The organism is Microbacterium galbinum (genome assembly GCF_023101185.1).
Taxonomy (GTDB): Bacteria; Actinomycetota; Actinomycetes; order Actinomycetales; family Microbacteriaceae; genus Microbacterium; species Microbacterium galbinum.
The window spans coordinates 2,005,371-2,120,317 of sequence record NZ_CP078077.1; the positions used below are offsets into that span (position 1 = coordinate 2,005,371).

Annotated in this window: 107 protein-coding genes, 1 tRNA gene and 1 pseudogene (2 of these 109 cut by a window edge); 59 read left to right on the forward strand and 50 right to left on the reverse strand. The window is 68.2% G+C overall.

What is annotated here, in order from left to right; all coding sequences use genetic code 11:
* From glgX to KV396_RS09820, 9 genes are all read left to right on the forward strand, one after another.
* On the forward strand, positions 1-1,214 hold the 3' portion of the coding sequence (gene glgX, locus KV396_RS09780; protein WP_247623399.1) for a glycogen debranching protein GlgX. 1,039 nt of this gene lie to the left of the window's left edge; 1,214 of the gene's 2,253 nt are visible here — the last part of the coding sequence; its start codon lies off the left edge, out of view; its stop codon occupies positions 1,212-1,214.
* Positions 1,211-3,559: a malto-oligosyltrehalose synthase gene (treY, locus tag KV396_RS09785; protein WP_247955590.1), complete on the forward strand. Its 2,349-nt coding sequence runs from the start codon at positions 1,211-1,213 to the stop codon at positions 3,557-3,559. Before glgX ends, treY begins: the two co-directional genes overlap by 4 nt.
* Positions 3,556-5,340, forward strand: coding sequence for a malto-oligosyltrehalose trehalohydrolase (treZ, locus tag KV396_RS09790; RefSeq protein WP_247955591.1), 1,785 nt, complete (start codon positions 3,556-3,558; stop codon positions 5,338-5,340). The genes treY and treZ overlap by 4 nt, the downstream gene beginning before the upstream one ends.
* A 12-nt stretch (positions 5,341-5,352) precedes the next feature.
* Positions 5,353-6,660: a cysteine desulfurase gene (locus tag KV396_RS09795; protein ID WP_247955592.1), complete on the forward strand. Its 1,308-nt coding sequence runs from the start codon at positions 5,353-5,355 to the stop codon at positions 6,658-6,660.
* Positions 6,657-7,115, forward strand: coding sequence for a Fe-S cluster assembly sulfur transfer protein SufU (gene sufU / locus KV396_RS09800; RefSeq protein ID WP_247623395.1), 459 nt, complete (start codon positions 6,657-6,659; stop codon positions 7,113-7,115). Before KV396_RS09795 ends, sufU begins: the two co-directional genes overlap by 4 nt.
* A gap of 63 nt (positions 7,116-7,178) precedes the next feature.
* Positions 7,179-7,817: an NADPH-dependent F420 reductase gene (locus KV396_RS09805; RefSeq protein ID WP_247955593.1), complete on the forward strand. Its 639-nt coding sequence runs from the start codon at positions 7,179-7,181 to the stop codon at positions 7,815-7,817.
* A 166-nt stretch (positions 7,818-7,983) separates the two neighbouring features.
* Positions 7,984-8,598: a GntR family transcriptional regulator gene (locus KV396_RS09810; RefSeq protein WP_247955594.1), complete on the forward strand. Its 615-nt coding sequence runs from the start codon at positions 7,984-7,986 to the stop codon at positions 8,596-8,598.
* A 256-nt stretch (positions 8,599-8,854) separates the two neighbouring features.
* Positions 8,855-9,100, forward strand: coding sequence for a hypothetical protein (locus KV396_RS09815; protein WP_247955595.1), 246 nt, complete (start codon positions 8,855-8,857; stop codon positions 9,098-9,100).
* Complete coding sequence (locus tag KV396_RS09820) at positions 9,097-9,966, forward strand: hypothetical protein (RefSeq protein ID WP_247632881.1); 870 nt, start codon at positions 9,097-9,099, stop codon at positions 9,964-9,966. Before KV396_RS09815 ends, KV396_RS09820 begins: the two co-directional genes overlap by 4 nt.
* Positions 9,967-9,981: 15 nt before the next feature.
* On the opposite strand, the gene KV396_RS09825 is transcribed toward KV396_RS09820, so the two are convergent.
* Positions 9,982-10,839 carry an SDR family NAD(P)-dependent oxidoreductase gene (locus tag KV396_RS09825; protein ID WP_247955596.1) on the reverse strand — a complete coding sequence of 286 codons (858 nt, stop codon included), beginning with the start codon at positions 10,837-10,839 and terminating at the stop codon, positions 9,982-9,984.
* Positions 10,840-10,934: 95 nt separating this feature from the next.
* On the opposite strand from KV396_RS09825, the gene KV396_RS09830 reads away from it, so the two are divergent.
* The 17 genes from KV396_RS09830 (at position 10,935) to KV396_RS09910 (ending at position 28,635) form a co-directional block, all read left to right on the forward strand.
* Positions 10,935-11,528 carry an asparagine synthase gene (locus KV396_RS09830; protein ID WP_247623389.1) on the forward strand — a complete coding sequence of 198 codons (594 nt, stop codon included), beginning with the start codon at positions 10,935-10,937 and terminating at the stop codon, positions 11,526-11,528.
* 65 nt (positions 11,529-11,593) lie between these two features.
* Positions 11,594-11,666, forward strand: a tRNA-Arg gene (locus tag KV396_RS09835).
* 688 nt (positions 11,667-12,354) lie between these two features.
* Positions 12,355-13,149, forward strand: coding sequence for a cytochrome c-type biogenesis protein CcmH (locus KV396_RS09840; RefSeq protein ID WP_247955597.1), 795 nt, complete (start codon positions 12,355-12,357; stop codon positions 13,147-13,149).
* Complete coding sequence (locus KV396_RS09845; RefSeq protein WP_247955598.1) at positions 13,149-19,628, forward strand: RHS repeat-associated core domain-containing protein; 6,480 nt, start codon at positions 13,149-13,151, stop codon at positions 19,626-19,628. The genes KV396_RS09840 and KV396_RS09845 overlap by 1 nt, the downstream gene beginning before the upstream one ends.
* The gene (locus tag KV396_RS09850) at positions 19,625-20,098 is read left to right on the forward strand and encodes a hypothetical protein (RefSeq protein WP_247955599.1); all 474 of its coding nucleotides are present in this window, start codon (positions 19,625-19,627) and stop codon (positions 20,096-20,098) included. Before KV396_RS09845 ends, KV396_RS09850 begins: the two co-directional genes overlap by 4 nt.
* A gap of 43 nt (positions 20,099-20,141) precedes the next feature.
* The gene (locus KV396_RS09855; protein ID WP_247955600.1) at positions 20,142-21,608 is read left to right on the forward strand and encodes an RHS repeat-associated core domain-containing protein; all 1,467 of its coding nucleotides are present in this window, start codon (positions 20,142-20,144) and stop codon (positions 21,606-21,608) included.
* A gap of 15 nt (positions 21,609-21,623) precedes the next feature.
* Positions 21,624-21,923 (forward strand): hypothetical protein, encoded by a 300-nt coding sequence (locus tag KV396_RS09860; RefSeq protein WP_247632876.1) that lies wholly within the window; start codon positions 21,624-21,626, stop codon positions 21,921-21,923.
* 223 nt (positions 21,924-22,146) lie between these two features.
* Complete coding sequence (locus KV396_RS09865) at positions 22,147-22,830, forward strand: GumC domain-containing protein (protein ID WP_247955601.1); 684 nt, start codon at positions 22,147-22,149, stop codon at positions 22,828-22,830.
* A 133-nt stretch (positions 22,831-22,963) separates the two neighbouring features.
* Positions 22,964-23,161 (forward strand): hypothetical protein, encoded by a 198-nt coding sequence (locus tag KV396_RS09870; protein ID WP_247955602.1) that lies wholly within the window; start codon positions 22,964-22,966, stop codon positions 23,159-23,161.
* A 685-nt stretch (positions 23,162-23,846) separates the two neighbouring features.
* Positions 23,847-24,512, forward strand: a complete 666-nt coding sequence (locus KV396_RS09875) for a barstar family protein (RefSeq protein ID WP_247632874.1) — start codon at positions 23,847-23,849, stop codon at positions 24,510-24,512.
* Positions 24,509-24,751: a hypothetical protein gene (locus KV396_RS09880; protein WP_247955603.1), complete on the forward strand. Its 243-nt coding sequence runs from the start codon at positions 24,509-24,511 to the stop codon at positions 24,749-24,751. Before KV396_RS09875 ends, KV396_RS09880 begins: the two co-directional genes overlap by 4 nt.
* A gap of 9 nt (positions 24,752-24,760) precedes the next feature.
* On the forward strand, positions 24,761-25,192 hold the full coding sequence (locus KV396_RS09885; protein ID WP_247624728.1) for a DUF4279 domain-containing protein: 432 nt from the start codon (positions 24,761-24,763) through the stop codon (positions 25,190-25,192).
* Positions 25,189-25,749 (forward strand): hypothetical protein, encoded by a 561-nt coding sequence (locus KV396_RS09890; protein WP_247632872.1) that lies wholly within the window; start codon positions 25,189-25,191, stop codon positions 25,747-25,749. The genes KV396_RS09885 and KV396_RS09890 overlap by 4 nt, the downstream gene beginning before the upstream one ends.
* A gap of 51 nt (positions 25,750-25,800) precedes the next feature.
* Positions 25,801-26,430 (forward strand): hypothetical protein, encoded by a 630-nt coding sequence (locus KV396_RS09895; RefSeq protein WP_247632871.1) that lies wholly within the window; start codon positions 25,801-25,803, stop codon positions 26,428-26,430.
* The gene (locus KV396_RS09900) at positions 26,423-27,133 is read left to right on the forward strand and encodes a hypothetical protein (RefSeq protein WP_247955604.1); all 711 of its coding nucleotides are present in this window, start codon (positions 26,423-26,425) and stop codon (positions 27,131-27,133) included. Before KV396_RS09895 ends, KV396_RS09900 begins: the two co-directional genes overlap by 8 nt.
* Positions 27,067-28,065 (forward strand): hypothetical protein, encoded by a 999-nt coding sequence (locus KV396_RS09905; RefSeq protein ID WP_247955605.1) that lies wholly within the window; start codon positions 27,067-27,069, stop codon positions 28,063-28,065. The genes KV396_RS09900 and KV396_RS09905 overlap by 67 nt, the downstream gene beginning before the upstream one ends.
* Before the next feature lie 48 nt (positions 28,066-28,113).
* Positions 28,114-28,635, forward strand: coding sequence for a DUF2247 family protein (locus KV396_RS09910; RefSeq protein WP_247955606.1), 522 nt, complete (start codon positions 28,114-28,116; stop codon positions 28,633-28,635).
* A 4-nt stretch (positions 28,636-28,639) separates the two neighbouring features.
* Here KV396_RS09910 and KV396_RS09915 read toward each other — a convergent pair whose 3' ends face one another.
* Positions 28,640-29,575, reverse strand: a complete 936-nt coding sequence (locus KV396_RS09915; RefSeq protein WP_247955607.1) for a LysR family transcriptional regulator — start codon at positions 29,573-29,575, stop codon at positions 28,640-28,642.
* 77 nt (positions 29,576-29,652) lie between these two features.
* Between KV396_RS09915 and KV396_RS09920 the strand changes: the two genes are divergently transcribed.
* Entirely contained in the window at positions 29,653-31,383 is a 1,731-nt protein-coding gene (locus KV396_RS09920) for an L-aspartate oxidase (protein WP_247955608.1), read from the forward strand.
* Between the two features lie 130 nt (positions 31,384-31,513).
* On the opposite strand, the gene KV396_RS09925 is transcribed toward KV396_RS09920, so the two are convergent.
* Both KV396_RS09925 and KV396_RS09930 read right to left on the reverse strand, forming a co-directional pair.
* Positions 31,514-31,789, reverse strand: coding sequence for a hypothetical protein (locus tag KV396_RS09925; RefSeq protein ID WP_247955609.1), 276 nt, complete (start codon positions 31,787-31,789; stop codon positions 31,514-31,516).
* 74 nt (positions 31,790-31,863) lie between these two features.
* On the reverse strand, positions 31,864-32,490 hold the full coding sequence (locus tag KV396_RS09930) for a hypothetical protein (protein WP_247955610.1): 627 nt from the start codon (positions 32,488-32,490) through the stop codon (positions 31,864-31,866).
* Positions 32,491-32,561: 71 nt separating this feature from the next.
* Between KV396_RS09930 and KV396_RS09935 the strand changes: the two genes are divergently transcribed.
* Entirely contained in the window at positions 32,562-34,058 is a 1,497-nt protein-coding gene (locus KV396_RS09935; RefSeq protein ID WP_247955611.1) for an L-serine ammonia-lyase, iron-sulfur-dependent, subunit alpha, read from the forward strand.
* A 95-nt stretch (positions 34,059-34,153) separates the two neighbouring features.
* Here the strand turns inward: KV396_RS09935 and hrpB are convergent, their stop codons facing one another.
* The 5 genes from hrpB to KV396_RS09960 form a co-directional block, all read right to left on the reverse strand.
* Entirely contained in the window at positions 34,154-36,706 is a 2,553-nt protein-coding gene (hrpB, locus tag KV396_RS09940) for an ATP-dependent helicase HrpB (protein WP_247955612.1), read from the reverse strand.
* Positions 36,707-36,911: 205 nt separating this feature from the next.
* On the reverse strand, positions 36,912-38,519 hold the full coding sequence (locus KV396_RS09945) for an SPFH domain-containing protein (RefSeq protein WP_247623367.1): 1,608 nt from the start codon (positions 38,517-38,519) through the stop codon (positions 36,912-36,914).
* A gap of 112 nt (positions 38,520-38,631) precedes the next feature.
* On the reverse strand, positions 38,632-39,060 hold the full coding sequence (locus KV396_RS09950) for a MarR family winged helix-turn-helix transcriptional regulator (protein WP_247623366.1): 429 nt from the start codon (positions 39,058-39,060) through the stop codon (positions 38,632-38,634).
* A gap of 620 nt (positions 39,061-39,680) precedes the next feature.
* Positions 39,681-40,844, reverse strand: coding sequence for an amidohydrolase (locus KV396_RS09955; protein WP_247955613.1), 1,164 nt, complete (start codon positions 40,842-40,844; stop codon positions 39,681-39,683).
* A 53-nt stretch (positions 40,845-40,897) separates the two neighbouring features.
* Entirely contained in the window at positions 40,898-42,364 is a 1,467-nt protein-coding gene (locus KV396_RS09960; RefSeq protein WP_247955614.1) for an MFS transporter, read from the reverse strand.
* Positions 42,365-42,442: 78 nt separating this feature from the next.
* Between KV396_RS09960 and KV396_RS09965 the strand changes: the two genes are divergently transcribed.
* The 3 genes from KV396_RS09965 (at position 42,443) to KV396_RS09975 (ending at position 46,178) form a co-directional block, all read left to right on the forward strand.
* Positions 42,443-43,468: an Lrp/AsnC family transcriptional regulator gene (locus KV396_RS09965; RefSeq protein WP_247955615.1), complete on the forward strand. Its 1,026-nt coding sequence runs from the start codon at positions 42,443-42,445 to the stop codon at positions 43,466-43,468.
* Between the two features lie 80 nt (positions 43,469-43,548).
* Positions 43,549-44,952 carry an L-serine ammonia-lyase gene (locus KV396_RS09970; protein ID WP_247955616.1) on the forward strand — a complete coding sequence of 468 codons (1,404 nt, stop codon included), beginning with the start codon at positions 43,549-43,551 and terminating at the stop codon, positions 44,950-44,952.
* An 80-nt stretch (positions 44,953-45,032) separates the two neighbouring features.
* Positions 45,033-46,178 (forward strand): metal-dependent hydrolase family protein, encoded by a 1,146-nt coding sequence (locus tag KV396_RS09975; RefSeq protein WP_247955617.1) that lies wholly within the window; start codon positions 45,033-45,035, stop codon positions 46,176-46,178.
* A gap of 38 nt (positions 46,179-46,216) precedes the next feature.
* On the opposite strand, the gene KV396_RS09980 is transcribed toward KV396_RS09975, so the two are convergent.
* From KV396_RS09980 to KV396_RS09990, 3 genes are all read right to left on the reverse strand, one after another.
* Entirely contained in the window at positions 46,217-47,005 is a 789-nt protein-coding gene (locus tag KV396_RS09980; protein WP_247957579.1) for an alpha/beta fold hydrolase, read from the reverse strand.
* Positions 47,006-47,010: 5 nt separating this feature from the next.
* Entirely contained in the window at positions 47,011-47,865 is an 855-nt protein-coding gene (locus KV396_RS09985; RefSeq protein WP_247955618.1) for an enoyl-CoA hydratase/isomerase family protein, read from the reverse strand.
* Positions 47,866-48,002: 137 nt separating this feature from the next.
* Complete coding sequence (locus KV396_RS09990) at positions 48,003-48,539, reverse strand: TetR/AcrR family transcriptional regulator (RefSeq protein ID WP_247955619.1); 537 nt, start codon at positions 48,537-48,539, stop codon at positions 48,003-48,005.
* Between the two features lie 293 nt (positions 48,540-48,832).
* On the opposite strand from KV396_RS09990, the gene KV396_RS09995 reads away from it, so the two are divergent.
* Positions 48,833-50,281: an MFS transporter gene (locus KV396_RS09995; RefSeq protein WP_247955620.1), complete on the forward strand. Its 1,449-nt coding sequence runs from the start codon at positions 48,833-48,835 to the stop codon at positions 50,279-50,281.
* Positions 50,282-50,554: 273 nt separating this feature from the next.
* On the opposite strand, the gene KV396_RS10000 is transcribed toward KV396_RS09995, so the two are convergent.
* The 7 genes from KV396_RS10000 to KV396_RS16825 all read right to left on the reverse strand — a co-directional run bounded on the left by KV396_RS10000 (position 50,555) and on the right by KV396_RS16825 (position 57,197).
* On the reverse strand, positions 50,555-51,016 hold the full coding sequence (locus KV396_RS10000) for a hypothetical protein (protein WP_247955621.1): 462 nt from the start codon (positions 51,014-51,016) through the stop codon (positions 50,555-50,557).
* Between the two features lie 180 nt (positions 51,017-51,196).
* Complete coding sequence (locus KV396_RS10005) at positions 51,197-51,868, reverse strand: response regulator transcription factor (RefSeq protein WP_247955622.1); 672 nt, start codon at positions 51,866-51,868, stop codon at positions 51,197-51,199.
* Positions 51,849-53,027 (reverse strand): sensor histidine kinase, encoded by a 1,179-nt coding sequence (locus KV396_RS10010; protein ID WP_247955623.1) that lies wholly within the window; start codon positions 53,025-53,027, stop codon positions 51,849-51,851. Before KV396_RS10010 ends, KV396_RS10005 begins: the two co-directional genes overlap by 20 nt.
* A gap of 13 nt (positions 53,028-53,040) precedes the next feature.
* Positions 53,041-53,853 carry an ABC transporter permease gene (locus KV396_RS10015; protein ID WP_247955624.1) on the reverse strand — a complete coding sequence of 271 codons (813 nt, stop codon included), beginning with the start codon at positions 53,851-53,853 and terminating at the stop codon, positions 53,041-53,043.
* The gene (locus KV396_RS10020; RefSeq protein ID WP_247957580.1) at positions 53,850-54,767 is read right to left on the reverse strand and encodes an ATP-binding cassette domain-containing protein; all 918 of its coding nucleotides are present in this window, start codon (positions 54,765-54,767) and stop codon (positions 53,850-53,852) included. Before KV396_RS10020 ends, KV396_RS10015 begins: the two co-directional genes overlap by 4 nt.
* Positions 54,768-54,935: 168 nt before the next feature.
* Positions 54,936-56,198, reverse strand: a complete 1,263-nt coding sequence (locus KV396_RS10025; protein WP_247955625.1) for an MFS transporter — start codon at positions 56,196-56,198, stop codon at positions 54,936-54,938.
* Positions 56,199-56,375: 177 nt separating this feature from the next.
* Positions 56,376-57,197 carry a siderophore-interacting protein gene (locus KV396_RS16825; RefSeq protein WP_407665504.1) on the reverse strand — a complete coding sequence of 274 codons (822 nt, stop codon included), beginning with the start codon at positions 57,195-57,197 and terminating at the stop codon, positions 56,376-56,378.
* Positions 57,198-57,346: 149 nt separating this feature from the next.
* Between KV396_RS16825 and KV396_RS10035 the strand changes: the two genes are divergently transcribed.
* The 4 genes from KV396_RS10035 to KV396_RS10050 all read left to right on the forward strand — a co-directional run bounded on the left by KV396_RS10035 (position 57,347) and on the right by KV396_RS10050 (position 62,406).
* Positions 57,347-57,940, forward strand: coding sequence for a TetR/AcrR family transcriptional regulator C-terminal domain-containing protein (locus KV396_RS10035; protein ID WP_247955627.1), 594 nt, complete (start codon positions 57,347-57,349; stop codon positions 57,938-57,940).
* Between the two features lie 624 nt (positions 57,941-58,564).
* Positions 58,565-61,144, forward strand: coding sequence for a fibronectin type III domain-containing protein (locus KV396_RS10040; RefSeq protein ID WP_247955628.1), 2,580 nt, complete (start codon positions 58,565-58,567; stop codon positions 61,142-61,144).
* Between the two features lie 67 nt (positions 61,145-61,211).
* Positions 61,212-61,847, forward strand: a complete 636-nt coding sequence (locus KV396_RS10045; protein ID WP_247955629.1) for a type 1 periplasmic-binding domain-containing protein — start codon at positions 61,212-61,214, stop codon at positions 61,845-61,847.
* A 55-nt stretch (positions 61,848-61,902) separates the two neighbouring features.
* A complete protein-coding gene (locus KV396_RS10050; protein ID WP_247955630.1) occupies positions 61,903-62,406 on the forward strand; it encodes a hypothetical protein in 504 nt (167 codons plus the stop codon).
* A gap of 19 nt (positions 62,407-62,425) precedes the next feature.
* On the opposite strand, the gene KV396_RS10055 is transcribed toward KV396_RS10050, so the two are convergent.
* The 5 genes and pseudogenes from KV396_RS10055 to KV396_RS16835 form a co-directional block, all read right to left on the reverse strand.
* Positions 62,426-63,241: a suppressor of fused domain protein gene (locus tag KV396_RS10055; RefSeq protein WP_247955631.1), complete on the reverse strand. Its 816-nt coding sequence runs from the start codon at positions 63,239-63,241 to the stop codon at positions 62,426-62,428.
* A 50-nt stretch (positions 63,242-63,291) separates the two neighbouring features.
* A complete protein-coding gene (locus KV396_RS10060; protein ID WP_247955632.1) occupies positions 63,292-63,696 on the reverse strand; it encodes a PIN domain-containing protein in 405 nt (134 codons plus the stop codon).
* Positions 63,693-63,908: a type II toxin-antitoxin system VapB family antitoxin gene (locus tag KV396_RS10065; protein WP_247632855.1), complete on the reverse strand. Its 216-nt coding sequence runs from the start codon at positions 63,906-63,908 to the stop codon at positions 63,693-63,695. Before KV396_RS10065 ends, KV396_RS10060 begins: the two co-directional genes overlap by 4 nt.
* Positions 63,909-63,958: 50 nt before the next feature.
* Positions 63,959-64,546 (reverse strand): fatty acid desaturase family protein, encoded by a 588-nt coding sequence (locus tag KV396_RS16830; RefSeq protein ID WP_407665505.1) that lies wholly within the window; start codon positions 64,544-64,546, stop codon positions 63,959-63,961.
* Positions 64,530-64,868 (reverse strand): annotated as a pseudogene (locus KV396_RS16835) (fatty acid desaturase family protein); the annotation flags it as partial. The gene KV396_RS16830 and the pseudogene KV396_RS16835, both read right to left, overlap by 17 nt.
* Here KV396_RS16835 and KV396_RS10075 point away from each other — a divergent pair.
* The gene (locus tag KV396_RS10075) at positions 64,779-65,087 is read left to right on the forward strand and encodes a hypothetical protein (RefSeq protein ID WP_247957616.1); all 309 of its coding nucleotides are present in this window, start codon (positions 64,779-64,781) and stop codon (positions 65,085-65,087) included. The pseudogene KV396_RS16835 and the gene KV396_RS10075 sit on opposite strands and share 90 nt — an antisense overlap.
* Here KV396_RS10075 and KV396_RS10080 read toward each other — a convergent pair.
* Positions 65,084-65,605, reverse strand: a complete 522-nt coding sequence (locus KV396_RS10080) for a hypothetical protein (protein WP_247623315.1) — start codon at positions 65,603-65,605, stop codon at positions 65,084-65,086. The two genes, KV396_RS10075 and KV396_RS10080, sit on opposite strands and share 4 nt — an antisense overlap.
* Before the next feature lie 85 nt (positions 65,606-65,690).
* Positions 65,691-66,197, reverse strand: a complete 507-nt coding sequence (locus tag KV396_RS10085) for a hypothetical protein (RefSeq protein ID WP_247632852.1) — start codon at positions 66,195-66,197, stop codon at positions 65,691-65,693.
* A gap of 131 nt (positions 66,198-66,328) precedes the next feature.
* Here KV396_RS10085 and KV396_RS10090 point away from each other — a divergent pair, with 131 nt between their 5' ends.
* Genes KV396_RS10090 through KV396_RS10100 form a run of 3 tightly spaced genes read left to right on the forward strand, consistent with a single transcriptional unit; the run spans position 66,329 to position 69,965 of the window.
* Positions 66,329-67,303: an ABC transporter permease gene (locus tag KV396_RS10090; protein ID WP_247632851.1), complete on the forward strand. Its 975-nt coding sequence runs from the start codon at positions 66,329-66,331 to the stop codon at positions 67,301-67,303.
* Complete coding sequence (locus KV396_RS10095; RefSeq protein ID WP_247632850.1) at positions 67,300-68,277, forward strand: carbohydrate ABC transporter permease; 978 nt, start codon at positions 67,300-67,302, stop codon at positions 68,275-68,277. The genes KV396_RS10090 and KV396_RS10095 overlap by 4 nt, the downstream gene beginning before the upstream one ends.
* A 59-nt stretch (positions 68,278-68,336) precedes the next feature.
* The gene (locus KV396_RS10100; protein ID WP_247955633.1) at positions 68,337-69,965 is read left to right on the forward strand and encodes an extracellular solute-binding protein; all 1,629 of its coding nucleotides are present in this window, start codon (positions 68,337-68,339) and stop codon (positions 69,963-69,965) included.
* Positions 69,966-70,263: 298 nt separating this feature from the next.
* On the opposite strand, the gene KV396_RS10105 is transcribed toward KV396_RS10100, so the two are convergent.
* The 3 genes from KV396_RS10105 to KV396_RS10115 are packed head-to-tail and all read right to left on the reverse strand — an operon-like array spanning position 70,264 to position 74,846.
* Positions 70,264-71,430 carry an ROK family transcriptional regulator gene (locus KV396_RS10105; protein WP_247955634.1) on the reverse strand — a complete coding sequence of 389 codons (1,167 nt, stop codon included), beginning with the start codon at positions 71,428-71,430 and terminating at the stop codon, positions 70,264-70,266.
* Between the two features lie 34 nt (positions 71,431-71,464).
* Positions 71,465-72,412, reverse strand: coding sequence for an acetylxylan esterase (locus tag KV396_RS10110; RefSeq protein ID WP_247955635.1), 948 nt, complete (start codon positions 72,410-72,412; stop codon positions 71,465-71,467).
* Positions 72,402-74,846, reverse strand: a complete 2,445-nt coding sequence (locus KV396_RS10115; RefSeq protein WP_247955636.1) for a glycosyl hydrolase family 95 catalytic domain-containing protein — start codon at positions 74,844-74,846, stop codon at positions 72,402-72,404. The genes KV396_RS10110 and KV396_RS10115 overlap by 11 nt, the downstream gene beginning before the upstream one ends.
* A gap of 163 nt (positions 74,847-75,009) precedes the next feature.
* Between KV396_RS10115 and KV396_RS10120 the strand changes: the two genes are divergently transcribed.
* Positions 75,010-77,481: a X2-like carbohydrate binding domain-containing protein gene (locus tag KV396_RS10120; protein WP_247955637.1), complete on the forward strand. Its 2,472-nt coding sequence runs from the start codon at positions 75,010-75,012 to the stop codon at positions 77,479-77,481.
* A gap of 68 nt (positions 77,482-77,549) precedes the next feature.
* On the opposite strand, the gene KV396_RS10125 is transcribed toward KV396_RS10120, so the two are convergent.
* The 3 genes from KV396_RS10125 to KV396_RS10135 form a co-directional block, all read right to left on the reverse strand.
* Positions 77,550-78,455 (reverse strand): VOC family protein, encoded by a 906-nt coding sequence (locus tag KV396_RS10125; RefSeq protein ID WP_247955638.1) that lies wholly within the window; start codon positions 78,453-78,455, stop codon positions 77,550-77,552.
* Complete coding sequence (locus KV396_RS10130) at positions 78,452-78,610, reverse strand: hypothetical protein (protein WP_247955639.1); 159 nt, start codon at positions 78,608-78,610, stop codon at positions 78,452-78,454. Before KV396_RS10130 ends, KV396_RS10125 begins: the two co-directional genes overlap by 4 nt.
* 69 nt (positions 78,611-78,679) lie before the next feature.
* Positions 78,680-79,552, reverse strand: a complete 873-nt coding sequence (locus KV396_RS10135; protein ID WP_247955640.1) for a nucleotidyltransferase domain-containing protein — start codon at positions 79,550-79,552, stop codon at positions 78,680-78,682.
* 20 nt (positions 79,553-79,572) lie between these two features.
* Here KV396_RS10135 and KV396_RS10140 point away from each other — a divergent pair, with 20 nt between their 5' ends.
* The 3 genes from KV396_RS10140 to KV396_RS10150 all read left to right on the forward strand — a co-directional run bounded on the left by KV396_RS10140 (position 79,573) and on the right by KV396_RS10150 (position 82,792).
* A complete protein-coding gene (locus tag KV396_RS10140; protein WP_247955641.1) occupies positions 79,573-80,574 on the forward strand; it encodes a TerC family protein in 1,002 nt (333 codons plus the stop codon).
* Between the two features lie 105 nt (positions 80,575-80,679).
* On the forward strand, positions 80,680-81,969 hold the full coding sequence (locus KV396_RS10145; RefSeq protein ID WP_247632840.1) for a hemolysin family protein: 1,290 nt from the start codon (positions 80,680-80,682) through the stop codon (positions 81,967-81,969).
* A gap of 211 nt (positions 81,970-82,180) precedes the next feature.
* Positions 82,181-82,792 carry a DUF4333 domain-containing protein gene (locus KV396_RS10150; protein WP_247955642.1) on the forward strand — a complete coding sequence of 204 codons (612 nt, stop codon included), beginning with the start codon at positions 82,181-82,183 and terminating at the stop codon, positions 82,790-82,792.
* 38 nt (positions 82,793-82,830) lie between these two features.
* Here KV396_RS10150 and KV396_RS10155 read toward each other — a convergent pair whose 3' ends face one another.
* The 7 genes from KV396_RS10155 to KV396_RS10185 all read right to left on the reverse strand — a co-directional run bounded on the left by KV396_RS10155 (position 82,831) and on the right by KV396_RS10185 (position 89,037).
* Positions 82,831-83,721 (reverse strand): SDR family NAD(P)-dependent oxidoreductase, encoded by an 891-nt coding sequence (locus KV396_RS10155; RefSeq protein ID WP_247955643.1) that lies wholly within the window; start codon positions 83,719-83,721, stop codon positions 82,831-82,833.
* A 55-nt stretch (positions 83,722-83,776) separates the two neighbouring features.
* On the reverse strand, positions 83,777-85,240 hold the full coding sequence (locus KV396_RS10160; protein WP_407665597.1) for a PepSY-associated TM helix domain-containing protein: 1,464 nt from the start codon (positions 85,238-85,240) through the stop codon (positions 83,777-83,779).
* Positions 85,189-86,427, reverse strand: coding sequence for a Dyp-type peroxidase (locus KV396_RS10165; protein WP_247955644.1), 1,239 nt, complete (start codon positions 86,425-86,427; stop codon positions 85,189-85,191). Before KV396_RS10165 ends, KV396_RS10160 begins: the two co-directional genes overlap by 52 nt.
* A complete protein-coding gene (locus KV396_RS10170; RefSeq protein WP_247955645.1) occupies positions 86,427-86,954 on the reverse strand; it encodes a copper chaperone PCu(A)C in 528 nt (175 codons plus the stop codon). Before KV396_RS10170 ends, KV396_RS10165 begins: the two co-directional genes overlap by 1 nt.
* Positions 86,955-86,965: 11 nt before the next feature.
* Positions 86,966-87,589 carry a copper resistance CopC family protein gene (locus KV396_RS10175; protein ID WP_247955646.1) on the reverse strand — a complete coding sequence of 208 codons (624 nt, stop codon included), beginning with the start codon at positions 87,587-87,589 and terminating at the stop codon, positions 86,966-86,968.
* Positions 87,590-87,709: 120 nt separating this feature from the next.
* A complete protein-coding gene (locus KV396_RS10180; RefSeq protein WP_247623296.1) occupies positions 87,710-88,315 on the reverse strand; it encodes a hypothetical protein in 606 nt (201 codons plus the stop codon).
* A gap of 194 nt (positions 88,316-88,509) precedes the next feature.
* Entirely contained in the window at positions 88,510-89,037 is a 528-nt protein-coding gene (locus tag KV396_RS10185; RefSeq protein ID WP_247623295.1) for a small multidrug efflux protein, read from the reverse strand.
* A 154-nt stretch (positions 89,038-89,191) separates the two neighbouring features.
* On the opposite strand from KV396_RS10185, the gene KV396_RS10190 reads away from it, so the two are divergent.
* The 5 genes from KV396_RS10190 (at position 89,192) to thrC (ending at position 93,419) form a co-directional block, all read left to right on the forward strand.
* Positions 89,192-90,355, forward strand: coding sequence for a sensor histidine kinase (locus tag KV396_RS10190; RefSeq protein ID WP_247955647.1), 1,164 nt, complete (start codon positions 89,192-89,194; stop codon positions 90,353-90,355).
* A complete protein-coding gene (locus KV396_RS10195; protein WP_247955648.1) occupies positions 90,352-90,954 on the forward strand; it encodes a response regulator transcription factor in 603 nt (200 codons plus the stop codon). Before KV396_RS10190 ends, KV396_RS10195 begins: the two co-directional genes overlap by 4 nt.
* A gap of 18 nt (positions 90,955-90,972) precedes the next feature.
* On the forward strand, positions 90,973-91,380 hold the full coding sequence (locus KV396_RS10200) for an arsenate reductase ArsC (protein ID WP_247955649.1): 408 nt from the start codon (positions 90,973-90,975) through the stop codon (positions 91,378-91,380).
* A 35-nt stretch (positions 91,381-91,415) separates the two neighbouring features.
* A complete protein-coding gene (locus KV396_RS10205) occupies positions 91,416-91,910 on the forward strand; it encodes a methylated-DNA--[protein]-cysteine S-methyltransferase (protein WP_247955650.1) in 495 nt (164 codons plus the stop codon).
* A gap of 105 nt (positions 91,911-92,015) precedes the next feature.
* The gene (gene thrC / locus KV396_RS10210; RefSeq protein WP_247955651.1) at positions 92,016-93,419 is read left to right on the forward strand and encodes a threonine synthase; all 1,404 of its coding nucleotides are present in this window, start codon (positions 92,016-92,018) and stop codon (positions 93,417-93,419) included.
* 6 nt (positions 93,420-93,425) lie between these two features.
* Here thrC and KV396_RS10215 read toward each other — a convergent pair whose 3' ends face one another.
* From KV396_RS10215 to KV396_RS10230, 5 genes are all read right to left on the reverse strand, one after another.
* The gene (locus KV396_RS10215) at positions 93,426-93,839 is read right to left on the reverse strand and encodes a VOC family protein (RefSeq protein WP_247955652.1); all 414 of its coding nucleotides are present in this window, start codon (positions 93,837-93,839) and stop codon (positions 93,426-93,428) included.
* Between the two features lie 98 nt (positions 93,840-93,937).
* On the reverse strand, positions 93,938-94,204 hold the full coding sequence (locus KV396_RS10220; RefSeq protein WP_247623288.1) for a glutaredoxin family protein: 267 nt from the start codon (positions 94,202-94,204) through the stop codon (positions 93,938-93,940).
* Between the two features lie 91 nt (positions 94,205-94,295).
* On the reverse strand, positions 94,296-94,427 hold the full coding sequence (locus tag KV396_RS16820) for a hypothetical protein (RefSeq protein ID WP_282185337.1): 132 nt from the start codon (positions 94,425-94,427) through the stop codon (positions 94,296-94,298).
* A gap of 54 nt (positions 94,428-94,481) precedes the next feature.
* Positions 94,482-94,781 (reverse strand): hypothetical protein, encoded by a 300-nt coding sequence (locus KV396_RS10225; protein WP_247632827.1) that lies wholly within the window; start codon positions 94,779-94,781, stop codon positions 94,482-94,484.
* Positions 94,782-94,832: 51 nt separating this feature from the next.
* Positions 94,833-95,843 carry an FUSC family protein gene (locus tag KV396_RS10230; protein WP_247955653.1) on the reverse strand — a complete coding sequence of 337 codons (1,011 nt, stop codon included), beginning with the start codon at positions 95,841-95,843 and terminating at the stop codon, positions 94,833-94,835.
* 48 nt (positions 95,844-95,891) lie between these two features.
* Between KV396_RS10230 and KV396_RS10235 the strand changes: the two genes are divergently transcribed.
* Positions 95,892-97,238 carry a M20/M25/M40 family metallo-hydrolase gene (locus KV396_RS10235; RefSeq protein ID WP_247955654.1) on the forward strand — a complete coding sequence of 449 codons (1,347 nt, stop codon included), beginning with the start codon at positions 95,892-95,894 and terminating at the stop codon, positions 97,236-97,238.
* A 52-nt stretch (positions 97,239-97,290) separates the two neighbouring features.
* Positions 97,291-98,754 (forward strand): MFS transporter, encoded by a 1,464-nt coding sequence (locus KV396_RS10240; RefSeq protein WP_247955655.1) that lies wholly within the window; start codon positions 97,291-97,293, stop codon positions 98,752-98,754.
* A gap of 9 nt (positions 98,755-98,763) precedes the next feature.
* Here the strand turns inward: KV396_RS10240 and KV396_RS10245 are convergent, their stop codons facing one another.
* The 4 genes from KV396_RS10245 to KV396_RS10260 are packed head-to-tail and all read right to left on the reverse strand — an operon-like array spanning position 98,764 to position 101,103.
* Positions 98,764-99,168 carry a VOC family protein gene (locus KV396_RS10245; protein ID WP_247955656.1) on the reverse strand — a complete coding sequence of 135 codons (405 nt, stop codon included), beginning with the start codon at positions 99,166-99,168 and terminating at the stop codon, positions 98,764-98,766.
* Entirely contained in the window at positions 99,168-99,377 is a 210-nt protein-coding gene (locus KV396_RS10250) for a hypothetical protein (RefSeq protein ID WP_247955657.1), read from the reverse strand. Before KV396_RS10250 ends, KV396_RS10245 begins: the two co-directional genes overlap by 1 nt.
* A gap of 15 nt (positions 99,378-99,392) precedes the next feature.
* On the reverse strand, positions 99,393-100,346 hold the full coding sequence (locus KV396_RS10255; RefSeq protein ID WP_247955658.1) for a DNA-3-methyladenine glycosylase family protein: 954 nt from the start codon (positions 100,344-100,346) through the stop codon (positions 99,393-99,395).
* 46 nt (positions 100,347-100,392) lie between these two features.
* Positions 100,393-101,103 (reverse strand): winged helix-turn-helix domain-containing protein, encoded by a 711-nt coding sequence (locus KV396_RS10260; protein WP_247623280.1) that lies wholly within the window; start codon positions 101,101-101,103, stop codon positions 100,393-100,395.
* 326 nt (positions 101,104-101,429) lie between these two features.
* Between KV396_RS10260 and KV396_RS10265 the strand changes: the two genes are divergently transcribed.
* From KV396_RS10265 to KV396_RS10285, 5 genes are all read left to right on the forward strand, one after another.
* Positions 101,430-101,738, forward strand: a complete 309-nt coding sequence (locus tag KV396_RS10265; RefSeq protein ID WP_247623279.1) for a GNAT family N-acetyltransferase — start codon at positions 101,430-101,432, stop codon at positions 101,736-101,738.
* 52 nt (positions 101,739-101,790) lie between these two features.
* Positions 101,791-102,255: a DIP1984 family protein gene (locus KV396_RS10270; RefSeq protein WP_247955659.1), complete on the forward strand. Its 465-nt coding sequence runs from the start codon at positions 101,791-101,793 to the stop codon at positions 102,253-102,255.
* A 325-nt stretch (positions 102,256-102,580) separates the two neighbouring features.
* The gene (locus KV396_RS10275) at positions 102,581-104,026 is read left to right on the forward strand and encodes an MFS transporter (RefSeq protein ID WP_247955660.1); all 1,446 of its coding nucleotides are present in this window, start codon (positions 102,581-102,583) and stop codon (positions 104,024-104,026) included.
* Positions 104,027-104,146: 120 nt separating this feature from the next.
* Positions 104,147-105,316, forward strand: a complete 1,170-nt coding sequence (locus tag KV396_RS10280) for an exonuclease SbcCD subunit D (RefSeq protein WP_247955661.1) — start codon at positions 104,147-104,149, stop codon at positions 105,314-105,316.
* The gene (locus KV396_RS10285) at positions 105,317-108,430 is read left to right on the forward strand and encodes an AAA family ATPase (RefSeq protein ID WP_247955662.1); all 3,114 of its coding nucleotides are present in this window, start codon (positions 105,317-105,319) and stop codon (positions 108,428-108,430) included. It abuts the gene before it with no gap.
* Between the two features lie 62 nt (positions 108,431-108,492).
* On the opposite strand, the gene KV396_RS10290 is transcribed toward KV396_RS10285, so the two are convergent.
* Complete coding sequence (locus KV396_RS10290) at positions 108,493-109,050, reverse strand: phosphorylase family protein (protein WP_247632818.1); 558 nt, start codon at positions 109,048-109,050, stop codon at positions 108,493-108,495.
* 114 nt (positions 109,051-109,164) lie between these two features.
* Between KV396_RS10290 and nadE the strand changes: the two genes are divergently transcribed.
* From nadE to KV396_RS10305, 3 genes are all read left to right on the forward strand, one after another.
* On the forward strand, positions 109,165-109,983 hold the full coding sequence (gene nadE / locus KV396_RS10295) for an ammonia-dependent NAD(+) synthetase (protein ID WP_247632817.1): 819 nt from the start codon (positions 109,165-109,167) through the stop codon (positions 109,981-109,983).
* Positions 109,984-110,053: 70 nt separating this feature from the next.
* Positions 110,054-113,563: a TM0106 family RecB-like putative nuclease gene (locus KV396_RS10300; RefSeq protein ID WP_247955663.1), complete on the forward strand. Its 3,510-nt coding sequence runs from the start codon at positions 110,054-110,056 to the stop codon at positions 113,561-113,563.
* A gap of 148 nt (positions 113,564-113,711) precedes the next feature.
* Positions 113,712-114,353, forward strand: a complete 642-nt coding sequence (locus tag KV396_RS10305; protein WP_247632815.1) for a GNAT family N-acetyltransferase — start codon at positions 113,712-113,714, stop codon at positions 114,351-114,353.
* A 15-nt stretch (positions 114,354-114,368) separates the two neighbouring features.
* Here the strand turns inward: KV396_RS10305 and upp are convergent, their stop codons facing one another.
* A protein-coding gene (upp, locus tag KV396_RS10310) for a uracil phosphoribosyltransferase (RefSeq protein ID WP_247623271.1) crosses the window boundary here: on the reverse strand, positions 114,369-114,947 show its 3' portion. 54 nt of this gene lie beyond the right edge of the window; the window shows 579 of its 633 coding nt (coding positions 55-633); its start codon lies beyond the right edge, outside the window; it ends in the stop codon at positions 114,369-114,371.

Genomic DNA, 114,947 nt, shown 5'->3' on the forward strand with positions numbered 1-114,947 from the left:
CGACCCTTGCTCGCGAGTTCTACGACGTCGACCGGCTGGCGGCGTTCTTCGAGCTCGTGCAACAGGATCCGATCGTCTCGCAGGTGAAGCTGATCGCCGAGCCGTGGGACGTCGGCCCCGGCGGCTACCAGGTGGGCAACTTCCCGCCCCAGTGGACCGAGTGGAACGGCAAGTACCGCGACACGGTCCGCGACTTCTGGCGCGGAGAGCCGCAGGCGCTCGGCGAGTTCGCGTCGCGCCTGACCGGCTCGGCCGACCTCTACGAGCACTCCGGCCGCCGCCCCGTGGCGTCGATCAACTTCGTCACCGCGCACGACGGCTTCACCCTCCGCGACCTCGTGTCGTACGACGAGAAGCACAACGAGGCCAACGGCGAAGACAACAACGACGGCGAGTCTCACAACCGCTCCGACAACAACGGGGTGGAGGGGCCGACCGACGACGCCGATGTCAACCGCCGCCGGGCGCGCCAGCAGCGCAACTTCCTGGCCACGCTGCTGCTCTCGCAGGGCGTGCCGATGATCGCGCACGGTGACGAGTTGGGCCGCACGCAGGGCGGCAACAACAACGGCTACGCGCAGGACAATGAGATCACCTGGGTCGATTGGGATGCCGCCGACCGGCCCCTGATCGAGTTCACCGCATCCGTCGCCCGACTGCGGCACGAGCATCCGACGTTCCGACGCAGCCGCTTCTTCGACGGGCGCCCCGTGCGCGACGAAGACGGCGAGCGCGTGCCCGACGTCGTCTGGCTGCGGCCGGACGGACGCCCGATGAAGCCCGAGGACTGGGACTCCGGATTCGGACTCTCGGTCGGCATGTTCCTCAACGGCTACGGCATCCGCGAGAAGGACGTGCGCGGGCGCCCCGTCACCGACGTGAACTTCCTCGTCTACTTCAACAGCGGGGATGCCGCGGTCGACGCCGTTCTGCCGCCGGCCCGGCTCGCGAAGGGCTGGGAGATCGTCGTCGACACGGCGGGTCAGTCGATCGAGGGAGCGACCCTGCGTCCGCGCGACGACCTCATCCTCGAGGCCCAGTCGCTGCTCGTGCTGCGCGAGCGCCCCGAGGCGGAGATCGACACCGACGACTCCGTCGAGGCATCTCTGCGCGCGCAGACCGAGCACGTCGAGGCGGTCGAGGCGGCTGCGGCTGCATCCGCCGCCGAGGCCGATGACGCTCCGACCGAGGCACCGGACGAGGAGAACCCGTGACCCGTCGCCCTCTCTCGACGTACCGCCTGCAGATCACCTCGCGCCTCACGCTCGACGAGGCGGCGCGCGTCGCGCCGTACCTCGCCGCGCTCGGTGCAGACTGGGCGTATCTCTCGCCGTTGCTCGCCGCGACTCCGGGATCCGACCATGGCTACGACGTCGTCGATCACTCTCTGGTCGATCCGAGCCGCGGGGGAGCGCAAGGACTCGAGCGCTTCGCGGCCGCGGCGCACGGTGCGGGCCTCGGCATCCTGATCGACACGGTCCCGAACCACATGGGGGTCGGTGTTCCGCGCGCGAACCCGTGGTGGTGGGACGTGCTGCGCCTCGGTCGATCGTCGTCGCACGCGGTCGCGTTCGACATCGACTGGCGACGGAGCTCCGACCGGGTGCGCCTCCCGATCCTCGGCGCGGCGCCCGCCGACGTGGTGGCGTCGGGCGACCTCGTGGTCGATACGACTCCGCAGACGGATGCTCCGGACGGCACCCTCTCCTACTTCGAGCACGTTCTCCCGCTGGCCCCCGGCACGGCCGCGCTCGCCGACGATCTGCCCGCACTGCTCGCCGCGCAGCACTACGAGCTGCGGTTCTGGGAGGACCAGAACACCGAGCTCAACTACCGGCGGTTCTTCGCGGTACCCGAGCTCGCCGGCATCCGTGTCGAGCTCCCCGACGTCTTCGCGGCGTCGCACCGCGAGATCGTCCGGTGGATCACCGACGGCCTCGCCGACGGCCTCCGGGTCGACCACCCCGACGGCCTGTCGGATCCGGGCGGCTATCTCGAGAGCCTGGCGGATGCCACGGGCGGGGCGTACGTGCTCGTCGAGAAGATCCTCGAACCGGGCGAGGCGCTGCCCGACTGGTGGCGCACCGACGGCACCACGGGGTACGACGCACTGGGTGAGATCGACCGCGTGCTCATCGACCCGGCCGGTGTCGCGGCGCTCGACGCGCTCGACTCCCGTCTGCGTGCCGACACCGGCCTGCCCGAGGCGGAGTCGTGGCACGACCTGACGCACACGACGAAGCGGATGATCGCCGAGACGATCCTGCAGTCCGAGGTGCGACGCCTCGTGCGCAGCCTGCCGTTCGGCATCGTCGACGCGGATGACGCGCTCACCGAGATCGTGGCGTGCTTCCCGCTGTATCGCCCGTATCTGCCCGCGGGGCGCGAGCACCTGGACCGGGCGCTCGCCGAGGCCTCCCGGCGCCGACCGGATCTCGCGGGGCCGATCGCCGAACTCGCCCCGCTCCTCGCCGACACGGCGCTCGAGATCGCCGACCGCTTCCCGCAGCTGAGCGGCGCGGTGATGGCGAAGGGCGTGGAGGACACGGCGTTCTACCGCTACACCCGCCTCGGTACCCTGACCGAGGTCGGCGGCGACCCGTCGATCGCGGCGCTGACCCCGGCCGAGTTCCACGCGGCTCAGCAGGACCGCCTCGCCGCCTGGCCGCACTCGATGACGACGCTCTCGACGCACGACACCAAGCGCTCGGAAGACGTGCGGGCGCGGCTGTCGGTCCTCGCCGAGATCCCGCAGCGCTGGGCCGATGTGCTCGCCGATCTGCGCGCGATCGCCTCGACCGGTCACGGCCCTCTCGACTCGCTGCTGTGGCAGGCGGCGGTCGGCGCCTGGCCGATCACCTCCGAACGTCTGCGCGACTACGGCCTCAAGGCCGCGCGCGAGGCGGCCGAGTCGACGACCTGGCAGCACCCCGACGAGGACTTCGAGCGGGGCGTGATCGCCATCGCGGATGCCGCGAACGGAGCCGCCCGCGAGACGCTCGAGGGGTTCGTCGCCGAGATCACCGGCTTCGGTCGGTCGAACTCGCTGTCGGCCAAGCTGCTCCAGCTCACCGGTCCCGGCGTGCCCGACGTCTATCAGGGCAGCGAGCTGTGGGATCTGTCGCTCGTCGACCCCGACAACCGACGCCCGGTCGACTTCGCCGCGCACGCGCAGCTGCTCGGCGCGCTCGACACCGACGTGGCGCACGGGCTCCTCCCGGCGGTCGACGGCACGGGTCTCGCCAAGATGCTGGTCACCTCGCGCGCCCTCCGGCTGCGCCGCGACCACTCCGAGCTGTTCACCCGCTACCGTCCGGCCGAGGTCGTGGGCGAGGCATCTGCCCATGCCGTCGCGGTCGACCGCGGCCGCGTCACCGTCGTCGCGACCCGATTGCCCGTAGGGCTCGCGGCCCGTGGCGGCTGGGGCGACACGCTCCTGATGCGCCCCGACAGTGCGGCCACCGATGTGCTCACCGGCCGCCGCATCGATCCGGGCCCCGTGCGCCTGGCCGAGCTGCTCGACACCTATCCCGTCGCCCTGCTGATGGAGGCACGATGATCGAGGTCTGGGCGCCGCGGGCGCAGCGACTGCGGCTGCGCCGCTGGACGGATGCCGCGGCATCCCCCCACGACACCGAGCTGGCCCCGGCATCCGACGGCTGGTGGCGCGCCGACGTGGCGCTCGCCGAGGGCGACCGCTACGGCTTCGTGATCGATGACGCCGACGAAGCCCGCCCCGACCCGAGCTCGCGTCGTCAGCCCGACGGCGTGCACGGCCCGTCGGCGGCATTCGACGCGTCGACCTTCGCCTGGACGGATGCCGCGTGGACCGGCCGCCCCCTCGCGGGCGGCGTGATCTACGAGCTGCACGTCGGCACGATGACGCCCGAGGGCACGCTCGACGCGCTGATCGAGCGGCTCGACCACCTCGTGGATCTCGGCGTCACGCACATCGAGCTGCTGCCGGTGAACGCCTTCAACGGCCTCTGGAACTGGGGCTACGACGGCGTGCTCTGGTATGCGGTGCACGAGCAGTACGGCGGCCCGCGCGCCTACCAGCGGTTGGTGGATGCCGCGCACGCCCGCGGTCTCGCCGTCATTCAGGACGTCGTGTACAACCACCTCGGTCCGAGCGGCAACTACCTGCCCGAGTTCGGTCCGTATCTGCGCGACGGTCAGCGCAACACGTGGGGCGACTCGATCGACCTCGATGAGCCGGCGGTGCGCGAGTACATCATCGAGAACGCGCTGATGTGGCTGCGCGACTTCCACGTCGACGGGCTCCGCCTCGACGCGGTGCACGCGCTGCACGACGAGCAGCCCGTGCACATCCTGCAGGAGCTGGCCGAGCGAGTCGATGCGCTGTCGGCGCATCAGCAGCGGCCGCTCACTCTGATCGCCGAGTCGGACCTCAACGACCCCACGCTCATCCTCCCGCGCGAGGCGGGCGGCTACGGGCTCACGGCGCAGTGGTCCGACGACTGGCATCACGCCGTGCACGTGGCCCTGACCGGTGAGACGGCGGGCTACTACGAGGACTTCGCCGCGGCGGATGCCGTCGCCAAGGTCACCCGCGGAGGGTTCTTCCACGACGGCACGTTCTCGTCGTTCCGCGGGCGTCCGCACGGCCGACCGGTCCCCGACACGGTCCCCGCCTGGCGACTGGTGACCTTCGCCCAGGACCACGACCAGATCGGCAACCGTGCGGCGGGCGACCGGCTCTCGCAGACGCTGTCGCCGGGGAGGCTCGCGGTCGCGGCCGTGCTCACCCTCACCGCTCCCGGAACCCCCATGCTCTTCATGGGAGAGGAGTGGGGAGCCTCCACGCCCTGGCAGTTCTTCACCTCGCACCCCGAGCCCGAGCTCGGTCGCGCGACCGCCGAGGGCCGCATCGCCGAGTTCGCCCGCATGGGCTGGGACCCCGATCAGGTGCCCGACCCGCAGGACCCGGAGACCTTCGAGCGCTCGCACCTCGACTGGGCCGAACTCGACCGGCCCTCGCATGCAGGGCTGTACGCGCTGTACCGCGATCTGATCGCGCTGCGCCGCGCCCGACCCGAACTCACCGACCCCGATTCGTCGCGCAACCGCGTCACGGTCGAGGTGAGCGCGGACTCGGCAGGCAACGCGCCCGACGCCCGTGTCTACCGGATCGACCGCGGTGCGCTGGCGGTGCTGGTGAACCTGTCGCCCGAGCCCGCGTCCTTCGCGGTCGGCGCCGGTGACGAGGTGCTCCTGGCGACGGGCGAGGCGCTCATCGTCGACGGGCTGATCACGGTCCCGTCCGAATCGGCGGCCGTCGTCGCTCCCCCCGAGGGCCCGGAGGCCGTCTCGGGGTGAGAAGCTAGAAGGATGAGCACGTCGTCCCTCACCGCCCCGGCCACCCCGCTGAGCGACGACGAGGTGCGTCGGCTGCGCGAGGACTTCCCGATCCTCGCGAGCACGGTGAATGGGCATCCGCTCGCCTATCTCGACTCGGGCGCGACCTCGCAGCGGCCCTTCGCGGTGCTCGACGCCGAGCGCGAGTTCGCGACCACCTTCAACTCCGCCGTGCACCGCGGAGCGCACACCCTCGCCGCCGAGGCCACCGAGCTCTTCGAGGACGCCCGGGCCACGGTCGCCCGCTTCATCGGGGCCGACGACGACGAGATCGTCTGGACCTCGAACGCCACCGAGGCGCTGAACCTCGTCGCCTACTCTCTCTCGAACGCTTCGATCGGGCGCGGAGGAGCGGCGGCCGAGCCCCTGCGACTGCGGGCGGGCGACGAGATCGTCACGACCGAGATGGAGCACCACGCCAACCTCATCCCGTGGCAGGAACTCGCCGCGCGCACCGGTGCGACCCTGCGCGTGATCCCGCTCGACGACGACGGGGCGCTGCGCCTCGACACCCTCGCCGAGCACATCACCGACCGCGCGAAGCTCGTCGCCGTCACCCACGTCTCGAACGTGCTCGGCGTGATCAACCCCGTCGAGCGGGTGATCGCCCGCGCCCGCGAAGTCGGTGCGCTCGTGATGCTCGACGCCTGCCAGTCGGCTCCGCACCTGCCGCTCGACGTGCGCGCCCTCGACGTCGACTTCGCCGTGCTCTCCGGCCACAAGATGCTCGGACCCACCGGTGTCGGCGCGCTCTACGGCCGCCGCGAACTGCTCGAGATCATGCCGCCGTTCCTCACCGGAGGCTCGATGATCACCACCGTCACCACCACCGAGGCCGAGTACATGGCTCCGCCCCAGCGCTTCGAGGCCGGCACGCAGCGGGTCTCGCAGGCGATCGCGCTCGCCGCGGCGGTCGACTACCTGACCGAGATCGGGATGCCGCGGATCGCCGCCCACGAAGCCCAGCTCGGTGCGCGCCTGCTCGACGGACTCGGCGCGATCGATGGTGTGCGAGTGCTCGGCGCGGGCATCGCTCTGCCGCGCGTGGGGCTCGCGAGCTTCGACGTCGCCGGCATCCATTCGCACGACGTCGGCCAGTTCCTCGACGACCGCGGCATCGCCGTGCGCGTCGGCCACCACTGCGCCCAGCCGCTGCATCGCCGTCTGGGCGTGACCTCGTCGACGCGGGCCAGCACCTACCTCTACACGACCGACGCCGAGGTGGATGCCGTGATCGACGGCGTCGCCGCGGCCATCGACTTCTTCGGAGCACGCTCATGACGTCCGGCGACCTGCAGAACCTCTACCAGGAGCTCATCCTCGACCACTCGCGCACGCCGCACGGCTTCGGCCTGCGGGGCGAGATCCTGGCGCAGTCGCACCAGGTCAATCCGACCTGCGGCGACGAGGTCACCGTGCAGGTGCACCGCGCGGCTGACGGATCGATCGAGGCGATCGCCTGGGAGGGGCACGGCTGCGCGATCTCGCAGGCGTCCGCGTCGCTGCTCGCCGAGCTCGCCGAAGGGCTCTCGGTCGACGATCTCGACGTGCGCATCGCGGCGTTCCGCGAGGCGATGCGCTCGCGCGGCAAGATCGAGCCCGACGAGGAGCTGCTCGGCGATGCCGCGGCTCTCGGCGGGGTGTCGAAGTACGTGGCGCGCGTGAAGTGCGCGATGCTCGCGTGGGTCGCCGCGGAGGACGCCCTGCAGAAGTCGACGCTGTCGCCCTCGGCCTAGGGCGCGCCGACGTCATCCGGGGACTTCTCGGAATACCGGCGGGCGGTGGGCGTTGGCCCCTGCATGACCACTATCGGAATCATCGGTGCAGGACACATCGGCGCTCAGGTCGCTCGCGCGGCCGTCGCCACCGGCTACGACGTCGTGATCGCGAACTCGCGCGGACCCGAGACCCTCACGGATCTCATCGACGAGCTGGGCCCGAAGGCGAAGGCGGCGACCGCGGTCGACGCGGGCGCGGAGGGCGATGTCGTCGTGGTGACGGTGCCGCTCAGGGCGATCGGTGACGTGCCGGTCGAACCGCTCGCCGGCAAGATCGTGCTCGACACGAACAACTACTACTTCGAGCGCGACGGCCACATCGACGCACTCGACAAGGGCGAGACCACGACCTCCGAGATCGTGCAGGCGCACCTGCCCACCTCGCGCATCGCCAAGGCGTTCAACCACATCATGGCCGCCGACATCACGTCGGACGGAACCCCGGCCGGTACGCCGGACCGCCGCGCGCTCGCGACCGCGGGCGACGACGAGGCCGTCGCGTTCGTCACGAAGTTCTACGACGAGATCGGATTCGACACCGTGAACATCGGACCCCTCAGCGAGTCGTGGCGGGTCGAGCGCGATCGCCCGGCGTACGTCGTGCGGCAGAACGCGGCCGAGCTCGAGGCGAACCTGGCGAAGGCGAATCGCCTGCCCTGAGTCGAGATCGATTTCACGACGGGGGGACGGATGCCGCGGCATCCGTCCCCCGTCTCATTCAGGTGAATATTCTCGCCCTGGGATACCAAAGTTGGCGATTTCGCTCTGCGAGTGCAAGACTGCCGGAATGACGGGGGCGGGGGCTACCGAACTGGAGTCGGTGCGAGTGACGCGCATACTGCGCGATGACATCGTGCTGGGTCGGCGCGCCCCGGGTTCGCGACTCGTCGAGCGTGACATCGCCGCCGAGCTGCACGTCTCGCGGCTGCCGGTGCGCGAGGCCATCCGCGTTCTCGTGTCGGAGGGCGTCGTCGTCGCACGGCCGCGCACGTGGGCCGTGGTGCGCGAGTTCACGCACCAGGACATCCAGGACTTCGCCGAGGTGCGCGAGGCGATCGAGACCCTGATCTTCGTGTTCGCCGCCGAGCGCCACGACGAGGACGGCATCGAGCGCATCCGCCTCGCCTACGAGCGTGAGATGGCGGCGGCCCTCGCGGGCGATGCCGAAGGTGCGCGGATCGCGGCGGGCGAGTTCCACGAGATCGCCGCGCGCCTCGCCGGCAACGACATGCTCAACGAGCTGATCACCGTCTTCCTCACGCGGCTGCAGTGGTTGTTCGGTCAGCACGACGACCTCCTGGCGATGGCCGAGGAGCACCGCATCATTCTCGAGGCGATCGAGGCCCGCGATTCCGACGCCCTGCGCACGCTGATCCCGCAGCACCTCGCGAGCGGGCGGCTCGCGGCCGAGCGGCGCTTGGCGCGCGGCGTCGAGGTCTGAGGGGCGGCGGCTGCGCTCGTGCGTGGCAGCGGCTGCGCTCGTGCGTGGCAGCGGCTGCGCTCGTGCGTGGCGGCGGCCCGGCGTTCGTAACTCCGGAAGAACGAGGGTTTGCATCGCGGGACGACCGCTTCGGGCCAGTTCGAGCTGAAACCTCCGGAGTTGTGAACGGCTGGTCCGCCGCACTTCGCCCTCACGTTGCCCCGGCACACCGCTATATTGGGCCTGTTGGGTGTGTTCGCGTTCTCTGGGGAGCGGTATGCGAGGCGTAGCCGTCGTCGTCGGGGGTCTGTTGTTGATCGGGGGAGCGACGATCGTCGTGCTCGCCGACCAGCAGCGCGCGGCCGAGGTCGCCCAGCTCCACGAGCGCGTCGAGCAGACCACCGAGCGTCTCGACGAGATCGGTGACGACAACCTCGGCCTCGCCGCACGGCTCACGGCCCTGCGCTCGCAGATCGCCGAGCAGGATGCCGAGCTCACCGACACCACGGGATTCATGCAGTGATCCGGCGCGCGATGGCGGTGACGATCGCTGCGGCGATCCTGGTGGGCGGCGCCGTGGTCGATCGGGCCACCGCTCTCGAGGCGGAGCGCGCCGAGACGGTCGCCGAACTGATCGCCGTGACCGAGCAGGCGAACACCTCTGCCGCGCGCACCGTCTATCTCGAAGGGGCCGTCGAACGCGCCGAAGAGGATGCCGCCGACCGCGACGCGGTGCTCGAGGTGCGCCCCGCCTTCGTCGATGAGATCGCCGCTCTCTCCACGGCGTTGGAGGGCGCGGACGGCAAGGTCGACACGGCGGCGCACCGGGCATCCGCTCTGAATGCGCAGCAGACGGTGCTCGCCGAGCGGTCGGATCCCGCAGTGGTCGTCGCGGCCACCGCCACTGTTCACGCGCTCACCGAGAAGGTGGGCGAGGAGGTCTCCGACTGGCAGGCGGCGCAGATCGTCACCGCGGGTCCTGCCGGGCCGGCCTGGAGCACGAGCGGACCCGACGGGTACGCGCGCGTGCGCGCCGCCCTCGACCAGGTGGGCGGGGCGGGCGTGGGCCTGTACGAGTCGTCGTCGTGCGCGGGCGGCACGGCCCCGGCCTGCGCGAACAGCGGCGGCTACATCAAGTACCGCGCCGACATCGCGAACTGGAGCACCGGGCGCCTGCAGTGGGCCATGGCGCACGAGCTCGCGCATATCTACCAATTCCAGGTGTGGGGTGCGCTCAACGCCTCGGGCTCGTACCAGTCGATGTTCGGGGGAGACCCCGAGTTCCTGGCCAACTGCATGGCCGTCGTGCGCGGGTACCCGGGCGATGTCGGGTGCAACGGCGATCAGCAGGCGTGGGCATCGGGCATCTGGGTCGGCGCGGTGGGCTGACGGCCGGTCGCTGGCTCAGTCGATGGGTGTCGTCGTGTCGATGGCCTCGCGCAGCGGCCCGCGCATGACGCGCCAGTACCCGGCAGGGGAGAGGCGCGTGAGCACGTCGATGAGCCGGGCCTCGCGGCCGATCATGGTGCGCGCCCGGCGATGGACGGTCGCGCGCACGATGCGCGCCGCGGCATCCGCGGGTTCGGTGTGGTACATCGCGGCCTGTGCGGCGGCGGCCCGATCGGCGATGGCCGGCGGGATCGCGGCGGCGTACCGACCGTGCAGGATGATGCCCGTGCGCACGCCCGCCGGATACACTGCGCCGACCGACACCGTGCTGCCCTGGAGCTCGTGCCGCAGGGCCTCGGAGAACCCGCGCACGGCGTACTTGCTCAGCGCGTACGGGATGCGACCGGCGGGTGCGGCGAGGGCGTAGACGCTCGCGAGGTGCGTGATGTGGGCGGCGGGGGCGCGGCGCAGCGCGGGCAGGAGCGCCTTCGTGATCGACACCGTGCCCCAGAGGTTCACGTCGGTGAGCCAGCGCATCTCCTCCATCGTGAGCTGGTCGATGTCGCCGAGCATCGACGACCCCGCGCAGGTGATGAGCGCGGTGATCCGAGGATGGGCGGCGGTGATGTCGGATGCCGTCGCGAACACCGCGTCGTCGTCGCGAAGGTCGACCACGTGGATGGTGACGGGCGGCGCGCTCGGGTTGCGCGGACCGGCGAGTTCGGTCGAGAGGGCCTGCAGCGCCTCGGCGTTGTGGTCGATGAGGGCGAGGTGCGCGCCGGCGGCCGCGAGCTGGCGGGCGACCTCGGCCCCCATGCCGCTGGCCGCGCCGGTGATGACGGTCGTGCTTCCGGGCAATGTCAGTGGCCGCATGCATACTCCTCGAGGGCGAGCCGAGCGGGCTCTTGCCCATTCTGGCCGAGGCTGCGCGCGGGCGATACGGGTACGCTCGAAGGGAGGAGGTTCCGGTGGGACGAACAGCGGATGCCATCGCCGAAGGCGTCGCGATCGCGACCGCTGCGGCGCGCCTCGCGATCAAGAACCACATCCTCGTCGGGACGATCGCCGAGGACGGGATCTTCGACACCGAGAAGTACATCGCCGACGCCCGTGAGGCGTTGCGAGCGATGGCCGAGGAGTCCGAGGCGGCGGCTGCGAACGTCACCGCCCTGCGCAAGCGGGCGCGTGGTCGGCACTCCGATCCGCGCGGCACGCACGACTACCGCGACCGCGATGTGCGCAACCTGCGGCGACGGGCGAAGCAGTCGAGCGGCGTCGCGGCGAAGCTGCGCGAGATGATGGACGACCCCGAGCAGCTCGGCGCGATGGTCGAAGAGGCGCGCGAGGGTGCGTGGTCCGACGTGCGGCACAACCTCGACCGTCGACTGCGTGTCGAGGGCATGCGTCCCGATCAGGATCCTGACTACTCCCGCATGCGCGAGGCGCGGATGCAGGCGCTGCGGCTCGTCGATCTGCAGGCGCTGTCGTCGTTGCAGCGCGCCAAGGCGAAGCGCAAGAAGAAGGAGAAGGACGCCGAGAAGGAGTCCGCCGAGACCGCCTGAGGGGCTCGTTTCGCTTTCGCGTCGAGTCTCATGTAGGCTATTCCACGGCCCGCTGAGCGGGCTGGGCGCCCGTAGCTCAATGGATAGAGCATCTGACTACGGATCAGAAGGTTAGGGGTTCGAGTCCCTTCGGGCGCACATCACCTGAAACCCCCGTCGCGAGAGTGGCGGGGGTTTTCTCGTACCCGGGGAGTGTCTCGCGGGGACCCTTCGACAGGCTCAGGGACCCAGTCTCTTCGCGGGGTCGCTCCGCCTCTGAACTGGGTCGCTGAGCCTGTCGAAGCGCCCCGCCCCCGCACAACTTCGGAGTTCTGGCGCGACGCGCCGGTGACGGCATCCGTTCGTGCGGTGTGTCGGATCGGATCTCCGAAGTTGTGCCGGGGGAGGAGTGTCTTGTGGGGGACCCTTCGACAAGCTCAGGGACCCAGCCTCACCGCGTCGCTCCGTCGCGGCGCTGGGGCGCTAAGAAGCCTGTCGAAGGATTCCGCCCCGCACGAATTCGGAATTCGCGACGGATAAACGCCCGCACCCGATATACCAAAATGCCAAAAGAGGCGACCCGGGAAAGTGCTCGTGCTATCGCCTAGACGAGGAACTCCGCGTTTTATGACGCGAAAACGGAATCTTTTTTCTGGGCTCGGCGTGTCGCGCAATTCGGCTTGCAATTGCGCGAAGACATAGGCCACTGTGAATCCCCAGAGCGGCGCATATGAGGCGCCTGTGAACATCCGGGGGGATGACTTTGCCCAAGTACATGGTGCGACGTGTTGTCGCGCGCGCAATCGTCGGAGCAGTCGCACTGGTGTCGTTGATGTCGACACCGGTCATGGCACAGGCGGTCGAACCCGCCTCCACCGACACGGTGATCGCGAGCGTCGCGGCCGCTCCGGTGGTGTTCGCCTCGGCGGACGAGAAGGACTCCGACGGCGACAGCATCCCCGACGTCGTCGAGCGCGAGGTCTGCGGCACCGCGACCTGTGCGATCGGCACCGAAGACCGCGACGCCGACGGCATCCCCGACTGGACCGAAGTGCTCTCGTGCGGCAGCACCACGTGCGCCTCGCCCACGGCCGACCGCGACAAGGACGGCATCCCCGACTTCGCCGAGCGCCTCGTCTGCGGCACCGACACCTGCTCGAACTCGCTCGAAGACGCCGACGGCGACCGCATCGGCGACTGGGTCGAGTTCGTGATCTGCGGCACGCGCACCTGCGCGGACGGCTCGGAGGACTACGACGGCAACGGCGTCTCCGATGCTGCGGAGCTCGCCGCCTGCGTCGTGCGCGTCGACGACCTCGCCATCACCGGTGGCACGATCGCCCTCTGGATCATCATCCTCGCCGTCGTGCTGATCGGCGGCGGCCTCGGACTCTGGATCTGGCAGCGCCGCCGCAACGCCGCCGCCACGGCGGACATCGACTCGGGTGATGACGCGGATGCCGACACCGACACGGATACCGATACGGATGCCGCTGCGCCGACCGAGACCGACTCGGATGCCGACGCGGACTCCGACCTCGACGTCTTCGACGAACCCGCCGCAGAAGCCGACACCTCCCCGGATGCCGAAGGCACCGACCCGACCCCCGACACCGACGACTCCACCGAGGCTGGTCGCTGATGTGGTCGAGGTCCGTCGCGGTCAGTGCGATCGCGGCGCTGGTTCTCGGTGTCGGCGCCGTGGCACCCGCACCGTTCACGCCCCAAGAGCTCATGGAGCAGGCCCGCTCCGAAGTGCTGCAGAAGGTCTACGCGGCCGCCGGCCTGAACGCCGACGGTGAGCTCGACGACACCGACGACACCACCGGCACCGCCACCGAGACCCCCGCCCCGGCGGCCCCGCCCGTCCAAGGCGGAATCTCCACGACCACCAGCGCCACCACCCACACCTCCAACGGCACCTCGAAGCCGATCGAGACCTCGGCCGCGGCATCCGATCTCGCCCCCGGCGAGCCGACCGACATCGCCTCCGACGCGCTCGGCGTGCAGGCGACGTTCTCGGGCCATGACCTCGAGGCTCGCGTCTCGCTCAGCCTCACCGAGGCGCCGTCCGAGGCGCAGGCGCGTCGCTCGGCCGTGGTCGACACCTCGGGTGTGGTGGTGAGCGATCCGGTCGAGATCGTCGCGCTGAACGATGCCGGCGAGAAGGTCACGAGCTTCCCCGCCGAGCTGATCGATCTGCCCAGCGACGACCCCGAGCACGGCCCGGTCGTCAAGGACGTGATTCCGGGCATCACGCTCGAGTTCGACGTCGACATGGCGCGCGTCGAAGAGGCCGAGGTCGAGACCTCGACCCTGCGCATCTACACGCGATCGACGCCCGACGAGCCGTGGACCGAGCTGCCGTCGTACTTCGACGCCGAGACGCAGACGGTCAAGGGCGAGTCCGATCACCTGTCGCAGTTCGTCGTGATCGGCACCCCGTTCCCGGTTCCGCCGGGACCGGTGGTGGTGCTCGACCCCGACAACGACGAGGGCGTCGTGCAGACGCCGGCTCCGGCGACCGAGTTCCCGTACAACTGGAACCTCGTGCAGGGGCTCAAGAGCTACCTCGAACTGCAGTGCAAGGCCCGAGTCGTGGTCACGAACGCGGCCGGCATCCCGTTCGTCTCCCGCGATACCCGCGCCGGCGTCGCGGCATCCGCCAACCCCGTCGCCACCGTGAGCTTCGGCTTCGCGACGTGGAACGGGTACGCGTGGGGCAACGAGGCCGAGGGCGGCACGATGGCCTACTCGCGCGGCTCGGGTGCCGACAACCAACTGCGCGACTCGTTCGTCACGCACATGCCGACCTACACGGGGCGTCCGTCGAACATCGAGCCGTCGAACGCGAACTTCCCGTTCGCGCAGTTCGGCGGGGTGCCGGGGGCGTACGCGCACGTCGAGACGCTGTTCCTCGATCACAACTACGACCGTGCGGTCATCGATCAGGGCTTCGGCAGCATCGTCGACGGCACGTTCCGCAGCCTCGGCGGGTACCTCGAGTCGATCGGCTTCGACTGCACCGACCCCGTGCTGGGCGGCTGGCCTTCGCCGCCGTCGCAGGCCGAGCTCGCCCGCTGGCGCCACCTGGGCTACCAGAACTACCAGACCTACGGCGCCGATCCGGTGTCGTTCTCGACCGGAAACCTGGTCGAGTCGTTCCCGCTGTTCGACCTGGCGGGCCCCGGCGCGCAGTCGATCGCGGCGAACCTCGTCTACAACGCGCAGGACGGCCGGCTCTCGCGGGTCGGCGCGGGCTGGACGTTCGGGCTGGGAGCCCGGGCGCAGCGCTTCGACGACAACTCCGTCATGGTCGTGCGTGGCGACGGTGCGTCGTTCGTCTTCGCGAGCGACGGCGCCGGTGGCTACACGGGTGAGGAGGGGCTCGGCCTCACCCTCACCGAGGGCGGCGCGGGCCAGCTGAACCTCACGAGTGACGAGGGTGAGACCTGGGTCTTCGACGCCGCCGACATCTGGGGCATCGGCGAGCTCACCCGGCACGTCGACCGCCAGGGCAACGCCACGACCCTCACGTACGGGGCATCCGACCCCGACGTGCACCAGTTCACGCCGCTGACCTCGATCACCGACGCCGCCGGGCAGACCGTGCAGGTCGCGAGCGACGGCGTCGGCCGCATCACGGGCTTCACGCTGCCCGACGGTCGCACCTGGTCGCTGGCCTACAACGACGCCGGCGATCTGATGTCGATCACGAGCGCCGACGGCACCGTGCAGTCGTTCACGTACGACGCCGAGCACCGGATGCTCACGGCCACCGACGGCAACGGCGTCACGTATCTCGTGAACGAGTACGACGCGGCGGGCCGCGTGGTGCGGCAGCTGGATGCCGAGAGCAACGTGCGCACCTTCGCGTACGCCGACGGCAAGACGACCTACACCGACAACGAGGGCGGCGTGGCCGTGTTCGAGTACGACGACAAGGCCCGCATCACGGGCATCGTCGACACCGCCGGTGAGAAGGCGACGTGGGAGTTCGACGACGTCGGCAACGTGTCGTCGCACACCGACGAGGCCGGTCGCACGTGGGAGTACACCTACGACGACGACGGCAACCTGATCGAAGAGGTCGACCCGTCGGGCACCGTCACGAGCTACACGTACACCGATGGCGGCGACGTCGAGACGGCGACCGATCTCGACGGCGACCGCACCGAGACCAACGTCTACAACGCGCAGGGCCTGATCACCGAGGTGCAGCAGGCCGACGGCACGAGCGTGCGGTTCGAGTACAACGCGGCGGGCGACCTGACACGCAGCATCCTGCCGTCGGGAGCCGCCACGACCTATGCGTACGACGCGCGGGGCAACCTGGTGTCGTCGACCGATGCGATCGGCCGGGTCACGACCTATGCCTACGATGCGAGCAACCGCCTCACCGCGGTGACCGATGCGGCCGGCGGCGTCTCGTCGTTCGCCTGGGATGCGGGCGACCGCCTCGCATCGACGACGGATGCCGAGGGCGGGGTCACCACCTACGCCTACGACGGCAACGGGCAGCTGACGGCGGCGACCGACCCGATGGGCGCGGTCACCGGATACACGTGGGATGCGCTGGCGCGCCTGGTCACAGTGACCGATCCCGAGGGCGGCGCATCGACGTTCGCTTACGACGGTGAAGACAACCTGACGGCGTCATCGGATGCCGAGGGCGGAACCACCGCGTTCGTGCTCGACGAGGCCTACCGCACGGTGGGTGTCATCGACCCGAACGGCGGGGAGTGGGAGCGCCGGTACGACGAGACCGGGGTGCAGACGGCATCCGTCGATCCTCTCGGTGCCGAGACGACCTCGACGATCGACGATCTCGGTCGCCCGGTCACGACCACCGACGCCACGGGTGCCGCGTCGTCGGTGGAGTACGACGCCGCCGGACGCGTGGTGTCGCAGACCGACGCCGCGGGCGGCGTCACGACCTACGAGTACGACCCGATGGATCGGGTGACGCTCGTCATCGACCCGGCCGGGTTCGAGACCGAGTACCTGTACGACATCGACGGCAACCTCATCGGGATCGTCGACCGCAACGGCAATCCGACGCTCTACGAGGTGGATGCCGCCGGCCAGGTGCTGCGTGAGACCGATGCCACCGGTGCGGTCACCGAATTCTCGTACGACGCCGTGGGGCGGATCACGAGCATCCTCGATGCCGACGGTCGCACGACCGCGATCGAGTACGACCGCAACGGGCAGCAGACGGCGATCGTCGCGCCCGGTGGGGCGCGCACGACCTACGCCTACGATGCCGCGGGGCGCCTGGTGTCGCAGACCGATGCGCTCGGCGGGGTCACGACCTACGCCTACGACAAGGCATCGCGCCTGGTGACGGCGACGGATGCCGCGGGCGGCGTGAGCACGTACGCCTACGACAAGGCCGGCCGGCAGACGCAGGCCGTCGATCCGGTCGGCGAGGCGACGGCCTTCTCGTACGACGAGGCGGGTCAGCTCGTCGGGGTCATCGAGGGTTACGAGCCCGGGGCGGATGCCGCCGCCGATGTGAACGTGAAGACCGCGTACGCGTACACCGCCACCGGTCTTCTCGAGAAGATCACGAACCCGCTGGGGGCGGAGACGACCTTCGCGTACGACGCGGCGGGGCGTCAGACGACCGAGACCGGTCCGACGGGCATCGAGACGAAGACGGCGTACGACGACGCCGGTCGCGTCGAGCGGGTGTCGAACCCGGCTGGACTCGTGGCGGCGTACACGTACGACGTGCGCAGTGATGTCGAGACGCTGGTGCGGTCGGACGGCGAGGTGTCGTTCGAGTACAGCGGCGAGCAGCAGCCGATCGTGATGGACGACCCGACCGGCACGACCGGGTGGGTCTACGACGAGGTGGGTCGTCTGCTCGAGCAGACCGACACCCGGGGTGACACGCTCACCTCGACGTACACGCCGGCGGGTCTGCGCGAGTCGCTGACGTATCCGGATGGCACCGAGACGGCCTACACGTTCGACGCCGCGGGTGATGTGGCGACGCAGTCGACGCCCGAGGGAGTCGTCGAATATGCGTGGGATGCCGAGAGCCGGTTGACGGGCATCACCCGCCCGAACCAGGTGACGAGCTCGTTCGAGTACGACCCGCTGGGTCAGGTCACGCGGGTGCTGCACGAGACGCCGGAGCCGGAGTCGGTGCCTGCCGACCCCGAGCCGGAGCCGTTGAAGACGGATGCCGTGGAGTGCCGTGCCGTGGGCACGTATCTCGCCGAGCGGCAGGCGCCGACCGCGGGTGGGCAGAAGCCGTGTGTGAAGACGTGGGACTATCTCGAGCGGCGCACGCTGCCCGAGGTGGAGTCTCCGGTTCCCGCCGGTGCGTCGCTCGAGTACACGTACGAGTACGACGCCGCGGGCAGTGTGACGGACTCCGTCCGAACGATTACGGGTCCCGAGATCGCGGAACCGTCGGTCCCTGACGCGCCGTCGGTCCCTGAGCCTGTCGAAGGGCCCGACACCCCGTCCACACCGTCGGTCCCTGACGCGCCGTCGGTCCCTGAGCCTGTCGAAGGGCCCGACACCACGCAATCGGTCGACACTCTCTCTCACACCTTCACGTACGACAACCTCGGCCGCCTGACGCAGTCGGAGGCATCCGATGGTGAGACGAACGCGTACGGCTATGACGAGGCGGGTAATCGCACGTCGTGGGATGTCACGGGCGCTGAGGCGGGGGATTCTCATCTGACGGCACAGTTCAACGCTGCCGGGCAGCTCACGTCGACCAAGACGACGGGTGTGAATGCGGGTTCTGCGTCGTACTCGTTCGATGGTGCGGGTAATCGGTCGTCTCAGACGGTGAATGGTGTTCCGACGTCGTTTGGTCATGATGCGGCGGGGCGGTTGTTGTCGACGCAGACGGAGGGGCGGTCGACGTCGTATGCGTATGACGGGTTGGATCGTCGGACGTCGGTGACGGATGAGACCCGGTTTGGGTCGGATACGACCGGGACGACGTGGGATGGTCTTGATCCGGTTGCGACGGATAGCGGGTTGCACGGGTCGACGGAGTTGTTGCGGGATCCGACGGGTGAGGTCGTGTTCCAGGCGGGTGCGTTCGACGATGCGTGGGTGTTGGGTGATGCGCGCAATGCGACGGCGACGGCGGATGCCGGGGGCCGGATCACGGATCTCGTGGACTATGCGGACTTCGGTGCTGCCGGGTTCGAGTCCACCGGGTGGGCGTCGTTGGTCGGTAACGACGGGCAGCCGGGCGATGCGACTCTCGGGCTGGATCACTACTACGCCCGTGACTACGACACCGCGACCGGGTCGTGGGTGCAGCCGGACGAGTGGCGCGGGTTGTTGGTGCGCCCGCAGTCGTTGAACCGGTTCGCGTATGTCGAGAACTCGCCGGTCGCGTTCAGTGACCACCTCGGGTTCCTGCCGATCGGTGGCGGGCTCAAAGGTGGCGTCGCGAAGGCGTATGCGAAGCACGCCGTGAAGAAGGGCGGGATCGCTGCGGCGATCAGCAAGGCAAACGGCCCGAAACTCCCGCGACATTCGATGGGAACGAGCGGCGGTGAACGTCCGGGCACGCTGTCACGGGGTGGCGGTGGCCCAGGCGGCGCGATCGTCCCAATGAGTCGCTCCAACGTGTATACGTCCGCAACACATGATGACGATCCCTGCGCCTCTTGCCTGCCGATCAAATCTCGCTTCTCGGGTCAGTCGGACGGAGCGCTGGACCTGTGGGGAACGCTGTTGTTCTTCGGCGCCATCATCGGCATCGCGGCACTCGCGGTGTGCGTTGTGGCAACCGTGGGAATCTGCGCCGCTGCGTCGGCCGCAATTGCAACTGCATCAGTCAAGGTTGGGGCGAAGGTCGGCGTTAATGCCGCAATTAGGGAAATCTCGAAGAGGTACATTCTTTCGTTCAATAATCATAAATGGTCACACATCATCCGAGAAGGGCACTATTGGGATAGGCTTGCCAAGACGCGAGCGGAGGTGGCTGACCTGATGGCGAGGGCTAGAGCGTACGGCACTGCACGGCCTGACCCAAGGGGTCATGTCGATTACCACTGGTTTTACAAGGGGGAAGAGATTGTTGTTCGAGTCGGGCCGGGTGGTCAAATTGGGAACGGTTGGATTGTGAAATGAAACCCGTAAGACTTGTTGATCTCGTATATCAAGGCAATATTACGAAAGCAATTAAGGTTGCTACACCTTTTTCGCCGCAGGCGATATTCGATCAACTCTTCATAGATGACAAACGTCATCTGGAGGATGAGGGGCCCTGTGATGAGTTTCTGCGAGCGTGGTTTGCTTCGCTTAAATTCCCTTTCTTGCGCGCCGAAGCGGCGGATTGTTTCACGAAGGTGTATACTACAGAACTTGCTCCGGTGCCAAATGCGGAATACATCGGCGCATATATGCGAACTCAGGCGTTGCGTGAAGCCATCGAAAGGGTGGTGGAGATAATCCTTGGGCCGGAGCTGAGAGATCTGGAGGAGACTCCCGATCATCCGCTCTCCGCTGAATCTGCCAGGCGATGGCGTGTAATCGGCGCGGTCCTTGCTGAGCTCGATCTCCCTCCCGCAGTATCGGCAATCGCTCCGGACCGCTCCTAGCGCCATTATTGGCTCGACGCCGACTTTGAGGTCGTCTCAGACGGTGAACGGCATCCCGACGTCGTTTGGTCATGATGCGGCGGGGCGGTTGTTGTCGACGCAGACGGAGGGGCGGTCGACGTCGTATGCGTATGACGGTTTGGATCGTCGTACGTCGGTGACGGATGAGACGGTGTTCGGGTCGGATACGACCGGGACGACGTGGGATGGTCTTGATCCGGTTGCGACGGATAGCGGGTTGCACGGGTCGACGGAGTTGTTGCGGGATCCGACGGGTGAGGTCGTGTTCCAGGCGGGTGCGTTCGACGACGCGTGGGTGTTGGGTGATGCGCGCAATGCGACGGCGACGGCGGATGCCGGGGGCCGGATCACGGATCTCGTGGACTATGCGGACTTCGGTGCTGCCGGGTTCGAGTCCACCGGGTGGGCGTCGTTGGTCGGTAACGACGGGCAGCCGGGCGATGCGACTCTCGGGCTGGATCACTACTACGCCCGTGACTACGACACCGCGACCGGGTCGTGGGTGCAGCCGGACGAGTGGCGCGGGCTGCTGGTGCGCCCGCAGTCATTGAACCGGTTCGCGTACGTCGAGAACTCCCCGGTCGCGTTCAGCGACCACCTTGGGTATGCCTCGAAGAAGGGTGGGCTCGCCGCAGGGTTCGGCAAAGCGGTGGCGATAAAATCATGGTCGAAGGCTGGTGTCGCGGCTGCTGTAGGTGTGGCGAACGGGCGGGGGATTGGTAAGACCCTCGGGAAGTCGGGTCCCAGCACCTCGCCGCGCACAGATGTCCGTAATCCATGGAAGATCAGTCAGTACTTCCTCACGAGCATGCATCTGCTGACGGCAACAGGCTGTGACCACATGGATAAGGACTGCCGCGGAGGGAGCGGCAACTTGTTCGGATGGAGCGACGACACCTGGCGCACCATCGGCGGAATCGCAATCGGTGTCACGATCGGGATCGTTGCGACTCTCGCGCTCGTGGGGACTGCAGCATGCGGCGTCCTTACGCTGGGCGCGTGTGCGCTAGTTGTTGGCATAATCGCGGGTGCAGTTGGTGGCGCCGCCGCCTACGGGATGACAACGGAACCTCAATACCGCACACCTGCGGGGTATGGGGGAGCCGCCGCCGCAGGAGGGGCCGCCGGCTTCGTGGGCGGTGTGGTCGGGGCGATTGCAGGGAAGGTAGTGTCTGGCATTGCTGGCGCTGTCGGCAAGGGAGGGACGTCTACCGTTCCGAAGGTGGCGCCTGGCGCTGCGAACGGGTTGACTAGCTCGCAGCAGAAGGCGCTAATCTCCTTGCAGCAACGGCTTGACGAGCATGTCGATAAGTTGAACGCATACCGAGCCAATCCAGATCTTTACGATAACAAGGGGTTTCTCGCTGGTGCGAGCTCTCCAGAAATACGCCAAAGCATCATCGACGGGCGGATTAGGCATCTTGAACAAGAGATTCGGAATTTCAGGCAACAGATCGACGCTTTACGCGGTAATCGGATGCCGCAATGAGAAAGGTGTATGTAAGTGAGCTACGAACTCAATATACCCATTGACGTCCTCAGGCGGTCCGCAGAAATCTTGTTCGATCATCTCGAAGAGAAGAGGGGAATGACGGTTCGAGTGGGAGAAGACTACTTCTGGTCGATACCTGCAGATCAACTTTACGACGTAACTGCGGCCCCCTCGGGGCTAACAATTGGGCAACTTAGTGAAAGCTTCGACAATATCCGGGAGCTCGATACGAGCCCTGACCGCGCAATTTCGTACGGCCTCGTATGGCTGTCAGATTTGCTTCGCGCTATCGGGCAAAGTGAAGTCTCCTGACTGAAACTTAACTACCTTGGTCCTCAAGGAGGGTTCTAGGCCCTTTAAAATCTGGGCTAATTGACGTCAATCGCTATTTTGCGTTACAGGCGGAGTTGTTGCGGGGTCCGGCCGGGGTTGTGTTCCAGGCGGAAGTAGTATTCGTTACGTGAGCCCCGGAGACAACCGCGGGGCGGGAGCCTCCAAGAGCGTCGCGTTGACGCCAACGGGTAAGAATGAACTCATGGGTGAAGAGAACTCGATCGTCATCACCAAAGGCGATCGGCGGGCGGTCGTGCGGGCCGCTCTCGCCGCAGGCTGGAGATTGATCACAGCGGCCGCAGCGATCATCGGTGTCGTGCTCGGAGTGTTCCTGGCTCTGATCTATGGCTTCATCGACCAGCCCGCTTGGCTGGTCGTGGCGATCGGCGGGGTGACCCTTCTCGTTCTCGCGCCCTTGGTCATCGACAACCGTCGGCGCCTTCGTGCGTCGATTCCTGTCGGGTCGACGAGCGCGATTTCGCTCAGCCCTGAGAGCTTGAGCCTCGAAGGGCATGGCGGCGCTTCTCAGTTCTCGTGGGGACAGGTCTCGGAGCTGAGGCGCTCGGGAAGTGCCGTCGTTTTCACAGTGTCGGGAACACGTTTGGTGATCCCCGGTCGAATGGTGACCGCCGAAGCGTTCGCGACGATGCTGTCTCGCATCGAAGAACACGCCACGCGTGGCACCGACTCGCACGCGGCAGCCGTCGACGAGCCGATTCGCGATGGTGACCTCGGTGACGTGACTGCTCGAACGATCACCCTCACGGCGGACGACCGCCGAGCCATCCGAAACGGAGTCTGGGGGGCAGTCCGCGATCGTCGTGGTTGTCGTTGCTGTTATCGGTGCGACGTTGATCGTGGGGGGAGTCGCAGACCTGTTCACTGATGCCGGGCGTTCCGGCGCGGTTCTACTCGCCTGCGGGATTCTGTTCTGGGCGCTGTGCGCCGGCCTGCTCTACACGAACGCCCGCCGCGTCCGTTCGGCGTGGCCGCTCGGCTCTCGATACAGCGTTCGGTTATTGGATGACGCGATCGAGTTCGGGGATGCCGCTGCGACGTCTCAGACGCGGTGGGCTCAGGTCTCGCAGGTGCGGCGGCGCAAGGGCGTCGTGCTGATGACGATGAACGGAACCCCGCAGACGATTCCTGCGCGGCTGATCTCGCCCGAGATCTTCGCTTCGATCGAGAAGCGCGTGGCTGAGGCGAGCGCTCGCTGAAGACTCGTGATGTCCATCGATGAGCTCTTCGGTACGGCTTCATGGGCACCGGAGGGGATACCTCCCGACGCTGGCCCCCGATCCCCTCGCAGACCTGAGCACGGGCTCGCCGCATCGGTGACGGTGTCGGGCGTGGTGAACTTGGCGTCTGAGTTTCGGCCGTCGGCCGTGTCGCAATTGGCTCCCCCGGCGGTCGAGCGCCAATGAACCGGACGCCGATCGCAGGTCGATCCCGACGAGTCCTGGGCCTCGTGCCGACGTTGGCAGTCGTGCTGCTGCTCAGCGGTTGCGCCTGAAGTCGCGTCATATTCCGGGCTTTCGGTCGTCTCTTCAATGGGGCGTGGCTTTTGGGGTGATTCCACGAAGGCTCCTAAGCGACAGCGACTACCGGAGGAACTGAGTGACGATCGAAAACTATCTTGCGATTGCTGCAGGGCTGGTCGCTGTCGTCTGCGGTCGGTTGATGGTGGGGCACCGGGTGAAGGTGTTCGGATTCTCCTCCGGCGCTCAGCGAGCGCTCGGGGGTGCGGTCGGGAGGAGATCAGTCGTCGGCTCCCGAAGATGCGGTTCGTTGTGCTCATCGGCATTGGTGCTCTCATCGTCGCTGCGATTGCGTTCAGCGCAGCATGGGCGGGTGCGACCCAATGCGCAGACGTGACCGCATGCTGAGGGGCGGTAGTCGAGAATGACCGCTTTCGATATCGAGGACGAGTTCAACGACAACCTCGGCTATCGCCTGTTGATGAACAGCCCGGTGACGCTGTTCTATCGCCACGAGGTGCTCGACTCGACAGTTGCGAGCCTTGCCGCACTCGGATATCAGATCAGGTCATTCGACGCGGGGTCGTGGCGCGATGAGCAGGATTTGCACCAAGAGGTGGCCGCGAAGCTCGACTTTCCGAAGTACTACGGTCGCAACTACGCGGCGCTCAACGACTGCCTTCGTGACCTCGTTCTGCAGGAGTACGGCTGGGATCCCGAGTCGACCGGACTGGTGCTGGTATTTACCGGCTTCGATGCGTTCGCCCACCGGCTTCCGGAAATCGCGCATGGCGTCCTGCATCTCGCAGCGCATCATTCGAGAGCAGCCTCGCTCATCGGTTCCCGATTGATCTGCCTGGTGCAAAGTAGCGATCCCTGGATTCGGTTCGACGATGTCGGCGCCGAGCCGGTCGTGTGGAACGCCGCTGAGTGGCTGAACTCGGCACGAGAACCTGAACGGCGTGGCGGTGGAGAGTTGCGAAGTAGAGGCTTACTCAGTGCATTCGGTCGTCTCTTCGGAAGACGTGGCCATGCTGCCCGGCGGGAGCACCGAGCGCGAGACCGTGAACGTCGATCGGAGGATGAGTGAGCAGCGCATGGAGGCGGAACACGTACCGGTGGCTGAATCTCCTCCTGTTCTTCGCAGGGGTGGCGCTACTCGCGCTGGCGTACTGGTTGGACGTCCGCGACGGAGTTCCGACGTTGAGGAAGGGCGATCAGCCGTTCGAGGTCGTCCTGACCGGAGGGCTCGGTTTCGCTGCGCTGGGAAGCGGACTCTACAGATTCTGGAAGAGCTTCAAGAGCGATGATGAACAAAGGAAACGGTGAGTGGCGCGCATGATTCAATCCGGGCTGGCATCCTTCGTCGTGCGATCGATGGAGACGCCACTGGCATCCATCACGGAGGTGCTCGGCATCCAGCCCACCGGGGTCATCCCCAGAGGCACAGTTCTGCGCTCGGGTCGTGTGCAGGAGTGCAACGTCTGGTGCATCGACTCCGACCGGATGGACAACACCGAAGACGACCGAACCGGCACTGTCGCGCTGCGCTGGTTGCTCGATGCCTGCCGTCCCGTAGCGGGGAGGGTGCCTCTGCTTCCGGCGGACTGTGAGACCTGCATCTGGTGGACGGCCGACTCCGACTCCGCCCAGGGCGGATTCGTGCTGCCGGCCGAGCTGATGGCGCAGGTCGCGGCGCTCGGCGTCGACCTCTACACGACGGTGAACCTCGATGACCGAACGGATGCCGAACGCGAGGCTAACGCATGATCGTGCCTCCGGCGCAGAGCCTTCCGCCGGCAAGCTCGCGCACCGTCTGGAACTGGCTCATCGTCGCCCTGCCGATCTTGACGTCGATTCTGGCGTTCGGCTACCTCGCTGATTGGCAGCGGATCTTCCCGCAAATCGTCCAACTGATGGTCGATGATGTCGCGCGTGTAGACCAGCCGACATACGACTCCGCGGGAGTCGCGAGCGAGCTCATGTCGCTGTTCTTCGAACTCTTTTTCAGCCCGTGGCTGTGGACGTCGTTCATTCTGGGATGGGGCGCGTACGCGGCATCCGTTCGATTCGCCGTGCTTGATGTGCGCGCGCTGACGGGTCGCGGGTTCCTCCAGCCGTTTCCCTGGGCGTGGACCTTCCTGTCGCCCCTGGTCTACGTGATCGGGCGACACGTCGTCGTCCGGCGGCAGGGCAGCACCGAGCGTGCGCCGCTGATGGTGTCGGTGATCTCGCAGTCGCTGGCCTTCGTGGCGATGACGTACTGGACCGTCGTTCTCACCATGCAGGCGCTGGAGCTGATGCTCCCGATGGTGTTCGCACGCTGAAGAACTCGAGGTTTCTCGTCTCGTTCGCGTAACAGGTGGCGTAGCGCCGTCATGTTCGACGCAGCAGGTCGTCTTATTCATGAGGGGGTGATTCTGGTGCGACCAGAAGCAGGCATAGGTGGCGCGTCGGTAATGTCGCTGCGCACGCGTGCGGTCTGGCAGACGATCATCGCGGCGTTCGCATATCTCGGGCTCGCGGCGCTCGCGCTGGCGATCTCCGTCGGGTCGTGGACACCGTCCTTCACCGCCGCCTGGGAGCTTCTCGCACAAGAGCGCCGCGACGCCCTCGCGCGCAACATTGCTGCTCTTCCCGTGGCGTTCACCGTCGCAGTGGTGGTCTGCGTGCTGGTGCGGCTGATGATTCGCGAGACGGGCGTTCCGTGGCACCTCTCCGTCAGCGGGGCGATCGCCGCATCGTGCGGGCCAGTCACATTCTGGCTCGGGTTCGTCGTCGACGAGGTGCAGGTCGAGGGCTGGGCCCGCGCCGTGCCGATGTGGATGGTGCTGGGGAGCGCGCTGTTCGTGGGCGTTGGCCTGATCTGGATGTTCGTCCGGCGTGTGATCGCGGTCGAGGCGGTGCCGTCGGTGTCTTCTGGAGTGGAAGAAGGAGCATTGGCTGCGATGGTGAAGTCATGTGGGGTCGCTGATGCGGTGGGGAACAGGAGGTCCCTCAATGACTGAAACCCCCGAACTCCGATTCTTCGACGCGATCGTCCGCGCGGTGCACGCGAGGGGCGAAGATTGGAGCCTCCGCGTCATCGATGCCGCGGTGGCCGCCCTCGTCGACGACCTCGACAGCCCGAGCCTGCGGATTCTCGCCGGGCAGCCGGCCAACGACGAGGTCGCCACCGAGCGGCTTCTCCTCGCTACGTGCGAAGAGCTCGGCATTCCCCACCCGCCCAGACGAGAACGATGGGTGTCGCGCGTGATTGACGGGCGTCGCTGGGAGCGCATCGCGAGTGACAGCATCCGCTTCGCGATCGAGCCGTCGGAGGCGAGCAGCACGGGAGTGGAGCTGTGCATCTACATCAATGATGTCTCGGTCGCCGCCAGCCTCTCCTCCGGCCTCCACCCCGTCGACATCGACCACTTCACGGTCGAGGTCGACGAGCGGCGTGCGCTGATCTCATCGTGCCCGGGATGTGGGGATTCCGAGTGTGGCTGGGTCGACATCGACATCTCGCCCGATGGCAAGGCCGTTCACTGGGATTGGGTGAGCGGCGTGCCGAACGGTGTTGACGCGGTGTCTCCTTCCCTGTTGGCGCATACGAAAAGGAGGTCGAGCGCGTCCGGGCCGATCGCTCGTGGGAGACTCCGATGGATGCCGCACGGCGCCTGGTGTTCGGTCGGGTGGATCACGAGCTCCTCAGCGAGCGCGGGGTGAAGCTCGACTGGGTCGGTCCCGACCATGATGATCCTGCACGGATCAGAGTGTGGCTTTCATCTCTCATCGACCGGGATCCCGAGCATCCGTTCCAGGTCTTCTTGCGATTCCCCGGAGACGGGTCACCTGCCGAAGCCAGCGCCGCCGAGATCGTTCGAACACTTTCGCGACCGCCTGAAGAGTGGCGCGCGACCTACCTCATGAACAACTCGCGAGACGAACACCTGGCGCCGTCGATCGCAGGTCCGCTCTGGCGGCGGCGGTCGAACCCGGGTGAGCCGCCCGCTGTGGAGGCGCGCGAACTCGGGCCGATCGCCAGCGAACCCCGCTGGTCGGAATGGCTCGCCACCTACGTCTTCGACCCGCGCACGTGCGACAAGACCCTCCGCGAGATCGAGAACATCGACACTCGTGCGGATAACGCCAAGATCGTCACGCGCGGGATCGCTGCGGGGTTGATCGTGTTGCTCGGCGCGGGCGTACTCGTCGGCACGACCGTTCTGGCGGACGGCATGCACGATCCGCCCTTGTGGATGCGACTTCTGCTCCTCACGTTCGGCCTCCTCACGGTCCTCGGGCTCGGCCTCTCGATTTGGCGCATCGGCGGCGGGAGCGTTGCGCGCACGGAGGCCGCGCGGACGCGCGCGATCGAGGCGCTGGAGAACGACAGCCGACGGATGCTCCCGCGCACAGTTCTCCGCGACTTCTACGTCTCCGATCGCGTGAGCGACAGCGATGTGTGGGATGCAGCGCAGCAGCTGCACGCGCTCGACGCCGCGTGGGCCGGCTACGCCGAGTTACGCGAGCGCCGCAACCTCACTCTGGGTCAGGAACTGGAGATACTGGAGGCCGAGGCGTCTGCCCGCATCGTGCTGGATGCTGTCGGCGAGCTGCTGAACCCCGGGTCCGCGCCGGCGGAGGAACAGTGGTGAGTGGGCGGTTCGTGCCGATCCCGAAGGACGTGAACGAGTGGTGAGTCGATGAGGCTTGAACTCGACATTCGGTTTCTCAGTCGCTCCGGAGTTGATCTCACGGTTGACGACCTGCGACTCGGGCTATCGCTTGGCATCGTGAAGCCGACGACTGTCGTCGCTCTGGCGAAGCGCGCTGATCTCGAATCGCCTGTCGACCCGGTCATCCAGCAGCTCTCGGAGCTCGATGGCAGCGCGATCGCGGATATTCGGGAGATCCTCGGTGTGGGAGAACAGGCGACGCTCGAGCTGGAGCTGTCTGTCCGAAAGTGGCTCTATCTCGAGCTGCTCGCGACGTACGAACTCAGGGAGAATCTGAGAGATCCTTTCGAGTTCGTCGAACTGATCTACGCCGACTTCGGCTACCCGGAGTCGGTGGCACCGTTCGTGAGATACATGCCGCTGGAGGAAGGCGCCCCCTCTGGCTTGGCGGTCATGACGGAGAGCTGGCGACAGTACTTGATGAGTGAAGCGGAGGATCTCGTGTGCTCGCGTGAAGATCAGCCGGGCGACCCGGTTGAGGAGCGCTAGACCCCTACCCCTCCACCAGGCTCGTGATCGCCGGATCCCGCCGCGCGACCTCCACCGCGGTCGCGACGATCACTTTCCGCATGGCCGACACCGCGATCGCCGGCCGTACGTCCGAGCGGTGCGCGAGGCTGACCGTGCGGGTCATCATGGGGTGCGACAGGCGCATCGAGCGCAGTTCGGGTCGGTCGAGCAGAACCATCGCGGGCACGACGGCGACGCCGAGGCCGCGTTCGACGAAGCGCAGCACGGCGTCCATCTCGGCGCCGGCGAGCACGGGCACGGGTTCGAGGCCCTCGCTGCGGAACGCGGCATCCGTCGTCGCGCGCAGTTCGTACGTCTCGTCGAAGACGATGAGCGGCAGGGTGGCGAGTTCGTCGAGGCCGATGGCGGATGCCGTCGACACGGGCGGCTGAGACGCCGACGACACGACGACGAGCTCTTCGGCGAGCAGCGGCATCCGCGTCAGGCTCACGCCCGCGGGCGGCGGGCCGGCCGATTCGGTGATGAGCGCCATGTCGACCGCGCCGACCGCGACCTGCTCGACCAGCGCGCGCGAGCCGGCCTCGGCGAGCTGCAGCTCGACGCCGGGGTGAGCGACGTGGAAGGCCGCGAGCGCCTCGGCGACGAGGCTCATGCACAGGGTGGGCGGGGCACCCAGGCGCACGCGTCCACGACGGATGCCGGCGAGTTCACCCATCTCCTCCTTGATCGCTTCGGCCTCGGCGAGCATGCGCTGGGCGCGGGGGAGCAGCGTCTCGCCGGCGGAGGTGAGGGCGATGTGGCCGCGCGCGCGGTGGAAGAGTTCGGCGCCGAGTTCGCGTTCGAGCGTCGAGATCTGCCGACTGAGCGACGGCTGCGCGAGGTGCAGCGATTCGGACGCCCGCGTGAAGTGCCCGAGGCGGGCGACCTCGACGAAACCGCGCAACTGCTCGAGGTTCATGTCCATAGGCTACCAACATGGTTCGAAGAGGAACTATGCATTGGAGTTATTAGGGTGACCTAACTAGCGTCGAGAGCATGAGTACTCGCGAACGTCAGATCTCCACCACGATCCTCGTCATCGGCACCGGCGGATCCGGGCTGCGCGCGGCGATCGAGGTCGCCGAACACGGCATCGACGTCCTCGCCGTCGGCAAACGCCCCCGACAGGATGCCCACACCTCCCTCGCCGCCGGTGGCATCAACGCCGCCCTCGGCACCATGGACGCCGACGACAGCTGGCAGCAGCACGCCGCCGACACCATCAAGGAGAGCTACCTGCTCGCCAACCCCCACACCGTCGAGATCGTCACGCAGGGCGCCGAACGCGGCATCCGCGACCTCGAACGCTGGGGCATGGACTTCGCCCGCGAAGACGACGGACGCATCTCGCAGCGCTTCTTCGGCGCGCACACCTTCCGCCGCACCGCCTTCTCGGGCGACTACACCGGCCTCGAGATCCAGCGCACCCTCGTGCGCAAGGCCGAGCAGCTCGAGGTGCCCATCCTCGACAACGTCTACATCACCCGCCTGCTCGTGCGCGACAACGTCGTCTTCGGCGCCTACGGCTTCGACCAGGCCGACGGCACCCGCTACCTGATCCACGCGGATGCCGTCATCCTCGCCGCCGGTGGACACAACCGCATCTGGCGCCGCACCTCCTCGCGCCGCGACGAGAACACCGGCGACTCCTTCCGCCTCGCCGTCGACGCCGGCGCCCGCCTGCGCGACCCCGAGCTCGTGCAGTTCCACCCGTCCGGCATCATCGAGCCCGAGAACGCCGCCGGCACCCTCATCTCCGAGGCGGCGCGCGGTGAGGGCGGCATCCTGCGCAACGCCCTCGGCGAGCGCTTCATGTCGAACTACGATCCCGAGCGCATGGAGCTGTCGACCCGCGACCGCGTCGCGCTCGCCGCGTACACCGAGATCAAAGAGGGGCGCGGCACCGAGAACGGCGGCGTCTGGCTCGACGTCTCGCACCTGCCGCGCGAGACGATCATGACCCGCCTGCCCCGCGTCTACCAGACGATGATGGAGCTGCAGATGCTCGACATCACCACCGACCCGATCGAGATCGCGCCGACCGCGCACTACTCGATGGGCGGCGTGTGGGTGCGGCCCGAAGACCACCAGACCGACGTCGACGGCCTCTACGCCATCGGCGAGGCCTCGAGCGGACTCCACGGCGCCAACCGCCTCGGTGGCAACTCGCTCATCGAACTGCTCGTCTACGGACGCATCGTCGGCCAGGCCGCGATGGATCACGCGGCCTCCCTCGAGGCTCAGAAACGATCAGCGGATGCCGTCGCCGGCGCACGAGCCGAGATCGACGACCTCCTGGCCGCCGACGGACGCGAGAACGTGCGCGCCCTGCAGCGCGCGATCCGCAACACCATGACCGAGCACGCCGGCGTCGTGCGCTCGGAGGAGGGGCTGCGTCAGGGTCTCGCCGAACTCGACCTCATCGATGGGCGTATGGAAGACATCGGCATCCACCCCGACATCGCCGGGTTCCAGGACCTCGCGCACGCCTTCGACCTCAAGGCCTCGGCGCTTGCGGCGCGGGCGACGATGGAGGCGGCGCTCGAGCGTCGTGAGACCCGCGGATGCCACAACCGCAGCGACTTCCCCGACACCGACCCGACGCTGCAGGTGAACCTCGTCTGGTCGCCGCGCGACGGCGTGAGGCGCGAGGCGATCCCCGAGATCCCCGAGGAGATCGCCGAGCTCATGCGCGAGGTCGACACGGCGGGCAAGCTCGTCGAGTAGGGGTTTCCCATGGCGGGGCGCTTCGACAGGCTCAGCGACCCAGTTTCGGTCCGCGACCCAGTTCTGGTCCGCGACCGAGCCGCGCTAGTGGGTCCCTGAGCCTGTCGAAGGGCCCACACCCCGCGGAAACTCAGTCCTCGGTGTCGACGACCCCGATGCCGACCGCCTCATGGTCGGGTTCGGGCTCGTCGCGCTTCGGGGCCTTGGGCTCCTCGCCCGGGTCCTTCTCGGTGCTCGGCTCCTGCAGGTCTTCGGTGCTCGGCACCTCGCTCGGATCAGCGTCTTCGGGTGACTCGGCCGCATCCGGCGTGGTCACTTCGCCCTCGGCATCCGATGCCGGAGTCGGCGTGGGCGTCTGCGCCTCGGCGGAGAGGTCGTCGGTGGGTTCGGGGGTGCTGTTCGTCATGATCGCTCCCTTCGCGATGTCTGACGTTCAGGATGCCGTCGCAGCTGCCCCGCTTGAAGGGGCTTGACGCGCGCTCAGAAGTGCATCTGCTGGAGCGTGCCGTACTTGATGACGATCTCCTCGACCTCGGGCTGGGCATCCGCCGGCTGCAGGCGCACGGTCTTGCCGGCGCCGTCGAGCAGTACCAGGTCGGGTCCGTTCGAGAACCGCAGCGCCGGCCACGGCGAGGTCCAGACGATCGAACTGTTCGCATCGAGGGCCGTCACGCCCGCGGCATCCATCGTGACCGCCGTGGTTCCATGGTCGCCGCGCACGGGGAAGCGCGCGGGGAACTCGCTGTTCTCCCACTCGCGGAAGTACACCGACAGGCCGATCTTCGCCTGCGGGAATCCGGCGCGCAGGCTGCGGCCGATCCGCGAGATGTGCACGGTGCGGTCGTCGGGCTCGTCGTCCGAGGGGAGCTGCAGCGAGCCGCCGATCTCGTAGGTGAGGCGGAAGAGCTCCTCCTGGCGCGTGTCGTCGAGGGCGAGGTCGCTGCTCTCGAGGAACGGCTGCGTGCCGATGCGGCCGGAGCGCACGCTGAACGTGCGGGTGGTGGCGTTCTTCTTGCGGCGCGAGCTCAGCACGCCGAAGACGACGATGCCGATCACGACGAGAACGCCGACGGCGAGGAAGATCAGGATTCCGGTGTCATCACTCACACGCCCACAGTAGTGAGTCAGCGGGTTAATGAAGGTGAACCGACATCGACGATCCGGCGTAGCCTGGAGGGGTGACAGCGTACGTCTCGGCTTTCGACCTCTTCTCCATCGGAGTGGGGCCGTCGAGCTCCCACACGGTCGGACCGATGCGGGCGGCTCTCGACTTCGCGCAGCGGCTCGCCGCCACAGGCTCGCTCGATCGCGTCGCACGCGTGGAGTGCACGCTCTTCGGCTCGCTGGGCGCGACCGGCATCGGCCATGGAACCCCGGATGCCGTCGTCGCCGGCCTCCGCGGACTCTCACCCGAGACCTGCGATCCCGCCGCCGTGCGATCGGCCTGGAGCGACTACCCCGCGGGCGCGTCCCTCGTCATCGCCGGCGCGCACGAGGTCTCCTTCGCGAAGGAAGATATCGTCTTCGCCCCGCGCACGCGCCTGCCCGGGCATCCGAACGCCATGACGCTCACGGCGTGGGCGAGCGACGGCGAGGCGGTGGTGGAGGAGACCTACTACTCCGTCGGCGGTGGGTTCATCCGCCGCGAGGGCGAGGAAGCCGCGCTCGCGACCTCCGGGTTCCCCTATTCCTACGCGGATGCCGCATCATTGCTCGCGCTCTGCGACGAGCACGGCCTCTCGATCGCCGAGGTCGCGCGCCTCAACGAGACCTCCCTGCGCAGCGAAGAAGAGGTCGCCGCGGGGCTCGACGCGATCTGGGACGCGATGGCCGGATGCGTCGACGCCGGCCTGCACTCCGACGGTGTGCTGCCTGGCATCCTCAAGGTGAAGCGACGTGCCGGGGTCATCCGCGGGCAGCTCGACGCCTCGGAGGCCGACGGCCACCGCGAACTCCCGGGCGAATGGCTCGGCGCCTTCGCGCTCGCCGTCAACGAGGAGAACGCCGCGGGCGGACGCGTCGTCACCGCCCCGACGAACGGTGCCGCCGGCATCCTTCCTGCCGTCGCGATGTACTGGTGGCGGTTCCTCGCCGACTCCGGCCTCGGGGCGGGCAACGCCGTCACCCCGTACGGCGAGCTGGTCGGCAGCGCGCTGCTGGGATTCGAATCGGATGCTCGGGCGCTCGCCGCCTCCGACGCGTTGGACGAGGAGCAGACCGCCGAGGCGAACCGCCGCCGCGGCATCCGTCGTTTCCTGCTGACGGCCACGGCTCTCGGGTCGCTCTTCAAGGCCAACGCCTCGATCTCGGGGGCCGAGGGCGGATGCCAGGCCGAGGTCGGATCGGCCTGCGCGATGGCCGCCGGCGGACTCACCGCCGTGATGGGCGGCACCAACCGCCAGATCGAGAACGCCGCCGAGATCGCGATGGAGCACCACCTCGGGCTCACGTGCGACCCGATCGGGGGCCTCGTGCAGATCCCCTGCATCGAGCGCAACGCGATCGCCGCCTCGACCGCCGTCACCGCCGCCCGCCTCGCCCTGCGCGGCGACGGCAGCCACTACGTCTCGCTCGACGCGGTCGTCGAGACCATGCGCCAGACCGGACTCGACATGTCGACCAAGTACAAGGAGACGAGCGAGGGCGGCCTCGCGGTCAACGTCATCGAGTGCTGAGGGGTGGCTCTCTTCCGGCTTTCGAATCGCTCACTCGGTGGAACATCCGGCGTCGAAACCGCAAAGTGAGCGATTCGAAAGCGCGGCGGCCGGCCTCAGCGCGCGGCGCGGTTCTTCGTGTGTCGGGTCGGGGCGGCCGCCCAGGGATCCTCGGGCCACGGATGCTTCGGGTAGCGGCCGCGCATCTCGGCGCGCACCTGCGCATAGGGCCCCGACCAGAACGAGGTCAGGTCGTCGGTGACGGCGAGCGGTCGCCCGGCGGGGGAGAGCAGGTGGAAGAGCACCGGCACGCGGCCGTCGACCAACCGGGGAGTCTCGGCCCAGCCGAAGCACTCCTGCAGCTTCACGGCGACGACCGGTCGGGCATCCGGATCGTCGAGGGTCGGATACACGATGCGGACGCGAGAGCCGCTCGGCACCTCGAGCCGCTCCGGTACGAGCTCGTCGAGACGTCCGGCTTCGGGCCACGGGAGCAGGCGCCGCAGTGCCGAGGTGAGGTCGAGCCGGGCCGCGGGGGTACCGCTGGCCAGAGCGTCGAGCTCGGGTGCGAGCCAGGAATCGAGGGCCGAGAGGAGTCCGGCATCCGAGACGTCCGGCCACGGCGCGCCCAGCTCCCGGTGCAGCAACGCCAGGCGGCCCCGCAGCTCGACGGCGGATGCCGACCAGGCGAACATGCTCAGCCCGTCGCGCTGCAGCGTGCGGCGCACGGCATCCCGCCCCTCGTCAGCAGACGCGCGCACCGGAGCCGAAGAGCGCAGGATGGCGCCCACCCGGCGCTCGCGACGCGCCTGGATGCGACCGCCGACGAACTCCGCCTCGACGCGGTCGGTGAGCAGGTGGCTCGCCGCCCGCTCCATCTGCTCCTCGGTGAGCATCGCAGCCGATCGCACGACCGCCCCCGAACCGGCTGCCGCGCGCCCGGACGCCCGCGTGACGTCGGCGATGGCCAGCCACTCGACGGCCGCGAGCGAACCGCTCACTCCCGCGCGGGTGCCGGAGGCCAGCAGGAACGTCGCCCCGCTCGCCGTGCTGTCGACGCGGCGGGCGATGCGCTCGGGGAACGCCAGGGCGATCACCAGGCCGACACCGTCGAGATCGGAGCGCACACCCGGCGCAGATGCGGTCATGCGCTCGAGGCGATCCACGTCGCTGCGCCACCGGCGAGAGTCCGGAGTTCGTCCGCCCCGCAGGGCGATGAGCGCCTGCGCGACGTCGGAGTCCGCCGTGCGCACGTCGCCGCCCAGCAGCGCGACGACCTCGGCGGCGAGGCGAGAGCCCACGACCGGGCTGCCGTCACGCAGAGCGCGGGCGAGCCGCGGATCGGTCGGGATGCGTGCCAGGGCTCGGCCCTCCGGCGTCGCGCGACCGTCGTCGTCGATCGCGCCCAGGCCGTGCAGCACCGTGAGGGCATCGGCGAGGCTCTCGGAGGGGAGCGGGTCGATCAGTCGCAGACCCTTGCCTTCCGGTGCGCCCCAGCAGGCGAGCAGCAGAGCGGCATCGGCGAGATCGGTCGAGGCGATCTCGGGAGTCGGACGCGCGGGCGCCGTGGCATAGGTGCGTTCGTCGACGCAGCGAACGACCGTGCCCGCTCCCTGGCGGGTCGCGCGGCCGGCGCGTTGCACGCTCGACGAACGCGAGGCCACGGTGGTGACGAGCCCCGTCATCCCGCGCCCGGCGTCGCGCTGCGGAGTGCGGGCCAGGCAGGTGTCGACCACCAGTCGCACGCCCGGCACGGTCAGCGAGGACTCCGCGAGTGATGTCGTGACGATGATGCGGGGTTCTTCGGCAGGGCGCCGCCCGCGGATCACGGCATCCTGTTCGGCCGCCGGCATCCGACCGTGCAGCTCCCGCACGTCGAACACGTCGGTCGTGTCGCGGATGCGGCGAGCGATCTCCGACACCTCGCGCGCGCCCGGTGCGAAGACCAGCACATCGGCCGTGGGATCGTCGCGGTGCAGATCGAGAGCAGCGGATGCCGCGGTGCGCGCGACGTGATCGAGGAACGCCCAGGTCACCCCGCGTTCGTCGAGGCGCGGAGCGGGACTCGGCGCCCAACGTTCGGTGAGCGGGTAGGCGGGAACCCGATGGTCGACGATCGGAGCGGGCTCGTCGTCGGTGCCGATCACGGCGGCGATGCGCTCGGCATCCAGCGTTGCCGACATGGCGATGAGTACGAGGTCGTCGCGCAGCTCGCGCACCTCCGAGAGCAGGCCGATCAACAGGTCGGTCTCGAGTGCGCGCTCGTGGACCTCGTCGATGATCACGGCATCCACACCCGCGAGGTCCGGATCGTCGAGCAGGCGGCGCAGCAGCACGCCGGCCGTGACGAATTCGACCTGCGTCTCCCGGGAGACCACGCGCTCGCCGCGGACGGTGAACCCGACGCGCGTGCCAAGCGGCGATCCGTCGAGCTGAGCGAGCCGGCGCGCGGCGGCCCGGGCAGCCACGCGGCGCGGCTGGGTGACGATCACGCGGCGCGGCGATCGCGTTGCGAGCAGCGGCGGCACGAGCGTGGTCTTGCCCGTGCCGGGAGGGGCGCTCACGACCACCGACGCACTCGTGTCGAGCGCCGCCTGGAGCTCGTCGATCGCGGAGGCGAACGAGAGCCCCGCGCCGATCGCGGCGAGGTCGAAGGCGGCGGAGGTCATGGGTCCAGTCTGCCTGTGTCGCGAAGGGCGAGTAGACGTGGTGCGGGCCGCGGCGGGCGTACTTAACTCAGGAAAACCGGCCGCGATCGGCCTGGATCGGGGTGGAAACAGACTGCGCGGCCGAGTTCTTCCTGAGTTGGGTACGGCGGAAACGACGGATGCCGCGACCGAATCGGCCGCGGCATCCGCTGGGTGCTGCTGGGGACTACTCCGCGTCGTCGGCGGGCGGCGGGGGAGTCGTCGGGTTCGGCACGCGCTGCGTCGGTGCGGCGGCGGCGGGGGCGGCGGCGGATGCTTCGGCCACTCCTGCTCCGAATCCGCGGCCCACGGCCTGGCCCTGGATGATGCCGGCGAGGTCGAGACCGGTCGCCGACTGCACGCTGTCGAACACCGAGCGCAGTGCCTTCGCGCTGTCGGCGCCGACGACGTGCGAGGCGCCGTCCTCGCCGGAACCGCCGATGATCGACACGTTGCCGATCGCCGAGTAGCCCTTGGCGAACTCGGCCATGATCGACGGCAGCACGTCGAGCACGCGCTGCGAGAGGAAGGCGTCCTGGTTGGAGGCGATGGCCTTGGCCTCTGCCTCGACGGCGGCGGCACGGGCTTCACCCTCGGCGCGGATCGCGTCGGCCTCGGCGATGGCGCGCAGGCGACGAGCCTCGGCCTCGGCTTCTGCCTTCGAGCGCAGTGCCTCGGCCTCACCGGTCGCGCTGGCGACCGCGGCTGCGGCCTCACCGTCGGCACGGGCCTTGTCGGCCTGCGCCTGCTGCTCGGCGATACGGGTGCGGGCCTCGGCCTGCTTGACCTGCTCGATCGCGGCGGCCTCGGCGGCGCGCTCACGCGTGTAGAGCTCGGCCTGGGCGCGGGTCTCGGCTTCGTACCGCTGCGCGTCGGCGACGCGCTTGACGTCGGCGTCGAGCTGGGCCTGCTTGTTCTCGGCCTGCTGCTGCAGAACGGCCTGCTGCGCCTGCTCGCGGGCGAGGTTCTCGGCCTGCTCCGCCTCGGCGCGCGCCCGACCGATGCCGGCGTTCGCGTTGGCGGTGTTGGTGTCGAGGGCAGTCTGCTCGACCAGGTTGGCTTCCTGGTTGGCGATGAACTTCTGGTTGATCGCACGGTCGGCGTTCGTCTGCGAGATCTCGGCCGACTGGCGCTTCGCCTGGATCTCGGGAGCACCCAGCGACTGGATGTAGCCGACCTTGTCGGTGATGCCCTTGATCTGGAACGAGTCGAGGATCAGGCCCTGCTCGGCGAGCTCCTGCGAGACATCGGCGGCGATCTGGTCGGAGAACTTCTTGCGCTCGCGCATGAGCTCGACGACCGAGAGGGTCGCCACGATGCCGCGCAGGGCGCCCTCGAGCTGCTCGGTGGTGAACTGCTCGATGGCCTTGTCCTGCGAGGCGAAACGCTCGGCGGCGCGGCGTACGAGGATGGGGTCGGAGCCGATCTTGACGATCGCGACGCCGTCGACGTTGAGCGTGACGCTGTCGAGCGACTGCGCCTCGGCGTTGAGCGACACCTGACGCGAGCGCAGAGAGATGATCTCGTGGCGCTGCGTGATCGGGTTGACGAGCGACTTGCCGTTCACGATGACCGTGACCGGCGACTCCGACATCTCGGGGCGGCTGGTGCCGTCGGCGCCGACCACGGCGCGTTGCACCTTCTGCTTGCGTCCCGAGATGACCAGCGCCTCATCGGCGCGGGCGACCTTGATCCAGCTGCGTGCGAACAGCAGCAGGATGAGCAGGACGACGACGACGATGACGACGGCGATGCCGACGATGACGAGGATGCCGACGATTCCGGCGAGCTCCATGGGTGACCTCCCTGATCCCCCGAAGGGGAAGTCTGCGTTCCCGCGGCGTGCGGGACTCAGCTCCCACCCTGCCAGATCACAGGAACGGATGCCGAGGGGAGAACTCCCCGTGTCAGGAGCGGCGCAGTTTGTCGGAGAGCGCGCGGAGCGTGCGCAGCTCGTCGTCGTCGAGGGCCGACATGCGTTCGGCGATGGATCGCCCGTGCACGGTGGCGACCGCGCGGAACGCGCGCGCACCGGCATCCGTCGCGGTGATGAGCGATCCGCGACCGTCGTCGGGGTCGGCGCACTTGGTGACGAGGCCGTTCGTGACCATGCGGTCGACGAGGCGCGAGACGCTCGGCTGACTGATCAGCATGTTGGCCGTGATGTCGCGCAGACGGGCGGTCATGTCGGGGGATCGGGTCACCGTGAGCATGACGTCGTACTCGGCCTGACTGATGTCGGTGCCATCGAAGTCGGCGAGCATGTCGTGGAAGACCTCGTGCTGCGCGCGGAACAGGCTCTCCCAGGCGGCGAGGGCGAGCTTGCGATCGGTCATCCCTAAAGGATACCGGCCTCGGGGGCAGCAGTAAGGGCCGATCGGAGAGGCTCCCGACCGGCCCTTGTCCCTTGCACCAAGAGTGTCCTGCAATCACATTCGGTGAGTGCCACAGCAAACATTCACCGTGTGATCACTGTATAACGGCGAGATAACGAATGCAACGGTTTGATTACGGAAAGTCGGTGGAGAATTGTCCTGTCTCGCCGGATCTGCCGAGATCTCACCTACCTGCAGATCGTCTCACCGGAGTTGCAGATTCTCATCGGAGTTGTCGCTAAGCGGCGGGTGTCGGTGCCGCGCCCGACAGCGGAGTAGCTTTCACGTCAAGTTGGCACCCACGCCACGGAAGACCTCCGCGGACACCGTTCGGACACCGGCGTCCGAACGGTGTCCGCGATGACGCTGACGGACTTGGGGGAACAAACGCGAGGGCGGGATGCCGAGACCACTCAGCCATGGGTTTGTCTCTAGCTCCCGCCCTCGCGGGTCGTGAGTCGTCCGGGGACGAAGGTTGGGTTCTCTCTCCCGGTCCTAGCTGCCAGCGGCACCGCGGTGTCTACAGACAGCCGCGCAGCCCGTCTGCCGGCCGCGCCGTCTCGCGAGCTTGTGGCTGCGGATCATCGGTTCGATGCCGCAGCGGACGCGTCGGCGCTGGTCAGCTGATGCCCCGCCCGTAGGAGCGCTACGACGTCGACAGCGGTGAGTGCCATCGCGAGTGCCCCATCAACGACCGCGGCGTCGGCTGCATGGCCGATCGCGTCACCGGCGAACTCAGGTGTGTGCGGAGCAGAGGAGCATCCCTCGATCGCGATGAGCGGATGGATGGATGGAACGACGTGCGACACATTGCCCATGTCGGTCGACCCTCCCGGCGACGCCGCGTAGGGGTGCGGCGTGCGCCCGAGCGAGGCGATATTGCGGTCCCAGGCCTCGGCCAGCACCGGGTTCTGCACCAGTTCGGCATAGGTGGGTTCGGCAGGCTCCCACGCCCATGAGCACCCAGTCGCGGTCGCCCCACCCTCGAAACAGGCAAGGATCCTGCGCTGCGTGCTCTCGAGCGCGTCGAGTGTGTCCGCGCGCACCTCGGCTCGCACTCGCGTCGACAACGGGATGATGTTCGTTGCCTCACCGCCGTGGTCAATGAAAGCATTAGCACGGACTCCGTCGGGGAGGTGCTGGCGGAGAAGGCCCAGCGCGACGAGTCCGATTGTCGCTGCATTCGCCGCGTTCACCCCATCGGGGCTCGGCCCCCCCGCATGACCGGCCTGCCCCCGGAAGGACACGTCGAATCGGGCCACCGCCTGCGTGCGCAAGTCGGCACAGCGCAGATCGTCGCCGGGCCCACCGTGCACCATAAGGGAGAAGTCGACGTCATCCCACGCACCAGCCTCCAGCATGAGGATCTTTCCCCCGCCGTGCTCCTCTGCCGGCGTTCCGAGCAGCTTCACGCGGATGCCGAGGTCGTCAGCGACCTCGGCCAGCGCGATGGCCGCACCGACGCCGGCGGCGGCGATGATGTTGTGACCACAGGCGTGGCCCATGCCGGGGAGCGCGTCGTACTCTGCGCAGATCGCGACGGTGATATCTCCCTGTCCGATCGTGGCCTCTACGGCGGTGTCGAGACCGAACGCGCCCTCCCAAACCTCGAACCCGGCTGCACGCATCGTCTCAGCCACCCACGAGGCCGCCCGGTGTTCAGCGAAAGCGAGCTCCGGATGCGTATGGATCTGCGCACTCAGCGCCAGGACGTCTGCTTCCCAACTCGTGCGGGAGGCGATCACCGCCCCCCGCACATCGGAAGTCGCGGCTGGCAAAGGGAGAAATGGGAGAGCTGTCATCGTTCCTCAATCGGTTCGGGGGCATCTGAGTGGGAAGCGTCGTCGATCGGGCCTGCGGAGCGGGCGACCCGGACACGCAGCCCGATAACGGCAAGAGCGAGCGAGATCACCAGGCAGATCGCCCAAACCGCGACGAAGGATGTGGGGGTGGAGCGGGAGACGGTCGCCCCACTATCGGAAGCTGTAGCAACGAATAGCGTCATAACGAGCGCGAACACCGCCCCGGCAGCTGCTCCTGCCGCAGTGCGCGCGGTGTTGAAGAGTGCGGAGGCGATTCCCACGGAGTCCGCAGGAGCGTTGCGAACCACAACCGCGGGAAGAACCGCAAGTAGGACACCGGCGGAGACGCCCCCGAGCGCCATTGACGCGATAAACAGCGCGGCCGCCCCGGCGAAGACGATCATGAGAGCGAAACTCACGGCAGCGGTCGCTCCAGCGAGAGCGATCGCGCGGTGAGCGGAGATCCGTCGCACGAGCCGATCCCCGAGGAGCGTGCCAACAAAGGCGGCCAGCGCATAGAGCACGATGATCGCACCGGCGGCGGCGGGTGGGATACCGAGGCCGTAGCCGTCGCGCTCGCTGTCGCCGAGGAGCCAGAGGAAGCTCGCTGTTTGACCGCCGTAGGTCTGAGCGCCGAAGAGCAGCGAGGCGATGATCGGCAGTCCGATGCCCCCGCGTGTGAGCATCGTGAGATCGACCAGCGGATCGGTGATCCGGCGTTCCACGACGACCCAAATCGCCAGTACCGCCGCGCCGCCGAGGGCCAGGGCGAGGGTACGCGCGTCTCCCCATCCCCAGGTGCTGGCGTTCGACACTCCTGTCAGTATCGCGAGCAGCCCAATTGTCAGCAGGACGGCTCCGACGATGTCGACGCGCCCGCGCTTTCGCACCGTGGTCTCGGGCACGAGCAACACAACAACAGGTACGCACAGGGCGATGAACACCGCGGGAACCAACAATACGATCGTGAGTTCGCCGGTCGCACCGAAGAGCAGGCCGGACATGAGGGAGCCGATCGCGGCGCCGAGGGTGAGCGCGCCGACGAGCACTCCGATACTTCGGCTCGCTGATCGCTCGTCTCTGGCGCGGACGATCGCGAACTCCAGGGGTAGGAACGCCGCCAGCGGTGCCTGTAGCGCTCGCCCGAGGAGGAATACCTCGAATGTGGGTGCGAAGGCAACGACGATAGATCCCACGGCGACGAGCCCCGTCGCAATGACCAGCAACCGCTTATGCCCGAACATATCGCCGAGTTTGGCCAGGATGGGAACGCAGGCGACGGTCATGAGCATGTACATCGCGCTCACCCAGTTCAGTGCACCGGCGCCGACCCCGAACTGCTGGCCGATCGCAGCGAGCAAGGGCGAGAACCAACCCTGCAGCGCGCCGCTGCCAAATTCCATGACGACGAGAAACCCGACGACACCTATTGCCGGGCGCCCACGAACGAGACTCTGCGACACGAATTGCTCCTTTGTCGATCCGATGCGATGGGTTATGTTCACCCACGAGGACGAGGAAGGCACGTAGAATGCAGCTTTATGAACAAGGTTGACCGTTCTACGCAGTTAGCGAGTCTCGACGAGACCGATAAGAGACTGATCCAAGCACTGCAGATCAACCCCCGCGCCCGATGGGCTTCCCTCGCGCCCATCATCGGCGTCGACTCGGTAACGTTGGCCCGCCGCTGGGAACGACTGTCCGACCACGGACTCGCCTGGGTGGCCGGCCATCCAGGCCCCGGAACACGGGGGCCGTCAGCGATCCTCGAAATTGAAGCCGAACCCGGCGCCACTCTCGAGATCGCACACTCCCTCGCCGCCGACCGCGAGGCCTTCACGATCGACCACACCGCAGGAGGGCGAGACCTGCTGGCCATCGTGGGCGCGAGCGATCTCGACTCGCTGAGCGAATACATCATGGGGAGGATGCGTCGGCTCTCGGGCGTGCGCGCGACACGCACATTGCTCCTGTCCTCCCCGTTCACAGACGCCGGGCAATGGCGGCTGCGTTCCTTGTCAACCGATGAGACGTCTGCCGTCGAGCGCACCCTCGATGTGCCGACCGCCGCGCGAGGCGAGGTCGACCCGCAACTGGAAAACGCCCTCCTGCACGCGCTCGGGCAGGACGGGCGCGCCACAGTGACGAACATTGCTAGAGAGCTAGGGGTCGGGCAACGACGCGTACGCGAAGCGCTCACTACCCTCAGCGCACAGGGGCGCCTGGTGGTTCGCACCGAAGTTGCTCGCGCTCACTCCGGCTGGCCGGTGCACGCGTGGTACTTCCTACGGGTCCCGGCGGGCGTCGCCGAGCGCGTGGGCTCTGCCATGACGAGGCTCGGAGAAGTACGCATGGCGGCATCGACGATCGGCCCGTACAACCTGGTGCTGTCGGTGTGGATGCGCGCACTCGCCGACGTTCAACGACTCGAGGTGGCAATCGAGGAAGGGGTGCCTGGTGTGTCGATCGCCGACCGATCGGTGGTCTTGCAGAGCCTCAAGAAAGAGGGCCGCTACCTCGGTACCGGCGGGCTTGCAACTGACACCATGATTCCCATGCTGATCTAGATTCTGCGTGAGAATCATCGGTTTCGCAGGGAAGCCTCTAATCAAGGCGGCTGCCGTACCAGCTGCCTAGCGTATGTCGTATGACGCATACGCAGCCGACTGTCGGAGTCTTCGACCTCTTCACGGTCGGGATCGGGCCCTCGAGTTCACACACCGTCGGCCCGATGAAGGCCGCCGCCGACTTCGCCGCGTCGCTCGAGGTCCGGGACCTGCTCCCGCGCGTGTCGACAGTGCGCGTCGATATCTTTGGCTCACTTGCCGCGACTGGCGCCGGGCACGGCACCTTCACCGCCGTGCTGCTGGGGCTGACGGGAGCGCGCTCCGACGAGATCACCCCCGACGAGGTCGCGGCACGGCTCGACGAAATTACACGTACCGGAACTGTCGCGCTCGGCGGACAGCATCCCGTTCCTTGCGCAGTCGAAGACTTCGTCCTCCGCCCCTTGACTGTTCACCCCCGCCACACCAATGCGTTGTCGTTCACCGCGGTCGATGCGACCGGTACCGCGCTCGCGACAGAAACCTACTTCTCGGTGGGTGGCGGGTTCATCGTCCGCGAAGGCGAGGAACCGGGCTCGGCGTCGACTGCGGGAGACGTCCTCCCGTTGCCGTTTTCTTCCGGGGCAGAACTCCTGGCCAGGTGCGAGGAGACAGGACTCGCCGTAAGCGAGGTGATGCGTGAGAACGAGCGCGCTCGGCGGCCTGACGATGAAATCCATGCGGGCCTGCGTCACATCTGGGACGTGATGGAGTCGAGCGTGCGGTCATCGATCGGGCGCGACGGCGTGCTCCCCGGCGGCCTGAAGGTTCGGCGGCGGGCGGGTGCGTGGGCGGCGCGTCTGGCCGCGGAGGATCCCGATCACGGTCACGAACACTGGCAGCAGCGTGTGAACCTCATCGCACTCGCCGTCAACGAGGAAAACGCGAGCGGTGGGCGCGTGGTGACGGCACCGACGAACGGCGCGGCAGGCATTGTTCCGGCGGTGCTGTACTACGCCCTGCACTACACCCCCGCCGCGGCGTCCGACGGCGAAGGGGTGCGCGAGGACGTTATCGAGAGATTCCTGCTCACTGCGGCCGCGGTCGGCTCGCTCTATAAGACGAACGCCTCGATCTCCGGCGCCGAGGTCGGATGCCAAGGCGAGGTCGGGTCGGCGTCGTCGATGGCCGCGGCGGGGCTGGCCGAGATTCTCGGCGGCACGCCACGCCAGGTGGAGAATGCCGCCGAGATCGCCATGGAGCACAACCTCGGCCTCACCTGCGACCCAATCGGCGGGCTGGTGCAGGTTCCCTGCATCGAACGCAATGCGATCGCGGCATCGAAGGCCATCAATGCCGCACGGATGGCGCTGTGGGGCGACGGAGAGCACCGCGTTTCGCTCGACCAGGTGATCGCGACGATGCGCGACACCGGCGCGGACATGAGCGACAAATACAAAGAGACTGCGCTGGGCGGCCTCGCCGTCAACGTTGTCGAGTGTTGAGAGGAACAGCAGTCATGCACACACGTACCGTCTTCACCGGAGGGCGCGTCTTCGACGGCGTCACGACCGCGCAGGCCGATGTGGCCATTCACGGGGACCGCATCGTGGATGTCGGGATAGGGCTTGACGGCGATGAGGCGGTCGACTGCACGGGAGCCTTCATCGTCCCCGGACTCTTCGACTGCCATGTCCACATCATGGCGAGCGACTTTGACGTGGCCCGGAGCGAACAGGAGCCCTTCTCCCTCCCCTATTACGAGGCGGTACGCAACCTTTCGCTCCTCCTCGATCAGGGCATCACCTCAGCGCGCGACGCGGCCGGAGCTGATGCCGGCGTGAAGCGCGCGATCGCGAAGAACCTCATCGAAGGACCACGACTGCAGACCGCAATCGTGATGCTCTCTCAGACCGGCGGTCACGGCGACCTGCATCTCCCCTCCGGCGGCAGCCGCTCGATGGCGATGATGATGCCACACCCGGGACGACCGCGCTCGGTCCGCGATGGAGTGGATGACGTGCGCCGCGGCGTGCGGGAAATCCTGCGCGCAGGTGCCGACGCAATCAAGGTGGCGACCACCGGTGGAGTCATGTCGACGGGCGACGATCCCCGCCACGCACACTTCCGCGATGACGAGCTCGCCGTGATTGCGGAAGAGGTCGCCGCGGCGGGAACATACTTCTTCGCCCACGCCCAGGGCACGGAGGGGATCAAGGCCGCCTTGCGACATGGAGCACGGTCGATCGAACATGGGTATCACCTCGATGACGAGGCGATCGACCTCCTGCTCCGCACCGGGGCGTGGCTCGTACCGACGCTGTCCGCCACCCAAGCGATCGTGGACGCCGCCGACCGCGGCGTGCCGATCCCCGCCGAAAGTCAGGCCCTTGCCCGAGAGGCTGTCGGCGCCCACCGGGCGAGCTTCGCTCGAGCCGTCGACGCAGGCGTCAAGGTCGCCATGGGGACAGATTCGCCGCCGTACGGCCACCCCTCCGACAGCAACCTCGACGAACTGTTGCTGATGACACAGGCGTCTGCGATGACGCCGGCGGATGCGTGGCGCGCAGCCACGGCGAACTCTGCAGCATTGCTGCGGCAGGACGACCTCGGTGCGCTCGCACCGGGAAAGATCGCCGACCTCGTCGTCGTGAACGGCGAAGTCGACGATCTCCGCGGGCTGCGCGGGCGCATCCGATCCGTCATCCTCGGCGGACGACGCGTGCGCTAACCGTTAGGCCTCACGCAGCGCCGGGCCGTCAGCGAAGATTACGTATCGCCGAGGAAGGCCGTGATGGCCGACGCGGCACGAGCGGGGTGCTCGTTCTCCCACGCGTGCCCGCAGCCGGCAAGCACCAGTGCATCCGCCTGACGGATCTCGTCGACCATCGACAGGGCATCCGCCATGGGCACCGCGGCGTCTTCACGTCCATGGATGACCAGCGTGCGGGCGTCGATCTCGTCCAGTCGGCCGCGTGTATCGAACCCGCGCGTGGCAGCGAAACGTCGCATCAACCGATCACCACGATCCGCTCGTACTGGCGCCCCGTCCGTCGGCGCGGAAGAGGTCGCGGCAGGCACCAGGTGCGCGAGGGTGGCCCTGGCGCGCGCCTCGTCGCCACGCTCGAGCGCGAGGAGCAGATCGGCGACAGGGCCAGCGGTGCGCTTGGCGCGGAACGGGGCCTGCGAGGTCGCGCCGAGCACGAGCCCACCCAAGAGGTCTGCGTGACGGAGAGCGAAGGCCTGTGCCACCATCCCCCCGAACGATGTGCCCAGAACGTGCGCGCGCGGATATCCGAGTGCCTGGACAAGCGCAGCGAGATCATCGGCGAGATCATCGGTCGTGTACGTCGACGGTTCGAACTCGGTGTTACCACGATCTCGCTGATCGTACGTGATGACCGTGAACGCTGATCTCAGGTGCACCCGAAGCTCGTCGAACAATTCCTGCCCGACCTGGAGCCCATGGAGGAGGAACAGCGGGGGCCCGGCACCGTCGACACGGAACGCGGTAACTCCCGCGCCAGTCCGGATGACGGCTTCCCTAGCCCCCGCCATCCTGGTCACCAGATCTTACGCTCGCGCGCGTCCGCGACCAGCTCGGGGTCGGGGATGAGCGTCTTCGCCGCGACCGTGGCCAGCGACTGCTGCGAGAAGTGGAACCCGAAGTCCTCGGTCACGAGCTTGCGCCACGGCCGGTTGAGGATGTTGTGCGTCGACCACCGTGCGAACCGCGGGCGCTTCATGATGTCGCGGGCGAGCTGCCAGGCCTTGGGGAGCAGGTCTTCGCGGGGCAGCACGTCGCTGACGAGACCATACTCCAGAGCTTTGCGGGCCGGGATGCTCGTTCCGCCGTAGACGGCGTAGGCTGCCCGCTTGGTGCCCATCAAGTGCTGCAGGGCGAGAGCGAGCCCGTCGCCGGGCGAGGTTCCGACCATGAAATGCGGGTCCATGAAGTCTGCATCCTCGGCGGCGAGGGTCACGTCGCACATCAGCGCGAACTCCGTGTGGATCCCCGGCCCGTTCACCACCGCGATGGTGGGGATGTCGATGTTGTTCACGAAGTTCTCGATCAGCTTCCACGCATCGATCGTCTGCTGGAAGATGTAGTCCGGAGTCTCGTCGACCAGCGGCTTGGGCCAGGTCTGACGGGGATCTCCCCGGAACCAGGCCTCACCGGTTCCCGTGATGATCAGAACGTGGTTCTCGGGGTCGTTGCCGACGTCCTGCCACACCCGATTCCACGCGTTGTGCGCTGCCCAGTTGTGCACGTACTCGCCGCCGTCGGTGTGGAGGCGCAGTTCGAGGATGCCATCCTCTCGACGCATCTCGAAGAAATCGGCGTAGCGCTTCGAATACTCCTCCAACGGTGTGGGCGCGACGTGACCGTCCCAACCGAAGCTCGCGGTGTCAACCATGGTGAGTCCCTTCGTCAGAGCGAGCCAACCCCGCCCGTTAATGAGACACTGTATCTCGATAAGCCGGGAGTTGATTGGGTATCGCGCAAATCGCTGGGAACCGGCCCGTTCTACGAGGTTCGCGAAGGTTCAGACGCTCAATCGACGTGGTCGCGCCACAAACCGGCGACGACGAGTTCCACGATCGCCTGCGCATCCTCAGGGAGGAAAGGGCGCTCTCGGCGCAGGACGAACCACTGCACGGGACCGATGAGCATCATATTGACAAAGGGGGCCTCCGCAGGGGGCAGCTGTCCAGCCTCTGTCGCCCGGTCGAGACGTCGCTGCAGTTCGCCGGTGCGGCGATCCAGGAGTTCTACTCCCACATGGTGAAGCCCATCGTTCCCATCGGTGCGGCGTAGGAGGATCTGGAGCACCGCGCGACCGGCAGGCGTGATGGACGCCTCGGCGAAGGATTGCAGGAAGGTCGTGAGGTCACGGACGATATCGCCGGTGTTCTCGATCTGCACAGTTGTCTCGGCGAAGTGTGTAAGTACGTCGCGGAAGAGATCGTCGCGGTTCGGCCACCGTCGATAGACCGTCGCGCGCCCGACCTGTGCGCGGGAAGCGAGTTCCTCGTATTGGAGACCGTCGATACCGCTCTCGGCGACGATCTCGAGCGCCGCCGCTCGCAACCGCTCCGTGACAAGTCGAGTGCGCCCTCCGGGGCGCCGCGCACGCAAGTCATCAACCGTCATGAGGCCACCTTGTCTTCCGATGCCTCTCAGCGCAACCGCGAGCTGCAGCCGCCGAGCGACATCAGCCGATGTTAGTCGTTTCATTCATCATCGGCTCCTCGAGCGAACATTCCTTCAACAACCAGGCTTCGTGCGACTGTTTCCTGCGTCGCCTACCGGTGGCAACATCGCACTCCCACAATGTCCAGAACATTCGCGACGTCCTGTCGCGCCTACTCCCGGAGTGAGCCATGACACAGAATCCCGCCAGTGCGATACGCCTCAACGAACGAGAACACGATGGATGGAGCGGACGCCTCGTCTGGTGGGTCGCGATCCTCATCGTCGCGAACACCCTTGTCGACACCGTGATCGTCGCTCCCTTGCTCGTGCTGCCGCAGATGGCCGAGTTCTTCGGCACGGATCAGAGCGCCTGGCTCAACGCGAGCGCCGTTCTGGCGGGGGCGATGTGGGCACCGCTCTTGGGCAAGAGCGCCGATATCTACGGCAAGCGCCGCGTCCTCGTGCTCGCGCTGCTCGCCGGCGGTGTCGGCGCTCTCATCTGCCTCGTCGCTCCGAACATCGGGATCTTTTTGCTCGGTCGTGTCATCCAGGGCACGGCGGTGGGCTCGGTCTTCATCACCGTCGTTTACATCCGACAAATGTTCCCCACCCGGGTCGGCATGACGTCCGTCGGTATCGTCACCTCCGGCTCGGCGATCCTTGGAATCGCGTCGCCCTTCCTCTTCGAAGCGGTCGTCAAGGCATTCGACTTCCGCGCGGTGTTCGTCGTGTCCGCTACCCTCGCGTTCGTAGCGGCGATCTCGGTGCGCGTGTTCCTGCCCGAGTCGCCCGTTCATGCTCGCAGTCGACTCGATGTGCTTGGCGCCATACTGCTCGGGTTGGGTCTCGCAGGTGTTCTGGCCTACATCAGCCTGGGGCCCACCGCAGGATGGACGAACGCCGGACTGGTGGTCATACTTCTGATCGGCGTCACGCTTCTGACGGCCTGGGTGTTCTCTGCACTGCGCACCCCACAACCTGTGGTCGATCTGCGCCGGCTGACGCGGCCGATGGTTGCGATGCTCTTGGTCGTCGTGCTCGGCACCGGGGCATACCAAGCGCTGCTGCAGCTGATGGGCCTGATCGGACAGACGCCGCCCGAGGCCGGCCTCGGCTACGGTCTCGCCGGAGAATCGAGCTCACTCGGTTTCATGTTCGCGCTCCCCGCACTGGGCGCGGCGATCGGAGGAATCTTTGCCGGCTGGCTCGGCGCCCGCATCGGCCCTGCACGCACGCTCGCCGGCGGTGCCTTCATCGGCCTGGGATCGGGTTTCGGCCTCCTCTTGTCCACTGGGTCCTTCCTCCCCGCGGCCATCTGCGCCGGCCTGCTCGGACTGACTGCCGGAGCGCTCGTCACCTCCGGCTTCAACCTCGCGACCACGCTCGTGCCGGAGGAGAGACAGGGCGTCGTCGCTTCGCTCGTGCAGGTGATGCTCGGCGTCGGGTCTGTCGTGATGAACATCGTCGGTGGGAGTATCCTGAGCGCCACCACGATTCCTGACAGCTCGGGACCGTCGGCAGCCGGGGTGAACATGTACATCATTGTGATGCTTGGCGCGTTCGCTGTCGCAACCGCGATCGCCGTGGGGTTATCTCGACACATCCGCTGGACGACCCGGACGGACAGCTCTCACTGAGTCCAGCACCCGAGTTCTTCGTGCGGCGCTATTCAGCTCTAGGGACGCGGCGTTGCATCCATAACTGTCGGCAACGCGAACGGCGCGATCTATCCGGGATCCGAACAGAAAAGCGCTGCGCAACCCGGTCCTCGTCACCGAAAGGGGGCGAGGACCGTGAACGATGCTTTCCGACCTCAGCTGGGCGATCGCGGCGTCCCGGATGGTGTCGGCGGCGTGGCAGTACTCGGAGCAAAACATGGGGTGAGATCCGTTCACGAATCTCACCGGCAGCTAGTGCGTAAGTAGCACCTTCACGATGCCTATTGCTAGAGCAACAAAAGCCAGAGCCACGCCAGCCCAGAGAGCCCTAAGCGTGAGAGCCACACCACTGAACCGCTGCATGAACAGTCCGACGAACCCGATGCGTACGGCGAGGATGAGGATCGAGGATGTCTGCACCCATATAGGTGGCACCCATCCCAGCCACGCCACAAGGTAAAGCGCGGCTGGGATCAGTGCTGCCGTCGCAATGGGGCGGGCCGTCGCGAGTACCTCGCGCACGACCTCGCGACTAGCTGGATGCTCCGATTCGTCGACACCCTGCCCGAGACCGTGGGAGACGACGTGTGCGAGTACGTGAGCAAGGAATGTCAGAAAGCCGGTGGCCAGCACCGCACCAACTGCTGCCCCATGGCGAATCTGCTCGGGACCCACTGCGATGGCGGCGCTCAAAACGGTGATGTTCCCGTACACATAAGACGAGAGCCATTCACGTGCCCGCCCTACCGGGATATTTGTTCGCTGATGACGATCTCGGTGATGCTTGCGGTCTCGACCGTGGATATCGTTCTGCCTGTCGCGAGGACGGAATCGCATGTGGATAGTTCCTTTCTGGGATGGGTCACGTACTCGCGGCGGAGACGAGGATGCGGGCTAGTGCTTAGCGGAGCCAGGTGCGAGCCCCGCGTGAAACGCCAGAATCACCGCCTGGACGCGGTCGCGGGCGCCGATCTTGTTGAAAATCCGTCCTACGTTGCTCTTCACGGTCGATTCCGCGAGGTGCAGCGTCGCAGCGATCTCGGAGTTCGTAGCTCCGCGCGCGATCTCGACGAAGATCTCATGCTCACGGGCGCTCAGCCGCGTAGTGGCGGCTTTTGCTGACAAGTTCTGTGGCTCCTGTTGGGATAGCCCACCCGCCAAGCGCGAGAGCAGGCGCCTTGTCGCACTCGGTGCGATCACGGCATCACCTGCCGCTACGGAGCGGATGGCCGAAAGGATATCGCCAGGCTCCGAGTCTTTCGTCAGGAATCCGCTCGCTCCGGCTTCCAGCCCCTCGATCACATACTCGTCGAGATCGAAGGTCGTTAGGAGAAGCACCCGGGCCTCGGGAACATCCGCGACGATCTGTCTGGTCGCCTCGATCCCATCCATACCGGGCATCCGTACGTCCATGACGACAATGTCGGGACGCAGACGGAGCGCTTGGCGGACCGCATCCGCACCATCCACCGCCTCACCCACGACCTCGAGCCCGTCTTGCCCGGTGAGGAACATCCGCATGCCCATCCGGTGCAGCGCTTGGTCATCAACGAGAAGTACTTTCATCGAATTCACCGCCCTCGTTCGGGATCACCGCTCTGACCAGCCAGCCGGCGGCGGTCGCACCTGCGTGGAACACGCCCCCGAGCGCGTCGACACGTTCCCTCATGCCGACGAGACCGTGGCCATCGGTCGACACCGCGGGTTGACCTGCGCCAGGCACGGCGCCGCGGTCCGCGATTGATACAACCACTTCTTGAGCGCTAACGACGACACGCACCCTGACGGCGGTGCCTTCTCCGCCGTGACGCAGCGAGTTCGTGAGCGCCTCCTGGATGATGCGATACACCGCCAACTGGTGAGCTCGCGGCAACCTATGGAGGTCGCCGCGACGTTCGTCATCGATTTGGAGACCTGCGCTTCGCACCGTGTCGATCAAGGCGCTCAGGCGAGAGAGGTCCGGTTGAGGCGACAGTGGGGCGGGAGCATCACTATCGCCTGAGCGCAGAAGCCGAAGGACTTGCCGTAGTTGACTGACTGATGCCCGGCTCACCTGGCCTATGGCGGCGAAGGTGCGTTCCGCTTCGTTTGGCGACGACCGCAAGACGTTCTGTCCACCCGCGGCCAAAGACGCGATGACAGATAGGTCGTGCCCGATGAGGTCGTGCATCTCGCGAGAGATCCGCGACCGTTCTTCTGCCGCGGCTTCTCGCGCGACGTCAGCGCGGCGCCGCTGTTGCGCCTCCCGGGTACTGCGCAACTGCCTTCCCGCAAGGAGCGTGGCCGCGCTCATCGCGACAACTGGCAGCATTGCCGCGCCCCGTTCACCGAGCGCGAGCATCCCGGGCGAGGCTGCGCCCGCGAACGCGACGAGAGCCAAGATACCGATCAGCGCCGCGCTAGCCGCGAGCGCGCCAGACCGCCTTAGCCCTACGTGGTACAGGAGGACCCAGATCGCGAGGTACCCCCAGGGCGAAGGCTCCCCGATGAGTGCACTCGCCACGCCGCCAATGGTGAGCGCGGCGGTTGCCACGACGAGGGCGGCGAACGGAGCCCGGCGACGAAAGGCGACAGCGCCGCAGGCGGCGAACAGGAACGGCGCCCCGGCGGGTGACAGACCCGCCGAGGCGCTCGTACATGCGAGGGCAATCAGGATGGTGAGCGCAGCGTCCCAAACCAGAGGATGCGCAGTGTCGAAGGCACGTAGTCCCTCTCGTCGTGTCACGCTCACCCTCCGCTTAGCCGTCGAACTTCTTCAAGCGCCACCATGCCAGGCCGCCGAGGGCAGTCAACCACGTCAAGAGGATGATGATCGCCGTAGCGGCCCCGTATGGTTCCGTGCTCATCCCACCGGATCGCATGATGTTGATCGCTGCAAGCGGCATGTAGTCGGTAATGCTGGACAAGGGCTCGGGGAGGAACGCCGGCAGGATTTGGGGTCCCATTTGGAACAGGCCGAAGTACAGGCAGATCGCTCCCGCAGCGTTGCGCAATAGCCACCCCAGCAGCACGCCGAACAAAGCCCCGTAAGGCAACATGAGCGTGCCGCCAAGCACTCCCCACCACATCTCCGGAGCGAAGAGAGACATCCCCACGGCCGATGGAACCGTCCCCATCGCCTGGAGCAGCAGATAGAGGAGGACGGTGGTGGCGAAGGCGAGGATTGTGGAGATCCCGGTGACGACTGCAGCTTTCGCAAGCATCACGCCTGTGCGGCGGGGCGCGGTGGTCAGACTCGTGCGGATCGAGCCGCTTGCATATTCGGTGGAAACGCTGAGTACGCCAAAAACGACAAGCACAAGCATTCCGGCCGGATAGATACCTGTCCAGCCGAACGGGATGTGTCCTGCGTCGGCACCTCCCAGGGTCGTGCCGTCGATGATCATGTAGGAACAGAGCCCGATCGTCAGCGCGAAGGCGGCCGCCAACGTCACCCAGAGCGATCGAATTGTCCATAGTTTGCGCCATTCAGACCGCAGCAGTCCGACGCCGGTGATGCGCTCGCGGTCACGCGCTGCGGAAAAGGTTGGGACGGTGACTGCGGTCATCATGCTGCGGCCTCCTCCTGGGACGAGTACTCGACCGCGTTTCGGGTGATCTGCATGAATGCCTCCTCGAGTGACGCCCTTTCTGCGGATAGGGCGTACAGCGTGGCTCCCTGACCTGCCGCGATATGGCCGACTTCCCGAGCCGAGAAGCCGCTGATGAAGAGAGTGTCCTCGCCTGACCGTCGAACCTCGACCCCGGATCGTTGGATCACATCAGCGAGACGCGACGCATCAGGACTCACGACGCGTGTGGTCTCCGGCGCCACTGACTCGATGACATCTTCGACGGTTCCCGCCGCGAGCAGGCGGCCTTGCCCGATCACGACGAGGTCCTTCGCGATCAAGGAGAGCTCGCTCATTAGATGTGAGGAAAGAAATACGGTTCGCCCCTCAGCGGCAAGTCGTACCAGGAGATGACGGAGCCAGAGCACCCCATCTGGATCGAGGCCGTTCACCGGTTCGTCGAGCACGAGAGTGGCCGGGTCCCCCAGAAGAGCCGTGGCGATGCCGAGCCGTTGGCTCATGCCCAACGAGAACCCACCCGCTCGTTTGTTTGCGACGGCTCCGAGGCCCACCATCTCGAGGACCTCGATTGCCCTTGCGCGGGCGATGTTATGTGTCTCGGCGACGACGAGGAGATGGTTGAGGGCGGTGCGCCCGGGATTCACCGCCCTCGCGTCGAGCATCACGCCAAGGTGGCGAATTGGGTCGGGAAGGTCTTGATACCGGCGTCCGCCGACGGTGATACGACCATCTGTGGGTCGGTCGAGACCGACGAGCATGCGCATAGTGGTGGATTTGCCCGCCCCGTTAGGCCCGAGGAAGCCCGTGACGACGCCCGGACGAACGGTGAAGGTGAGGTTATCGACGACGGTCTTCTCGCCGTACCTTTTGGTGAGGTGGTGACTGGTGATCATGTCATCAATCCTGTTCTCTGCCTGTTCGCTCGACATCTCACTGCGGTACCGTGCACTACCTCCCGTGGTACCCCTCCGGCATCCTCATGTCACAGTCGACTGAGGCTCGCCGGGCACCAAACTGCGCGAGCCAACGCACCCCATAGGCACGGGGGAATAGGCGCTAGTTCAGTGCGGTGTCCGGATTTTGTTTCCGATAAACCGTCTTCTTCCGCTGAGGTATCCGAGGATGGCGAGGATGAAGCCGATGACGACCAACCCCGCCACTATGGCTGTCCAGCCACCAGTTGCGTCATGGAGAGCACCGAAAGCAAGTGGGCCAGCGGCTGCGATGAGATAGCCGAGGGTCTGTGCCATCCCTGACAGGCTCGCAGCTTGGCCATGGTGCATGGTGCGCAGCCCGAAGAAAGATAGCGCAAGGACGACATTCACCCCCGCGGCGAACCCCAGCATGCAGACCCACATAGTGGCAAACTGCGGAACAGCAGAGATCCCAATGAGCCCGGCGGCGATGAGCAACGGGCCTACGACCGCGAGTAGACGCTGGTCTCGCATTCTGGGGATAACGACGGAGCAGACGAGACTGGCAAACACGCCGAGCGCGTTCAGGACAAACTGGTGGACATTGATCTCGGAGGCCGGGATGCCCGCGTCGGCCTCGATGGAGGGCAACCAGGTGATGAGGCTGTAGAAGATCAGCGACTGTAGACCCATGAACAAGGTCACTTGCCAACCAAGCAGGCTCGACCAAGGCGAACGCCACGCAGCGTGATGAGTTTTCGGAAGCTCGAGCGTGATGTCTTCCTCGACCGGGGTGAGCACGGTTCGCCTGCGCAACTGCGGTGCGAAGATGCCGAGGCTGAGAATCGCGAGCCCGGCCCACATGCCCAGAGGGAGTCTCCATCCGAGCGCAGTCACCCCAGCGAGCGGAGCTGCAACTCCCGCTGCTACAGCGGCGAACGTCGCTTGCACGGCAGAGTAACCGCCCGTGACTTGCGCGATCTTGTCGGGGAAGTCACGTTTAATGAGAGCTGGAAGAACGACGTTGAGAATCGCGATGGAAACCCCGATGATGATCGTCCCTATCCACAGGAGCAGTAACGGCGGAGTCGAACGAATGATGAGCCCCGCCGCGAGCAGGAGCAGACTGACGCCGATCGTACGTTCGAGCCCGAGGCGATGTGCAATGCGCGGAGCGATGGGCGACACTACCGCGAACGACACCAGCGGCAGGCTGATCAGGGCCGATGAGAGCAGAGCACTGATCTGGGTGGAGCGCGCGATCTCAGGGAGAACCGGCCCGACCGTGGTGATGGCCGCGCGAAGGTTGCCCGCAACAAGAAGGACGCCAATCAGTACTAGCAACGCTGACGGGCGAACACGCACCCGCCGCAGACGAGCAGGTATGGGCAGAGTGTCCGTGTTAAGCATGTTTTCTTTCGTAATCTGAGATGCGTGAAGGTCGAGGCTCTCGGTCAACGCGCCGAGCACGCTGTGAGGCCATGCAGATCGTCCGAGCCCCCTTCGGCTGTCGAACGGGTGTCTGCAGCATCGACGAGGCCCTCGGTGAACCGCGTCGATCCGCAGCGAAGGGAGGATGGCCAAGCGCTATTGATGTTTCCAATAGCTCCCCGCGTGGATAGCACCGCGCGGCACGCCGGCCCGGCGTAGGCGCGTAACGAGCGTGTGTGCGAAAGAGCGTTCCCCGGCGATGCCGACCAGGTCAGGAACACGCGGGAGTCCGCCAGCGAGCACGCTCGCTGCGAACTCCTCGCCGGACGCTCGCTGCTCGCCACCCATCGGAACAGAGATGACCGAGACGTGATCTCCAGGCCCTTGCTCTGCTGCCGCTACCTCCACGCGAGGAACATAGAGCGTTGTTGGCACCGATGGCGGGGTCTCTGCCGCAACAGCGAGAGCTGCGGAGGCGCCAGCCTCGTCAGCGATAAGCAACTGCCACCGGGTTTGGGTAGGGACATGGTAACGGCGACCATTGTCGATGACATCGACTACGGAGCCGAGTGGTGCACCTCCCGCCCAGGTGCCAAGCGGACTCTCGCCGTGGATAAGGATGTCGAAGTCGATCTCGAGCGCGTGCGAGCGATACCCGCTGACCGTTAGTCGGCGACGGAGCGGACGGCTGAGTGCAGCGGCGAACCCCCAATGAGTGGCAACGCTCCACGGGTCTGTGGGCATTGGCGCGATGTACCGCCAGGCTTCTTCCTCAGGCCAGGGGATCAGCAGTGTGCAACGCTGATCCCCACCTTGGTAGCGGAAGCCTTCGAGACCAAACCCGCCCAGCGTCACACGAAGCACACGCTTCGTGATCAGACGACGCTCGATGAGCGTCAATTTGTGTTTGCGCCTTGGCTGGAAGAGCGCATCCCATCCGAAGGCAAGTCGGCCATCACCGCGGCAGTTTGAAGACATGGAGTTCAGCTTTCTTGGCAGGCAGCTTCAGTAGAGCACTTGATTAGGGGACCCTAACACTAACTTGATTAGGTTACCCTAATTCAAGTAGCTGATCTACACCAACCAAGGAGCAGACTGTGCCATCACGCAGACACAGCCGTGAGGACGTGATCAATGCCGCACTGGAACTTCTGAACGAAGATGGACTCGACGCGGTCACCATCCGCGAAGTAGCCAGACGCATGCGGGTCAATGTGAACACGGTGTCGTTCCAGGTCGGGACCAAAGCGCACCTGCTTGGTCTGATGTCAGACGCGGTGTTAGCCAACCTCTCGCTGGACGGCCTACCCACCGACGGGTTTCAGCGGGTCGAGGAGGCCCTCCGCCGATACCGATCGACCCTGCTGATGTACCGCGACGGTGCCCGATTGACCGCGGGAAACACTCCTTTCGAGGAGCACACACGGCAGTTCGCTGAGAAGCTTGTCGCCGCACTCGTCATGGCGGGCGTGCCTGACACAGAGAGTGTGCGCGGCATGTGGGCATTGTTCTACTTCTTGCTCGGGATCACTCAAGAACAACAGGCCGCGCAAGCTCACGCCTCGGAAGAGCCTCTGCCCGCCAGCACCTTCCCGACTCTTCACCGCCTCCACTCAGAGGTGTTCTCTGCAGACTTTGATGCACGCTACGAGTTCGGCGTCGTCGCCATCCTGGCCCATCTTCGCCGAGCCAGTAGTGGCCGACGAGGAGCGCTTCGCTAGCGGCGTCGACGAGGCGGGGATGAGGTCTAGACGCGTTCAAGCTGAGCGCTTGTCTACGACGGTGTTGCCAGGGGGTCACGTTTTGCCCCGCTGCGGCACGGATACCCCGCAGCGCCACTTCGACGAAGCGAGTAGGCGCAGTGTGTTCCGAACCCGGCGAGTGAGCGTTCAGGGCAAACTCGTCATCACGACCTCAGTCTGAGAGCCGCGCACGCTCCGACGTCCAGTGAACGCTCACAGAAGCACGCCGCCAAGCCTCGCGATCCACAGCCTTGGCTATCTCTCGCGCAGCGGCAACCCACACTGCTAGAGGTGACTGGCTCCAAGGGCCCGTGAGTAGGCAAGGATTGTCGATCGTCTTCGTGGCCGAAATTCTGACAAGTGTCATGAGACAAATCGCTTCATGTGCCGGCTTATGCGGTCCCGGAAACTCGCGGGTTCTGTGTCTCACCAACTGACAACTGTTGTGAGATCGGACAAGAATATCGGCGCCGACGCGCCCGGAAACCCTCCGTCTGTTCGGTGTTCACCGAACGGATGCCGCGTGGACAGGAGCAGGGCCCGCGGCATCCCTAGCCTGACCGGACACCCCCTCTCGAGACTCTTCAAGGAGTGCCCTTCCGCATGTCTGTTCCGTCCCCCGCCCGTCGGCGCGTCTGCGCCGCGATCCTCGCCGCGACGTTGGCCTCCGGCGCCGTCGTCGCGCTCGGGGGCTCTGCCGCCACCGCGGCAGAGCTGCCCGACACCTTCCTGAGCACGGCCGCGACCACGTGGCACTACTCCGACGACAACACCGACCCCGCCGCCGGGTCCCCCGATCGTCTGGTCTGGACGCAGGCTGGCTTCGATGACTCCGCGTGGAAGACCGCGGCCGGCGCGTTCGGCGCGAAGAACGGCCAGCCAACCGGAATCGGCTCGGGCTTCCCCATCAACACCCTGCTGAACCAGTACATCGCCGGCACGACGGACGACGTCCCGACCTTCCACTTCCGCACGGCGGTCGACATCGACGCCAAGCAGCTGGAGGCCATCGACGGTCTCTCGGCAACTCTCACCTACGACGACGCCGTGCAGGTCTTCGTGAACGGCGAGAAGGTCGCCGGATTCGTCGACGAGAAGGTCGAAGCGGCGCCCGAAGCGCAGCGCAACCTCATGTACGCGGGGAACAGTGGCGGCGACCCCGTCACCTCGACCTTCACGATCGACGCCGACGACCTCGTCGCCGGTGAGAACACGATCGCCGTCGCGCTCTACCAGGACCGCATCACGAGCTCGGACATCTACTTCGACTTCCAGAGCCTCACCCCGATGATCGCGGGCGTGGAGCCGGTCGCTTCGTACGACGACGTGGTCCTCACGATCGGCGCCGACGAGTCGACCCGCAACGTGACCTGGTACACGAACGTCGACACCGCGCAGTCGCTGCAGTACGCGCCCGGCACCGACGCGACCTCGTTCCCGGCATCCGGCATCACGACCGTCCCGGCCACCGGCGGCCTGACGAGCAGCAACGAGTACAACCGTCGCGCCGCCCTCCAGGGGCTCGCCGAGAACACCACCTACCTGTACCGCGTGGGATCCGAAGCGGGCGGCTGGTCGGACGTGAAGTCGTTCTCGACCGCATCGTTCTCGGGCGACTACGGCTTCCTCTTCTTCGGCGACCCGCAGATCGGCGCCTCCGGCAACGCGGAGCGCGACGGACAGGGCTGGGCCGACACGCTCGACATCGCCGAGCAGACCTACCCCGACAGCGAGCTGCTCTTCTCGGCCGGTGACCAGGTCAACACGGCATCCAGCGAGACCGAGTACGGCTACTACCTCGCGCCGGAGCAGCTCTCCAGCATCCCCACCGTGCCGGTCAACGGCAACCACGACGTGGGCTCGAAGGCCTACGCGCAGCACTACACCGTGCCGAACCTCGACGAGACGGCGGGCTCCGCGACCAGCGGTACCTCGTCCGGCGGCGACTACTGGTTCATGTACAAGGACGTGCTCTACGTCGTCCTCAACACGAACAGCAACGACGACCAGAGTCACATCGACTTCATGGAGAAGGTCGTCGCCGAGCACGGTGCCGACGCCAAGTGGCAGGTGCTCGCCTTCCACCACTCGATCTACTCGGTCGCCTCGCACGTGTACGACACCCAGATCGAGCGTCTGCGCAACGCGCTGCCGACTGCGATCTCGGACCTCGGCTTCGACCTCGTGCTCCAGGGCCACGACCACAGCTACACCCGCACGTACCTGATCAAGGACGGCGAGCTCGCCGACGCGACCGAGGTGCCCGGCCAGGCCGAGGTCTCGGCCGGTGAGGGCGAGGTGCTGTACGTCACCGCGAACTCCGCCAGCGGTTCGAAGTACTACGACGTGAAGGCGCCCGACGCCTGGTACGGATCGGTCATCAACCAGGAGAAGGTGCGCAACTACTCGCACGTCGAGGTCACCGACGACTCCATCACCGTCACGACGCTCCGCAGCCAGGCCAACGGCACGGCGTCGCCCGTGAACAGCGTCGTCGACGAGGTCACCCTCGTGCGCGACGACGTCACCGCTCCGGAGATCGCCTTCCCGGCGGAGTCGGAGGTCGTGCAGGGCGAGAAGTTCGACGCCCTCGCCGGCGTCACCGCCACCGATGAGCGCGACGGCGACGTCTCCGCGTCGCTCGAGGTCGAGGGCTCGGTCGACACGGACGTGCTCGGTTCCTACGACCTCGTCTACACGGCGACGGATGCCGCGGGCAACACCGCGACCGCCGAGCGCACGGTGAGCGTCGTCGAGGCTCCGGTGGTCGCCCCCGCGAAGCCGAGCGTCACGGTCTCGGGAGAGGCCGTGCAGGGTGGGAAGATCACGATCGCGGGCACCGGGTTCACCCCCGGCGACAGCGTGTCGGTCGTCGTGCACTCCGACCCCGTCGACCTCGGCTCGTTCACGGTCGCGGCCAACGGCACGCTGGCCGCGAGCTGGACGATTCCTGTGGCGTTCGAGGCCGGAGCCCACACGATCGTCGTGACCCTCCCGGACGGATCGACCGTGGAGGCGACGTTCACGATCGCGGCTGCGGCGGCGTCCGGAGCGGCCGGTTCGGACGCGCTGGCCACGACCGGTGCGGAGCTGCCGCTCGCAATCGGCGGCATCGCGCTGCTGCTGCTCGTCGTCGGCGGTGTGCTCGTCGCCCGTCGTCGCTTGGTCGCGAACCGCGACTGACCATCACGGATGCCCCGGGCCTTCGGGCTCGGGGCATCCCCGTATCTTCGACATCTCCGAGGAACTCATGAAGTCGTCTGCGTCGGCTCTCGCCCTGCTGCTCGTCGTCGTGCTCACCGGCTGCTCTCCGGTCGCCGAGGCATCGCCGTCGTCATCGATGGCGCCCACGAGCACCCCGTCGGCGAGCGCCGAAGCCTCGACACCCGTCGAGCTCGTGCCCGGCTCGACGCTCGATCGATCCGCGGTGACCGCAGCGGTGCCCGTGGGGGAGACGATCTCGATCGTGGTTCCATCCGCCCCGGGTGAAGAGGAGCGCCTGGCGCTCGCCGCCGTGCAGGACGAGGCCGCCCGTCACCGCGCCACGGTGCAGGTGCATGCGGATACCGACCCTGTCGCGTCGGTCACCACTGCTCTCGCCGATCGTCCCGACGTGATCGTCGCCATCGGTCCCGCGCTCATTGGCGCCATCGACCAGGCCTCCGCCGCCAACCTCGACGTGTCGTTCCTCGTACTCGGCACGCAACTCGCCGAGCCCACCGGAAACGTCATCGCCGTCACCTGGCCCGGAGCCGAGGAACGAGCCGTGTTCGCCGATGCCCCTGCGTCTTTCACGGGTGCCGCGACGTACGCGGGCGAGGCGCTCGGGGTCGGTCTCGCCGCCTTCGCCTCCGGACTCGACGGTCACGTCATCGCTCTCGACTGAGGGCACGACACCGACCGAGGCGCAGCCCTAAGCTCGTCGTGACGAGGGGGTCGGGATGACGAAGAAGATCGTGGTGGCAGTGCTCGCAGGGATCGGGGCGGTGCTCCTGCTCGCGGGGTGCGCCGGGCCGAGCGGCGTGGGTGCGGAACTCACGCCCACGGTGACGCCGACGGCGGCGTGCCCGCAGGTCGAGGGGGTCGAGCTTCCGCCCGAGTGCGCGCCCTACGATCCCGGGCAGGCGATGGATCTCAACGATCGGTACCGCGACCGTATGGAGATCGACAGCGCGACGCACGAGGCGAGCGCCGCCGTCGTCGAGACGCTGCGCATCGACCTCGAGGGGTTGCGCACCGCGGGCACGTTCACGGTCGACACCGTGCGGGCCGTGCTGACGGATGCCGGACTCCCCGATGCCCAGGTGCGCGAGGACTACGGCGACGTGCTCTTCGGCGTCGGGGGTGTCGACGGCGGATGCGTCTTCGGCGAGGTCACCGAGGAGGGCGTGACTGTGGACATCGGCGGCTACATCCTCGACGGCGGATGCCTGCCCGCGCAGTGAGACGTCGGCGGCCCGGGGCCTAGTCGTTTTCGAGCACGTAAGCCCCGGAGGCATCCGTGAACAGCGCCGTCTGGCCGGGAAGGGCCTGCCGGGCGAAGTCCGAGATCCATGGGAACCGGGCGAGGAACGAGTCGACCGACCACACCTCGTGGTTCGCGGAGTCGTTCATGTAGGCATCCGATTCGAGTCCGGTGACCGACTGCAGGTGCGCGCCCGTGAACGTGACCCAGCGGGGCGGATGCTCGGCGTGCAGCTTCGAGAGGAACACGGGACGGTTGCCGGCGATGCCTGCGGGGGCCGCCACGGCATCGTCACGGGTCACGTCGAGCAGCGCGTCGAGCGAGCCCGCTTCGGCGACCAGCGCCTCCCATCCGCGTGCCGCGGCGTACGCCGCCTCGGTATCGGTGAGCAGGCGCAGCGTGCGCACATGGCCGACGAGGGCACCCTCGTGCCGCACCTCGTCGAACGAGCTCCCCCACCGAGAGCCCGTCGCCATGATCGCCGTGATTCGCGTGCCCGAGAGGAAGGGCTCGGTATTGCGCCAGGGGGCGCCGACCGGAGGTACCCGGCGGTTGCGGGCGATGTCGTCGCAGACGATCTCGAGCGCGGCGAAAGCGGCCCCCTGCTGTCCGTCGATCACCTCGACCGCCAGCTCGACCTGATCACCGGTGTCGGTCGGCAGGCGTGAGGCGCCCAGAGTCATCACGGTCACCGGTCCGTCGGTCGGGCGCTTCTCGACGATGCGGACCGACCCGCCGATCAAGTCGGGGAAAGGTGCCGGCGCGACCCCCAGCGAATCGAAGACGTGTTCGGGGAAGCCGTGATCCGAGGTCATCGCCCGAGTCTTCCAGTCGCCGAGAGGCGAGGCAACGGGCGGGCGGCGGCTCAGGAGTCGACGTACTCCTGGCGGACGGCGCCATCGGTCGCCTGCTCGATGAAGCCGAAATCGCGATCGGAGTTCAGGATGATCGCCTGATTCGCGACGGCGTAGGCGGCGATGAGGCAGTCGAATGCTGCAGCGGCACGCACCAAGCCCGAATCCCAGAGCGCCTGCTGGATTGCGAGAGCATCCCGTTCCGATGGATGCTCCCACGCCGGCAACATGCCCTCCATGTCTTCACGGAGTTCGCGGTACTCCTGAGGGGTCCGCGCCGAATGGCGATATTCGAGCACCTGTGGCGGGCACGTGAGGATGAGATCCTGCGGGGCGATCTCCCGCAGCCGTCGAGCGATAGCGGCGCTCGAACCCGCTTTCTGCCAGATGCTGTTGTCGATGAGGTACGTCGTCACGACGCGGCGGGCGAGGGAGTGATCGTCGGAGCATCGATCTGGTCGGCCTCGAACCGCCGAGCGATGATGCGCTCCACGGCGGCGGGCTGTCGACGCACGGCGATGAGCGTGCGCAGGGCGAGGTCGACGGTCTCGCGGTTGGATGTCGTGCCGGCGAGTTCCTTCGCCTGACGGAGTTCCTGGGGATCGATGTCGATCGATGTGACGGTCATGTCGCCTCCTTCGCTATATAAGCGACTATATAACGAAGGTCTGTGCCCGTCTAGGTCGAGCCGATGAGGCTCCGCTGCTCGACGAGCGGGCAGGTGAAGACGTCGCGCTCGCCGAGTCCGACCCGGTTGATGTAGCGCACGACGATGGCGTACGAGGTGAGCAGGCCGACGGAGGTGTACGGCACGTCGTGCGCGCGGCAGTACTCCGCGATCATCGGCGCCGCACGGCGGAGGTGAGGGCGGGGCATCGACGGGAAGAGGTGATGCTCGATTTGATAGTTCAGCCCGCCCATCACGACGTCGAGCAGGCGAGTGCCCCGAACGTTCCGGCTCATCATGACCTGACGTCGCAGGAAGTCGAGCGTCATGTCGCGCGGCACGACCGGCATCCCCTTGTGGTTCGGAGCGAAGGCGATCCCCATGTAGAAGCCGAACAGGCCCAGCTGCACGGCCAGGAAGGCGAACGCGATGCCCGGCGACAGCACGAGGAAGACGAGCGTCAGAAAGCCTCCGAGGCGGATGCCGAGGAAAGCGATCTCGACCCATCGCCGTTCGAGACGACCGCGCGCGAACACCCGGCGGACGCCCGAGGCGTGCAGCGACAGCCCCTCGAGGAGCAGGATCGGGAAGAAGAACACCCCCCTGGTGTCCGCGCATCCAGGTGAGCACCGGACCGCGGTGCCTGGCCGCCGTCTCGGCCGTCACGGCGATGACGGGCAACTCGATGTCGGGGTCGGACCCCAGCTTGTTCGGGTTGGCGTGGTGGCGGGTGTGCTTGTGCTGCCACCAGCCGTAACTCATGCCGACGAGCAGGTCGCCGAGGATCAGGCTGATCCAGTCGTTCCAGCGCCCCGAGACGAAGATCTGCCGATGGGCGGCGTCATGGCCGAGGAAGGCGATCTGCGTGAAGACGATCGCGAGCGCGGCGGCCGTGAAGAGCTGCCACCACGACTCTCCGATCCAGACGAACGCCGCGAGGCACGCGGCGACGACCAGTGGCGCGGCGATGAGCTTCGTCCAGTAGTACCCGTATCGGCGGCGCAGCAGGCCCTGGTGGCGGACCTGCTGCGCCAGCTCGGTGAACGCGCTCGTCGCGCGCGAGGTGCCCTCGCGCGGACGGGTGCGGATGGTCTGGCGGATGTCGTCCATGACGACCTCCTTCTCCGGCGTCGCCGCTAGCTGCGGACGGCGCCTCCTTCTTCGACCCAGTCCTCGATACGGGAGTCATCGTCGGACGACCGATCGCTTCCGGAGGGAGGGGTGAACACGACCGCGTCGGCGAGCGCGGCGACCAGCGCCGCGCGCTCCTGCTCGCGGTCGGAGGCGATCTGGAATCGGTCGGCCGCCTGCGCACGGGCCGTGTGCAGGGCGGTCGTGATCTCGGCGAGCCGCTGCGCGAGCACGGAGGCGAGGCCATCGCGAAGCTCTTCCAGATTGGTGTTCGCGATCTCGAGGCGACGGTCCGCCACGTGCAGCTCGACCGTCGGGTATCCGTTCGCGGACAGGTGGTCGCGCATCTCGCTGCTCTGGATCGCATCGACCTCATCGCGATCGGCTTTGCGCGTGAACACCGCTTCGACGGTGTAGTGGTCGGGAGCGTCATCGGTCATCAGTGCGGCGGGAAGCGAACCGACGAGGACGGACCCCAGGCCCAGCAGTTCAGGGTTCTGCCCTGCGATCTTCAGTTGTGCGTTCATACCGCGACGATAGTTGCGTCGCCGCCATCACGGCAGGGCGTTGACTCCCCGGAACATGCGTGTGTGCGAATATGTCGCGCCAGGATCACCCGTGCGCGAGCACCTGCAAGCCGATGACGGCCAGGCCGAGCGCCGCCTCGGCTCCGAGTGCGACGAGGCGCTGGAACCACGTCAACGGCATCCGTCGAACCGCGATCCAGCCGATGACGATGAGCGAGGCGAGCAGGGCGATCGCGCTGGCGCGCAACGCGGCATCCGTCGACCAGGCATCGAGCCCCGCGAATCCCAGGAACACGAACGGCAGCACGACCGTGCTGAGCGCCCCGAAGCTCGACGCGAGAGCGTGCCGCAGCTCGGGCGGCGTGAAGAGCCGCTCGTGTACGACGAGGTGCGAGATCAGGTCAGCGGTGAAGACGGCGAGCAGGGTGCCCATCACCGTGACGATGAGCGTCGTCGCCGCCTCGCCGGCGCTCACGTGGCCGTGGGTCGAGAGCGTGATGACGACGGCGAGTGCGGCGAACGTGAGGTAGATCCGCTCCTTGAGGTGGGCGGCGCGGGCCGCGCGTTCGGCCTCGTCGATCTTCTCGGCCATGAGACTCCTGTCTGGCGATGTTTCCAAGCCAAGGCTAAGGCGTCGTGACGAGAGGTCGGATGTTCGGGTTGCGCATCGGCCTCGGCGGTGTTTATATTACGACGTAAAGTAATTCTCCCGAGAAGGCAGACATGACGCTCAGTGTCGAGCAAGACCTCCCCACCGCGACAGCGGCGGCACCCGCGGAACGACGGAAACGGCAGTCCCGGTTCCGCCGCAGCCTGCGCCGCTACTGGCAGCTGTACCTCCTGCTGCTGATCCCCATCATCTGGTTCATCGTGTTCCGCTACATCCCGATGGCCAACGCGGTCATCGCGTTCAAGAACTACAACCCGATCGACGGCGTCTGGGGCAGCCCCTGGGTGGGCTTCGACAACTTCGCGAACCTCTTCCGCAACCCCGTCTTCCCGCGCCTGGTCGGCAACACGTTCATCCTCGCCGCGTACACCCTGCTCGCCAGCTTCCCGCTGCCGATCATCCTCGCCCTCGCGCTCAACGAGGTGCGACTGCGCTTCTTCAAGCGCACCGTGCAGATGGTCACCTACGCGCCGTACTTCATCTCGACGGTGGTCGTGGTGTCGATGACGATCCTGCTGCTCTCGCCGCGCGTCGGACTCCTCGGGCGCACGTTCAGCTTCTTCGGCGCGGGGCAGGTCGATCTGCTCGCCAGCGCCGACTTCTTCCGGCACATCTACGTCGCCACCGACATCTGGACCACGACCGGGTACTCGGCCGTCATCTACCTCGCCGCCCTCGCGTCGGTCGACACCTCGCTCTACGAGGCCGCCAAGATCGACGGCGCGAGCAGGCTCCAGAAGATCTGGAACGTCGACATCCCGGCACTGCTGCCCACGGCATCCATCATCCTCATCCTCGGCGTCGGCAACATCATGGCGATCGGGTTCGAGAAGGCGTTCCTGCTGCAGAACGCCCTCAACCTCTCGACATCCGAGATCATCCCGACCTACGTGTACAAAACGGGCATCCTCAACGCGAACTTCAGTCTCGGGGCGACGATCGGGCTCTTCAACGCCGTGATCAGCCTCGTGCTGCTGCTCGTGGTGAACACGGTGTCGAAGCGAGTGACGGGAAACGGACTGTGGTGACCACGATCAACACCGAGGCGCTCCTGACCGAAGAGGTCGTCGTCGCGAAGAACAAGAAGCGCCGGCCGAAGCGCGACCCGCTCACCCGCGGCGTCAAGGTCAAGGAGACCAAGACCGACCGCGTGTTCATCGCCGCGGCCTACATCCTGCTCACGGTCTTCCTGCTCGTCGTGCTGCTGCCGCTGCTGAACATCCTCGCGAGCTCGGTCTCGAGTCCCCAGGCCGTCTCGGCGGGACGCGTGCTGTTCTGGCCCGTCGACTTCACCCTCCGCGGCTACGAAGAGGCGCTCGGCAACCCCGCGATCCTCCGCGGATTCGGCAACTCGATCTTCTACACCGTCGTCGGCACGCTCATCAGCGTGCTCGGCACGGTCGCCGTCGCCTACCCGCTCTCGCGGACCCAGCTCTTCGGACGCAAGGTCATCACCGGTGGCGTCGTGTTCACGATGCTCTTCAGCGGTGGCGTCATCCCGATGTACCTCGTCGTGCAGTCCCTCGGCCTTCTCGACACCCGCTGGTCGATGCTGCTGCCCAACGCGATCGGCGTCTGGCAGGTGATCATCGCGATCGTGTACTTCCGCTCGGCCGTGCCCGACGAGGTGTACGAGGCGGCACAGCTCGACGGGGCATCCGAACTGCGCATCCTCTGGACCATCGTCGTGCCGCTCGCGAAGCCCCTGCTCGCCGTCATCGCCCTGATGTACGCGATCATGCAGTGGAACTCGTACTTCGACGCCCTGCTCTACCTGCGCAACGCCGACCTGCAGCCGCTCCAGCTCGTGCTGAGAGGACTCCTGATCCTCAACGACTCGGGCGGGGGCGGAGACGTCGCCGAGCAGCTGCGGCGCCGTGAACTCGCCGACCTCATGCGGTACTCGACCGTCGTCATCGCGACCATCCCGATGCTCGTCGCCTACCCGTTCGTCGCGAAGTACTTCAACAAGGGGATCATGGTCGGCGCCGTCAAGGGCTGACCCCTCTCACAGACCCACCACCACACACCCCCATTACCCGGGCAAAGGAGATTCCGGCAATGAGACACAGCATCATCCGAGGAGCGGCGGCCGTAGGCGCCCTCGCTCTCGCCGCAGGAGCGCTGGCGGCATGCACGTCGCCCAGCGACGACAACGGCAAGCTCGTCGCGTTCGGCCCGCAGGGCGACAACGGCTCGCTCAAGGACAACGCGTTCACGAAGCTGCTCGAGGAGAAGCTCGACATCGACTTCGACTGGCAGACCACCACCTACGACGGCAGCGTCGCCGGAGAGAAGCGCCAGGTGTCGCTCGCCAGCGGTGACTACCCCGACGCGTACTTCCTCGTGCCGTGGGTCGACGCCTTCTCGCGCAGCGAGGTGCTCAAGTACGGGCAGCAGGGCGTGCTCGTGCCCCTCGAAGACCTCATCGACGAGTACGCGCCGAACCTCAAGGAGCGCTTCGAGGAGAAGCCCGACTGGAAGCAGTCGGTCACCGCGCCCGACGGGCACATCTACGCGATCACCCAGTGGACCGAGTGCTTCCACTGCAGCTACCCGTCGAAGCTGTGGGTCAACTCCACCTGGCTCGACAAGCTGGGTCTCGACCAGCCGACCGACACCGAGGAACTGCGCGAGATGCTGCGCGCGTTCAAGAACGACGACCCGAACGGCAACGGCAAGGCCGACGAGGTCGCGCTCAGCGCATCGTCGGGCGAACCGGTCATCAACTACTTCATGAATGCCTTCACCTACGCCCCGTACGGCTCGCCCACGAGCCCGCCGCCGATGGTGCTCGACGGTGACAAGGTGACGCTCTCGGCGACCACCGACGGATGGCGCGAGGGCCTGAAGTACATCTCGTCGCTCGCCGACGAGGGGCTCATCGACACGGCGTCGTTCACGCAGAACGGCGAGTCGCTGCGCGCGCTGGGTGACAACGCCGAGGCCGAGATCCTCGGTGCCGCGGCGGTGCTGCACCCGTACGAGATCGTCACGCAGGATTCGCCCGACGGGCGCGACACGCACTACGACGCGGTGCCGCCGGTGAAGGGCCCGGACGGCACGCAGTACGCGACCTACCGTTCGCCGATCAGCTCGCTGGGCATGTTCGCGCTCACGAACAAGTCGAGCGAAGAGGAGCGCATCCAGGCGATCAAGGCGATCGACTACCTCGTGACCGATGAGGGTGACAAGCTCGGCGCCATGGGCCCCGAGGGCGAGGCCTGGGTTCCGGCGGAGCCGGGCGACGTCGCTCTCGACCCCGAGCTCGAGCCGACCTTCAAGCCGCTCACGTACGACGAGACCTCGAACTCCGCCTGGCGCTCGATGGCTCAGTACTGGGACTCTCTCGAGTTCCGCAACTCGCAGGTCGTGCCGGAGGACATCTACGCACCCGACGGGTACGAGCGTCGTCTGCTCGAGGCCACGAACCTCTACGAGCCGTTCGCTCCCGACGAGAGCCTCGTCTTCCCGTCGGAGAAGCTGTGGCCGAACCCCGACACCTCGGCGGAGATCGCCGAGCTGCAGACGAACATCGCGACCTACATCACGCAGGCGCAGGCGGAGTTCGTCACGGGGCAGCGCGACATCAACGACGACGGCGCATGGCAGTCGTACATCGACGACCTGAACGGCCTGGGCGTCGACCGCTACCTCGAACTGCAGCAGGAGCTCTACGACGCACTGTGAGCGAGTGAGGTGAAGGACTGCCCGGCGGATGCTTCCGCCGGGCAGTTCTGCGTGGGGTGACTGGTTGCGACGCTTCGACAGGCTCAGCGACCCAGCCGACGGGCGGAGCGGGACCGGTGAGGGGTCAAGACACGCCCTACGCGCCGTCCGCCGCGCGGCGTGTTTTGACCCCTCAGCGAGAGAACCGGGTCCCTGAGCCTGTCGGGGCCCGCGAGAGACCGGGTCCCTGAGCCCGTCGGGGCCCGCGAGAGACTGGGTCCCTGAGCCTGTCGAAGGGTCCCGCCCCGCGGAACCGAGCTCAGCGCACGAGGGACTGGATCGCAGCCGCGGCGGCCCCGCGGGCCCAGTCCTCGAAGGTGTGCGGGCGTGCGACGATGCGACAGCGCGCCGCGGCGCCGAAGGCGTGCGCCTCGAAGGCGCTGCGCAGCGTCTCGTCGAAGAGGTCGAAGTTCGACACGCCCTCGCCCCCGATGATGACGAGTTCGGGGCCGGTGAGGTTCACGAGCGTGGCGATGGCGGTGCCGACGATCTCGGCCGCCTCCCGGAACGCCGCCTCGGCAGCGGGGTCTCCGTCGTGGGCGAGGCGCACGGCCTCGTCGATGCCGATGATCCGACCGTGCGCGGCCGAGACGGCCGCTTCGATGGCGGGGGTCGCGGCCACGGCCTCGACGCAGCCGTTGCGCCCGCACGGGCATACGCGTCGGGGATCGGCGAGGGGCAGGTGCCCGATCTCGCCGGCGACCCCGTAGGCGCCGCTGACGACCTGGCCGTTCACGTGCAGTCCGCTTCCGATGCCGCGGCCGATCGTGACGATCGCGAACGAGGCCGTGCCGAGGCCGATGCCGAACCAGTGCTCGCCGACGGTGAGCGCGTGCACGTCGTTCTCGAGGGTCACCGGCCGGCCGATCCGGTCGCGCAGCCGCGCGGCGAAGTCCTCGTCGGTCCAGCCCATGATGGCCGACTCGCGCACGATGCCGTGGCGGCTGTCGACGTCGCCCGAGATCGAGACGCCGAGCCCGGCGATCGCGGCGGACCGCGGCCCGAGCTCGCTCTCGAGAGAGGCGGTGACCTCGACGATGGCCTCGAGCACGGCATCCGGGTCGTGGGCCGCGAGCGCACGGTGCTCGGAGGCGAGCACCGTGGTGGTGAGGTCGGTGGCGACCGCGATGACCTCGTCGACGTTCACCTTCACACCCAGCATGATCATCGCTCCGGGCACGATCGACACCGGGGCGACGGGTCGCCCGGGATTGCCGTCGCGGTGCTCGGCGGGCGGTGCATCGACGAGGCCTGCTGCGACCAGCGGCGACACGGCCTTCGTGACCGCGGCCTGCGAGAGGCCGGTGTGCCGGGCGATCTCGATACGGCTGATCGGGCTGCGCGTGAGGATGGTCGCGAACACCTTCGATCCGGCATCCGATGCGGATCGGATGAGGGTGGTGCGCGTCGACGTGTCGTGGTCCATCAATTCCTCGTTCGTTATCGGCAACCGTAGCGAATCACGGGCGCAGACGGGCGGCGGCGAACTCGAGGGCGTTCTCCTCGTCGAGGTCGCCGCCGGCCTCGTGGCCGTTGTCGGGCCAGAGAACGACGTGCTTCTCGCCCCCGTAAGCCGTGAAGGCGGGGAGCACGGATGCCGGGGGCGTGACCCCGTCGCGCAGCCCGGTGCTCAGGATCGCCGGAGCGTTCGCGCGCTTCGCGTGGTTAACCGCGTCGAAGTAACGGAGGGTGTCGAGGGCCGCCGCCCGATCGAGCCGGCGGTCGGCGAAGTACTGGGTCAGCAGGGCGTACGGTGCCTCGTTGCTCAGGTCGGCGGCGCGGTTCAGTTCGCTGAGGAAGGGGGCCTGGATGATCGCGACGGCGAGGTCGGGCACGAGCCCGGCCATGGCGAGCGCGATCCCGCCGCCCTGACTGGCGCCGACGACGCCCACACGCGATGCGTCGACCAGGTCGAGCGAGCGGAGGGCCTCGACCGCCCGCACCGCGTCGGCGTAGACACGACGGTAGTAGTACTCGTGCGGCGAGCGCAGGCCGCGGGTGAGGAACCCGCCGGCCGAGGGGCCGCCGTCGGGATGGTCGTCGTCGGTGTCGCCGTGGCCCTGCCCGCGGGCGTCGACCACGAGATGCGCGTAGCCGGCGGCGGCCCAGCGCAGGTCGCGGAGGGCGTGTCCGCGGCCGTTGCCGTATCCGAAGAACTGCACGAGGCCGGGGAGCGGTGCGGTGGCGCCGTGCGGCACGCGCAGCCAGGCGCGGATCTGCGTGCCGCCGAATCCGGCGAACGTCACCTCGAACACGTCGATCGCGGTCAAGCGGGTCGGATGCGGTTCGATCGTCACGCCGAGCGGATGCTGTCGCGTCTCGTCGAGCGTCTCGGCCCAGAAGGCATCGAAGTCGGCGGGCTCGGTCTGCGTGGTCGGGGTGTCGACCGTCACGAACTCACCGCGCATCGGACGCTCCGATCACGGAGACGGCGCCGACCGGCACCGAGAGAGTGCCGCCCGCGGGCACGGTCAGCGTCACGCGGTGCCCGTCGTGCTCGACGTCGACCGTGCGGTCCTCGGCGAGGCGGTTGTGCAGGATCGCCTCGGTGAGGTGCCCCTCCGACCACGCGACGTCGGCGACGAGGCCGGTGCGCACGCCGATGCCCTGCACCTCGCCGGTCGTCCAGGCGACGGGGAGCGCGGGCAGCAGACGCACGACGCCGCCGTGGCTCTGCACGAACATCTCGGCGATCGCGGCCGGGAAGCCGAGGTTCGCGTCGATCTGGAACGGCGGATGCGTGCTGAAGAGGTTCGGCAGCAGGCCACCCCACTCCGAGCCGTCGACCGGACCGTGGCGGGTGGCATCGCCGTCGAACGGCGTGAGCGCCTCGTCGAGCAGCGAAGCGGCGGTCTCGCCGTCGCCGATGCGGGCGCGGAGCGCGATCTTCCACGCCCACGACCACCCCATCGCTCCGGGGCCGCGCGCGTCGAGCAGGCGGATGCCGGCATCGAACAACTCGGGGGTGCGTTCGCGCGTCGTCACCTCGAGCGGATACATGCCGAGCGCGGGGGTGAGGTGGCGGTGCAGCGGCTCGACCTCGACCACGTCGGCCGACCACTCGCTGATGCGCCCGTCGGCACGGATGCCGACCGGGGCGAGGGCACCGAGCGCGCTCGTGATCTCGGCCGCGAGCGTCGGGTCGTCGAGGTCGAGGGCGTCGATCGCCTGGAGGGCGCGTTCGAGCAGGCCCTGCACGAGCAGCAGATCGGATGCCGACGTCAGGCCGATCGCGGTGCCCTCGCCGTCCGAAGCGAAGAACGAGTTCTCCGGGGAGGTGGAGGGGGACGTGCGCAGGCGTCCGTCGGCGTCGGGCACGAGCCAGTCGAGAGTGAACTCGACGGCGCCGCGCAGCACGGGCCAGATGCGGGCGCGCAGAAGGTCGCGGTCGCCACCGAACTCGTAGGCGTCCCAGAGGTTGTGGGTCAGCCAGACGCCGCCCATCATCCAGATCGCCCAGCTCGGGGCGCCGTGACCGTCGCCGACCGGCAGCGCCCAGCCCCACACGTCGCTGTTGTGGTGGGCGACCCAGCCACGCGCGCCGTAGAGTTCGCGGGCGACGTCGGCGCCGTTCTCGGCGAGCTTCTCGACGAGCGCGAGCAGCGGCTCGAAGGAGTCGTCGAGGCCGAGCACGGGAGCCGCCCAGTAGTTCATCTCGGTGTTGATGTTGATCGTGTAGTTCGACGACCAGGCCGGGCGCAGCTCGGCGTTCCAGATCCCCTGCAGGTTCGCGGCCGGGCTGCCCGCGCGCGAGCAGGAGGCGAGCAGATACGCGCCGAACTCGGCGATCACGGTCGTCTTGAGGGCGAGGTCGTCGCCGCGCAGCAGGTCGCGCTCGACGTCCCAGGTGCCCTCGCGCCGCCCGCCGATCGCGAACCGCGCGCGCGTCAGCCGTCGCCGGTCGGCGACGTGCTCGTCGAACAGCGTGGATGCCTCGCGGCGAGCGGCGGCATCCGCCTGTTCCGCCGCGCGGTTCCGGATCGTCTCACGCGAGACGTTCCGCCACTCCTCCTCGCTCGCGCCGGCCCACCACGACGCGGCGCGAGACGAGGAGGAGAGGAAGATCAGCAGGCGCCGGGCGCCGTGGACGGCGACACCGTCGGCGGTCACTTCGACACGGCCGTCGGTGCGCCACGCGACGGATGCCGCGGCGAAGGCGTCGTAGCCCTCGTCGTCGGCGTACCGCAGCGGCGTCTGCAGCGGTCCTTCGTGCAGAGGCGCTCCATCGATGGGGGCCACGACGCCGAGCGTCATCCCGCCGTCGCGGACGACGAGGCCATCGGTGTGCAGGGGAGTGGTCAGCGCGACGGATGCCGTGAACTCGGCGTCGGCCTCGATCTCGATCACGAGCACCTGCGCGGGCGCCGAGACCCACGACCGACGGCGCAGAGTGCCGCCGGGAATGCGCAGCGTCTCGAGGAGCACGGCGTCGTCGAGGTCGAGGATGCGCGCGGGGTCGTCCGGCTCGGCATCCTTGATCCGTACGTGCAGGTCGCCGAGCGGCAGGTACTCCTGCGAGTAGGGTCCCTCGAACGCCATGAGGAGGTCTTCGGCGCGGCGCACGTCGTCGGCGTCGAGCGCCGCGCGCACCTCGGCCAGGCGTGCGGGGCCCGCGCCCGCGGCGATCACGTCGCTCAGCGCGCGGGCGGGTCCGTCGGGCGTCCCCGACCACAGAGTGGAGTCGTTGAGGGCGTAGCGCGCGTCGGCGCCGCCGAAGGCCATCGCGCCGATCCGCCCGTTGCCGAGCGGGGCCGCTTCCTCCCATCGGGTCGCCGGGGCAGCCCACGAGAGCCGGAGATTTCCGGCGGCGGACGAGGGGTTTTCTGCTGCGGAGAGCGACATCGATCTTCCTGTCAAAACCTCGGATGTTTGCTTGCGGTCTCAGCGTATTCATGATTAATTACCGGTGTCAAGTAATTGGCCGGGCCGTCGGGTCCGGTTCTTTCCTGGGGACAACGCGACGGAGCGCCTGGGGTTTCACCGTCGAAACCACCGAGAGGAAATCATGTTCGACACCATCCGTTCGACAACACGGTTGCGATGGGCGGCGGGCTTCGCCGTCGGCGCACTCGTGCTCGGAGCAGGTGCCGCCACGGCATCCGCAGCATCCGCCACCGAGGTCTCCGCGACCCCGGTCACGGCGGCACTCGCGACGAGCGTCGTAGCCGCGACGAACACCGACGAGGAGTCCCTCGCGGACAAGCCCTACATGGGCTGGAGCAGCTACAGCATGCAGGTCTACGCCGGCAACGGGCAGGCCTGGATCAGCGCCGACCAGATCATCGCGCAGTCCGACGCCATGCACGAGAAGCTGCAGAGCCACGGCTACGAGTACATCAACATCGACGCCGGCTGGAACGGCAGCAACGACGAGTACGGCCGCCCGATCCCGAGCGAGACGCTGTACCCGAACGGCCTGCAGGCCGTGATCGATCACGTGCACGGCAACGGCCAGAAGATCGGCCTCTACTTCATCCCCGGCATCTCCGAATCGGTCTACGAAGCCGCGTACCCCGTCTACGGCGCCCCCGAGTGCACGACCGCCGACGTCGTCAAGCGGCCGCTGCAGCAGGCCGACTACTGGGGCATCGGCCACCGCATCGACTTCTCCACCCCCTGCGGCCAGGCCTACATCGACTCGATCGCCGACATGCTCGGCGAGTGGGGCATCGACTTCGTCAAGTTCGACAGCGTGACCCCCGGCTCCGGCGTCGGCGACCTCTCGCTCGATGCCCGCGACGACGTCGCCGCGTGGTCGCAGGCGCTGAAGCGCAACGACATCTGGTTCGAGCTCTCCTGGGCGCTCGACATCCGCTACGCCGACTACTGGAAGGAGCACGCCGACGGCTGGCGCATCGACTGGGATGTCGAGTGCTACTGCGAGAACGAAGCTCTCACCACGTGGGACAACATCGCCCGGCTCTTCCCGAAGGCCGCCGAGTGGTGGCGGCACGCGGGGCCGAACTCGGGCTGGAACGACTTCGACTCGCTGAACGTCGGCAACGGCAAGATGGACGGCCTCACCAAGGACGAGCGCCGCACCGCGGCCACGTTCTGGGCCGTGTCGTCGGTGCCGATGTACGTCGGCAACGACATGACCAACCTCGACGCCTACGGTCTCGAGCTGCTCACCAACGACGAGGTCATCGCGGTCAACCAGGCCGGGCGCCCCGCGCACCCCGTCTCGACCGGCTCGTCGCGCCAGACGTGGTTCTCGACCAACCCCGACGGCTCCGTCACGGTCGCGGTCTTCAACCTCGGACGCACGGACGCCGACATCACGGTCTCGCTCGCCGACCTCGGCGTCGAGGGCGAGGTCAAGGTGCGCGACCTCTGGAAGAAGAAGAACCTGGGCAAGGCGACCGGCGAGTTCGTCGCGACCGACGTGCCCGTGCACGGCACCCGCCTGTTCACCTTCACGCCGGCGAAGAACAGCACGCTCACCCTCAACGACGACGACGCACGGCTCACCTACGAGGGCGCATGGACGCGCAACGGCGGCGCCGAGGTGCCCGCCCGCGCCCAGGCCCTGACGGTCTCGTCGTTCGACTCGTCGCAGGGCGGCACGGCTCCCGAGCCCGGCCCGTCGAACGTGCGCACGATCAACAACAACGACCCCGGCATCGTCTACAGCGGTACGTGGAGTCAGAGCGGCGGTCGCGGCATGGGCGACTACCAGGACGACGTGCACTACAGCGAGGCCAACGGGTCGGCGTTCGAGTACTCGTTCGTCGGCACCGGGATCGACTGGTTCACCGAGACGCACTCCTCGCAGGGGGAGGCCGAGATCTACCTCGACGGCGTGCTCGTCGACACGGTCGACACCTTCCAGGCCGACGGCCGCGGGGTGCAGCAGCAGGTCTACAGCGTGCGCGATCTTCCGAACGGTTCGCACACTCTGCGCGTCGTGAAGAAGTCGGGCCAGTTCATGCTGAACGACCGCCTCGACATCGTGCAGGAGGGCGTGATCGACGTCGACCACCTCGCTTTCGACCGGGCGGCCCCGGCGGATGCCGTCGTCACGCTGCTGCGCGACCCGAGCGAGCTGCAGAGCATCTCGCGCGACGGCACGTCGCTCACCGACGGCACGGACTACACGATCGCGGGTGACGAGATCACCTTCGCGAGCGGGTTCCTCGCGGCGCTGCCGGATGGCGACACCGGGCTCGAGCTGAGGTTCCGCGGCGACCACCGCGACGACGTGCACGCCACGGCCGACGACGGAGCGGCGGTCTCGTTCACGTTCAGCGGCAAGAAGCTGACGCTGACCGGCGCGACCGGACCCGATCAGGGCACCGCCGAGATCTACCTCGACGGCAACCTCGTCGACACGGTCGACCTGCACAGCGACACCCGCCTCACGCAGCAGGTGCTCTTCACGCTCGACGACGTGAAGAAGGGGGATCACACGATCAAGATCGTGAAGACCTCGGGCGACCTGCTCCGCTTCGACAGCCTGTCGTACGTGACGCGGTAGCCCGATGAGACCAGGGGCGCGGGTGGAGTGTGTGCCGCCCGCGCCCCTTCTTCTTTGCGTGGATGCCGTCAGGGGGCGTCCGGCGTGATGACGAGGCGCGTGCCCCACGGGTCGGCGAGGCGTAGCGCGTGTCCATCGTCGGCGCCGTCGACGCCGTGCGAGCGGATGCGGTCGGCGAGCGCCTCGACGTCGTCGCGGGTGGGCACGACGATGCGCACATCGCCGAGGCCGAGCGAGGCTGCCCGAGGCCCTGCCCCGGCGCTCTGCCAGGTGTTCATGCCGATGTGGTGGTGGTAGCCGCCCGCCGAGACGAACAGGGCGCTGCCGAGATCGGCCGTCACATCGAACCCCAGCACTCCGGCGTAGAACGCCTTCGCCGAGGGGATGTCTCCCACCTGCAGGTGCACGTGACCGATCGCCGCCGTGTCGCCGGTGGTCGCGGCATCCGTCGTCAACCACTGCTGCAGGAACGCGTTCGGGTCGAGGGCGAGCGAGGCCATCTGCACCCCGCCGTCGGGCAGGATCGTCCACTCGTCGCGCGGACGGTCGTGGTAGAGCTCGAGGCCGTTGCCCTCGGGGTCGGTGAAGTAGAACGCTTCGCTGACGAGGTGGTCGGCGGAGCCGGTGAACGTCTGCGGAACGCGCTCGGCCATCGACAGGAGGGATGCCGCGAGCTGGTGCTGATCCTGGAACAGGATCGCCGTGTGATAGAGCCCTGCGCCGCGCGGGTTCGCGTTCGGCAGGTCCTTCTCCTGGCGGAGCCGCATGATCTTCTGCGTGCCTCGGCCGAGGGTGGCCGTGGCTCCGGACTGGTCGAGCACGTCGAGCGTGACGGCCTGCTGGTAGTACGCGGTCATGGCGTCGAGATCGCGCACGAGCAGTTCGACGGTGTCCATGCGCGTGTCATCGGGTGCCGCGCCGGCGGTCGAGACGGATGCCGCGCGCCACGCGCCGGCCGCAGGTGTCAGGCTCATGCGCCGATGGCCTTCACCGACCACGCGGGGAAGTCAGGTGCCCAGGCGAGGCCGGCGGCGGCGAGCTTCTCGCGCGGCTGCACGACCTTCACTCCTCCGGCGGCGACATAGGCGAGGGAGAGGATGCCGGCGACGATCCAATAGGCGATCAGCATGGTGCTTCTTTCGGTTGATTGACATTTCAACTAACGCGAAGAAGCACGCGGAAATTCCGCGGTCGCAGGTCAGCGGGAGTACCCCGCCTGCAAGCGACCGCCCGCGCGCTCGAGTTCCTCGCGGACGCGACCGGCGAACGCGGCGTGATCGTTCGAGAGAAGAGGAGCGCTCAGGCGCTCGGCGCGCTCGGGATCGAACTCTCGAAGACGCCGAGGAAGGTACTTCCCCGCGCCGATCCATCGATGATTCGTCAGGAGGACGAGTTCCGCCGTCCGCTCGAAGAGCGCTGACGCGAGCACGTGCAGTTCCAGGGGATCGGTCGCATCGACGAAGTCGTCGAGGATGTCGGTGATCACGTACCGGCGGTGGTCGCGTTCCACCGGGGTGAGTACGGGCCCCTCGGCGTATCGAGGCTCCCATGCGCGTCGGTAACCGGCACGCTCCTCGTCTCCCCGCACGGTGACGCCGTCGAGAAGCATCTGCACGATCACCGGTCGGTGTTGCTCCAGACCTCTCGTCGCCCAGATCTCGTAACCCGCGGACGTGTAGGCGAAGACCTCGAAGACCTCGCCCTCGAACAGATAGGTCGCGGCGAGGCTCTCGTGGCCGTCGTCGAAGAGATGATCACCGAGGATCAGGAGGTCGATGTCGCTCGTCGGAGTCCGCTGCGATCGCGAGGTGCTCCCGGCGAGGACGACGACGTCCGCCCGAGGAAAGTGCGCAGACACGAAGCGTTCGATGAGTGGGAAGAACTCCATGCCAGACGAGCGTACTGGCGTCTCAGGGCACCTCGTCAGAAAGCATCCGTCCGCATGCTCTAGACTGATCTCACCAAGGGGAGTACTCCGCCACGGTGGTTTCGTCATTACGGATGCGTTCGCATCCCGGGCCGCCGGTTCCTGATCGAAGGAATGGAGAAGACTTTGGCGCTGCTGCCGCATACGCCGAGTCTGGAGTCCTCATGGATGTCACCCCCCTGATCTGGATCATCACGATCGCCGTGACGATCGCGTTCTTCGTGTACGAGTTCTTCGCGCACGTGCGCACACCTCACGAACCGTCGATCGGCGAGTCCGCCCGCTGGTCGATCTTCTACATCAGCCTCGCGCTGCTCTTCGGTGTCGGCATCGGCGTCGTGTCGGGATGGACCTTCGGCGGTGAGTACTTCGCCGGGTACCTGACCGAGAAGGCGTTGTCGATCGACAACCTGTTCGTCTTCCTCATCGTGATGACCGGATTCGCCGTGCCGAAGAAGTACCAGCAGAAGGTGCTGATGATCGGCATCGTGATCGCCCTGATCCTGCGCGGCATCTTCATCGCCGTCGGCGCGACGCTCATCGAGAACTTCTCGTGGATCTTCTACCTGTTCGGCGCGCTGCTGCTCGTGCTCGCCTACCGCCAGGCGTTCAGCAACCACGAGAGCAACCCCGCCAACGGCCGGTTCATGACGTTCGTGCGCCGCCACCTGCCGGTCAGCGACGAGTACAACGGCGACAAGCTCACGGTCGTCAAGAACGGCAAGCGCTTCGTGACCCCGATGCTGCTCACGATCATCGCGATCGGGTTCATCGACCTCGTCTTCGCCGTCGACTCGATCCCCGCGATCTACGGGCTCACCGACCAGGCGTACATCGTCTTCACCGCCAACGCCTTCGCGCTCATGGGTCTGCGCCAGCTGTACTTCCTCATCGGCGGCCTGCTCGAGCGTCTCGTCTACCTGGCGCAGGGCCTCGCGGTCATCCTCGCCTTCATCGGCGTGAAGCTCGTCTTCCACGCCCTGCACGTCAACGAGCTGCCCTTCATCAACGGCGGCGAGCCCGTGCTCTGGGCGCCCGAGATCCCGATCTGGTTCTCGCTGCTCTTCATCGGTGCGACCATCGCGGTCGCCACCGTCGCCAGTCTCCTCAAGACGCGCCGCGATCCCGCGGCCGTCGCCTCCGCCACCGAGAACACCGACAAATAAGGAGCCCTCCTTGAACGCCCACTGTTCTGACTCTTCGGACTCTGACAGTACGAGCGCCCGGTTCACCCCGGGCGCGCACCCCCGCACCGAGCAGGTGACCCGCTGATGGGCGACCTGCTCTGGAACATCGCCCTGGTCTTCGCGTTCGTCCTGATCGGCGGTGTCTTCGCAGCGACGGAGATGGCGCTCGTCACGCTGCGCGAGAGCCAGATCAACGCGATCGGCCTGCGCGGCAAGCGCGGGGCGAAGGTCGCGGCTCTGGCCCGCAACCCCAACACCTTCCTCTCGGCAGTGCAGATCGGCGTGACGGTGGCTGGCTTCGCATCGGCGGCCTACGGAGCGACCTCGATCGCGCCGTCCGTCGCGCCGCTGTTCGAGTCGTGGGGTCTGGATCCGGCGATCTCTCTCACGATCGCGACGATCGTGCTGACGCTCGTGATCGCCTACCTGTCGCTCGTGCTCGGCGAGCTCGTGCCCAAGCGCCTCGCGATCCAGCGCAATGCGCAGTTCGCGTACGCCGTGGCGCCCGCGCTCAACGGCTTCGCGATCGTCATGCGGCCGGTGATCTGGCTGCTGTCGGTGTCGACGAACGCGCTCGTGCGTCTGCTCGGCGGAGACCCGAACAAGACCGGTGAAGAGCTCAGCGACGAGGAGGTGCGCGACATCGTCGCCTCGCATCAGGGTCTCCCCGATGACGAGCGCCGCATCCTCGACGACGTGCTCTCGCTGCGCGGACGTCAGATCAGCGAGGTCATGCGGCCGCGTCCCGAGGTCGTCGCGCTCGACGAAACCGCGACGGCCGCCGAGGCGATGGCCCAGGTGCGCGATCTGCCGTTCTCGCGCTACCCCGTCGCCGACAAGTCGATCGACGACATCATCGGCTTCGTGCACGTGCGCGACCTGTTCGAGGCGGCGGGCGACGATCCGTCGCGTCCCGTGCAGACGCTGCTGCGTGACATCCCGTACATCCCGTCGACCGCCCGCGTGCTGCCGACCCTCACACGCATGCGCGCCGACGGGCACCACATCGCGGTCGTCGTCGACGAGTACGGCGGCACCGACGGTCTCGTCACGCTCGAAGACCTGGTCGAGGAGGTCGTCGGCGAGATCTTCGACGAGTACGACACCGCCGAGATGGATCTCCCGGGCGGAGCGATCGACGGCCGTCTGAACCTGCAGGACTTCGAGGAGGCGACCGGTCTCGAGCTGCCCCGCGGTTCGTCCGACACGATCGCCGGGTTCATCACCGAACAGCTCGGACGCCTCGCCGTCGTCGGCGACACGGTCGAGGTGCCGGGCGCGACGATCCAGGTCGCCGAGCTCGACCGCCGCCGCATCGCCCGCGTGCGGGTGACTCCGCGCGCGGAGGAGGAGGAGCCGGCCCCGGCCGTCTGACCCTCGCCGCGCCGTCCCCGAGCCACCCCTCGCCGAGCCACCCCTTTCTGCGCGAGCCACCCCTCTGCGGGCGGTGCGGAAAGGGGAGGCTCGCTCGTTGAGGGGTGGCTCGGCGAGTATCGAACGGATGCCGCGGCGCCGAGCGCGGGAACGCGACGTGCACCTGGCGTGCCGATACTCTGGGCGGGACATCGACACGGGGGACACTTCCATGCGCACTTCTCGACTGGCCATTCTCACCGCCGCTGCCGGCCTTCTCGCCACGGCGCTCACGGGCTGCACCTTCTCGGCATCCGCCACCGCGTCGCCCGACGACATCGCGACGCTCGCGGAGGACGCGCTCGAGGCCGAGATCGGCCAGCGCCCCGAGATCGACTGCGGCGACGACAGCATCCCCCTGAAGGAGGACTCGGTCGTGCCGTGCCTTCTCACCGATCCGGCCAGCGGTGCCGAGTTCGACGCCGACGTCACCCTCACGAAGGTCGACGGCACGAACGTCACGGTTTCGGTGCAGGTCGCGGATGCCCCGAACAATGCTCCCGCACCCGAACCGAGCGAGAGCCCCGCGACCGACGCCGGTGGAACCCTGACTCTGACCGCCGAGGAGATCGGCGTCACCGCTGCGCGGGCGCTGACCGACGCGGGCGTGCTCCCGAGCCCGAGCGTGCTCTGCCCGGGCGGATCGCACGAGGTGTCCAACGGCTACAGCCTCGAGTGCACCGCGATCCAGGGCGGCGATCAGTATGCCGCGACCGTCACGATCTCCGAGATCGAGGGGTCGTCGTATTCCGTCAACGTGGTGATCCCGGAGCTCGCCGGCTGATCCCGCTCGCCGGCCGATCCCGCCCCCGGGCTGATCGCTCAGGCCGGGAAGGCGACCCCCGTCGCCGTCTCGGCGGCCGACCACAGCGCCGCCCCCGTCGCGGGTGAGCGCACGGCATCCGAGGCGGCGACTCGCTTCGGCGCTCCCCGGAACTCGAGCAGCCCACCCGGCCCCCAGTAGTCGCCGCCCGCGGCATCCGTCGCCGTCGACGCGTGCACGATCGGCAGAGCGCCGGCGTCCTTCCCCTGCACGAGCGCGCGCGTCGGACGGGCCAGCGCCCGCATGAGGCGCGAGCCGGCGGCGAGACCGGGCCGTTCGGGCGTGAGTGGGTCCACCGCGTAGCCCGGATGCGCGCAGAGCGACGAGCGCCCGGATCCCGACCACCGGCGGTTGAGTTCGAACGCGAACGCCATGAGCGCCGCTTTCGAGCGGCCGTACTGACGCAGCGACGATCCGCGCCAGGGAGCGGTGATGTGCGCAGGATCGAGTTGCGCGAAACGGTGCGCGAGCGAGCCGACCGCCACGACCCGGGCGTCGGGCGCAAGTGCTCGGCCGAGCTGTGCGATCAGGGCGAAATGACCGAGGAAGTTCGTGCCGACCATGATGTCGAGCCCGTCGGCGGTGCGGGCATCGGGTGTCGCCGCCTTCACGCCGGCGTTGCAGATCACGGCGTCGAGCGTTTCGCCGATGCCGGATGCCGCCTGCGCGACGCTCTCGAGCGATCCGAGGTCGAGGGGCAGCACGCGCAGATCGGCGTCCGCCACCCGGGTGCGAACGGCGTCGACCGCCGTCGCCGCTCGCTCGGCGGAGCGGCATCCGAGCAGTACCCGCGCCCCGCGGGTCGCGAGCTGCTCGACGCACCAGTAGCCGATGCCGGCGTTCGCTCCGGTGACGAGGATCGTGCGGCCGCGCAGATCGGAAGCATCCATTCCCCCAACCTACGCGGCCGCCGTTCCCCGGGATCCCGAAGCGCGGATGCCGCGGCTACGCCGAACGTCGCGAGAGGAGCCCCGCGACCACGTCGATCAGCACGAACCCCACGAGGGTCCAGCCGACCAACGGGAGCCACAGTCCCACCACCGCGCCGACCGCCGCGACGGCCGCCAGCCCCCACCACGGGGCGTCGCGCAGCACCCCGCGCGGCGGTGGCGAGCCCCCGAACCTCCGTGCCGATCGCGGCGGTCGCCGCTTCCACCACATCACGTACCCGAGCACGACCATCCCGGCGATCGCGAGGGCGATCACGAACAGCACGATCTGGTTCGCGAGACCGAACATCACTCCCATGTGCAGGTCGATGCCCCACCGCGCGAGCTTCGCCGGTAGTGAGAACTCGGCGAAGTCGACCCGGTCGACGACCTGCATCGTCGTGCCGTCGATCGCGACCGAGTCGACCTCGGTCGGATAGCTCGTCTTGATCCCGCGCACGACCCATGCCGAGCCCGGCGCGGGGGGAGGGGTGATCTCCACGAGCCCGGTGTCGACGTTGGTGCGCTGCGCGATCGCGAGCACCGCATCGAAGGTGGCGGGATTCGCCGCACCGGTCGGAGGGGACACCGCCCCGTGGTGCTCGGCGTGCTCGTCGACCGGGGCATCCGCTCCGTCGAGCGCGGTCGTGAGCTGCGGCGTGCCCCAGTCGAGCGAGGCGCGCAGGCTCGAGACGTTCGCGCCGGCGAATTGCGACCAGGTGATGCCGGTGGCCGAGAGGAACAGCGCCCCGAGCACGACCCAGACCCCGAGAGACGCGTGCCAGCCGAAGGCCCGCCGATACCCGGTGTGCTTCGGGTTCGGCCGCAGCAGATCGCGCTTCGCGCGCGCCTTGCGGATGCGGATGATCCACAGCGCGAGGCCGGCCACGACGACGATCCCCAGCCACGACGCCGCGAGCTCGCTGTAGTACCGGCCGATCTCGCCGAGCTGCAGGTTGCGGTGCAGGTTGTCGATCCAGGTGCGCAGCGGCAGCGCCCCGCTCGTGCCGTAGACGGTGAGGTCTCCGCGGATCTCGCCCGTGCCGGGGTCGATGAACACGGCGCGGGACTCGCTCGCGGCGAGCCCGTCCTGCGCGAACAGGATGCGCGAGGTGTCACCCGGCTCGGGCGCGGGGCGCACCGCCGACAACGTCGCCTCCTCACCGACGTGTTCCTCGGCGATCCCGATCTGCTCAGCGAGCGTGAGCGACGTCGACGATGCCGGCGCGTGCAGCTCGTGCGCGTAGACGACCTGCTCGAGCGTCGGCGTGAGCGCGTAGAGCGCACCGCTCAACGCCGCCACCAGGATGAACGGCCCCACCAGGATGCCGGCGAAGAAGTGCAACCGCAGCATCAGGGCCCCGAACCACCGGGGCTTCGTCGCGCGGCCCGGTCGGGAGGCGGCCGTTGGCGCGGCCTCCGTGACCGTCACGACGAGCCGCCCAGTAGCGTCTCGCCGATGAAGCCGCCCTCGCGGCATCCGGGCGGGATCGCGAACACGGCCGAGCCGATCGGCGTCGTCCACTCGTTGAGCAGATCGAGGTCGGCGAGCCGTTGCTGCATCGGCGTGAACTGCCGATCGATATCGGCCTGGAACGACACGAAGATCAGGCCGGACTCCGACACGCTCGCGCCTGCCGGACGCTCGTCGTAGTTGTAGGCGCGACGGAAGATCTTCTCGCCGTCGACGCCGCGGGCGCGACGCATGTGCGCGAACGGCGGGATCACGGGGAAACCGACCGCCGTGGTCGCGTCGAAGTCCGGTTCGTCGAACTCCTGCGTGCCGGTGAGCGGTGCGCCGTTCGCGAGCGTGCGACCGACGGATGCCTCGCGCCCGCTGCGATCCAGGCGATCCCATTTGTCGAGGTCCATCCGCGTACGGCGCACGACCATCCCGGTGCCGCCGGCCAGCCATCCGTCCTCGACCCACACGACGGAGTCGAACTCGGTCGTGCCCGGTTCGGGGTTGGCGGTGCCGTCGACCTGGCCGAACAGGTTGCGCATGGTCGTGCCCGGGCGCTCGGTGCCGTACGCGCGGCGGAAGCCCTGCTGGCTCCAGCGCAGCGACGCGAAGCTGCGGGCGTCCTTCAACAGCATCCGCGCCGCGTGCGCGACCGTGAGCGGATCGTCGGCGGCGATCTGCAGCAGCAGGTCGCCGTCGGAGAACTCGGGCTGCAGGCGATCGATCGAGAAGGCCGGCAGCCCAGCGAGCCAGCTCGGTGCTGACCCCGCCGCGCGCGCGACGAGGCCCGGGCCGAACCCGAACGTGACGGTCAGGCGTGCGGGGGCCGCAGCGAGCTCCGGTTCGGAGTCCGCGAGCGCCGCCTTCCCCTGCGTGAGGCGGGCGGCGTCATCGGTGAGGATGCGCAGCAGCCGGGTGAGGCCGTCGCGATCCGTCGTGTCGAGCAGGTCGAGGGCGAGGAACAGTCCGTGCGCTTGCGCGGCGGTGTCGATCCCGGCCTGATGCGTGCCGTGGAACGGCACGGTCTCCTCGCCGTTCATCGGCGTCGAAGCGGGGGCTGCGGTGCCGGCGTCCTGCCGGTTCAGGGCGTAGTCGACCCCGATCGCCGCGACCGCGCCGACACCGGCGACAGCCCCTCCGAGGAGGAACTGCCGCCGGGTCGACCCGGAGCGATCGGAGCGCGCACCCTCGGTGCGCGGGGGCATCAGTGGTCCATGCCCTCGTGGTCGTCGCCCTCGTAGTTCTCGTTCGCGCCCGAGTAGTCCTTCACCGGAGCGGTGAAGGCGTACGTCGAGTCGTCCGAGAACGTGAGGGTGACGGTGACCTCGTCGCCCGCGCTGAGGGCGCCCGTGAGCCCCATCAGCATGATGTGGTCGGCACCGGGCACGAGCTCCAGCGAACCGCCGGCGGGGATAGAGAAACCGCCCTCGATCTCGCGCATGACCATCTCGCCGGCCTCGTTCTCGACGGTCTCGTGCAGCTCGACCATGCCGGCGGCGTCGGTCTCGGCCGACACGATCGTGACTGCATCCGTGCCGCTGTTGGTCAGCGTGCCGAAGGCCGCCGACATGTCCTCGTCGGTGGCCTTGACCCAGGCGTCCTCGATGGTGACGGTCTCGCCTGCGGGGGCCGCCTCGGTGGGCGTCTCGGCAGCGGCGCATCCCGTGAGGGCGAGCAGCGAGACGGCGACGAGCGCGGTCAGACGGGACAGGTTCTTCGTGGGGGTGTTCATGGAAATGCCTTTCACTTCTCTTCCGCGGCGTCGCCCTCGGCGGACGCGGCGGGTGCCGTCTTCGGACGGCGGAGGATTCGATACAGGACGAGGGCGACGACGGCGATCGCCGCACCCGCGCCGCCGACGAGCAGCAACCGCAGGCCGCCGTCGGTCTCATCAGTGGACTGATCCGTGGGATCCGAGGCGTCCGGAACGTACGAGGGAGCATCGGCATCCGTCGGTGCCTGCGTCGCCGTCATCGGTTCGGCGTCGCCGATCGTGAACGGGACGATGCCCGAGATCGGATGCCCGTCCTCCGAGACCACCTGCCAGCGCACCTGGTACCCGGCATCGGGCATTCCGGGCTCGACCGTGGCGGTGACGGTGTTACCCGAGACCTCCACGTCGCCGGTCGCCCAATCGCGACCACTCTCGTCGATCACGAGCACGACCGCGCCCTGGGTGGAATCGCCCAGCACGAGCAGCTCGCCCGAGTACGTCAGGGTGATGTTCTCGGGCGCCGTGGCCAGACTCTCGTCGGCTTCGGGCGTGCTGTGGACGAGCGAATCATGGGCGGATGCCGGCACGGCCGTCGCGAACACCGCGACAGCCGCCACCGCCATCCCGACCGCGAACCTGCGGGCAGGAGACATGGATGACAGACCTCTCAACGGGCGCCGGGAAGCCGACGCCGCATGTGCGTTCGGATGCCCGCGCGGCAGCGTGCCGGCGCAGGCGTGATCACCTGACGGCGCAGAGGCCGCAGGCGCGGATCAGATCGCGGGGGAGAGGGGTGGCGCTCGACCGCGCAGGGTCGACAGCAGCAGGGCATCGCGCAGGGCGACGGGGGAGGAGAAGACGGAAGGGGCCGCGAGCGGGCGCGCGGGTGGCACGAAGGTCGCCGAGGCGACCCGACGCTGCACCCAGCGGATGCTCTGCTGCGCGAGATCGCGCAGACCGAGGAGCAGCCTTTCACCGCGGTGCAGAGCGGCGATCGTGAGGGCGGCGGCGACCACGTGTCCGATCCACATGGTGCCGTCGGCGACGACGGCATCCGGGATCGCGCCGGCGGCCGGGAGCACCAGCGGGGCACCGTGCACGTGCGGGGCGACGACGCCCGACGGCGTGATCGTGCCGAGCACGAAGAGCGTGTGGAAGAGGAACTGGCTGACCGCCACCGAGATGCTCAACCGGATGACCGAGAGCCGGCGGCCGGCGAGGAGCACGCACACCATGAACGAGAGCACCCACGGCACGAGGATTCCGAGCGGCCCCGGCATCGCCCCGCCGGCGGTGACGTGCCCGGCCAGTGCGACGAAGATCGCCACGGCGGATGCCGCGAACCCGCGCAGGACGGCGGGTCTTCTGGACGGGTGCACGCGTCCATTCTGTCAGGTCGCCGAAACGCCGCGAACGAGGGGCGTCAGATTCTCCGACGCCCCTCGTTGTACTCGACGGGCCCTTCCCCAGGGCCCTCAAGTGATCTCCCCGATCACGTCGGTGCTTCGGGCACCACACCCGAGGGGCGGCGGTCCCCACATGCCGCCCCTCATCTCCCTCCGGAGATCTCGCGTCAGGCGATCACGTGCACGGCGCCGCCGACGATGATCGTCAGGAGCGTGGTCCAGGCGACGATCGCGAGTCCCTGCCAGAAGAGGATCCGCGTCTTGCTCACGCCGGTCGCGGCGAGCATCGTCGCCGTGAACTGCGTCGGCAGCAGCAGCGGGCCGAGCAGGCTCACCCCGGGAACGCCGTAGCGCTCAAGAGCGTTCTGGAACTTCTGTTTGCGCGGGCTCGCCGCCTCCGGCGTCTCGATCGCCGCTGCGTCGCCGCCGGCCGCGACGAGCTGACGGGAGCGGTTGCGCTGCACGATCGCCTGCCGTGCGCCGGAACTGGCGAGCACGAGCACCAGCACGCAGAGGAAGTTGCCGACGATGCCCGCGATGGCGGCGACGACGGGATGGATGCCGCCGATGATGCCGATCGAGGCGGCGCCCTCTCCCTCGATGAACGGGACGGCGCCCGCGAGGGCGACGATGAGCGGCTGAACGAGCTCGGGCACCTGGGCGACCAGGTTCTGGAAGGTCTCGATGAGGTTCATGGTGTCCTCCGGGTCTGTGTGGCAACGGTCTCTCCGTTGCGATGCATCCAGTTCACCCGCTGGGGCCCGATCGCGGCAGTGCCGCGGTGTCACCGGAATCCACGCGCTCCGCACGACCGAGGGGTGACAACTGTCACGGCTCTAGGGTGGTGGGGTGAGCACCCCCTCGACACCCGGAGCCCGCCAACTCGCGCGCGGCATCATCGCCACCTGGTGGTACACGGTGTCGGGTGTGCTGTTCCTCGAACTCATGCTGGTGTTCTTCTGGACGGTGCTCGCGTTCGCCGAGCCCGAGAGCATCGTGCCCGGCATGATCGTGGCCATCGGCGGCCTGATCTGGTGGGCGTCCACCGCGCTCCTGCTGCGCGACTACCGGCACCGCGTCGATGCCGAGCCCGGCGTCGCATGGCGGAGCATCCTCCTGCCGATGACCGTCGCGGTGGCGTTCGGCGTCGTCGCGGGCATCGCGCTGGGCAGTTGGCAGCTCGCGCTCATGCCCATCGTCCAGTCGCTCGCGCTGCTGAACTGGCCGGCGGGTGTGCGGTACCGCGTGACCATCGCGGCGGTGCTGGTCATGGGGGCGCTCGGATTCATCGATGCGCACGACGAGGCGGCAGCCGTGTGGTGGATGCCGATCTTCTACACCGCGCTCCTGCCGATCATGACGGTGAGCACGCTGTGGTGGTGGGATGTGCTGAACACGCTCGACCGCGCCAGAGCCTCCGAGGTCAGGCTCGCGGCCACCCAGGAGCGTCTGCGCGTCGCCACCGACGTGCACGACCTGCAGGGGCACCATCTGCAGGTGATCGCGTTGCAGCTCGAACTCGCCGAGCGACTCATGCCCGTCGACGCGGATGCCGGCATGGAGCAGCTCCGCGCGGCGCGCTCCAGCGTCGACGACGCACGGCAGGGCACGCGCGACCTCGCCACCCGCTTCCGCTCGGTGCCGCTGGGCGACGAACTCGCCAACGCCCGCGACCTGCTCACCGCCGCGGGCCTCGAGGTCGAGGCGCGCATCGCCCCGGACGCGGCATCCGCGCCGGCATCCGCCCTCGGGCCGGTGATCCGCGAGACGACCACGAACGCCCTGCGCCACGGCGGCGGCGCGCGGGCACGGCTCACCCTCGCTCGAGACGGCTCGCACTGGCGGTACACGATCGCGAACGACCGTGCGGAGGGTGAGGAATCGGATGCCGATGGCTCGGGCCTCGACGGTATCCGCCGCCGTCTCGCCGAGGTCGGCGGAGCGCTGGAGGTGCGCGACGACGGCGGGGAGTTCGTCGTCACCGCGACCGTCCCCGCGGAGGACGCGCGATGATCCGCGTGCTGCTGGCCGACGACGAGGGCATGATCCGGTCGGCGCTCGCCGCGTTGCTGCGGCTCGAAGACGACATCGATGTGGTGGCGGAGTGCGGTGACGGCGACGAAGCGGTGGCCGAGGCGCTGCGCCTCGAGCCCGACGTGTGCCTGCTCGACCTCGAGATGCCGGGCCTCGACGGCGTGCGGGTCGCCGAGCGGTTGAATCGCGCCATCGCGACCCGCTGCGTCGTCGTCACCCGCCACGCGCGGCCGGGTGTGCTGCGTCGTGCGCTGGCATCGGGGGTGTCGGGCTTCCTCCCCAAGTCCCGCGGAGCGAACGAGGTCGCCGCGGTCATCCGCAAGGTCGCGGCCGGCGGCAAGTACGTCGATCCGGAGATCGCCGCCGATGCCCTCAGCGACGAGCGCTCGCCGCTGACCGATCGCGAGCTCGACGTGCTGCGTGCGGGGCGGCGCGGCGAGACGACCGGGCAGATCGCCCGCATCCTCTCGCTCGCCCCGGGAACCGTGCGCAATCACGTCTCGGCGATCCTCGGCAAGCTCTCGGTCGCGACCCGCCAGCAGGCGGTTCTCCTCGCCGAGGAGCGCGGGTGGATCTGAGCCGCCTATCCTGGCATCATGACCTCCGCTGCCGCTAAGCCCTCGGTCCTGTTCGTGTGCGTGCACAACGCCGGCCGCTCGCAGATGGCCGCAGGATTCCTGCGGGAGATCGCAGGAGACCGCATCGAGGTGCGCTCGGCCGGATCGATGCCCGCCGACGCGATCAACCCGGTCGCGGTCGAGGCGATGAACGAACTCGGCATCGACATCACCGCCGAGCAGCCGAAGGTGCTCACGACCGAGGCCGTCCAGGCATCGGATGTCGTCATCACCATGGGATGCGGCGACGCCTGCCCGTTCTTCCCCGGCAAGCGCTACGAGGACTGGACGCTCGACGACCCGGCCGGGCAGGGGATCGACGCGGTGCGCCCGATCCGGGATGAGATCCGCGCCCGGATCGAGACCCTCGTCTCCGAACTCGTCTGATCCTCTGCGGGCTGCGGCCGGAGGGAGCCCGGGGCATGTCGTGGTTCGGAACGCTGCCGACGCCGGTGGGAGTCATCGGAGTGGTCAGTGACGGCACGGCGGTCACGCGCGTGACGTGGATCACCGAGGCCCCGGCCGGGGCCGAGGTCGGCCCGGATCCGCTGCTGAGCGAAGCCCTCGGGCAGCTGACCGCGTACTTCACCGGTCGGCTGACGCGGTTCGACCTCCCGATCGAGCTCGGCGAGCAGACCGTCGCGACACGGGCCGTGCTGACGGTGCTGCACGAGACCGTCGGCCACGGCGAGACCCTCACCTATGGCGGCCTCGCGGCCCGGAGCGGCACCGAGGTCCCCGCCCGGGGGATCGGATCGATCATGGGCGCCAATCCGGTGCCCCTCATCGTGCCGTGCCATCGCGTCGTCGCGGGCGACGGTCTCGGCGGGTACTCGGGCGGCGTCCCCGGCCACGGTCTCGAGGCCAAGCGCTGGCTGCTCGAGCACGAGGGTGCGCTGCCCGCGTCGCTGTTCTGACGGTTCGTTCCGGAGGCGCCGGCGGCGGCATCCGTCATCGCGTCATCGACGCGCCCGACGTCCTGCGAGAATGGACGTGCCGAAGTCCCGAACCGAGGAGCCAACGTGCAGTTCATCTCCACCCGCGGCGGCATGCAGCCGCAGCCGTTCAGCGAGACGCTGTTGGAGGGCCTCGCGCCCGACGGAGGGCTCGCCGTCCCGGCCGAGATGCCGACCGTCGACACCGAGACGCTCGAGCGCTGGCGGGCACTGACCTACCCGCAGCTCGCGACCGAGGTGCTCGGCCTCTTCGCCACCGACATCCCGCGCGAAGACCTGGCCCGGATGACCGAGGCGGCCTACGCGCCGTTCCCGGGCAACGTGGTGCCGCTGCGCTCGATCGGCGACGGTCTCACGCTCGTCGGCCTCTCGGAGGGCCCCACGCTCGCCTTCAAGGACATGGCGATGCAGTTCCTCGGGCAGGTGCTCGAGTACGCGCTGGAGCGCAAGGGATCCGTGCTCAACATCCTCGGAGCGACCTCGGGCGACACCGGATCCGCCGCCGAGCACGCGCTGCGCGGCAAGGAGCGCGTCTCGGTCTTCATGCTCTCGCCGCAGGGCCGCATGAGCGCTTTCCAGCGGGCGCAGATGTTCTCGCTCGACGACGACAACGTGCACAACATCGCCGTCGAGGGCGTGTTCGACGACTGCCAGAACCTCGTCAAGCACCTCGCCGGAGACCTCGACTTCAAGCGGGCGCAGAACCTCGGGGCCGTGAACTCGATCAACCTCGCGCGCATCACCGCACAGGTCGTCTACTACTTCTGGGCGTGGCTGCGGGCGACGGATGCCGACGGCCCGACCGAGGTGTCGTTCACCGTTCCGTCGGGCAACTTCGGCAACATCCTCTCCGGTTTCTTCGCGAAGCAGATGGGGCTGCCGATCCGCCGCCTCGTGCTCGCCGCCAACGAGAACAACGTGCTCGACGAGTTCTTCCGCACGGGTGTCTACCGGCCGCGCAACGCGGCGCAGACGCTCGCGACGTCGAGCCCGTCGATGGACATCTCGAAGGCATCGAACCTCGAGCGCTTCATCTTCGAGCTCGTGGGCCGTGACCCCGAGCGCGTCGTCGGCGCCTGGCGCGACCTCGATGAGCAGGGCTACTTCGACTTCGCCGGCGATCAGCCGCGCTTCGCGCTCGAGTACGGGATCGTCAGTGGCACGTCGACGCACGCCGACCGGCTCGAGACCATCCGTTCGGTGTACGCCTCGACCGAGGAGATCATCGACCCGCACACGGCCGACGGCGTGAAGGTGGCGCGTCAGTACGTGGAGGAGGGTGTGCCCATGCTCGTCCTCGAGACCGCTAAGCCGCACAAGTTCGCCGAGACGATCAACGAGGCCATCGGTGTCGAGCTCGATTACTCGAAGGAACTCCGCGAGATGCTCGGCGCCCCCCAGCACGTCACCGAGATGGCCGACGACGAGCACGCGCTGCGCGCGTTCATCGAGGCGCACGCCCTGCGTTGACGCGCGTCACTCCTCGGGGTCGCCGTGCAGCATCCAGTCGATGCCGAACCGGTCGACGAGCATCCCGAACGTTCCGCCCCACGGCGGAACGTCGAGCGGCATGGTGATGGTCGCGCCTTCGGCGAGCTTGTCCCAGACCTCTTGGGTGCGCGCCTGCGTGTTGCCGCTGAGTGAGACCGAGATCCCGGCGGGCTTCTGGTAGGGCATCCCGTCGGGGGTGTCGGACGCCATGAGCACCAGGCCGTCGGGCGTGGTGAGCTGCGCGTGCATGACCAGGTCCTTCTGGCTGGGATCCTGCACCATGTCGGGGAAGTCCCCGAACACGCTGATGTCGAGGTCTCCGCCGAGCACGCTCTGATAGAACTCCATCGCCTGGCGGGCGTCGGTGCGGAACGACAGGTACGGGTTGAGATTCGCCATGACTGCTCCTGGTGAGAGGGATGCCCCGGGTTCGAGGCACGATCAGTCTGCGTCGGTCCGTCACCGCGCACAAGAGAGGTCGGCGAGCGCGTCCCGGTTCAGGCGGGGAGAGCGCGAACCGCGGCGGTGAGCACCTGCGGGACGGTCGGCACGCCCTCCGCGCGGAAGACCGTCTCGCCGTTCGCCGCCCGGATGATGACCGTCGGGGTGAAGCGGATGTCGAGGGACTCCGCCGCGTCGGGATCGCGTGCCACGTCGATCTCGGTCACGGTCGCATCCGGCAGGAACCGCACGGCGTCGGCGAGGACGGCGCGAGTGCGCGCGCACGCACCGCAGAACGCCGATGTCACGAGCGTCAGCTCCATGTGCGTCTCCTCTCGGCGGATGCCTCCACCGATGCAACCGCCGGGCGCAGGTTCGTGTTCCCGCCGCCAGGACTCGGTCGCGAGGCGCCGCTCAGAACGCGGTGCGTTTGACGAGGCCGCGATTCCTGCGGATGTTCTCGTAGTCCCACTGGATCGCGCGCGACTCGGCGAGCCAGGCGGCGACCGCGTCGGTGTCGACGTCGTTGGCCTCGACGAAGATCACATCGGCGGCCTGGAACGATCCGGATGCCTCGAGACCCGGTGCCGCGAACGTCGGTCACTCCCTGTCCAGGCCGAAGTTGCGCTTCACGAGCGCCTGTACGTCGCGGTCGAGTCCGTCGATGCGGTGCCCGACGATCTCGAAGCGAGAGTTCATCTCGGCGCGCAAGCCGCCGAGCTCTGCTCGCAGCACGCGGATGAAAACGGTCGAGACCATCGTCATCATGCCGAACATCAGCGCAGCGAACGCGCCGATCATCGTCCAGATCTGCGGCTCGGTCATGGCGATCATCCCCCTCGTGTGCGTCGTCGCGTCCATCCTGCCAAGGCTCGCACGGTTGTTCAGACCGCTCAGCACGATCGGTGGAAAACTCGCTCAGGTCGTCATCGGTGGAGGGGAGGCGCGCCCTCACGCATCCCTCGCCTCCGCCCGCGGATGCAGCACACCCGAGGCGGCGCCGAGCACCGCGCCGACGATCGTGTCGACGATCCGCTCGCCCGCGACGTCGAGCGACCCGATGCTTCCGGTCGCCGCGCCCGTCAGCAGCAGCACGAGCGGGGTGATGAACACGAGGGCGAGGGCGTAGTGGCGCACCACGACGAGCTCGATCGAGAATTGCAGCAGCCCCAGTAGCAGGGCCAGCCAGATGCCGGCCGGGTGCAGCAGCGCGAGCAGGATGTAGAGGCCGGCACCGACCACGGTGCCGAGCATCCGATGCAGCCCGCGCTGGAAGGCGGCGCGTCGTGCGGCGGCCACACCGATCACGGCGACGGCCGAACCGACGATCCAGTAGGTGCGATCGGGATCGATCACGAGGCCGAGCAGCACGCCCACGATCGCGACGATGACGACGCGGAGCAGGAGCATCCGGGAATCCGCGTTCCAGGCCGGCCCGGGGAGGAGCTCTCGCATCGGGCGCGCCCGGATCCGCCGGATGCGGGGGAGCGCGAGCGGCGCGAGGGCGACGAGGTACGAGAACAGGCAACCGCCGGTGAGGGCTGCGAGATAGACGAACGGGTCGATCGTTCCGGAGGCGACGACGTGGGCGGACAGGCCGTAGACCAGCACGAAGAACAGGGGTCCGGGAGGGCCGAGCCGGAAACCGAACGCGAGAGCCGCACTCACGGTCGCGACCACCACGACACCGATGCTCACGACGAGGGTGTTCCCCGCGACGAGGATGCCGAGGGCGGCGCTCAGGAGCAGCGAGACGGCGATGATCGGCAGCACGCGCGCACGATCGACAACCGGGGCGGAGCCCGCGTAGAGCACCGTGAAGGCACCGGAGGCGGCGATGTAGCCGAGCGGTGCCTGGCCGAGGACGGTCGACACGGCGATCGGTGCCGCGATGCCGATCGCGGCCTGGAGGGCGAGGGGCCAACGCGGTCCACGGGAGGGGGCGAAGGCGAAGAGGCTCACCCCTCCATTCTCCTCCTCGCTCCTGCGGAGGCGGACACGGTCGATACGATGGCGAACGTGACCCCCACCGTGCGCCCCGGCATCGATGAACGCCTCTCGCGGATGATCCAGCTGCCGACCGTCTCGGCCGAGCTCGAAGAGCGGGGGCGGGAGCCGTTCGACGCCTTCGTCGCCCTGATCGCCGAGCTGTACCCGTTGACGCACGAGAGTCTCGCGCTCGAGCGCCACACCGATTTCGGGCTCCTCTTCCACTGGCGCGGGAGAGCGGAGGCATCCGATGGGCCGGTCGTGCTGATGGCTCACTACGACGTCGTCCCGGTCGACGAGAGCGATGCCTGGACGCATCCTCCCTTCGCCGGTGTGATCGCCGATGGCATCGTCTACGGGAGGGGCGCGCTCGACGACAAGGGGCCGTTGATCGTCGTGCTCGAAGCCGTCGAGAACCTGCTCGTCGACGGTTTCGTCCCTGCGCGCGATGTCTACCTGTCGTTCGGTGGCAACGAGGAGACCTACGGGCACGCGGCGCAGGAGATCGCCGCGGTGCTTCGCGACCGCGGCATCGTTCCCTGGCTCGTCGTCGACGAGGGAGGAGCGGTGGTCGATGCACCCCTGCCGTTCGTACCCGGGCGTGCGGCGATGATCGGCGTCGGCGAGAAGGGCGTGATGACCGTGCGGCTCTCGGCCCGCGGGGACGGCGGTCATGCCTCCGCCCCACCGACCCTCACGGCGGTGCGGCGCATCGCGCGCGCGGTCGATCGGCTGGGCCCCACGACGTTCCGGCCGCGGGCGTCGACGGCGATCCTCCGGATGCTGTCGCGCCTCGCCGACCAGACGCCCGGGTCGGCGCGGCACCTGCTCCGGGTGCTCGCCTCCGCGCCGCTGCTCACGGCGCGGGTCTTCGCCGCGCTCGGGGGAGAGCCGGCGGCGCTCGTGCGTACGACCGTCGCGCCCACGATGCAGTCGGGCGGGACCGCGGCGAACGTGCTCCCGTCGCAGGCATCCGCCACCGTCAACCTGCGCATCGCGCTCGGAGAGACGACGCAGCAGGCGGTGCTGCGCGTGCGTCGGCGCGTGCGCGACCCGCTCGTGAAGGTCGAGGTCGTCGAGGCGAGCGAACCGTCGCCCGAATCGTCGACCGAGAACGCGCAGTTCGCGCTGCTCGCCGAGGCGCTCGAGATCTCGCATCCGGGCGTGCCGGCCGTGCCGTACGTGATGATGGCGGCGACGGATTCCCGGCACTTCCATCGCTTCTCCCCGGCGGTGTACCGCTTCGCTCCCCTCGAGATGTCGAACGCTCAGCGGGCATCGATCCACGGCGTCGACGAGAACGTCGAGATCGCTGCCCTCGCGCGGGGAGAGCGGTTCCATCGCGCACTCCTCGAACGGCTAGTGTGATCTCAGTCGCCCCTCGATGGGTCCGGGGGCCCCACGAGAAGCAGGAGTCGCGATGACGCGCACGCGCACACTCGGCACTCTGGCCGCCGTCGTCGGCTACCTCGCGTTCGTCGAGTTCACCAGCGGCGTGCTGCAGGGATATTACACCCCGATGCTCACGGACATCGCCCGGCACCTCGGCATCCACGACGCCGACGTGAACTGGCTCGAGGGCACGCAGCTCATGCTGTCGGCCCTCGTGGTGCCCGCCTTCGCGAAGCTCGGCGACATGGTCGGCCACAAGTGGATGCTGTTGATCTCGACGGCCCTCACCGCCGCGGCAGCACTCGTGCTGCCGTTCACCGACTCGTTCGGGGTCTTCCTCGTCGCGTGGACGCTCATGGGCTTCTACGTCGTCTGGCTCCCGCTCGAGATCGCCCTGATCTGGTCGCGGTCGCGCCGGATGGAGGGGCGCTCCACGATCACGGCGAAGGCCGCCGGTCTCCTCGTCGCCGCCCTCGAGGGGGGAGCGATCCTCGGGGCGCTCGCCGGAGGTGCACTCGTCGACGTGCTGCCGCTGACGGTCGTGCTCCTCGTGCCGGCGATCCTCATCGTCGTCTGCTTCTTCGTCATCCTGTTCGGGGTGAAGGAGTCGCCCGACCCCACGGGCGGTGCGTTCGACACGGTCGGGCTCATCCTCATCTCGCTCGCCCTCGTGTGCTTCACCGGTGGACTCAGCCTGCTGCGCCTCGAGGGCGGCCTCGTGAACCCGTGGTCGTGGGCGGTGGTGCTGCTCGGGATCGTGCTGGTCGTGCCGTTCGTGCTCTGGGAGCTCCGCCGCGACGATCCGCTGATCGACGTGCGCATGTTCCGCTCACCGGCCCTCGGCCCGGTGTTCCTCACCGCCGGTCTGTTCGGCGTCAGCGTGCTCGGCGCGCAGGCTCCGCTGTCGACCTTCGCGCGCACGGACCCGGGTGTGCACGGCTACGGGCTGGGCACCTCCGGCTTCCAGACCTCGCTCATCATCGGGCTCTATCTCATCGCGATGATCGCCGGCGCGCTCCTGTTCCCGCTGGTCGCCCGTCGCACCACGCCCCGGCTCACGCTGATGGGCGCGTCGCTGTTGGTCGGGATCGGGTTCCTGCTGTTCCTGCCGTTCCACGACACCTACGCGCAGGTCGTGACGAACATGGTGATCGCCGGGCTCGGCTCCGGAGCGCTCGTGGCTGCGCTTCCCGCGGCGGCGGCATCCGGTGCGCCCGCCACGCAGACGGGCGTGGCGACCGGCCTGACGAACTCCGTCAAGACCGTGGGCGGGGCGATCGCATCGTGCGTGTTCGGCATCGCGCTGTTGAACGGCGTGGCGGAGTCGGCCGGTGCGGCGGCCGAGGGCACCGCCGGGTCGCTCGCCGGGTACTTCACCGTGTGGATCGTGTGCGGCGTCACTGCCCTGGTGGCGGCCGTCACTCTCGTCTTCGTGCCGAAGACGGCGTTCACGGATCGTCCCGCCGAGGTCGAGGCGTCGCCGGTCATCTGACCTCGGGTGTCAAACGTCGCGCGGAGGGTTGTGCATGAATTCGATGCGGATGCCGCCGTCGTCCTCGACGAACGAGGCGTAGTACCGCTCGGTGAAGCGCGGGTACTCCTTGGGCTCGCGCACGGGTGTCCAGCCGGCGGTGACCGCGATGGTGTGCAGTCGCTCGACGTCCTCGCGGGAGCCGACGGCGAACGCCAGGTGCTGCCAGCCGACGCGTCCGTGACGGTGCGGTTCGGGGTCGTCGTCGCGCGGTGCCATGAGGATCAGCTCCGTCTCGTCATCCTTGTTCCAGGAGAGCGAGTGATCGTCGCCGTGACCGATCGCGAAGCCGAGCGCGGCGAGCACAGGGGCGAACTGGGCGCGCCCGCGTTCGAGGTCGGTGACCGTGATGCCGAGATGATCGAGGAGGGGCATCAGAGCTCGATGCCGTGGTCCTCGTCGTTGACGCCGGCCTTGTGCCCGCGCCGCGACTCGTAGCCGAGGAACCACCCGATCCAGACGATGGCGGCGAGCAGCACGCCGAGCCAGACGTTCTGGAAGATCAGGCCGATCACCACGCCCAGTACCAGCAGGCCGACGGTGACGATCAGGCGGAGCGCGAGTCGACGACGAGACGGGTTCATGGTCACAGCCTAGGGCTAGCGGGCGCGGTGGTCCTCGGGCGCGAGGCGCGGACCTCGGCGCGGCTCCTGCACGCCGCTGGCGTGGATGAGGCGGAGCACCCGCTGCCGATGGCCCGCCCACGGGGCGAGGAGCGCGAGCATCCCGTCGTCGTCCGTGCGCGTGCCGGTCAGTGCATAACCGACCTGGTGCGCCAGGTGATAGTCGCCGACGCTCACGGCATCCGCATCTCCGAGCGCGCGGATGCGCGTCTCGGCCGAGGTCCAGAGGCCGATCCCGGGCAGGCTGGTGAGCACGCGGTCGCGGTCGACGCCGGTCTCTGCGGCGCGCGTGGCGCGTTCGATGCTGTCGCCGCGCTGCGCCGCGCGCACGAGCGTCTTCGACTGCGGCGGCTCGACGCCGGCGCGCTGCCAGATCCATGACGGGATCGTGCGCCAGACGGAATGCGGGGGAGCGGCGTGCATCGGCCGCGGGGTCGGGCCGGGGGCGCGCTCGCCGTAGCGGGTGACGAGGTAACGCCAGGCCCCGAAGGCTTGCATGCCCGTGACCTTCTGCTCGATGATCGCGCACGCGAGCGCGTCGAACACCTCGTCGGTACGCGTGAGCCGCAGACCGGGGTGACGGTGGGCGGCATCGGCGATCAGCGGATGCCGGGTCGGATCGAAGCCCTCTGCGTCGTCGTCGGCCCCGCAGAGCCGGGGGGCCCGGTCGAGAGCATCGCCGGCTCCCGGGCCCCAGGCGGTCGCCCGCACCTCTCCCGAAGAGGCGCGGAGTGCGATCGTCGCGATGCCGGAGGGGGTGCGCAGAGCGCGCCAGATGACGCCGCCGTCGATGACGGTCGTGGGGTCGTTCCGTCCGCGACGCAGCATCCCCACGGTCCGCAGCAGGTCGAGCGGATGCTCCGGTCGGTACACGATCTCGTGCGGAGCGCGCGCGGCCTCGGCCGCATCGGCATCCGCTGTCATCGTCATGCGCCCACCCTACGTCGGGCGTCCGACAGAGCGGTGGGCGTGCGGATCAGAAGCGGTCGGGCGAGGGGGTGCCGTGTCCGTAGCGGATGACGACATCGGCGTGGCGATCGAAGCGGTAGCCGATGCCGCGCACGGTGCGGACGATGTCCTCGTAGCGGCCGAGCTTGGCGCGCAGTCGGCGAACGTGCACGTCGATCGTACGCTCACCGGGCGTCTCGTCGTCCTGGGCCTGCCACAGGGCCGAGACCAGCTCCGACCGCTCGATCGTGCGGCCCTCACGGAGCACGAGGTACTGCAGCAGCTCGAACTCCTTGTAGGTGAACGCCGCGGACTCGCCGTCGATGAGCACGCGCTTGCGCGAGATGTCGACCGTCACGCCGCCCTCTTCGTCGACAGCGTCGTCCTCGGCCGCGGCCTTGGTACGGGCGATCGCACCGGGCTCGTGCAGGGCGAGACGCACCACGTCGAGGTCCTTGCCGCCGGAGCCGTGCGGGGCGAGGGCCACCGTGGCGTGCGTCTCGGCGCCGGGGGCGAGTTCGGCGAGCGTGCGGCGGAGGGCGTCGACGAGCAGCGGAAGGCTCACGCCGGCCTCGGCGGCCTTGATCTCGTCGAGACCGACGTAGAGGGCGAAGCCGCGCGGCGAACGGGCGGCGGGAAGATCGGCGGCGGTGTTCAACGGTGCGTCTGCCTCGGTGCGTGCGGGAACGGTGCGCAGCGGGGCGGTGGCGGGACGCTCGAGAAGTGCGATGTTCGACATGATGATGAAGTCCTCAGGACGTGAGCCGATGGGCTCTGATGCGTTGCATGAATGACCGGGGCGAGCCGGGAAGCGAGCAAAGGGTGGATGCTCGGGGACCCCTGCCTCGAAGATCGCGAGGGACGGGGTCGGGCGGGTGGCTGTTCGTTCAGCTGCACATTCGGCAACACATGCCAACGCGACCGGGCATCATCATCCCGGCAGTCCCGTTCGCCTCCTGGGCGGACAAAGGGCGTGCGTTGGTGGTCATGGGGGGATTATGTCCGATCGTGTCGGCCCGTGTCAAAACGACCACACGATCGCGTGGCGGGCGTAACGTGGTTCCGATGACGAAATCGACGCTCGCCTCCGGCTTCATCCTCACCGACGAGAAGGACGCCTCCCGCTACACGCTGACCCGCGACGGGCAGCTCGTGAGCGTGCTCGACTACCGCGACGACGGTCGCACCATCGCGCTCACTCGGGCCTTCACGATCCCGACTTTCCGCGGCCACGGCTATGCCGGGACGGTCGTCGAGGGCGCGGTCGCCGAGATCGAGGAGCGGGGTGACCGCAAGGTCGACGCGGTCTGCTGGTACGTCGCCGACTGGTTCTCGGCGCACCCCGAGAAGGCGTCGTTGCTGCGCTCCCGGTGACCGCCTCGTCCGTGACGTTGTGTTACGACGTCGATTTGGAAGGATGGGGCGTATGAAACTCGCCGAGGCACTCACCGCACGGGCCGATCTGCAGCGCCGGATCGAACAGCTTCGCGCGCGGATCACAGCGAACGCCCGTTTCCAGGAGGGGGAGGAGCCCTCCGAGGATGCGAACGCACTGCTCGTCGACGCCGAAGCCGACCTTGCACGGCTGCGCGATCTGATCCGCCGGATCAACGCCACGAATGCACGGCTCGATCTGGGGACCGACGGCACGATGACCGACGCGCTCGCGACGCGGGACGTGCTGCGGCTCCGGCATTCACTGCTGGCGGATGCCGCGGCATCGGCATCCGGCAACACGCAGTTCCCCCGGCAGATGCGTTCGGAGCTGCGACAGATCTCGGCGCTCCCCGTGGCGGAGCTGCGGGCGAACGCGGATCGGGTCGCGCAGGAGCTGCGCGAACTCGACAACCGGATTCAGCAGGCGAACTGGACGTACGATCTGGAGGAGTAGCGGAAGTCGGTAGTCACGACGAGGCGGGCACAACCCCCGCCGGGAGGGGCAAGTCCCGCACCTGTGGGCGGAGGGCAGCCCTGATCTCGCATCGCGCAGCCCCGCACGCCGCACAGGTGATCGCGCACCGCGCATCTCGCATCACCGCGTGCCGATCGTCGTGACGAGGGTGGGTCAGGGGACCTTCCGCTTACGAACCTCTCGATCGACTTGTTATAGTCGAGCTCTGCTCAGCCCCGTCGGCTGAGGTGGTCAGGCGCCCGCGGCGCGCTGGTCCGAGGCTCGAAACCTCCGGCATCCTTCACCAGACACCGGAGGTTTTTCTATGTCGTCATCCCTGCGCGCCCGCCCTCAGACCCGATGGTGGGCGCTCGTCGTCCTCTCGTTGACCCAACTGGTCGTCGTCCTCGATGGCACCATCGTCAACATCGCTCTGCCCCGTGCTCAGGCCGCTCTCGATCTCAGCGACGTGCAGCGCCAGTGGGTCGTGACGGCCTACGCCCTCGCCTTCGGAGCGCTCCTGCTCCTGGGCGGCCGGATCGCCGATTTCATCGGACGCAAGCGCGCGTTCCTGATCGGCATGCTCGGCTTCGGAGCCGCCTCCCTCTACGGCGGTCTCGCCCAGCAGGGCTGGGAGCTGGTCCTCGCGCGAGGCCTGCAGGGCGTGTTCGCCGCCCTCCTCGCGCCGGCGGCCCTGGCGTTGTTGACCGTGACGTTCCCGACTGGACGGGAGCGCAACACCGCCTTCGCCGTGTTCGGCACGGTCGCCGGCACCGGCGCGGCCATCGGCATGCTGCTCGGCGGCGTCCTGACCGAATTCGCCGACTGGCGTTGGTGCCTGCTCGTCAACCTCGTCTTCGTCGTGATCGGCGTGGCCGGTGGGGCGATCGTGCTGACCGAGAGCGCGGCCGAGGGCAGCAAGCGCCTCGACATCGCGGGTGCCTTGAGCGTCACCCTCGGACTCGGGTCCCTCGTCTACGGGTTCAGCCTCGCCGAGGGCGGGTGGGCGCAGCCCCTGACGATCGGCTTCCTCGTGCTCGGCGGCGTGCTCCTCGGACTCTTCGTCTGGGTCGAGAGTCGGGTCGCGCACCCGCTGCTCCCGTTGCGCGTGGTCGCCGACCGCGTGCGCGGCGGCGCGTTCCTCATCCAGGGTGTCGCCGGCGCGATCATGATCGGCGCGACCGTGTACCTGACGTTCCACCTGCAGTTCGTTCTCGGCATGGGAGCGCTCCAGGCAGGGCTCGCGAGCCTCCCGCTCCCGATCGCGACCATGGTGCTCGCGCCGATCGCGACCAAGCTGCTGCCCGTGATCGGTCCGCGCCCGATGCTCGTGGTCGGCCCGCTGATCGCTGCGGTCGGCCTGTTCACGCTCTCGGGAATCACACCGGACGGTGCGTACGTCGTTCAGATCGCCCCGGCGCTGGTGCTGCTGGGGATCGGGATGGGCTTCGTGTTCATCCCTCTGCAGAACCTGGCGCTCTCGGGGGTCGCGCCGCACGACGCCGGGGTGGCGTCGGCGGTCGCGAACTCGGCGATGCAGATCGGCGGATCGATCGGGTTGTCGGTGTTCACGGCGGTCTACGCGGCCGCGGTCGGTGGACACGCGCAGACAGAGGTCGGTCCGGAGCGGCTCACGGATGCCTACGGCTGGACGTTCATCGCCGCATCGATCTTCATGGTCGCCGCCTCGGTGATCGCGGCGACCATGGTTCGCGGATCGAAGAGCGAGCTGCTGCCGTCGCTCGGAGAGGCCGTCCCCTCCGCGCACTGAGCGGAGCCGGTCGCCCGTCGGGCGGCGGATCGACGATCGGCCCCGTCGATCCGCCGCCGGGGAACGGCTGCTGCGGCACGCCTCGGACGGAATGTCGGTGGCCCTTCGTACCGTGTGATTATGCGCATCCTGCACACCTCCGACTGGCACATCGGCCGCACCTTCCATGGCAACTCGACCATGGACGCGCTGGCCGAGGTGCTCGGAGCGCTCACGGCGCAGGTGAGGGAGCACGCGGTCGACGTCGTGGTCGTGGCGGGCGATGTCTTCGACTCCGCGACGCCATCGGGTCCCGCCTACACCCTGCTCGGCGATGCGCTGGTCGCGCTGCACGACACGGGGGCGAGCGTCGTCGTGACGAGCGGCAACCACGACTCGGCGGCCCGACTCGGTTTCCAGGCCCGGCTGCTGCGCGAGGGCATCCACGTGCTCACCGATCCGCTGGCGATCGGCACGCCGGTGACGATTCACGATCCCGACGGTCCGGTGAACTTCTTCGGGATCCCGTACCTCGAGCCCGCGATCGTGCGCCAGCACTGGCCCGAGGGAGATGCCGAGGGGCGTCCCCTGCGCACCCAGGCGCAGACGATGGCGCATGCCATGCATCTCGTCCGCGAGGGCATGGCGCGTCACGACGGGCGCTCGGTCGCGATCGCCCACTGCTTCGCCGCCGGGGTCGATGCGACGACGGGGCTCGAGCGGGAGGTGCGCCAAGGCGGGCTCGACGTCGTGCCGCTCGAGGTGTTCGACGGCCCCGACTACGTCGCTCTCGGACACATCCACGGCCGCAACCGCCTGAGCGACCGCGTGCGCTATGCCGGAGCGCCCCTGCACTACAGCTTCGGCGAGCAGAGCAAGCCGCGCGGCTCCTGGCTCGTCGAGATCGGAGAGAGCGGGCTCGCGGGTGTCGAGTGGCTCGACCTCCCGGTTCCGCGCCGGCTCGTCACTCTGACGGGAACCCTCGACGAGATCCTCTCCGACGACAACGTCGCGGCTCACGCCGAGGATTGGGTGTGCGCGACCTACACCGACGCGCTTCCGCAGACCGAGCCGATGCGCCGCCTCCGTGAGCGCTTTCCGTTCTGCGCACTGGTGCAGCACCTGCCGGCGACGACGGTCGAGAGCGGTGAAGGGTCGTACGCGGCGCGTCTGCGCGAGGCCGTGAGCGACGACGAACGCATCGCCGCCTTCCTCGAGCACGTCCGCGAGGGCCACGGGCCCACGGCACGTGAGATCGAGCTCATCCGTGAGGTGCTCGACGACCGGGTGCGCGCAGAGGCGCTCGTCTAGATGCGCCTGCACCGCCTGGAGGCCGAGGGATTCGGTCCGTTCCGCTCGCGCCAGGTCGTCGACTTCGACTCGTTCGCCGACGATGGCATCTTCTTGATCGCCGGTCGCACGGGTGCGGGCAAGTCGAGCATCCTCGATGCCGTGTGCTTCGGGCTCTACGGCGGAGTGCCGCGTTACGAGGGCGGCGAGAAGCGGCTGCGCAGCGACTACTGCGAGCCCGATGACATCTCCGAGGTCTCGATCGAGTTCAGCACCCCGGCGGGTCGCTATCGGGTCACGCGTTCGCCCGAGTACCTGCGCCCGGCCAAACGCGGAGGCGGTCTGACCAAACAGGCACCGGCGGTGGCTCTCGAGGAGCACACGGAGTCGGGATGGCGCGGGCGAGCCGCCCGCGCCGTCGACGTCGCTCACGAGCTCGACGAGATCCTCCAACTGAGCCGCGAGCAGTTCCTGCAGGTGATCCTCCTCGCCCAGAACCGCTTCTCGGAGTTCCTGCTCGCCAACAGCAAGGACCGCCAGGCACTTCTCCGCCGGCTGTTCGGCACCGAGCGGTTCGACGACGTGCAGACGCGATTCGATGAGCGGCGTCGAGCGTCGGAACGCGCACTCGACCTGCGTCTGGCGACGATCGGAGCGCGGCTCGACGAGGCCGAGGCACTCGTCTCTCGGGAGGAGCTGGGAGCGGAGGAGCGCGCGCACACCGCGGAGTCCGCGGCGTCCGGAGAGTCCGCGGTGTCGGGAGACGCCGCGGCGGCGGATGAGCCGTTCGCTTCCGAGTCCGCCGGCGCTTCCGGCGGTGGGCCGACACCCGGAGCCGCGGCGTCGCGGGACGTGCCCGCCGCCGACACGGGCGGACGCCTCGACGATCTTCGCCGCGCCGAGGCGCGAGCCGCGTATCGCAGCGAGCGCCGCCGTGCCGAACGCGACGATGCCGAGCGCGCACTCGCGGCGGCGGATGCCCGACTCGCCGAGGTTCGTGAGGAACGTGCGGCGCAGAGCGAACGCGACCGTTCGCGTGCCGCGCTCGCGATACTGGACGCCGAGCAGCCGCAGATCGACGAGGATCGGGTCGCGCTCGCGTCCGCGCGCAGCGCCGAGGCCCTCCGCGCAGTGATCGATGCCGCCGAACGGGCCGCACGCGCCGCCGAGTCCGCGGCGGAGTCGGCGCGGATCGCGGAGGACGAGTGGGGCGCCGTCGATGCGGGTCTCGACGCCCCCACCGTCGACCTGCTGAACGACTGGGTTGCCGAGCGTCTGAGCGAGCGCGGCGCATGGGAGCAGGCCGCTCTGCTCGAGGAGGGTTCCGCTTCCCGCAACACCGAGATCGAACGCGCGCGTGCCGCGGCGAGTGAGGCCGCTGCACGCGTCGCCGAACTCGTCCGGGAGCAGGGCGACCTGCCCGCCGAGCTCGCCAGGGAAACCCACGCCCGCGACGAAGCGAGGCGCACCGCTGACCGTCTCGACGACCTCACCCGACGGCGCGACCAGGCGATCACCCGCGCGGAGGCCGTGCGCCGTCGCGAAGAGCTGCGGGAGCAGAGCGACGCGGCCGAGCGTGCGCTCGGGGAGGCGACCGACGAGCTGGCGACGGCTCAGACCGCGCTCGCGCTCCTGCGTCGACGGCGCCTCGACGGCTTCGCGGGAGAACTCGCCTTGACTCTCACGGCTCAGGAACCGTGTCCCGTGTGCGGGTCGCGCGAGCATCCGGCCCCCGCCGTGCACGCCGACCCGGTGTCGGCAGACGACGTCGAGGCGGCCGAGGCCGTGCGTGACCTGGCTGCTCGACGCGAACGTGCCGCCTCCGAGCATCACGTGTCGCTCCGCGAGAAGATCGCCGGAGCGGAGGTCGCCGCTGAGGGGCGTACCGCAGAGACGGCATTGGCCGAACTCGAGGCGCTCGAGACGGAGCGGCGATCCTCGATCGATGCGCAGAGCGCTCTCGCCACCCATGACGCCGCCATCGCCGCGATCTCCGCGCGAGCGGAGGCCCTCGACGACGAGCGCGCCGCCGCAGAGGCGGCAGTGGGAGCGGCACGCGAGACGCTCGCCGCCCAGGAGCAGAGCGCCCGAGAAGCCGAAGCGCGCATCGTCGAGGCACGAGGTGAATTCCCTTCGGTCGCATCGCGCATCGCGATCACCAGCGACGGCATCGCCGCTGCAACCGCGCTCGCCTCCGCGCTCCGCGACCTCGAACAGCGGGAGCTCGCTCGCGCCGAGGCCGAGACGGCTCGACGGAGCGCACTCGTCGACTCGCCCTTCGAGACGATCGACGACGCCCGCGCTGCCCTGCGCTCGCCGCGCGAGTGCGACGCACTCGAGGAGAAGATCACCCGGCACGCCGTGAGCCGCGAGAAGGAGAAGAGCATCCTCCTGCCGCTCGAGATGCGTGCGCTCCCCGACGAACCGATCGACATCGCGCCGTTCGAAGCATCCGCCGCCGACGCCCGGGCCGGCTGGATCACCGCAGTCTCCGCCGACGGAGCCGCAGCGGGTGTGCTCGAACGGCTGACGTCGCTCACTGCGGCCGCCGCAGACGAGCACGATCGCAGCGCCGAGGAGATGGCCGAGCACGCCGTGCTGCAGAACCTCGCCGATTCGATCGCCGGTCGGGGCCCGAACACACGAAAGATGACGCTCGAGACCTTCGTGCTCGCCGCCGAGCTCGAGGAGATCGTCGAGGCGGCCAACCGTCGGCTGGGCGATATGTCCACCGGCCGCTACCAGCTCCGGCACTCCGACGCCCTCGCCGCACGCGGCGCCGCATCGGGGCTCGGCATCGTCGTCCACGACGCCTTCACCGGGCAGACGCGTCCCGCACAGTCGCTCTCGGGCGGCGAGACCTTCCTGAGTTCTCTCGCGCTCGCGCTCGGACTCGCGGAGGTGGTCACGGCCCGAGCCGGCGGCATCCGTCTCGACACGCTCTTCATCGACGAGGGCTTCGGGTCTCTCGACGCCGACACCCTCGACGTCGCGATGCGCACGCTCGACGAACTGCGGCAGGGCGGTCGAACCGTCGGCGTGATCAGTCACGTCGAGGCGATGCAGGATCAGATCCCGGCGCAGCTCCGCGTACGTGCGACGAGTGCCGGGCCCAGCGTCATCGAGACGCGCTGACGCGACATCCGCTCAGGCGTGCGGACGCGGTGTCCGCGCACATGCGCGGACGGCGGCGCCGCTCAGACGCCGTACTCCTGCCGGATGACCTCGCGCAGCTGGACGCTGCACCGGGCGATCGCCGCCCGGAAATCGACCAGCGCGCCCTCCTCGGCGCGATCCGAGATCGCGCGGAACGCCCGGATCGGCACCCCGAACTTCTCGGCGACCCAGATGTAGGCGTAGGTCTCCATATCGACGAGTCCGGCGCCGGACGGGCGGATGACCGCCGTGATGCCGGCGTCGCCCACGAAGCTGTCGCCGGTCGCGATCAGCACGCCCTCGCGACCCGTCGACACGCGCGCCGGAAGCGAGACGTGCTGGCCCGCGATGCCGTCGAGATCGAACACGTCGTGCTGCAGGGCGCTCCCGATCTCGTGGACGCTCGCGTCGAGATCCGGATCGATCCCACCCGCCGTGCCGACGACGACGACCTCGTCGTAGGGCTTCGCGTCGAGCGCACGTGTGAGGGCGTACGTCGCCTGCATCTTGCCCTCGCCGGTGACGAGCTGATCGAATCCTTCGAGGTTCTCGGGGAACGCTTCGAGTTCGGATGCCATGGCGGCGACGAGAAGTTTCACCTCGCCATCCTGCCAGGTGCCGGCGGGCGACGCGAAGCCGCGGGGCATCCGCGATGCGTCATCCCTCCGTAACAGGACCGGGAGATACTGGGACGAGGAAGAGTGGAGGAAGCCGTGTCCCTGCAGAAGCAGATCTCCGATGCCCTCGGTGTTCGCGCCGAGATCGATCCCGAGTCCGAGGTCGAACGGCGGGTGCAGTTCCTCGCCGACTACCTCCGCACCACCGGCGCCCGAGGCTACGTGCTCGGGATCTCGGGTGGTCAGGACTCGACGCTCGCCGGTCGCCTCGCACAGCTCGCGGTCGAGCGCGTGCGTGCCGAAGGCGGAGAAGCCCGTTTCCTGGCCGTGCGCCTTCCGTACCGGGTGCAGCACGACGCAGCGGATGCCGAGGCGGCACTCGCCTTCATCGCCGCCGACAGCTCCGTCGAGGTCAACATCCAGAACGGCGTCGACGGCGTCGAAGAGGACATCGAGTTCGCCGTGACCAGCGACATCAGCGATTTCAACCGGGGCAACATCAAGGCCCGGGTGCGCATGGTCACTCAGTATGCGCTGGCCGGGCACGAGGGCGCCCTCGTCATCGGCACCGATCACGCCGCCGAGGCCGTGACCGGCTTCTACACGAAGTTCGGTGACGGGGCCGCCGACATCCTGCCGCTCTCCGGCCTCTCGAAGCGACAGGGTCGCGCGCTGCTGCAGTTCCTCGGCGCCCCCGACCGGCTCGCGTTCAAGGTGCCGACGGCGGATCTGCTCGACGGACAACCCGGACGCGCCGACGAGGACGAGCTCGGACTCACCTACGAGCAGATCGACGACTTCCTCGAGGGGCGCCCGGTGGACTCCGACGTGGCCGGCCGGATCGAAGCGCGCTACCTCGCGACCCAGCACAAGCGCAACCTCCCCGTGACGCCCGACGACACCTGGTGGCGCTGACCCGGGGGCCGTGAGCTGCGGCGATGTCGGATGCCGCAGCTAGTGTCGAAGCACGACGAAATGGAGCATCGTGCGGATCGACACTCAGGCGCAGCGCGTCATCTGGAGCGCCAGCGACCTCAAGGCCGCAGCCGAATGCGAGTTCGCCTGGTGCCGTGCGATCGACGCCAAGCTGGGCCGGGTTCCGGCGGTCGAAGAGCCCGAAGACGCGACGCTCGCGCGTGCGGCGCTGCTCGGTGACGTCCACGAGCGGAACGTGCTCGCGCGGTACGTCGCCGAGCTCGGTGACGACGCGGTGCGCCAGATCGCGAAGGTGTCGTCGACGGATGCCGCGGCGCTGGGTGCTGCGGTCGAGGAGAGCCTGGCGGCTCTGCGTTCGGATGCGGAGGTCGTCTTCCAGGCGGCGTTCGCCACCGAGGAGTTCGTGGGGTTCGCCGATTTCCTGCGTCGCGATGCCGACGGCCGTTGGCGGGTGCAGGACTCGAAACTGGCGCGCAAGGCGCGCGTCACCGCGTTGATGCAGCTCGCGGCATACGTCGACCAACTCGATCGACTGGGAGTGCCGCGCGCCGATGAGGTCGATCTCATCCTGGGAGACGGCACGCTGAGCACGCACGCCGTCGACGACCTGCTCCCGCTCTTCCAGGTGCGTCGAGCCCGCCTGCGCGCGCTGATCTCCGATCGACGCATCGACGCGGGGGCAGAGGGCGAACCGCTCGCCTGGGGCGATGACCGGGGAGATCTGCAGGTCGTCGCCTGCGGCCGCTGTGCGACGTGCGAGGAACAGGTGATCGCGCACCGCGACCTGCTGATGGTCGCGCGCATGCGTCCTGTCCAGCGCGCTCGACTGCGTGCGGCGGGTATCGCGACGATCGACGAGCTCGCCGCCGCGCCCGCGGCACCGGCGGGAATGAACGTCGACACCTTCGAAGGACTCCGTGCGCAGGCGGCTCTTCAGCTCCGCGCCGATGCCAGCGGTGCCCCCACCTTCGACGTGCACTACGCGCCGGCGATCCACACCCTTCCGGTGCCGAGCCACGGCGACATCTTCTTCGATTTCGAGGGCGACCCGCTCTACACGGAGCCGGCGCCGATCGGGGAGTCGCACTGGGGCATCGACTATCTCTTCGGCTGGGTCGACAACGCCGATCAGTACACGGCCATCTGGGCGCACACGTTCGCCGAGGAGCGCCGGGCGTTCGAGACCTTCCTCGACTTCGTCGCGGTGCGCCGGGCCGCCCACCCCGGAATGCACATCTACCACTACGCGCCCTACGAGACCTCGCACCTGGTGGCGATGGCGGCGCGACACGGAGTGCGCGAGGGCGAGGTCGATCGACTGCTCCGTGAGGGGGTCTTCGTCGACCTCTACCCCCTGGTGCTGCGCACGGTTCGCGTCGGTTCGCGTTCGTATTCGATCAAGAAGCTCGAGCCGCTCTACATGGGCGACGACGTGCGCACGAGCGACGTGCAGAAGGGCGACGACTCGATCGTTCAGTACGTCGCCGCGCGTGAGCTCGCGGCGGCGGGCGAGCAGAGCGATGCCGACGCGGTGCTCGCCGACCTCGCGGACTACAACCGCTACGACTGCGTCTCGACGCGCCGTCTGCGCAACTGGCTGATCGAGATCGCGCGGCAGAAGGGCGTCAGCCCCGCCCCTCCCGACGCCGCCGACCAGGTGATCTACGAGCCCTCTCCGCGGTCGGTGGCCCTCCTCGCCGACGCGGAGCGCGCTGTCGACGCGGGCCAGGACGGCCAGGTCCATCGCATCGCCGCAGCGGCGATCGACTACTTCCCGCGCGAGGCCAAGAGCTTCTGGGTCTCGCACTTCCAGCGGCTCCGCGAGCCCGTCACGATGTGGGAGGGCACGCGCGACGTGGTGCGCGTCGATGCGGGTTCCTCGGTCGTGCGCCGCGAGTGGAGCATCGGTGAGGGACGTCGGGTGATGTCCCGCGACATCGAGATCCGCGGTGAGGTCTCGCCGGGAACGACGCTGGGTGTGGGAGCGCAGCCGTTCGCACTCTACGAGGCACCGGCGCCGTTCGATGTCGACATCCCTTCGCGCGCGGTGCACGTGCCGCACGCCGTGACGGTGGCCGAGGTTCTCGACGACGGATTCCTCATCACCGAGACGGCGATCCAGGGGCAGACCTGGGACGAGCTCCCCCTCGCCCTGACGCCCGCCGCGCCGCCGCGGGTCGTCTCCCTGCAGGGAGCGATCGACGAATGGGCCGACGCCGTGCACGCCGCAGCTCCGGGATTCCCGGAGGATCCGGCGACCGACATCCTGCGCCGGATCCCCCCGCGTACACGCTCGGGCGCGCCGCTTCCGCCGGTGGAGGCCGTCGCCGGCGACCCGATCGACGCCATCGTCCGGGGCGTGCTCGACCTCGACCGCAGCTACCTCGCGGTGCAGGGGCCTCCCGGAACGGGCAAGACCTACACGGGGTCACGCGTGATCGCCCGGCTCGTGAACGAGCACGGGTTCAAGATCGGGGTCGTCGCGCAGTCCCACGCCATCATCGAGACGTTGCTCGCCCGAGTCGTCGCCGACGGCGTGGCGCCCGCGCAGGTCGCGAAGGCGCCGAAGGACCCCGACTCCGATCCCGCGTACACGGTGATCCCGAAGAGCGGCATGGCGGCCTTCCTCGGCGAGCACGCCGATGAGGGTGTCGTGGTCGGGGGCACCGCCTGGGACTTCAGCAACACCGCTCGCGTCGAGCGTGGAGGTCTCGATCTGCTCGTGATCGACGAGGCGGGACAGTTCTCGCTCGCCTCGACCATCGCGGTCGCGGCGGGTGCGAAGCGCCTGCTGCTCCTCGGCGACCCGCAGCAACTGCCGCAGGTCAGCCAGGGGGCACACCCCGAACCCGTCGATACCTCGGCACTGGGATGGGTGATGGACGGCGATGCGGTCGTGCGCCCCGAGTACGGTTACTTCCTCGCCCGCTCCTGGCGCATGCATCCGTTCGTCGCCGCGCCGGTGTCGAAACTCGCCTACGCCGGAAAGCTCGCCTCCGCGCCGGGAACCGAGAAGCGATCCGTCGACGGCATCGACCCCGGGCTCCACGTCGTGCCGCTGAGACATCGCGGCAACGCGACGCAGTCGCCCGAGGAGGCCGCCGAGGTCGTGCGGATCGTCCGTGACCTCGTCGGTCGGACGTTCACCGACAACACCGGCGCCGACGCCGACACCGACACCGGCACCGACAACGTGATGACCCGCCCGCTCACCCCGGCCGACATCATCGTCATCACGCCGTACAACGCGCAGCGCCAGCTCGTGCACGAGGCGCTCGCGTCCGCGGGCTTCGGCGATGTCCCGGTCGGAACCGTCGACAACTTCCAGGGCAAGGAAGCGGCCGTCTCGATCACCTCGCTCGCCGCCTCCAGCGGACGCGATGCCCCGCGAGGTCCCGAGTTCCTGCTTCTGCAGAACCGATTGAACGTCGCGATCTCCCGCGCGCAGTGCGTCGCCTACCTGATCCACTCGCCGGCACTGCTCGACGATCTTCCCTACACGCCGGAGGGCGTGGCGCGGCTCAGCGCCTTCGCCCGCCTGGTGGGCGCGGCGGACTGACCGAGGAGAACCGGTGCACACCCGAGACGAGATACTTCGAGCAGCCGCGGAGTGGGCGTGGTTTCCCCGAGGATCCGAGAGCGAGAACGCGGAGCTGCTCCTCGTTCGCTACCCCCCTCGCTTCGGTGGGGGAGTACGAGGGTCGCAGGTGCGCTCCTCGCGGCGTGCGGACGAGGTTCTCGACCATGCGATCTCCCGCACGGTGCGCTGGGGCGAAGACACCCTGACGTTCTGGACCAACCCCTCGGACGAGCCCGATCTCGAGGATGAGCTCCGCCGGCGTGGAGCCGAACACATCGACACCGTCGCGGTGTTCGCACGACCGATCGATGGTGAGGCCGCGGCCGCAGCACCTCCTAACGGGGCCATCGCCGAGCTGGTCACCGACCTCGACCAGATCCGAGCGGTCGACGCGATCAACGTCGCGGTGTGGGAGCAGCTCGCTCTCGACGACGAGGGCCTCCGTGCCGAGTTCGATGAGCTCACCGCGTCGTTGGAGTCGCGCACCCACGGACGTGTGCTCGCGCGCCTCGCGGGGCAGCCGGTGAGCACGGGAGGGTGGACACTCGCCGACGGCTTCGCGCGTCTCTGGGGCGCGGCGACTCTCGAAGACCATCGCGGGCGCGGCGCCTACCGTGCAGTCCTGTCCGAGCGCCTCCGGATCGCGGCGCAATGGGGCGCCATGACGGCTCTGGTGAAGGGACGCGTCTCGACCTCTGCGCCGATCATCGCGCGCGCCGGCTTCGAGCACTACGGGGATGAGCGCGCGTACCGCCTCATCGTGGGCTGAGCAGCCGCCTGCGGCTCAGACCGTGCCGTAGAGGCGGTCGCCCGCGTCGCCGAGGCCGGGCACGATGTACCCCTTCTCGTTGAGACGCTCGTCGAGCGCACCCAGCACGAGCGTCACATCGCGGTCGCCGACGAGCGCCTCGATCGCTGCGACGCCTTCGGGCGTGCCCAGGAGGCAGATCGCCGTGACGTCCTTCGCCCCGCGATCGAACAGGAACTGGATGGCCGCGGCGAGCGAGCCGCCCGTCGCGAGCATCGGGTCGATGGCGAAGCACTGCCGGTCGCTCAGGTCGTCGGGAAGACGCTCGGCGTACGTCGTGGGCTCGAAGGTCTCCTCGTCGCGCACCATGCCCAGGAATCCGACCTCGGCGGTCGGGAGCAGCTTGACCAGGCCCTCGAGCATGCCGAGGCCGGCCCGCAGGATCGGGACGACGATCGGACGGGGCTCGGAGATCTTCACACCCATCGTCGTCGTGACGGGGGTCGTGATCTCGATCGGAGAGACCTTGACGTTGCGGGTCGCCTCGTACGCGAGGAGCGTCACGAGCTCCTCCGTCAGCTGGCGGAACACCGGCGACGGGGTACGCGCATCGCG

Excerpts from the sequence above, each read along its gene's own strand:
- treZ (WP_247955591.1), top strand. The coding sequence starts at position 3,556 with ATGATCGAGGTCTGGGCGCCGCGGGCGCAGCGACTGCGGCTGCGCCGC.
- KV396_RS09795 (WP_247955592.1), top strand. The coding sequence starts at position 5,353 with ATGAGCACGTCGTCCCTCACCGCCCCGGCCACCCCGCTGAGCGACGAC.
- sufU (WP_247623395.1), top strand. The coding sequence starts at position 6,657 with ATGACGTCCGGCGACCTGCAGAACCTCTACCAGGAGCTCATCCTCGAC.
- KV396_RS09805 (WP_247955593.1), top strand. The coding sequence starts at position 7,179 with ATGACCACTATCGGAATCATCGGTGCAGGACACATCGGCGCTCAGGTC.
- KV396_RS09815 (WP_247955595.1), top strand. The coding sequence starts at position 8,855 with ATGCGAGGCGTAGCCGTCGTCGTCGGGGGTCTGTTGTTGATCGGGGGA.
- KV396_RS09825 (WP_247955596.1), bottom strand. The coding sequence starts at position 10,839 with ATGCGGCCACTGACATTGCCCGGAAGCACGACCGTCATCACCGGCGCG.
- KV396_RS09840 (WP_247955597.1), top strand. The coding sequence starts at position 12,355 with ATGGCACAGGCGGTCGAACCCGCCTCCACCGACACGGTGATCGCGAGC.
- KV396_RS09845 (WP_247955598.1), top strand. The coding sequence starts at position 13,149 with ATGTGGTCGAGGTCCGTCGCGGTCAGTGCGATCGCGGCGCTGGTTCTC.
- KV396_RS09850 (WP_247955599.1), top strand. The coding sequence starts at position 19,625 with ATGAAACCCGTAAGACTTGTTGATCTCGTATATCAAGGCAATATTACG.
- KV396_RS09865 (WP_247955601.1), top strand. The coding sequence starts at position 22,147 with ATGGGTGAAGAGAACTCGATCGTCATCACCAAAGGCGATCGGCGGGCG.
- KV396_RS09875 (WP_247632874.1), top strand. The coding sequence starts at position 23,847 with ATGACCGCTTTCGATATCGAGGACGAGTTCAACGACAACCTCGGCTAT.
- KV396_RS09885 (WP_247624728.1), top strand. The coding sequence starts at position 24,761 with ATGATTCAATCCGGGCTGGCATCCTTCGTCGTGCGATCGATGGAGACG.
- KV396_RS09890 (WP_247632872.1), top strand. The coding sequence starts at position 25,189 with ATGATCGTGCCTCCGGCGCAGAGCCTTCCGCCGGCAAGCTCGCGCACC.
- KV396_RS09895 (WP_247632871.1), top strand. The coding sequence starts at position 25,801 with ATGTTCGACGCAGCAGGTCGTCTTATTCATGAGGGGGTGATTCTGGTG.
- KV396_RS09900 (WP_247955604.1), top strand. The coding sequence starts at position 26,423 with ATGACTGAAACCCCCGAACTCCGATTCTTCGACGCGATCGTCCGCGCG.
- KV396_RS09905 (WP_247955605.1), top strand. The coding sequence starts at position 27,067 with ATGGATGCCGCACGGCGCCTGGTGTTCGGTCGGGTGGATCACGAGCTC.
- KV396_RS09910 (WP_247955606.1), top strand. The coding sequence starts at position 28,114 with ATGAGGCTTGAACTCGACATTCGGTTTCTCAGTCGCTCCGGAGTTGAT.
- KV396_RS09915 (WP_247955607.1), bottom strand. The coding sequence starts at position 29,575 with ATGAACCTCGAGCAGTTGCGCGGTTTCGTCGAGGTCGCCCGCCTCGGG.
- KV396_RS09920 (WP_247955608.1), top strand. The coding sequence starts at position 29,653 with ATGAGTACTCGCGAACGTCAGATCTCCACCACGATCCTCGTCATCGGC.
- KV396_RS09925 (WP_247955609.1), bottom strand. The coding sequence starts at position 31,789 with ATGACGAACAGCACCCCCGAACCCACCGACGACCTCTCCGCCGAGGCG.
- hrpB (WP_247955612.1), bottom strand. The coding sequence starts at position 36,706 with ATGACCTCCGCCGCCTTCGACCTCGCCGCGATCGGCGCGGGGCTCTCG.
- KV396_RS09945 (WP_247623367.1), bottom strand. The coding sequence starts at position 38,519 with ATGGAGCTCGCCGGAATCGTCGGCATCCTCGTCATCGTCGGCATCGCC.
- KV396_RS09950 (WP_247623366.1), bottom strand. The coding sequence starts at position 39,060 with ATGACCGATCGCAAGCTCGCCCTCGCCGCCTGGGAGAGCCTGTTCCGC.
- KV396_RS09965 (WP_247955615.1), top strand. The coding sequence starts at position 42,443 with ATGAACAAGGTTGACCGTTCTACGCAGTTAGCGAGTCTCGACGAGACC.
- KV396_RS09970 (WP_247955616.1), top strand. The coding sequence starts at position 43,549 with ATGACGCATACGCAGCCGACTGTCGGAGTCTTCGACCTCTTCACGGTC.
- KV396_RS09980 (WP_247957579.1), bottom strand. The coding sequence starts at position 47,005 with ATGGCGGGGGCTAGGGAAGCCGTCATCCGGACTGGCGCGGGAGTTACC.
- KV396_RS09985 (WP_247955618.1), bottom strand. The coding sequence starts at position 47,865 with ATGGTTGACACCGCGAGCTTCGGTTGGGACGGTCACGTCGCGCCCACA.
- KV396_RS09995 (WP_247955620.1), top strand. The coding sequence starts at position 48,833 with ATGACACAGAATCCCGCCAGTGCGATACGCCTCAACGAACGAGAACAC.
- KV396_RS10005 (WP_247955622.1), bottom strand. The coding sequence starts at position 51,868 with ATGAAAGTACTTCTCGTTGATGACCAAGCGCTGCACCGGATGGGCATG.
- KV396_RS10015 (WP_247955624.1), bottom strand. The coding sequence starts at position 53,853 with ATGATGACCGCAGTCACCGTCCCAACCTTTTCCGCAGCGCGTGACCGC.
- KV396_RS10020 (WP_247957580.1), bottom strand. The coding sequence starts at position 54,767 with ATGATCACCAGTCACCACCTCACCAAAAGGTACGGCGAGAAGACCGTC.
- KV396_RS10025 (WP_247955625.1), bottom strand. The coding sequence starts at position 56,198 with ATGCTTAACACGGACACTCTGCCCATACCTGCTCGTCTGCGGCGGGTG.
- KV396_RS16825 (WP_407665504.1), bottom strand. The coding sequence starts at position 57,197 with ATGTCTTCAAACTGCCGCGGTGATGGCCGACTTGCCTTCGGATGGGAT.
- KV396_RS10040 (WP_247955628.1), top strand. The coding sequence starts at position 58,565 with ATGTCTGTTCCGTCCCCCGCCCGTCGGCGCGTCTGCGCCGCGATCCTC.
- KV396_RS10045 (WP_247955629.1), top strand. The coding sequence starts at position 61,212 with ATGAAGTCGTCTGCGTCGGCTCTCGCCCTGCTGCTCGTCGTCGTGCTC.
- KV396_RS10050 (WP_247955630.1), top strand. The coding sequence starts at position 61,903 with ATGACGAAGAAGATCGTGGTGGCAGTGCTCGCAGGGATCGGGGCGGTG.
- KV396_RS10055 (WP_247955631.1), bottom strand. The coding sequence starts at position 63,241 with ATGACCTCGGATCACGGCTTCCCCGAACACGTCTTCGATTCGCTGGGG.
- KV396_RS10065 (WP_247632855.1), bottom strand. The coding sequence starts at position 63,908 with ATGACCGTCACATCGATCGACATCGATCCCCAGGAACTCCGTCAGGCG.
- KV396_RS10075 (WP_247957616.1), top strand. The coding sequence starts at position 64,779 with ATGGGCGGCGTCATGGCCGAGGAAGGCGATCTGCGTGAAGACGATCGC.
- KV396_RS10080 (WP_247623315.1), bottom strand. The coding sequence starts at position 65,605 with ATGAACGCACAACTGAAGATCGCAGGGCAGAACCCTGAACTGCTGGGC.
- KV396_RS10085 (WP_247632852.1), bottom strand. The coding sequence starts at position 66,197 with ATGGCCGAGAAGATCGACGAGGCCGAACGCGCGGCCCGCGCCGCCCAC.
- KV396_RS10090 (WP_247632851.1), top strand. The coding sequence starts at position 66,329 with ATGACGCTCAGTGTCGAGCAAGACCTCCCCACCGCGACAGCGGCGGCA.
- KV396_RS10100 (WP_247955633.1), top strand. The coding sequence starts at position 68,337 with ATGAGACACAGCATCATCCGAGGAGCGGCGGCCGTAGGCGCCCTCGCT.
- KV396_RS10105 (WP_247955634.1), bottom strand. The coding sequence starts at position 71,430 with ATGGACCACGACACGTCGACGCGCACCACCCTCATCCGATCCGCATCG.
- KV396_RS10110 (WP_247955635.1), bottom strand. The coding sequence starts at position 72,412 with ATGCGCGGTGAGTTCGTGACGGTCGACACCCCGACCACGCAGACCGAG.
- KV396_RS10115 (WP_247955636.1), bottom strand. The coding sequence starts at position 74,846 with ATGTCGCTCTCCGCAGCAGAAAACCCCTCGTCCGCCGCCGGAAATCTC.
- KV396_RS10120 (WP_247955637.1), top strand. The coding sequence starts at position 75,010 with ATGTTCGACACCATCCGTTCGACAACACGGTTGCGATGGGCGGCGGGC.
- KV396_RS10125 (WP_247955638.1), bottom strand. The coding sequence starts at position 78,455 with ATGAGCCTGACACCTGCGGCCGGCGCGTGGCGCGCGGCATCCGTCTCG.
- KV396_RS10130 (WP_247955639.1), bottom strand. The coding sequence starts at position 78,610 with ATGCTGATCGCCTATTGGATCGTCGCCGGCATCCTCTCCCTCGCCTAT.
- KV396_RS10135 (WP_247955640.1), bottom strand. The coding sequence starts at position 79,552 with ATGCGGCAGCAGCGCCAAAGTCTTCTCCATTCCTTCGATCAGGAACCG.
- KV396_RS10140 (WP_247955641.1), top strand. The coding sequence starts at position 79,573 with ATGGATGTCACCCCCCTGATCTGGATCATCACGATCGCCGTGACGATC.
- KV396_RS10145 (WP_247632840.1), top strand. The coding sequence starts at position 80,680 with ATGGGCGACCTGCTCTGGAACATCGCCCTGGTCTTCGCGTTCGTCCTG.
- KV396_RS10150 (WP_247955642.1), top strand. The coding sequence starts at position 82,181 with ATGCGCACTTCTCGACTGGCCATTCTCACCGCCGCTGCCGGCCTTCTC.
- KV396_RS10155 (WP_247955643.1), bottom strand. The coding sequence starts at position 83,721 with ATGGATGCTTCCGATCTGCGCGGCCGCACGATCCTCGTCACCGGAGCG.
- KV396_RS10160 (WP_407665597.1), bottom strand. The coding sequence starts at position 85,240 with ATGCCGCGAGGGCGGCTTCATCGGCGAGACGCTACTGGGCGGCTCGTC.
- KV396_RS10165 (WP_247955644.1), bottom strand. The coding sequence starts at position 86,427 with ATGCCCCCGCGCACCGAGGGTGCGCGCTCCGATCGCTCCGGGTCGACC.
- KV396_RS10170 (WP_247955645.1), bottom strand. The coding sequence starts at position 86,954 with ATGAACACCCCCACGAAGAACCTGTCCCGTCTGACCGCGCTCGTCGCC.
- KV396_RS10175 (WP_247955646.1), bottom strand. The coding sequence starts at position 87,589 with ATGTCTCCTGCCCGCAGGTTCGCGGTCGGGATGGCGGTGGCGGCTGTC.
- KV396_RS10185 (WP_247623295.1), bottom strand. The coding sequence starts at position 89,037 with ATGAACCTCATCGAGACCTTCCAGAACCTGGTCGCCCAGGTGCCCGAG.
- KV396_RS10195 (WP_247955648.1), top strand. The coding sequence starts at position 90,352 with ATGATCCGCGTGCTGCTGGCCGACGACGAGGGCATGATCCGGTCGGCG.
- KV396_RS10200 (WP_247955649.1), top strand. The coding sequence starts at position 90,973 with ATGACCTCCGCTGCCGCTAAGCCCTCGGTCCTGTTCGTGTGCGTGCAC.
- KV396_RS10205 (WP_247955650.1), top strand. The coding sequence starts at position 91,416 with ATGTCGTGGTTCGGAACGCTGCCGACGCCGGTGGGAGTCATCGGAGTG.
- KV396_RS10215 (WP_247955652.1), bottom strand. The coding sequence starts at position 93,839 with ATGGCGAATCTCAACCCGTACCTGTCGTTCCGCACCGACGCCCGCCAG.
- KV396_RS10220 (WP_247623288.1), bottom strand. The coding sequence starts at position 94,204 with ATGGAGCTGACGCTCGTGACATCGGCGTTCTGCGGTGCGTGCGCGCGC.
- KV396_RS10235 (WP_247955654.1), top strand. The coding sequence starts at position 95,892 with ATGGCGAACGTGACCCCCACCGTGCGCCCCGGCATCGATGAACGCCTC.
- KV396_RS10240 (WP_247955655.1), top strand. The coding sequence starts at position 97,291 with ATGACGCGCACGCGCACACTCGGCACTCTGGCCGCCGTCGTCGGCTAC.
- KV396_RS10245 (WP_247955656.1), bottom strand. The coding sequence starts at position 99,168 with ATGCCCCTCCTCGATCATCTCGGCATCACGGTCACCGACCTCGAACGC.
- KV396_RS10250 (WP_247955657.1), bottom strand. The coding sequence starts at position 99,377 with ATGAACCCGTCTCGTCGTCGACTCGCGCTCCGCCTGATCGTCACCGTC.
- KV396_RS10255 (WP_247955658.1), bottom strand. The coding sequence starts at position 100,346 with ATGACGATGACAGCGGATGCCGATGCGGCCGAGGCCGCGCGCGCTCCG.
- KV396_RS10260 (WP_247623280.1), bottom strand. The coding sequence starts at position 101,103 with ATGTCGAACATCGCACTTCTCGAGCGTCCCGCCACCGCCCCGCTGCGC.
- KV396_RS10265 (WP_247623279.1), top strand. The coding sequence starts at position 101,430 with ATGACGAAATCGACGCTCGCCTCCGGCTTCATCCTCACCGACGAGAAG.
- KV396_RS10270 (WP_247955659.1), top strand. The coding sequence starts at position 101,791 with ATGAAACTCGCCGAGGCACTCACCGCACGGGCCGATCTGCAGCGCCGG.
- KV396_RS10275 (WP_247955660.1), top strand. The coding sequence starts at position 102,581 with ATGTCGTCATCCCTGCGCGCCCGCCCTCAGACCCGATGGTGGGCGCTC.
- KV396_RS10280 (WP_247955661.1), top strand. The coding sequence starts at position 104,147 with ATGCGCATCCTGCACACCTCCGACTGGCACATCGGCCGCACCTTCCAT.
- KV396_RS10285 (WP_247955662.1), top strand. The coding sequence starts at position 105,317 with ATGCGCCTGCACCGCCTGGAGGCCGAGGGATTCGGTCCGTTCCGCTCG.